General features: G+C 35.1%; 79 protein-coding genes. 64 read left to right on the top strand and 15 right to left on the bottom strand.

The genetic code is table 11. The annotated features are described in order from the left end of the window. The 4 genes from BUB96_RS03095 to glgA form a co-directional block, all read left to right on the top strand. The coding region (locus BUB96_RS03095) for an RNA-guided endonuclease TnpB family protein (protein ID WP_143274267.1) at nt 1-489 on the top strand (489 nt) is incomplete at its 5' end. Between the two features lie 157 nt (nt 490-646). Further along, on the top strand, nt 647-1,792 hold the full coding sequence (locus BUB96_RS03090; protein ID WP_073296240.1) for a glucose-1-phosphate adenylyltransferase: 1,146 nt from the start codon (nt 647-649) through the stop codon (nt 1,790-1,792). Beyond that, on the top strand, nt 1,782-2,966 hold the full coding sequence (gene glgD, locus BUB96_RS03085; RefSeq protein ID WP_084136776.1) for a glucose-1-phosphate adenylyltransferase subunit GlgD: 1,185 nt from the start codon (nt 1,782-1,784) through the stop codon (nt 2,964-2,966). The genes BUB96_RS03090 and glgD overlap by 11 nt, the downstream gene beginning before the upstream one ends. Then, nucleotides 2,963-4,402, top strand: coding sequence for a glycogen synthase GlgA (glgA, locus tag BUB96_RS03080; protein ID WP_073296234.1), 1,440 nt, complete (start codon nt 2,963-2,965; stop codon nt 4,400-4,402). The genes glgD and glgA overlap by 4 nt, the downstream gene beginning before the upstream one ends. A 128-nt stretch (nt 4,403-4,530) precedes the next feature. Here glgA and BUB96_RS03075 read toward each other — a convergent pair whose 3' ends face one another. Continuing rightward, a complete protein-coding gene (locus BUB96_RS03075) occupies nt 4,531-5,349 on the bottom strand; it encodes an undecaprenyl-diphosphate phosphatase (protein ID WP_073296265.1) in 819 nt (272 codons plus the stop codon). A 198-nt stretch (nt 5,350-5,547) separates the two neighbouring features. Here BUB96_RS03075 and BUB96_RS03070 point away from each other — a divergent pair, with 198 nt between their 5' ends. Further along, nucleotides 5,548-6,021, top strand: a complete 474-nt coding sequence (locus BUB96_RS03070) for a hypothetical protein (protein WP_073296231.1) — start codon at nt 5,548-5,550, stop codon at nt 6,019-6,021. Between the two features lie 36 nt (nt 6,022-6,057). Beyond that, entirely contained in the window at nt 6,058-6,552 is a 495-nt protein-coding gene (locus BUB96_RS03065; RefSeq protein ID WP_073296228.1) for a PTS sugar transporter subunit IIA, read from the top strand. 599 nt (nt 6,553-7,151) lie between these two features. Here the strand turns inward: BUB96_RS03065 and BUB96_RS03060 are convergent. Continuing rightward, on the bottom strand, nt 7,152-8,180 hold the full coding sequence (locus BUB96_RS03060) for a lactonase family protein (RefSeq protein ID WP_073296225.1): 1,029 nt from the start codon (nt 8,178-8,180) through the stop codon (nt 7,152-7,154). 174 nt (nt 8,181-8,354) lie between these two features. On the opposite strand from BUB96_RS03060, the gene BUB96_RS03055 reads away from it, so the two are divergent. The 4 genes from BUB96_RS03055 (at nt 8,355) to BUB96_RS03040 (ending at nt 13,879) form a co-directional block, all read left to right on the top strand. After that, nucleotides 8,355-9,515 carry an AI-2E family transporter gene (locus tag BUB96_RS03055; RefSeq protein ID WP_073296223.1) on the top strand — a complete coding sequence of 387 codons (1,161 nt, stop codon included), beginning with the start codon at nt 8,355-8,357 and terminating at the stop codon, nt 9,513-9,515. A gap of 141 nt (nt 9,516-9,656) precedes the next feature. After that, on the top strand, nt 9,657-10,283 hold the full coding sequence (locus BUB96_RS03050) for a TetR/AcrR family transcriptional regulator (RefSeq protein ID WP_073296220.1): 627 nt from the start codon (nt 9,657-9,659) through the stop codon (nt 10,281-10,283). A 21-nt stretch (nt 10,284-10,304) separates the two neighbouring features. Then, nucleotides 10,305-12,029, top strand: a complete 1,725-nt coding sequence (locus BUB96_RS03045) for an ABC transporter ATP-binding protein (RefSeq protein ID WP_073296216.1) — start codon at nt 10,305-10,307, stop codon at nt 12,027-12,029. Beyond that, nucleotides 12,029-13,879 carry an ABC transporter ATP-binding protein gene (locus BUB96_RS03040; protein WP_073296213.1) on the top strand — a complete coding sequence of 617 codons (1,851 nt, stop codon included), beginning with the start codon at nt 12,029-12,031 and terminating at the stop codon, nt 13,877-13,879. The genes BUB96_RS03045 and BUB96_RS03040 overlap by 1 nt, the downstream gene beginning before the upstream one ends. Nucleotides 13,880-13,978: 99 nt before the next feature. On the opposite strand, the gene manA is transcribed toward BUB96_RS03040, so the two are convergent. Then, nucleotides 13,979-14,920: a mannose-6-phosphate isomerase, class I gene (manA, locus tag BUB96_RS03035; protein WP_073296210.1), complete on the bottom strand. Its 942-nt coding sequence runs from the start codon at nt 14,918-14,920 to the stop codon at nt 13,979-13,981. 239 nt (nt 14,921-15,159) lie between these two features. Between manA and BUB96_RS03030 the strand changes: the two genes are divergently transcribed. From BUB96_RS03030 to BUB96_RS02870, 33 genes are all read left to right on the top strand, one after another. Then, nucleotides 15,160-15,744 carry a thymidine kinase gene (locus BUB96_RS03030; protein ID WP_073296207.1) on the top strand — a complete coding sequence of 195 codons (585 nt, stop codon included), beginning with the start codon at nt 15,160-15,162 and terminating at the stop codon, nt 15,742-15,744. A gap of 9 nt (nt 15,745-15,753) precedes the next feature. Then, nucleotides 15,754-16,818 carry a peptide chain release factor 1 gene (gene prfA, locus BUB96_RS03025; protein ID WP_073296261.1) on the top strand — a complete coding sequence of 355 codons (1,065 nt, stop codon included), beginning with the start codon at nt 15,754-15,756 and terminating at the stop codon, nt 16,816-16,818. A 1-nt stretch (nt 16,819) separates the two neighbouring features. Next, on the top strand, nt 16,820-17,677 hold the full coding sequence (gene prmC, locus BUB96_RS03020) for a peptide chain release factor N(5)-glutamine methyltransferase (RefSeq protein WP_073296203.1): 858 nt from the start codon (nt 16,820-16,822) through the stop codon (nt 17,675-17,677). A 138-nt stretch (nt 17,678-17,815) separates the two neighbouring features. Next, nucleotides 17,816-18,820 carry an L-threonylcarbamoyladenylate synthase gene (locus BUB96_RS03015; RefSeq protein WP_073296199.1) on the top strand — a complete coding sequence of 335 codons (1,005 nt, stop codon included), beginning with the start codon at nt 17,816-17,818 and terminating at the stop codon, nt 18,818-18,820. Nucleotides 18,821-18,908: 88 nt separating this feature from the next. Beyond that, entirely contained in the window at nt 18,909-19,544 is a 636-nt protein-coding gene (gene upp, locus BUB96_RS03010) for a uracil phosphoribosyltransferase (RefSeq protein WP_073296195.1), read from the top strand. Between the two features lie 57 nt (nt 19,545-19,601). Further along, nucleotides 19,602-19,835, top strand: a complete 234-nt coding sequence (locus tag BUB96_RS10705; protein WP_073296191.1) for a DUF1146 family protein — start codon at nt 19,602-19,604, stop codon at nt 19,833-19,835. Nucleotides 19,836-20,046: 211 nt separating this feature from the next. Continuing rightward, nucleotides 20,047-21,342: a UDP-N-acetylglucosamine 1-carboxyvinyltransferase gene (murA, locus tag BUB96_RS03000; RefSeq protein WP_073296186.1), complete on the top strand. Its 1,296-nt coding sequence runs from the start codon at nt 20,047-20,049 to the stop codon at nt 21,340-21,342. Between the two features lie 255 nt (nt 21,343-21,597). Further along, entirely contained in the window at nt 21,598-22,587 is a 990-nt protein-coding gene (gene mreB / locus BUB96_RS02995; protein ID WP_073296183.1) for a rod shape-determining protein MreB, read from the top strand. A 30-nt stretch (nt 22,588-22,617) separates the two neighbouring features. Continuing rightward, nucleotides 22,618-22,806, top strand: coding sequence for a DNA-directed RNA polymerase subunit beta (locus BUB96_RS02990; protein WP_073296180.1), 189 nt, complete (start codon nt 22,618-22,620; stop codon nt 22,804-22,806). Between the two features lie 278 nt (nt 22,807-23,084). Further along, on the top strand, nt 23,085-23,441 hold the full coding sequence (locus BUB96_RS02985) for a single-stranded DNA-binding protein (RefSeq protein ID WP_073296177.1): 357 nt from the start codon (nt 23,085-23,087) through the stop codon (nt 23,439-23,441). A 197-nt stretch (nt 23,442-23,638) separates the two neighbouring features. Then, complete coding sequence (locus BUB96_RS02980; protein ID WP_073296174.1) at nt 23,639-24,349, top strand: response regulator transcription factor; 711 nt, start codon at nt 23,639-23,641, stop codon at nt 24,347-24,349. Further along, complete coding sequence (locus tag BUB96_RS02975) at nt 24,346-25,779, top strand: sensor histidine kinase (protein ID WP_084136771.1); 1,434 nt, start codon at nt 24,346-24,348, stop codon at nt 25,777-25,779. The genes BUB96_RS02980 and BUB96_RS02975 overlap by 4 nt, the downstream gene beginning before the upstream one ends. Before the next feature lie 191 nt (nt 25,780-25,970). Then, nucleotides 25,971-28,214, top strand: coding sequence for an LTA synthase family protein (locus BUB96_RS02970; RefSeq protein WP_073296171.1), 2,244 nt, complete (start codon nt 25,971-25,973; stop codon nt 28,212-28,214). 99 nt (nt 28,215-28,313) lie between these two features. Then, a complete protein-coding gene (locus tag BUB96_RS10255) occupies nt 28,314-29,024 on the top strand; it encodes a helix-turn-helix domain-containing protein (RefSeq protein WP_073296168.1) in 711 nt (236 codons plus the stop codon). Nucleotides 29,025-29,026: 2 nt separating this feature from the next. Beyond that, nucleotides 29,027-29,872, top strand: coding sequence for an IS3 family transposase (locus tag BUB96_RS02960; protein WP_073296165.1), 846 nt, complete (start codon nt 29,027-29,029; stop codon nt 29,870-29,872). A 499-nt stretch (nt 29,873-30,371) separates the two neighbouring features. Then, on the top strand, nt 30,372-31,028 hold the full coding sequence (locus tag BUB96_RS02955; protein ID WP_084136768.1) for a glycoside hydrolase family 73 protein: 657 nt from the start codon (nt 30,372-30,374) through the stop codon (nt 31,026-31,028). Nucleotides 31,029-31,059: 31 nt separating this feature from the next. Continuing rightward, nucleotides 31,060-31,977, top strand: a complete 918-nt coding sequence (locus tag BUB96_RS02950) for an ATP-grasp domain-containing protein (RefSeq protein ID WP_073296162.1) — start codon at nt 31,060-31,062, stop codon at nt 31,975-31,977. Then, entirely contained in the window at nt 31,922-32,188 is a 267-nt protein-coding gene (locus BUB96_RS02945; protein ID WP_073296158.1) for a hypothetical protein, read from the top strand. The genes BUB96_RS02950 and BUB96_RS02945 overlap by 56 nt, the downstream gene beginning before the upstream one ends. Before the next feature lie 86 nt (nt 32,189-32,274). Beyond that, entirely contained in the window at nt 32,275-32,928 is a 654-nt protein-coding gene (locus BUB96_RS02940) for a GntR family transcriptional regulator (RefSeq protein WP_073296154.1), read from the top strand. A 176-nt stretch (nt 32,929-33,104) separates the two neighbouring features. Beyond that, complete coding sequence (gene pcrA, locus BUB96_RS02935) at nt 33,105-35,369, top strand: DNA helicase PcrA (protein ID WP_407639284.1); 2,265 nt, start codon at nt 33,105-33,107, stop codon at nt 35,367-35,369. A gap of 24 nt (nt 35,370-35,393) precedes the next feature. After that, nucleotides 35,394-37,415 carry an NAD-dependent DNA ligase LigA gene (gene ligA / locus BUB96_RS02930; RefSeq protein WP_073296148.1) on the top strand — a complete coding sequence of 674 codons (2,022 nt, stop codon included), beginning with the start codon at nt 35,394-35,396 and terminating at the stop codon, nt 37,413-37,415. 17 nt (nt 37,416-37,432) lie between these two features. Then, nucleotides 37,433-38,569, top strand: coding sequence for a CamS family sex pheromone protein (locus tag BUB96_RS02925; RefSeq protein ID WP_159431721.1), 1,137 nt, complete (start codon nt 37,433-37,435; stop codon nt 38,567-38,569). A gap of 49 nt (nt 38,570-38,618) precedes the next feature. Further along, a complete protein-coding gene (gene gatC / locus BUB96_RS02920) occupies nt 38,619-38,930 on the top strand; it encodes an Asp-tRNA(Asn)/Glu-tRNA(Gln) amidotransferase subunit GatC (protein ID WP_073296145.1) in 312 nt (103 codons plus the stop codon). Beyond that, nucleotides 38,930-40,402 (top strand): Asp-tRNA(Asn)/Glu-tRNA(Gln) amidotransferase subunit GatA, encoded by a 1,473-nt coding sequence (gene gatA / locus BUB96_RS02915; RefSeq protein WP_073296142.1) that lies wholly within the window; start codon nt 38,930-38,932, stop codon nt 40,400-40,402. Before gatC ends, gatA begins: the two co-directional genes overlap by 1 nt. After that, the gene (gatB, locus tag BUB96_RS02910) at nt 40,399-41,832 is read left to right on the top strand and encodes an Asp-tRNA(Asn)/Glu-tRNA(Gln) amidotransferase subunit GatB (protein WP_073296139.1); all 1,434 of its coding nucleotides are present in this window, start codon (nt 40,399-40,401) and stop codon (nt 41,830-41,832) included. Before gatA ends, gatB begins: the two co-directional genes overlap by 4 nt. A gap of 46 nt (nt 41,833-41,878) precedes the next feature. Beyond that, the gene (locus tag BUB96_RS02905) at nt 41,879-42,919 is read left to right on the top strand and encodes a diacylglycerol kinase (RefSeq protein ID WP_073296249.1); all 1,041 of its coding nucleotides are present in this window, start codon (nt 41,879-41,881) and stop codon (nt 42,917-42,919) included. A 77-nt stretch (nt 42,920-42,996) separates the two neighbouring features. Continuing rightward, entirely contained in the window at nt 42,997-44,385 is a 1,389-nt protein-coding gene (gene rlmD, locus BUB96_RS02900) for a 23S rRNA (uracil(1939)-C(5))-methyltransferase RlmD (RefSeq protein ID WP_073296134.1), read from the top strand. 769 nt (nt 44,386-45,154) lie between these two features. Further along, the gene (locus BUB96_RS02895) at nt 45,155-45,919 is read left to right on the top strand and encodes a M15 family metallopeptidase (protein ID WP_073296131.1); all 765 of its coding nucleotides are present in this window, start codon (nt 45,155-45,157) and stop codon (nt 45,917-45,919) included. Next, the gene (locus BUB96_RS02890) at nt 45,906-47,156 is read left to right on the top strand and encodes a CapA family protein (RefSeq protein WP_073296128.1); all 1,251 of its coding nucleotides are present in this window, start codon (nt 45,906-45,908) and stop codon (nt 47,154-47,156) included. The genes BUB96_RS02895 and BUB96_RS02890 overlap by 14 nt, the downstream gene beginning before the upstream one ends. Before the next feature lie 176 nt (nt 47,157-47,332). Continuing rightward, nucleotides 47,333-48,217, top strand: a complete 885-nt coding sequence (locus BUB96_RS02885) for a helix-turn-helix transcriptional regulator (protein ID WP_073296125.1) — start codon at nt 47,333-47,335, stop codon at nt 48,215-48,217. A 70-nt stretch (nt 48,218-48,287) separates the two neighbouring features. Further along, on the top strand, nt 48,288-49,169 hold the full coding sequence (locus tag BUB96_RS02880; RefSeq protein ID WP_073296121.1) for a DUF3658 domain-containing protein: 882 nt from the start codon (nt 48,288-48,290) through the stop codon (nt 49,167-49,169). A 423-nt stretch (nt 49,170-49,592) separates the two neighbouring features. Further along, nucleotides 49,593-51,371 (top strand): pyruvate oxidase, encoded by a 1,779-nt coding sequence (spxB, locus tag BUB96_RS02875; RefSeq protein WP_073296118.1) that lies wholly within the window; start codon nt 49,593-49,595, stop codon nt 51,369-51,371. A 183-nt stretch (nt 51,372-51,554) separates the two neighbouring features. Further along, the gene (locus BUB96_RS02870; protein ID WP_073296115.1) at nt 51,555-51,869 is read left to right on the top strand and encodes a hypothetical protein; all 315 of its coding nucleotides are present in this window, start codon (nt 51,555-51,557) and stop codon (nt 51,867-51,869) included. A 41-nt stretch (nt 51,870-51,910) separates the two neighbouring features. Here the strand turns inward: BUB96_RS02870 and BUB96_RS02865 are convergent, their stop codons facing one another. After that, complete coding sequence (locus tag BUB96_RS02865) at nt 51,911-52,387, bottom strand: GNAT family N-acetyltransferase (protein ID WP_073296112.1); 477 nt, start codon at nt 52,385-52,387, stop codon at nt 51,911-51,913. 102 nt (nt 52,388-52,489) lie between these two features. Between BUB96_RS02865 and BUB96_RS02860 the strand changes: the two genes are divergently transcribed. Then, entirely contained in the window at nt 52,490-53,125 is a 636-nt protein-coding gene (locus BUB96_RS02860; RefSeq protein WP_073296109.1) for a CatA-like O-acetyltransferase, read from the top strand. A 36-nt stretch (nt 53,126-53,161) separates the two neighbouring features. Here BUB96_RS02860 and BUB96_RS02855 read toward each other — a convergent pair whose 3' ends face one another. Then, a complete protein-coding gene (locus BUB96_RS02855) occupies nt 53,162-53,482 on the bottom strand; it encodes a phosphatase PAP2 family protein (protein WP_200789018.1) in 321 nt (106 codons plus the stop codon). A gap of 299 nt (nt 53,483-53,781) precedes the next feature. On the opposite strand from BUB96_RS02855, the gene gpmA reads away from it, so the two are divergent. Continuing rightward, on the top strand, nt 53,782-54,546 hold the full coding sequence (gene gpmA, locus BUB96_RS02850; RefSeq protein ID WP_073296103.1) for a 2,3-diphosphoglycerate-dependent phosphoglycerate mutase: 765 nt from the start codon (nt 53,782-53,784) through the stop codon (nt 54,544-54,546). A gap of 478 nt (nt 54,547-55,024) precedes the next feature. Then, nucleotides 55,025-57,139: a DNA helicase RecQ gene (recQ, locus tag BUB96_RS02845; RefSeq protein WP_073296099.1), complete on the top strand. Its 2,115-nt coding sequence runs from the start codon at nt 55,025-55,027 to the stop codon at nt 57,137-57,139. Nucleotides 57,140-57,216: 77 nt separating this feature from the next. Here the strand turns inward: recQ and BUB96_RS02840 are convergent, their stop codons facing one another. Then, nucleotides 57,217-57,930 carry a TraX family protein gene (locus BUB96_RS02840; protein WP_073296096.1) on the bottom strand — a complete coding sequence of 238 codons (714 nt, stop codon included), beginning with the start codon at nt 57,928-57,930 and terminating at the stop codon, nt 57,217-57,219. A 169-nt stretch (nt 57,931-58,099) separates the two neighbouring features. Here BUB96_RS02840 and BUB96_RS02835 point away from each other — a divergent pair, with 169 nt between their 5' ends. The 4 genes from BUB96_RS02835 (at nt 58,100) to BUB96_RS02825 (ending at nt 61,105) form a co-directional block, all read left to right on the top strand. After that, nucleotides 58,100-58,495 (top strand): DUF2500 domain-containing protein, encoded by a 396-nt coding sequence (locus BUB96_RS02835; protein ID WP_073296093.1) that lies wholly within the window; start codon nt 58,100-58,102, stop codon nt 58,493-58,495. Between the two features lie 69 nt (nt 58,496-58,564). Then, nucleotides 58,565-58,735, top strand: coding sequence for a hypothetical protein (locus BUB96_RS10395; RefSeq protein ID WP_159431720.1), 171 nt, complete (start codon nt 58,565-58,567; stop codon nt 58,733-58,735). A gap of 189 nt (nt 58,736-58,924) precedes the next feature. Beyond that, nucleotides 58,925-60,262 carry a DEAD/DEAH box helicase gene (locus BUB96_RS02830; RefSeq protein WP_073296090.1) on the top strand — a complete coding sequence of 446 codons (1,338 nt, stop codon included), beginning with the start codon at nt 58,925-58,927 and terminating at the stop codon, nt 60,260-60,262. 135 nt (nt 60,263-60,397) lie between these two features. Then, complete coding sequence (locus tag BUB96_RS02825) at nt 60,398-61,105, top strand: N-acetylmuramoyl-L-alanine amidase (protein WP_143274265.1); 708 nt, start codon at nt 60,398-60,400, stop codon at nt 61,103-61,105. Nucleotides 61,106-61,133: 28 nt separating this feature from the next. On the opposite strand, the gene BUB96_RS02820 is transcribed toward BUB96_RS02825, so the two are convergent. Both BUB96_RS02820 and BUB96_RS02815 read right to left on the bottom strand, forming a co-directional pair. Further along, a complete protein-coding gene (locus BUB96_RS02820; RefSeq protein WP_073296087.1) occupies nt 61,134-61,691 on the bottom strand; it encodes a chromate transporter in 558 nt (185 codons plus the stop codon). A 4-nt stretch (nt 61,692-61,695) separates the two neighbouring features. Further along, nucleotides 61,696-62,265 (bottom strand): chromate transporter, encoded by a 570-nt coding sequence (locus BUB96_RS02815; protein WP_073296084.1) that lies wholly within the window; start codon nt 62,263-62,265, stop codon nt 61,696-61,698. A gap of 114 nt (nt 62,266-62,379) precedes the next feature. Here BUB96_RS02815 and BUB96_RS02810 point away from each other — a divergent pair, with 114 nt between their 5' ends. Then, nucleotides 62,380-63,255, top strand: coding sequence for a LysR family transcriptional regulator (locus BUB96_RS02810; RefSeq protein WP_073296081.1), 876 nt, complete (start codon nt 62,380-62,382; stop codon nt 63,253-63,255). A gap of 193 nt (nt 63,256-63,448) precedes the next feature. On the opposite strand, the gene BUB96_RS02805 is transcribed toward BUB96_RS02810, so the two are convergent. Then, nucleotides 63,449-64,378, bottom strand: a complete 930-nt coding sequence (locus BUB96_RS02805) for an alpha/beta hydrolase (RefSeq protein WP_073296078.1) — start codon at nt 64,376-64,378, stop codon at nt 63,449-63,451. 158 nt (nt 64,379-64,536) lie between these two features. On the opposite strand from BUB96_RS02805, the gene corA reads away from it, so the two are divergent. From corA to BUB96_RS02775, 6 genes are all read left to right on the top strand, one after another. Continuing rightward, a complete protein-coding gene (gene corA / locus BUB96_RS02800; protein WP_073296075.1) occupies nt 64,537-65,595 on the top strand; it encodes a magnesium/cobalt transporter CorA in 1,059 nt (352 codons plus the stop codon). A 44-nt stretch (nt 65,596-65,639) separates the two neighbouring features. Then, nucleotides 65,640-66,581: a prolyl aminopeptidase gene (gene pip, locus BUB96_RS02795; protein WP_143274264.1), complete on the top strand. Its 942-nt coding sequence runs from the start codon at nt 65,640-65,642 to the stop codon at nt 66,579-66,581. Nucleotides 66,582-66,696: 115 nt separating this feature from the next. Next, nucleotides 66,697-67,068, top strand: a complete 372-nt coding sequence (locus tag BUB96_RS02790) for a DUF488 domain-containing protein (protein WP_073296072.1) — start codon at nt 66,697-66,699, stop codon at nt 67,066-67,068. A gap of 18 nt (nt 67,069-67,086) precedes the next feature. Then, nucleotides 67,087-67,572: a hypothetical protein gene (locus tag BUB96_RS02785; RefSeq protein WP_073296069.1), complete on the top strand. Its 486-nt coding sequence runs from the start codon at nt 67,087-67,089 to the stop codon at nt 67,570-67,572. Nucleotides 67,573-67,635: 63 nt separating this feature from the next. Continuing rightward, nucleotides 67,636-68,328, top strand: coding sequence for a hypothetical protein (locus BUB96_RS02780; protein WP_073296066.1), 693 nt, complete (start codon nt 67,636-67,638; stop codon nt 68,326-68,328). Between the two features lie 166 nt (nt 68,329-68,494). Further along, the gene (locus BUB96_RS02775; RefSeq protein WP_073296063.1) at nt 68,495-69,745 is read left to right on the top strand and encodes a cytochrome P450; all 1,251 of its coding nucleotides are present in this window, start codon (nt 68,495-68,497) and stop codon (nt 69,743-69,745) included. 81 nt (nt 69,746-69,826) lie between these two features. Here BUB96_RS02775 and BUB96_RS02770 read toward each other — a convergent pair whose 3' ends face one another. Beyond that, the gene (locus tag BUB96_RS02770) at nt 69,827-70,534 is read right to left on the bottom strand and encodes an MgtC/SapB family protein (RefSeq protein ID WP_073296060.1); all 708 of its coding nucleotides are present in this window, start codon (nt 70,532-70,534) and stop codon (nt 69,827-69,829) included. Between the two features lie 222 nt (nt 70,535-70,756). Here BUB96_RS02770 and BUB96_RS02765 point away from each other — a divergent pair, with 222 nt between their 5' ends. Next, the gene (locus BUB96_RS02765) at nt 70,757-71,275 is read left to right on the top strand and encodes a GNAT family N-acetyltransferase (RefSeq protein WP_073296057.1); all 519 of its coding nucleotides are present in this window, start codon (nt 70,757-70,759) and stop codon (nt 71,273-71,275) included. Between the two features lie 59 nt (nt 71,276-71,334). Here the strand turns inward: BUB96_RS02765 and BUB96_RS02760 are convergent, their stop codons facing one another. Further along, nucleotides 71,335-71,733 (bottom strand): universal stress protein, encoded by a 399-nt coding sequence (locus BUB96_RS02760; RefSeq protein WP_073296053.1) that lies wholly within the window; start codon nt 71,731-71,733, stop codon nt 71,335-71,337. Nucleotides 71,734-71,953: 220 nt separating this feature from the next. On the opposite strand from BUB96_RS02760, the gene BUB96_RS02755 reads away from it, so the two are divergent. Next, on the top strand, nt 71,954-72,784 hold the full coding sequence (locus BUB96_RS02755) for an exodeoxyribonuclease III (RefSeq protein WP_073296050.1): 831 nt from the start codon (nt 71,954-71,956) through the stop codon (nt 72,782-72,784). Between the two features lie 528 nt (nt 72,785-73,312). Here the strand turns inward: BUB96_RS02755 and BUB96_RS02750 are convergent. Both BUB96_RS02750 and BUB96_RS02745 read right to left on the bottom strand, forming a co-directional pair. Then, a complete protein-coding gene (locus BUB96_RS02750) occupies nt 73,313-73,972 on the bottom strand; it encodes an HAD family hydrolase (protein ID WP_073296047.1) in 660 nt (219 codons plus the stop codon). Nucleotides 73,973-74,096: 124 nt separating this feature from the next. Beyond that, nucleotides 74,097-75,689: an ABC transporter ATP-binding protein gene (locus BUB96_RS02745; protein WP_073296044.1), complete on the bottom strand. Its 1,593-nt coding sequence runs from the start codon at nt 75,687-75,689 to the stop codon at nt 74,097-74,099. A 95-nt stretch (nt 75,690-75,784) separates the two neighbouring features. Between BUB96_RS02745 and BUB96_RS02740 the strand changes: the two genes are divergently transcribed. Both BUB96_RS02740 and uvsE read left to right on the top strand, forming a co-directional pair. Next, a complete protein-coding gene (locus BUB96_RS02740) occupies nt 75,785-76,702 on the top strand; it encodes a helix-turn-helix domain-containing protein (protein ID WP_073296041.1) in 918 nt (305 codons plus the stop codon). Nucleotides 76,703-76,769: 67 nt separating this feature from the next. Continuing rightward, nucleotides 76,770-78,062 carry a UV DNA damage repair endonuclease UvsE gene (gene uvsE / locus BUB96_RS02735; RefSeq protein WP_073296038.1) on the top strand — a complete coding sequence of 431 codons (1,293 nt, stop codon included), beginning with the start codon at nt 76,770-76,772 and terminating at the stop codon, nt 78,060-78,062. Nucleotides 78,063-78,099: 37 nt separating this feature from the next. Here uvsE and greA read toward each other — a convergent pair whose 3' ends face one another. Continuing rightward, a complete protein-coding gene (greA, locus tag BUB96_RS02730) occupies nt 78,100-78,570 on the bottom strand; it encodes a transcription elongation factor GreA (RefSeq protein WP_073296035.1) in 471 nt (156 codons plus the stop codon). Between the two features lie 185 nt (nt 78,571-78,755). Beyond that, complete coding sequence (locus BUB96_RS02725) at nt 78,756-79,133, bottom strand: VOC family protein (RefSeq protein ID WP_073296032.1); 378 nt, start codon at nt 79,131-79,133, stop codon at nt 78,756-78,758. A 196-nt stretch (nt 79,134-79,329) separates the two neighbouring features. Between BUB96_RS02725 and BUB96_RS02720 the strand changes: the two genes are divergently transcribed. From BUB96_RS02720 to BUB96_RS02710, 3 genes are all read left to right on the top strand, one after another. After that, a complete protein-coding gene (locus BUB96_RS02720; protein ID WP_073296028.1) occupies nt 79,330-80,073 on the top strand; it encodes a cyclase family protein in 744 nt (247 codons plus the stop codon). 88 nt (nt 80,074-80,161) lie between these two features. Further along, a complete protein-coding gene (locus BUB96_RS02715) occupies nt 80,162-80,449 on the top strand; it encodes a DUF1294 domain-containing protein (RefSeq protein ID WP_073296025.1) in 288 nt (95 codons plus the stop codon). Between the two features lie 72 nt (nt 80,450-80,521). Further along, on the top strand, nt 80,522-81,061 hold the full coding sequence (locus tag BUB96_RS02710) for a hypothetical protein (protein WP_073296021.1): 540 nt from the start codon (nt 80,522-80,524) through the stop codon (nt 81,059-81,061). The last annotated feature ends 84 nt before the right edge of the window (nt 81,062-81,145 follow it).

Here is an 81,145-nt window from a genome sequence, read left to right as displayed (position 1 = left end):
GCTCTCAAGGTTGGCCGTAAGCTATCGGAATCCAAGAACTATCAAAAACAACGCATCAAAGTTGCGAAGATTCATGAAAGCATTAAGAACAAACGAACCGACTACCTGCATAAAATCTCGACCGAGATTGTCAAAAACCACGACATTATCGGCATCGAAGATTTGTTGGTAAAGAATATGGTTTTGAATCGCAAATTAGCCAAAGCCATCTCAGAAGTGAGTTGGGCAGAATTTCGTAACATGCTTGAATACAAAGCAAAATGGTACGGGAAAGAACTTGTCGTTGTTGCACGGAATTTCCCGTCCAGTCAACTGTGTTCTGAGTGTGGCTATCAAAATAAAGCTGTTAAGAATCTCACTGTTCGTGAATGGAAATGTCCAGAGTGCCATGCTCATCAGGACAGGGATATTAACGCAAGCATAAATCTGAAACAGGAAGCCTTAAGAATTTTAGCTTCCAAGACCGTAGGGACTACGGGGTTAGCCTAATCAAAATCCGACCAGTAGGTTGGAGTTCTTAGGAATCTCCATCTTCAAAATCCAAAGGATTTAAGGTGGAGTAGTTCAAAAGAAAGTAAAGGATGAATGTTTATAACCAATCGAAAGTATAAGTAAAGGAGCGAAGGAAGTTTATCTTCCGTATGATATGAAAACAGAAGCAGTAGCCATGATATTAGCTGGTGGACAAGGGTCGCGTTTAGGAAAATTAACCAAACAAACCGCTAAACCCGCCGTGTCCTTTGGTGGGAATTACCGCATTATTGATTTTGCCTTGTCCAACTGTGCAAATTCTAGAATAAATACGGTAGGGGTTGTGACGCAGTACCAGCCGCTTGTATTAAATGAGCACGTTGGAAATGGAGAAAATTGGGGATTAGATCGTCATAGTGGTGGAGCGACTATTTTACAACCTTATTCAAGTATTGATGGGGAAAAGTTCTTTAAAGGAACTGCTCACGCTATTTATCAAAATATTGAATATATCGATTTATACGATCCTGAATATTTGGTGGTTTTATCAGGCGACCATATTTATAAAATGGATTACGAAAAGATGCTGGAGTATCATAAAGCTAAAAATGCCTTACTTACCATCGCCGTTATGCCTGTCCCTTGGGAAGAAGCCTCAAGGTTTGGGATTATGAATACGGATGAATCGGGGCGGATTGTTGAATTTGATGAAAAACCAGAAGAACCAAAATCAAATTTAGCTTCCATGGGGATTTATATCTTTAATTGGTCTCGTTTGAAGAAATACCTTAAAGATGCGGTAGATAAAGGAACACCGATGGATGATTTTGGGCACCATGTTATCCCTGCTTATTTAAGAAATAGTGAATCAATTTATGCATATAAATTTGAAGGCTATTGGAAAGATGTAGGAACGATTGAAAGTCTTTGGGAAGCGAATATGGAATTTTTAGATCCTAATCATGAATTGGATATCCGTGATTCCTCTTGGCGAATCTTTTCAAAAATCCTAAATACAACCCCTCAGCAAATTATGGGCGATGCAAAAGTCAATGATTCTATGATTACGGACGGGTGTTATGTAGCAGGTGAGGTTAAGCACTCCATATTAAGTACTAATGTAAAGATTGGCCGAGGCTCGGTGGTCAAAGATAGTGTTATCATGCCCAATACAGTCATTGGAGAAAATTGTTTCATTGAAAAAGCCATTATTGGTGAAAATGCGCATCTGTATGATGGCGCACGTTTAATAGGTGAGAAAGGGAATATCGCTGTTGTTGGTAACGAAGAAAGAGTAGGAGGCTATAAAGATGAAGACTAGATATGCTGCTATATTGAACTTAGTTGAAGAAGAAAATAAATTATTACCTCTCACTAGGAGAAGGCCCGTTGCCAGTTTGCCGATTGCGTGTCGTTATCGTCTAATTGACTTTCCTTTTTCAAGTTTATTTAACGCGAAAGTACGCTCCGCCTCTCTTTTTATTTCTGGTTCTGGTCGTTCCCTTTATGACCATATGCGTTCAGGTACAAGTTGGGGCTTAGATAATGTTTCGGGTGGAGGAGTTTTCACGCATTCGCAAGTTCGTTTGAAATCTGAGACTATTCAAGAAGATGGCTACAGAGACTATTATGAAGATCACGAAATTTTTATTAATAAAGCGAACTCAAAATATGTTCTCCTAATAGGCTCTAATATTTTGGCAAATGTGGAAATGGATTCCTTGTTAAAATTCCATTTAGATGAAAAAGCAGATATTACAGTAGCTTATAAAAAAATTGTAAGAAATGCGGTAAAAAAAGATACTATTTTTTCAACCTATGATTTTGAAAAGAATGATGGAAATGAAATTATTGGGGTTACCCCTTTAGTCGATCTTCCATATGATCCAGCGCCTATTGCTTTTGGCTTAAACATTTTAGTCGCAAAAACATCCATCTTCTTAGAATATTTAGAGCAGTTAAAAGAAGAACATAAAATAGTTTCTGTAGAAAATGTGCTAAAGAAAGCCATTGAACACTCTGATATTAAAGTGAAAGGCTATGAATACACAGGGTATCTAAAACCGATTGAAGATATTCCAAGTTACTATGAAGCCAATATGGATATGTTAATTGAAAATAACTTCAATGCTTTATTTTATCGAGAATCTCCTGTCCTTACTAAATCCAAGAATTCAGCCCCTACTTATTATGGGAAAGGATCGAATGTAACAAATTCTTTGCTCGCCAATGATTCAGAAATATATGGAACAGTGGAAAACTCATTGATTTCAAGGAGAAACCTGGTCTTAAAAAATGCAAAAATCAACCATTCGATTGTTCTTCAAGACTGCTTTATTGATGAAGGGGTCCATTTAAATTATGTCATTCTTGATAAGAGGGTTTATGTTGAAAAAGGGGCTACATTAGAAGGTACAGAAGGGAATCCATTGGTTATTCCAAAAGGAGCACGTGTTCTATCTTCTGGTGAAATTGTGGAAGGAAGATTCAAATGAAATTATTGTTTGCGGCAACAGAGTGTGCTCCCTTCTTTAAAAGCGGAGGTTTAGGGGATGTTCTAGGGGCTTTGCCGAAAGAACTAGCCCAAAAAGATCACGAAGTACGGGTCATTCTTCCTTATTTTGTTCAACTGATTCCTGATAAATATAAAGAGGAAATAAAAGATGTGACTAATTTTACAGTTGAAGTGGGCTGGCGGAACCAATACTGTGGCATCAAAGAATTAAAATTGCAGGGAGTTACTTATTACTTTATTGATAATTTATATTATTTTGATCGACCCTCTTTATACGACTATGAAGATGAAGCAGAACGTTTTGCGTTCTTTCAATTAGCCGCGATTGAGATGTTAGAAGTGATAGATTATATTCCAGATATTTTCCATGTCAATGATTGGCAAACCGCTGTTATTCCAGTCCTTTTAAAAGACAAGTATGCATGGAAAGATAAATTGAAAAACACACGTACAGTTTTAACGATTCATAATTTAATGTTTCAAGGAATTTATGATCAATATGTCCTCTCTGATCTATTTGGGATAGGTTATGATGCTTTCCATGAACAGGGATTAAAATTTTATGATAATGTGAATTTTCTTAAGGGTGGGATTTATTATTCAGATTTAGTGACAACGGTAAGTCCAACATATGCCCTTGAAATTCAAACCCCAGCGTTTGGTATGGGCCTTGAGCAAGACTTACAAGCTGTGGAGAATAAGCTGGTCGGTTTACTGAATGGGATTGATTATGATCTTTATAATCCAGAGACCGATGAGACTTTACCCGCTATTTTTTCTATAGACGATTTAAAAGGAAAAGAAGTAAATAAAAAATCATTACAAGAGCATTTTGGTTTACCCATTGATCCTGATATTCCTTTAATGGGGATTGTGACTCGCTTAGATGAACAAAAAGGAATCCAATTAATTATTGATAGCTTGGATGAACTACTCGGATTTAGAAATGTTCAACTAGTTTTGTTAGGAACAGGGAAACCCTACTTTGAAGACACCTTTCGTTATTATATGGAAAAATACCCCGAAAATTTCAAAGGGCTACTTGAGTTTGATGTAAATCTCGCACAATTAATCTACGCAGGCTGTGATTTGTTTTTAATGCCCTCAGCTTTTGAACCTTGTGGATTAAGTCAATTAAATGCGATGCGCTATGGCACTTTGCCAATTGTCCATGAAGTGGGTGGACTAGCGGATACGGTTATTCCTTATAATCATGAAACGGGCGCCGGAACTGGTTTTTCCTTTTATGATTTTACTGCAGAGACGATGCTACATACCATTGATCATGCACTTACGATTTACTATGATTTCCCTGAGCAATGGCATCAACTCATTCGCCAAGCCATGCAAAAAAATCATAGTTGGAGCAAGGCCGCACAAGCCTATATCGATCAATACAAAATTTTAACTGCCTAGGGCTCACCTGTGCTTATAACTTAAGCATGAACTCAAGGTAAAATACGATGGGGTGCTAGCTGTTTAAAAAAAGACAAATTAAAAACGAGTAACTTTTTGATATCGTTACTCGTTTTTATGTCGTGTTTTTAAGCGAAGCTAAAGTATAAGATGACAAGAACTCCTACAACAATTCGGTACCAACCAAATGAACTGAAATCGTTGTTTTGAATGTAGTTCATTAAGAATTTAATCGCTACGATTGAAACTAAGAACGAAGTAATACAGCCTACTGCTAGGATAATTAATTCTTCAGGAGTGAAGTTAAATCCAAAACTAAAGAGTTTGACTAAGCTCGCTCCTAACATTACAGGAATGGACATGAAGAAAGAAAATTCGGCAGCTATCGGACGATCTGTTCCGAGTAAAATTCCTCCTACGATCGTTGAGCCTGAACGAGATGTTCCAGGAATCAAAGATAAAATCTGAAAGAGTCCGACTTGAAAAGCTTTCATAAAGGAAAAGTCATCCCAGCTTTTAATGGGCATGGTTCGTGCTTTATTTCGACGTTCAATGATAATAAATGCTACCCCATAGACAATTAAAGCAATAGAAACTGTCTGCCAGTTAAAGAAATAAGAATCGACTAAATCATCAAACAATAAACCGATAATTCCAACCGGGATTACTCCGACAATCACTTTGATCCAAATATTCCAAGTTCTTTGTTTGGCTTCTTTCGTTGGCTGCATAAAAGGGTTCAACCGTTTAAAATATAACAAGATCACTGCAAGTACGGAAGCCAATTGGATAACTACAAAATACATTTCTTTAAATTGACTACTTTGATCTAAGACCAAAAATTCGTCGACTAAGATCATGTGTCCGGTACTACTAATAGGCAACCATTCAGTAATCCCTTGAACGATTCCTAAAATAATAGATTTTAAAATTTCAATTAACAATATATACACTCCTAGCAATTTTTTTACTTGAACATGATACCCCATATCTTATGGAAAACCAAAGTAATTTTCAATAATTGATGAAAGAAATTAAAGAATCGAAGGAACTTCTTAAAGATTTCATAAATTTAACTCGTCTTAAGGTGGAAATGAGAGCGCTTTGTAGTTTATAATGATAAAGTATGGATAGGAGGAAAATTTGTGGCTTTTGAACGAAAAGAAGTTGAAAAAGAAGAACCGAAATCAGTCTTATGGTCGATTTTAAAGTGGTATTGGCTTTTAATTCCGACCTTTTATTTTCTGTTTTTTATCCCCAACGCTTCACAGCAGGGAGAGTTGGCACCAGGCGTTGCCTTAAATCTTATGCTTCAAATGGTAAATTACGGATTAGCAGGTATCATGACGGTCACCCATCCGGTAGAAAAATCAAAAACAGGGCTAGCAGATAATTTTTTAAAGTTAGCAGCTGTCCAACAATTTTTAGCACAAAATATTTTTGGACTTATTTTAACTGTAATTGTTTGGTACCAATTGCCTTATAAGGTGGATGCCGAAAAGGTAGAACCTGAAGAATTAGAGAAATGGCACTTTCAGCCAAAAACGATTTACATCATTACCGGGGTTCTCTTAGCGGTCACATTATTGGTCGTGTTTGGACAATTTAGAATGAATTAATTATAAATAAAAAAACATAGAAAGAGGGAGAAAGAAATGGGACTATTTGATTTTTTGAAAAGTGGAAAAGAGAAGACAATCGAGCTTTATAATCCAGTGGATGGTGAAGTGATTCCAATTGAGGATGTTTCAGATCCCGTATTTTCACAAAAAATGATGGGGGATGGGTATGGAGTTGAACCTACAAACGGTGAGATTTATCCACCAGTTGAAGGGGAAGTTGTTTCTGTTTTTCCAACAAAACATGCGCTTGGTTTAAAAACCGACAATGGCATTGAAGTTTTGGTTCATATTGGAATAGATACCGTTGAATTAGAAGGGGCTCCTTTTGAAGTGTTTGTATCTGAAGGAGACAAAATTACGAGCGAAACAAAAATTGCTCAAGTAGATTTAGAGGCTTTAAAGGAACTTGATAAACCCGATACAGTAATTATTGTCTTCACCAATATGGATGATGTTGACAACTTTACGATTGACCAGAATGGCCCTCAAACGCATGGAGAAGTCATTGGATCGGTTACAGCAAAATAAAAAACGTATCACCTTATTGACGAAAGGTCGGCAAATTTCTTTGCCGATCTTTTTTTACGGAAAAAAAGAAGCAATAATTGTCCTCCTAGGTAAAATACGACGCAGAAAGGCTCAGTTAGTCTTTTTGGTTATTGAATAAGCAGGAGAATAGAAATACGAGACATTTTTGCAGAAAATGTCCAATAAACTAAAAATACGAGACATTTTTCGAAAAAATGTCTAATAAACTAAAAATACGAGACATTTTCCTGAAAAATGTCCAATAAACTAAAAATACGAGACATTTTTCGAAAAAATGTCTAATAAATTAAAAATACGAGACATTTTTCGAAAAAATGTCTAATAAATAAATCCCGAGATTTCTGTGTGTTCAGAATTTCTGTATTGTACATTAAAATTATCCAGTTTAGTCCTGTCCTATTAGACAGAGAACGCCTTTCATGTCTAATAGAACTTCTCTAATTGGATTTAGAATACTTAAAAAAATTCCTAAATCAGTTACCCATCTAATAAAGTAAAAAAGAGCCTAGAACAATAATTCTGTTCTAGGCTCTAATGATTTCTTTACAGAAATTCAATTAAATTTTAAAAGAAACGATTTAAAGAGCGACACAGACGACTTCAGGTGCTTCTACATCTTTTTGCAACAAGGTTAATGTTCCATCTTCTTGGTTTCTTTCAAATAAACTTAAATTATCTGAATCTTGATGTCCTACGATTAAATAATTTTCTGTTTCATCAAAATTAAAGTCACGGGGTGTTTCGCCCTCGGTAGGAGTATAACCAACAAGCGTTAGTTTACCATCTTCATCCGCTTTATAGACTACAATAGAATCATGACCACGATTAGAAGCGTAAACAAATTGTCCATCGCTTGATACACGAATCGCTGCTCCACCATTAAAGCCTGTATGATCTTCTGGAATAGTAGAAATCGTTTGTTTTTCTGTAAACTCTCCGGTCATTGGATTGTAATCAAGAACTAAAACGTCATTACTTAATTCTCCAAAAAGATAAGCGACTTCTAGTGTCGGACTAAAGGCAATATGACGTGGACCAGTTCCGGGAGCAACTTTCAGGCGTACTACCTCTTCAAGTTTTCCTTCTTCAGTTACTTCATATGTGTATAATTCATCGGTTCCTAAATCACAAACAATGACAAAATTTCCATCAGGAGATAAGTCACTATAATGAACATGAGGACTACCTTGGTTTTCATGAACAGAGCTGCCTGTGTGTGCAACCATATCTAGAAGTTCTAAGTTACCTTCTACATCTGTCTTATAAACAGCTACCTCGCCATTGTGATAATTAGATGTATAAAGATATTGACGGTTAGCATCAAATGCAACATAGCATGGTGAAGCACCGTCTTTTACTAGCTCTGCATGACGTTTATAAGTCCCATCGTCTTGCTTAACAAGAGTGACAATTCCACCTTTATCATTTTCGCTAATGACTGAATAAATAATACTTTTATCTTCGTTTGTATCCAAATATGTTGGACTACCCACTTCTGCAAGTAGAGTGACTTCATCTAATTGATTCGTTACTGGATTAAGAACAGCGCTGTAAATCCCTTCACTCACTCTGCGAGTATATGTACCTAATAATAATTGTGTTGACATTATTATATATCCTCCTCTTTCAAATTTACCTTATATAAACAGTATAACAAAACTAAATCAAGTCTTCCTACTCAAAACGTTTATTCTCTTCAAATAAAGTAAAATAGTCCAAAAGAAGTTAAAATGTTATGGTAGAATAAGAAATAAATGTTATTTGTAAAGGAGATTAAAATTATGGAACAACAGGAAAACAAAAAACAAACAAAATTAATTGAAAAAACATGGTTTTGGAAATATATTTTAGATAATAAATTTGTTTCAATCTTGTTCATTATGCTGCTTACGTTTCTAACGATTTTTGCTTTTACAAAAATATTGCATCTTTTTACACCCTTGGAGTTGATTTTCTCCATAGTAGGGCCTCCGGTTATTTTTGGGATTCTTTTTTACTATCTCATAAAACCCATGGTCGATTTTATAGAAAGAAAAGGCTTATCTCGTCCGCTTTCGGTATTGCTTGTATTTGTGGCGATTATTTTAGTGGTTGTATTAGCGATTGCTTTTATTATTCCAGGTATACAGAATCAATTTAATCAGTTAATTGAAGAGTTTCCTAAGATTTGGGATTCTGTGATTTCACAAATTGAAGACTTACTCTACAATGAAGGCTTTACGGAAATATACCAACAATTTCAGGCCACCGATATTATGAATCGGGTCACGGATCAAATGAGCAATATTTTTACAGCGACTATAGGGAGTATTGGAAATGTAGCCGGAATTATTACAAGAGTTTTGCTTACAATTGCCACGATTCCTTTTGTTTTGTATTATTTATTAGTGGATGGGGAACGTTTTAAAAAATCAATCCTAGAAGTTGTGCCAACACGTGCTCGTCCAGTTATGATTCGATTTATACAAGAATCAAGTAAGCAAGTAGGTTCTTACGTGCGAGGAGAGTTGTTGGTCGCTGTTTCGGTAGCCATTATGTTTTATATTGGTTATTTAGTCATTGGTTTAGATTATGCTTTAATTCTATCGATTCTTGCAGGTGTTTTAAATTTAATTCCTTACTTAGGTTCGATTATGGCTTCTGTTCCTGCTTTAATTATTGGGGCCTTTATTTCGCCAGTACAGTTAGTGAAAGTGATTATTGTTATTGTGATCGAACAAACGCTAGAAGGTCGAGTCATTAGTCCACAAATATTAGGAAATAAATTAGAAATACATCCACTGGTCATTTTATTTATTTTATTAGTCGCCGGAAGTTTGTTTGGTTTTATGGGGCTAATATTAGCTGTTCCAGGATTTGGTATTCTACGAGTCATTTGGAATTTGTTTTTTGACTGGCTTAAAGAAAATTACGATTTTTATGAAGAAAATCCAGAAAAATAAAGATAAAAAAATAGAATATTTAAATGAAACAACCAGTTTTTCTAGGCTGGTTGTTTTCTTTTCATTTGAATTTAATGTAGACTTGAGCTACAATGATTAAATGTATTGTTTGCCTAATAAGGTTTGTCAGGAGGGAAAACCATGTATACGGAAACATTTCAAAATTTGAGTCAGCAAAAGAAAGAACGCATTATCCATGCGGCATTGACTGAGTTTTCAGCTCATCCATTTAATGAAGCATCTATAACAAATATCGTAAAAAATGCAGATATTTCTAGAGAAAGTTTTTATCAATATTTTGACAATAAAGAAAATCTATATCAATTCTTAGTTGCCGATTTATACAATAAACATCGAGAAGATTTAGTTCATATCTTAAAGGACAATGAAGGAGATTTATACTCCTCGTTGATGGAATTCTATGATCATTATATTGATGAGATTGTGAATTCAAAGTACTTCGCCTTTTATAAAAATACATTCACATACGTCAATCATCATTTAATTGGTCAAAATGGCATCCTCAGTTTATCCGATCAACCCACCTTTCGTAAAAAACAACAAGAACAGTTTTTAAAAGTTATAAATATAAAAAATTTAAAAGCTGAAAATAATATGGAAGTATTGGAATATATCTATTTTATTGTCAATACAATTCATCATATGATTCTTGATGGATTTGTTAATGACCTTTCTTTGGAAGGTATCAAAAAGAGAAGTTTCCGAGCAGTGGAATGGCTTTATTATGGCATTCAAAAAGAAAAATAGAAACAGAAAGTAGATGATAGTATGAGAAGAATAACTAAAATGCTCAATCCAAAACGAGTAGCATGGCTATTTATATTTTTAGTTATTCAGGTAGTCTCGATGTTAGCAATCCCCACAATCTCGGCTGAAATCATAGATAATGGTGTGGCCACGGGCGATATAGATTATATTATAAAATATGGTTTGATCATGATAGCAATAGCCTTTTTTGGCTTTGCAAGTGCTATTTCAGCGGTTTACCTATCTTCCACTGAATCACAAGCAGTCGGAGCTAAATTACGCGAACAATTATTTGATCAGATATTAAATTTCACAAACGAAGAAATTGATCAATTTGGAACATCCACTCTAATGACTCGAACAACCAGTGATGTTTTACAAATACAACAAGTGTTAGTGATGGCCTTACGATTTTTAATTATGGACCCTTTAAGAATCTTAGTGGCTGCGACCTTAGCCTTTACAAGAGAACCAAAACTTGCTTTTGTATTTTTAATCATTGTTCCAATTCTTTTATTTTTCATTGTTATTATTTTAAGAAAAGTAAATCCGCTCTTTCGTTCAATACAAATAAAAACCGATAGATTGAACCGAATCTTTCGAGAAGGTTTAACGGGTATTCGTGTTATTCGAGCGTTTAACCGTGAAGAGTATGAAGAAGAAAGATTTGATGAAGCAAATGAAGACTATGCTCAAACTTCTATCGCCGCCCATATATATATGTCTTTTTTAGACCCATTGATGATTTTGCTAACAAGTGCAACTTCTATCATGATTATTTGGTTCGGTGCACAATACATTAGTGTAGGTGAAATGGCGGTTGGAAATTTAGTCGCATTTACTTCTTATTCATTTAATATCTTAATGGGTATTATGATGCTATCTATGATTATAACGATGATTCCACGTATGCAAGTGGCGATTGAACGGGTGTATCAAATTTTAGATGCTCAAAATCAAATTGTAGATACAGATCGACCAGCTACTTTAGATGCATATGGGAAGGAAGTTAGTTTGGCGTTTAATCATGTGGATTTCCGCTATCCAGGTGCTGAAAAATTAGCCTTGAAAGATATTGATTTTTCTTTAAAAGATGGAGAAAAAATTGCCATCATTGGAGGTACAGGTGCTGGGAAATCGACCTTAGCGAACTTAATCTTAAGGTTATATGATATTGAGTCAGGTTCAATAAAAATAAACGGATTAGATATTAAACACGTTACCCAACATGATCTTCGTGAAATGATTGGCTTTGCAACCCAAAATGCCTTGTTATTTTCAGGAACCATTCGTGAAAACCTGAAATATGGAAACGAAGAGGCAACGGATGAAGAATTATGGCATGCTTTAGAAGTGGCACAAGGAGCAGATTTTGTGTCGAATCTTTCAGATGGCCTAGATTCTAGAGTCGAACAAGGGGGAGCCAACTTTTCTGGTGGGCAACGTCAACGTCTAAGTATCGCCCGTGCCTTAGCAACCGATGCTAAAATTTTAGTTTTTGATGATTCTTTTTCTGCGCTTGACTTTAGAACAGATGCTCAATTACGTAAAGCTTTAGAGCCAGAAACAGAAGACAAAGCTGTTATTATTATTGCGCAAAGAATTAGTACAGTAGTGGATGCCGATCAGATACTAGTTCTAGATAAAGGAGAACTCGCTGGAAAAGGAACCCATGAAGAATTGAAAGCATCAAATGAAGTTTATCAAGAAATTATTGAATCTCAAATGAAAGGAGAGGATATTTAATGGCTAAAAATAATGAAGCACCATTGCGTGCACGAAAGCCTAAAAACTTTTGGGGTACTGTCCGTCGATTAATTGGATATATGTCGACTCGTGCTTGGGCTTTAGTTGCCACAGTATTCTTTGCGGCAGGTGCTGCGCTCTTTTCAGCGTTTACACCGACTATTTTAGGAAATGCAACAACTGAAATCTTTAACGGTTTTAAAGAAGGGCTTGCACTGCGAGAAGCAGGCGAAACAGTGACGACTTTCCCCATTGACTTTGAGGCCATTGCTCGGATCTTATTGCTTTTAGGAACTCTGTATATTTTAGAAGCTATTTTTAGATATGCACAAAGTTACATTACTGGTGTGCTTGCTCAACGAACCGTTTATGATTTGAGAAAAGATCTAAAAGAAAAACTTGGACAACTTCCTATCGAATACTTTGATACCAATTCTGTTGGAGATGTTATGTCTCGTGCGGTAAATGATATGGAACAAATCGCGAATACCTTACAGCGCTCCTTATCACAATTTATTATGGCCATTGTAACCTTTGTAGCTGTACTGGTTGCTATGCTTTCTGTAGATGTAAAAATGTCTTTAATCGTATTTGCGAGTGTGGGACTCAGTACTTTATTTATTGCGATTATTGCTCCGAGATCTCAAAAACAATTTTCAAAACAACAACAAGTCGTCGGTTCTTTAAATGATCGAGTAGAAGAAGTTTATTCAGGACATACAATTGTTAAAACCTATAATCGAGAAGCAGACGAAATTTCGCGTTTGACCGATCATAGTAATGATTTATATGAAGCGTCTTGGAAAGCTCAATTTTATTCTGGAATTATGATGCCGGCTGTGAACTTTGCTCGAGATTTAGGTATTTTTGGGATCACTCTATATGGTGGTTTTGGAGTGCTTAGAGGGGCTGTTCCTTTAGGAAATGTTCAGGCATTTATTCAATATGTGAACCGGTTTTCTCAACCGGTTCGACAAGTTGCTCAGTTAGCGAATAATATTCAAATAACTATTGCATCTTGTGAACGTGTTTTTGAAGTATTAGATGAACCTGAAATGGAAGAAATCCATTCAAATGTAGAAGTCAAAGAAGACTCACCATATGCAGTTGAATTTGAACATGTTCAATTTAAATATAGTGATATGGAAGAATTATTGATGACTGACTTTAATTTACAAGTTGAGCCTGGAGAAATGATTGCGGTCGTCGGACCTACTGGGGCTGGTAAATCAACTCTTATTAACTTGTTGGAGCGATTTTATGATGTTAATGGCGGAAGTATTCGTTATTACGGTAAGGACATTCGAGATATCGATCGAGAAGAATTAAGGGAAAAATTCTCAATGGTTTTACAAGATACTTGGTTATTCAATGGAACCATTTGGAATAATATTGCTTATGGAAATGACGAAGCGACAGCTGAAGATATTCTGAGAGCTTCTAAAGCTGCTTATGTGGACGATTTTGTTCGTCGTTTACCTCAAGGGTATGACACAGTTTTAAATGAGGAAGCAACAAACATTTCTCAAGGACAAAAACAATTAATTACTATTGCTCGAGCTTTCTTAGCCGATCCAGATATTTTAATTTTAGATGAAGCAACTTCTTCTGTTGATACACGAACAGAAGTGTTGATTCAAACGGCTATGGAAAATGTTCTTGCACGACGTACAAGTTTTGTGGTGGCTCACCGCTTATCTACGATTCAAGATGCGGATAAGATTATTGTGATGAACCATGGGGATGTTGTAGAAACAGGTAAACATAGAGAATTATTGGATAAAGGCGGTTTCTACGCGGATATCTATAATGCTCAGTTTGCTACTCCAGAAGATGAAGCTTTTGCTTAAAATGAATAAAGGATAAACAAAAACGAGTCGTTTCAACTCATCATAAGTTGAGAACGGCTCGTTTTTTATTTGTAGACTAAAAACATCTTGGATTTATGTTTATGGATGAGAAGCAATAATATGAAGATTCCCATCTAATTCCCATTTTTGAATTTGGTTTGGAAGGATAAAGTGGTCACCTTTAGAAATAGGGTAAGATTGACCATCCGCTTCTAATGTACCTTCACCGTCAATGACACTAACGAGGGTATAAAAGGATTCTTGAGTAAAGGAAACAGGTCCGTCTATTTTCCATTCGAAGACTGTGAAAAATGGATTAGAAACTAAAGTAGTGATTTGACCATTTTCTAGATCTTCTGTTGTAGGCTCCACTGGATTCTCTTTTGCCGGAACCGTGGTGACATCAATAGATTCTTCAATATGTAACTCTCGAGGGTTTCCTTCGTCATCCACACGATCGTAATCATACAAACGGTACGTTGTGTCACTTGATTGCTGCGTTTCCAGAACCATAACGCCACTTCCTAAGGCATGAATAGTGCCGCTTGGAACATAGAAAAAGTCTCCAGCTTGAACTTCGACTTCTTTTAGCAATTGATCCCATTTACCTGCTTCAATAAGTTCACGTAGTTCATCTTTTGTTTGGGCAGTATGTCCATAAACAATTTTTGACCCAGGATCAGCAGATAACACATACCAGCATTCGGTTTTACCTAATTCACCTTCGTGAGCTAGTCCATAGGCATCATCAGGGTGCACTTGTACAGATAAATCTCCTTGTGCATCAATAATTTTAGTTAGAAGAGGGAACACTTCTCCTGGTTGATTTCCGAATAATTCACGATGGTTTTCCCATAATTGATCCAAGGCTTGGCCTTTGTATTCTCCATTTAAAACGGTCGTTACGCCATTTGGATGAGCGCTGATTGCCCATAATTCTCCTGTTTTATCGCTGGGAATGTCATACCCATAGTTCTCTCTAAGTTTTGTTCCACCCCATATTTTTTCTTGTAAAACACCTTTTAAAAATAATGGTTCCATATCTACACTCCATTCAAGTTTGTACTCTTTATTGCATATAGTGTATCACAGATGAATGGCTAAAATGAATATGGATTTATGAATATGAATTAATCTCGTGAAAGATCGATTAAAAAAGATCACGTATAAATTATGTGCCAGCAAGTGACGATAACCTTGTGCTTTTTGCTTTCATTCGTTATAATTTTTAAGGATATATAAAGTATAAGATTCTTGAATGACTTGAGAGGTTGAATGGAATGGCACAATTATATTTTAGGTATGGAGCAATGAATAGTGGAAAATCTATTGAAGTATTAAAGGTTGCCCATAATTATGAAGAACAAAATAAAGCAGTCAGAATTTTTACAAGTGGTGTTGACGATCGAGATGGAGTAGGTGTCATTTCAAGCCGAACAGGAATGCGTCGAGAAGCTATCCCTATTTTAGAAGATACAGATATTTTCGAAAAAATAAAAGCAGAAAACGAAAAAATCTGGTGTATCTTAATTGATGAAGCTCAGTTTTTAACGAAAGAAAATGTATTACAACTGACGCGTATTGTGGATGAGTTGAATATTCCGGTCATGGCTTTTGGATTAAAGAATGATTTCATGAACAACCTGTTTGAAGGATCTAAATATTTATTGCTATATGCTGAAAAAATAGAAGAAATTAAAACCATTTGCTGGTACTGCGCCAAAAAAGCGACGATGAATTTACGAATGAGTGATGGCAAACCTGTCTATGAAGGAACCCAAATTCAAATCGGTGGAAACGAAAGCTATTTCCCTGTTTGCCGTTACCATTATTTTAATCCAGTTATCGAAGAAGGAAGCGAGTAAAATATGGATATTTTTGATCAATTAGAAAATTTAGAGATTCGTTATGATGAAATTAATGCAATGCTCAGTGATCCAGAGATTACAAAGGACTCCAAAAAATTAACTGAGCTCAGTAAAGAAGAAGGGGACCTTCGAGAAACGGTTCAAGTGTACCGCGAGTATAAAAAAATACTGGCTGATTTAGAAGGAACGGAAGAAGTATTAGCTGATTCTTCCGATGCGGAGTTGACTGAATTAGCGGAACTTGAAAAAGAAGAGTTACTTGAAAGCAAAGAAAATAGTGAAGAAGAGTTACGTATTTTATTAATCCCTAAAGATGAAAATGATGGAAAAAATATTATTATGGAAATCCGTGGAGCAGCGGGTGGAGATGAAGCTCAATTATTTGCAGGGGATCTTTTCCATATGTACCAAAAGTATGCTGACAAGCAAGGATGGCAAACGGAAGTCCTTGAATCTCATTCCACAGGGATTGGCGGATACAAAGAAATTATTCTATCCATAAGTGGAAAAGAAGTCTATGGAAAGCTTAAATACGAAAGCGGAGCGCACCGTGTACAACGAGTGCCGGAAACAGAATCACAAGGTCGCGTGCATACGTCTACCTCTACCGTACTAGTTATGCCTGAAGTAGAAGATGTAGAAATCGATATCAATCAAAGCGACATTCGAGTAGATATTTACCGAGCAAGTGGAGCGGGTGGACAGCACGTAAACATGACGGATTCAGCGGTTCGATTGACCCATGAACCCACAGGAATTGTTGTAGCTATGCAAGATGAACGCTCACAACTAAAAAACCGAGAAAAAGCGATGAAAATATTACGTTCAAGAGTCTTTGAATTCTACGAACAACAAGCCCAAGCAGAAGTGGATGCTGAAAGAAAATCTACGATTGGTACCGGAGATCGTTCTGAAAGAATAAGAACTTATAACTTCCCTCAAGGACGAGTAACCGATCACCGGATTAATTTAACCGTTCATAAATTAGAACAAGTACTAAATGGCGAATTAGATGAAATTATTGAATCCTTACGTTTACAAGATCAAGCACAAAAATTGGAGCAATTGTAAAATGACAAAAAATAATCCTCCTTCTGCCACCTATCGTGAAGTCCTGCAACGGGCTTCTTCTTTTTTAGAAAAAAAGGGATATTCTGGTTTTGCGGCTGAATGGCTATTGCGTGAACGATTAAATTGGACGAAAACCGACCTAGTAAAACACGACCGAGAAATGATGCCTACGCAGGAGCGTGATCAGTTTGAGAAAGACCTAAATCAGTTAATCAAAGGACAACCCATGCAACAAATTATTGGTCATGATTGGTTTTTTGATCGCAAATTTAAAGTCACGTCAGATACATTGATTCCGCGACCGGAAACAGAAGAATGGTTAGATCAGGTGTTCAAGCAATTACCAAGCACTCCCTTAAACATCTTAGATATTGGGACGGGGACTGGCGTTTTAGCCATTACTACAAAACTTGAGCGTCCATTTGATACAGTAACAGCCACCGATATTAGCGAAGCAGCTTTAGCGGTTGCTTGTGAAAATGCAAAAGCTTTAAAGGCGGAAGTAACATTCAAAAAAGGCAATTTATTTGAACCGGTAGAGGGGGAAATGTTTGACGTTATTTTAAGTAATCCACCTTACATTAGTAAAAATGAGCTGAATGTAATGGACCAATCCGTCATTGATTATGAACCAAAAATGGCTCTCTTTGCGGAAGAGGATGGCTTAGCCGTTTATCAAGAACTTGCCCGCTCAATTTCTGGGTATATTAAACCAAAAGGATTTATCTTTTTAGAAATTGGGTATAAACAAGGACCAAAAGTTACTGAGATTTTTAAAGAAACTTTTCCAGAGGCAAAAATAGATATTTGGCAAGATTTTAGTGGTTTAGATCGTGTAGTCGCTATTTCTTGTGTATAATGTGGATAAGCCCTGTGGACAACTGTGTATAACTAAGGAAAAGAGCTTGAAACGTCACTTTTTACTGTGAATAATAGAAAAACTATCCACAGAATCACATCATCTTGTTGATGAAGAGATGAAGAAAGGAAAAAATAAATGGAGACCTTAAAATTAACAGAAAACGACATAAAAAAAGCGGCTCAACTTATTCAAAAAGGAGACATTGTCGCGTTTCCTACAGATACGGTCTACGGCTTAGGGGCTGATGCAACCAATGAAGAAGCTGTTTTGAAAATTTTTGAAGCAAAAGGAAGACCGGCTGATCGGCCGATAAGTGTCTTAGTAAGTCAGGTGGATGATTTGGATAAGTATGCTAAAGAGGTTCCGATTGAAGCAAAAAAGTTAGCCACTAAATTTTGGCCAGGACCTTTAACGATCCTATTAAAAAATGCGCACGCTTTTGCTTCATCTGTAACAGTAGGCAGAGAAACAGTAGGGCTGCGGATGCCAGATAATCCTATTGCTCTCCAATTTATTGAGGCATGCAAAGTTCCACTAGCTACTCCAAGCGCAAACTCTTCGGGACGCCCAAGTCCTACTTTAGCAGAACATGTGCATAGTGATTTAGATGGAAAAATTTCAGCAGTGATTGACGGAGGAGAAACTTCTTTTGGGATTGAATCGACCGTTCTAGATTTTTCAAATCCAATAGAACCGACTATCTTAAGACCCGGAAATATTTCAAAAGAAGCCATTGAAAAAGTCATTGATCGAAAAGTTTATTTTCTAGAAGAGGCTCCATCAATAAACTTCAGTGATATAACCCACACAAAAGCTAAACACTATGAACCGACCATTCCCGTATATATCGTAACGTCTAACTTTGAAGCCGCCATTTATGAAATGACAAAGAGAGAGGAAACAGTTGGTTTGCTGGCAAGTGAAGAAGTTGTTCAAAAATACAAAGAGCATGTGAAAGCGACCTTTGCCCTTTGTAAAGATAAGGATGTAAATACTGCCAATCGCAACTTATTTAATGGCTTGCGGACGATGGAAAAATCAAAAGCATCCGTTCTGTTAGTAGAAGCTTTTGATGAAGGGGAAATGGGAATGGTCTACATGAACCGCTTGCAAAGTGCCGCTAATAATAAATTCATATAATAATCTTTTTAAAAGAGTAGATTTTAGTTGATATATTTAGTAATATTGTAAGGATGAAAAAAGCAGTATAAAAAAAGGAGCTAAAAAAATGGAAAACTTTCATGTTTTAAAACACCCTTTAATCGAGCATAAACTAACAATCCTTCGCGATAAAAATACAGGTACAAAAGATTTTCGAGAATTAGTTAATGAAGTCGCTCGTTTACTTGCTTATGAAGTGTCTAGGGACTTACCACTCGAAGAAGTTGAGATTGAAACACCTATAGGAAAAACAATCCAAAAAACATTAACAGGTAAAAAAGTAGTTGTCGTCCCTATCTTAAGAGCAGGGCTCGGTATGGTAGATGGTATTTTAGACTTAATTCCTGCAGCACGTGTAGGTCATGTAGGTCTTTATCGTGATGAAGAAACCATGCAACCTGTGGAATATTTCGTAAAAATGCCTAATAATCTAGAAGATCGCCATATGTATGTGGTAGATCCAATGTTAGCTACTGGAGGTTCTGCAATTGCAGCAATAGATTCTGTCTTAGAACGCGGAGCCAAAATAGAAAACATTAAATTTATCTGTGTAGTAGCAGCTCCTGAAGGGATTAAAGCTTTACAAGAAGCTCATCCTGAAGTAGAAATCTACACAGCTGCACTAGATGAAAAATTAAATGATGATGCGTATATTGTTCCAGGCTTAGGAGATGCTGGAGATAGACTTTACGGTACACTTTAATTTTTAAAATGATGTCTCATTGATTTAGAGAACAGATTTCAGAAGAAGGGATACTCTATGGAATTTATTCGAGTACAGTCATTGATTACTTTATTTTCACATTTATTTTTTATAGGACTTAGTTACTGGGCTTCACAAAGTTTACGAGCAGATCATTTATTTAAAAAGAATGCTCCCCAGCAATTGAGAGTTTTTTATGTGTTATTTGCTATAACTATTGGTTATACAGTAAGTAACTTTTTCTTAGATTTTATGAATTATTCACAAAATCTATTGACTTTTTTTCAGTAAACTTAATTTCCTTCAATTTTTAAGGCTTCATCTTTAATTTGTGAGATAAGTTTTGTTATACTGAAAAAAATGATAATAATAATGATAATTGCTCGTGAGTTGAAAGTTATTTTCTTTACTTATAACCATCAACGTTTAAAAAAATGAATAAATAACGAACTTAAGAAATGAACCATTGTGGTGATTAAAAATATGCTGGAGGTATTTTATAATGGATTCGATTATTGTAAAGGGTGGTAATCGTCTTACAGGTACTGTAGAAATAGAAGGTGCTAAGAATGCGGCTTTGCCGATATTAGCAGCGAGTATCTTAGGCGAACAGAAACCAAGTAAATTTACAAATATTCCTTTGCTATCAGATGTTTATATTATGAAAGAAGTTTTACAATACTTAAATATTGCGATTGATTTTAATGAAGATGAAAAGACTATGTCCGTGGATGCAACGATGCCTTTGAAATCTGATACCCCTTTTAAATTTATGAATAAGATGCGCGCATCTATTGTGGTTATGGGACCTTTATTAGCTAGAAATGGAAGAGCCTATGTGGCTATGCCAGGAGGTTGTTCCATTGGATCGAGACCAATTGATTTACATTTAAAAGGTTTTGAAGCGATGGGTGCTAAAATTGAACAAGGAAATGGATACTTAGAAGCAACGGTTGATCAATTACAGGGAGCAGATATTTACTTAGATTTTCCAAGTGTAGGTGCAACCCAAAATATTATGATGGCTGCAACTCTTGCAAAAGGTGAAACAACCATTGATAATGCGGCACGTGAACCCGAAATTGTTGACTTAGCAAATTACTTAAACTTAATGGGTGCCAAAGTAGTGGGAGCTGGAACAGAAACCATCCGAATTGAAGGAGTTTCTGAATTGACTGGAACAAACCATTCAATTATTCCAGATCGTATTGAAAGTGGAACTTATATGGTTGCTGCTGCTATTACAGAAGGTGACGTTCTCATTGAAGATTGTGTCTCTGAACATAATCGTCCACTGATTTCTAAATTACGTGAAATGGGCGTTACAATCACTGAAGAAGAAAAAGGGGTTCGAGTGATTGGACCAAAAGAACTAAAACCAACGGATATCAAAACACAACCTTATCCAGGTTACCCAACCGACATGCAAGCACAAATGACGATTGCCCAACTAAAAGCAAAAGGAACAAGTGTAGTCAATGAAACAGTATTTGAAAATCGTTTTATGCATTTAGAACAAATGCGAAAAATGAATGCCGACTTCCTTATTGATGGACAATCAGCAATTATAAATGGCGGAAAAACACTTGAAGGGGCAGAAGTCGCTTCTACTGATTTACGTGCTTCAGCGGCATTAATTCTAGCAGGATTAATTGCTGAAGGATATACGCGTGTGACAGCCATTAATCACCTAGATCGTGGTTATTATAAACTGCATGAAAAATTTGCTGCATTAGGCGCAAACATAGAACGTGTATCAGGAACCGAAGAAAAAGTAGCAGAAAAACAAGAAGTTTAAAGCAATGAATTAAACTAAATAAAAATAATGAAAGACTTTCTATTTCTTCTATGAATATTGAAGGTCTTTTTTTACTGGATTAATCAAATGTTTATGGTTATAATATTGACCTGTATAGTTTCTAGCGATTGAATATTGTATTTTGTTTATTTATCCAGTAAAATAGACAGGATGAATAAAATCCGGTAATTAAAAATATTAATTGATTCAAGATAATAGATGAACCCAAGTGAAGATTCAGGAGGAAATAGATTCATGGCAAAAGATATAGGGATTGATTTAGGAACAGCCAATGTTCTTGTTCACATAAAAGGTAAAGGAATTGTTATTAATGAACCAGCAGTCGTGGCAATAGATACCAATACTCGTGAAGTATTAGCTGTTGGTGAAGAAGCATATTTAATGGTGGGACGTACTCCAGGAAATATTAAAGCCATTCGCCCATTAAAAGGCGGAGTCATTGCTGATTTTGATATTACAGAAGCTATGCTGGCTTATTTTATCGATAAAATTAATGTAAAGAGCTTTTTATCAAAGCCAAATATCATTATTTGTACTCCAACAAACGTTACAGCTATCGAACAAAAGGCAATCATTGAAGTGGCTGAAAAAGCTGGGGGTAAAAATGTTTATTTAGAAGAAGAGCCAAAAGTAGCAGCAATTGGTGCAGGTATGGATATCTTCCAACCAAGTGGAAATATGGTCATTGATATTGGTGGTGGAACAACTGACGTTGCAGTTCTCTCTATGGGAGGCATTGTAACCAGTATGTCTATTAAAAAAGCTGGAGATTCTTTAGATTACGATATTAAAGAATACGTAAAAAGAAAACATGGCTTATTAATTGGTGACCGTACAGCTGAAAATATTAAAATTGAAATTGGTGAGGTCTTCGATAAAGAACGTAAGGAATCAATAGATATTCGTGGACGTGATATGGTTTCAGGCTTGCCAAAAACAGTGACGATGACTTCAAATGAAACTTTAGAGGCAACAAGAGAATCTATGCAAGAAATAATCTCAGCTGCAAAAGATGTCTTAGAAAAAACACCTCCTGAATTATCAGCGGATATTATTGACCATGGTGTCATTACTACAGGTGGTGGGGCAATGTTACATGGTATTGACCAATTGTTAGTGCAAGAATTGAAAGTCCCTGTATTTAAAGCAGAAAGTCCACTAGATTCAGTGGCTTTAGGAACAGGTATTTTATTAGAAAATATCAACAAACTCCAAAGGAATTAATAATCACCTTATTTAGAAAGCAGGCTAAAAATGAATTGGACCAATGTTTTAAAAAGCACATTATTTTATCTTTTACGATTTTTGTTAATCGTCTTATTAATTATAGTAGCTTTTGCGGTTGGAGCCATGCTAGGATATAGTGTTATTGGTGATGGTGCAAACCCAATGGACATTTTCAATCGAGAACTTTGGGAGCATATTTTAAATTTTGTTTTTTAGTTCTAAAGTGAAAAATTAAATAATAAAAGATAAGAGCATTTTCTTTATCTTTTGAGTGTCGGTTAATCTGTGAAGATTAGCCGGCACTTTTTTTAGGTTTTACGTTAAATTTGAGTCTTTTTTAGAGAATTTTCTCCTAAAATAAAAAAACGCAATATTTAAAAGTTTTTTCGAGAAAATGCGATTTTTATGCAAATTATATATATAGAGGGTTTTTATGAAATGATTGGCTCACTTTAGTTTCATAAAGATCTGATAAATATTTTAGGAGGGATCGAATGAATCGATTAACTGTTGTCGGAAGAATTGTTCGTGATGTAGAACTAAGGGAAGTTGGAGATGGAAAAATAGTGATGAATAATACTTTGGCCATCCCAAGAACGTATAAAGTGGATCATGGTCAAGAAACGGATTTTATTAATTTTGTAGCATGGGGTAAACGGGCGGAACTTATTGAAGAATATTGTGACAAAGGAAATCTGGTAGGTTTGGATGGTAAAATTCAATCTCGCAATTATGAAAATGATAAAGGACAAACCGTTTATGTTGTAGAAATGTTAGTAGATAGTGTTCATTTTTTACAACCAAGGAATTCAACCCGACGCAGAAATCGCCAAAAGCAGGCGAAAAACTAAATAGAAAAGAATAAATGGTAGAAAATTTAAAATAAAAGGTTAAAAAGGATAGCTTCTCTTTAAAAGAGGGAAGTTGTTCTTTTTTATCGCTTACTTTTGAGTGTCGATAGGGGATTTATCTTAAAAACATAATAAATTCTTCATATTTTCGTCGTATACTATATAATGAGGTTAATTATAGAAAATGAGGGATTACAATGCACATTTTGATGATAGAAGATAACGAATCCGTTTGTGAAATGCTTCAGATGTTTTTTGAAAAAGAAAATTGGCAGGTGACATTCATTCATGATGGTCAAGAGGGCTTAGATGAATATAAAAATAATCAAGAAATGTATGATTTATTGATTTTAGATATTATGCTTCCTTCACTTGATGGGATGACGATCTGTCGGGAAGTCAGAAAGTTTGATTCGCAAATTCCAATTATTATGTTAACAGCTAAAGATACTGAAAGTGATGAAGTAATTGGCTTAGAAATTGGTGCTGATGACTATGTGACAAAACCTTTTAGTCCATTAACCTTAGTGGCACGTATAAAGTCTACAGTAAGACGAGTAGAAATGCCTGGAGAAGTCGTAGAAGCAAAAAGCAATTATGATATCGACACAGAAAATTTAAAAATAAATAAAAATACAAGAGAAATCATTTTATATGGAGAACCATTAGAAGATTTAACTCCTAAGGAATTTGATTTACTGTTTACCTTGGCTAATAGCCCTCGAAGAGTTTTCTCAAGAGAACAATTGCTTCAACAAGTTTGGGAGTATGAGTATTTTGGAGATGAACGCACGGTAGACGCACACATTAAAAAATTACGACAAAAATTATTAAAAAATGGACCTCAAGTGATTCAAACCGTCTGGGGTGTCGGGTATAAATTTGATGATTCTGGTGATTTTGAATGAGAATGCGATTTCCATACATCTATCAATTAATGCTCGGATTTTTATTAGTCATTCTTACACTGATGTCAATTACGTCCTTTTCAATTATTCATTTTGGCCGGAATCAGGTAATTAACGAAGTAGAAGAGACCTTTTTAAATTATGCAAGCTTAATTGAAGAGACTGGTTTTGATGAAAATCAATTAAATTCTTATAACCAGATTTTTGGAAATCAAGGGATTGAATATGGGATATTTGATCAAGAAGGAGAATTAGAATATCCTCAAATAAATCAAGACTTTCAATCAAACTTGTCTGAACAAGACTTGAAAACATTAAAAGCGGGTGAATCTTTACTTCTCCGAACGAAGCCAAATACGTTAAGAAAAAATAATCGTGATACGGTCTCTATTTATGTTCCAATTTTTACAAAAGATCATAGATATCAAGGGTTTATTGGCTTGGGACGTCCAGTAAGTTATATTGAAAACAATATGGATGAACTGAAAGGAAATGTTTTAAAAGCTTTTCTTATTTCAACAATTTTTGCAGTAGTCGTAAGTTTACTTCTTTCCTTTTACTTGGTTTATCGGGTAAACCGGTTGAGTAAAGCTACTCAAAAGGTAGCAACGGGCGACTATGATATTTATATTAGCCACAGTAATCGTGATGAAATTGATCGCTTGTCTGCTGATTTTAATAAAATGATTAAAGCATTGAAAGAATGGCGGAGTGAAGTGTTACACCTTGAAGAAAGACGTAAAACTTTTATGCAAGATGTAGCACATGAAATGCGTACACCTCTAACCACAATTAATGGTCTCCTAGAGGGACTGGAGTACAATGTTTTTGATGAAGAACAAGAAATGCGCAGTATTAAAATTATGCGAAAAGAAACCACGCGTTTAATTCGCCTTGTCAATGAAAATCTAGATTACGAAAATATCCAGTCCAATCGAATTGTCCTAAATAAACATCATTTCCCCTTAAATGAAGCGATGACGGAAATTACGGAACAGCTCACGCCAATTGCTATTGAATCCAATAATGAAATTGTTCTTAATGAAGATGTCAAAAATATCATGGTGTACGCTGATTTTGATCGTTTTAAGCAGATTATTGTTAATTTAATAAAAAATTCCCTTCAATTTACGACGAATGGAATGATAACGATAGATGCTGCAGAGACAAAAGAGTCCAGTCATATCATCATTTCTGATAATGGGATTGGTATGTCAGCAGAACAGATGGAAAATATATGGGATCGTTACTATAAAGCAGATTCCTCTCGGAAAAATACGAAATATGGCGAATCTGGCTTAGGTTTACCTATAGTTAAGCAGCTAGTAGAACTTCATGATGGGGATATAGACGTGAAAAGTGAATTAAATAAAGGGACAACGTTTATTATAAAGTTCCCTAGAAAAAAACTGAAGAAAGTAGAAGAATAAAGAAATATGATAAAATATTCATTCTTTTTGTTTCTTTATTTTTCCACGTTGTTCTCGTTTTCTTCCTAAGGCTAAGGGCTGAATTCGGATGAAAAGATTGCGATTCATTTCATTTTATTGTAGAATAGCCAGTGAGCAAATGTGAGTACTAACAATAGCAGTTATACTTAACATGCAGGAGGTCTTTAAAAGTGAATTTTTTAAAAGAAAAATTACCCAATAAAAATAGAATAATCTTTTTTGTCTTAGCGTTGATTCTATTTTGGGCTAAAACAATGTTGGCTTATTATACAGAATTTAATTTGGGGGTAAGTGGACCAGTTCAAACATTCATTCTTTGGATTAATCCATTTGCCACAAGTATGGTTTTACTCTCGTTATCTTTGTATTTTAAAGATACAAAGAAATCGGGTTACTCTATGCTAGTGATGTATTTTATCATTAGTTTATTGCTTTATATAAATGTTCTCTATTACCGAGAATTTGCTGATTTTATGACACTTTCAACAATCTTAGGAAATCTTGGTCTTGAAGGTGGCTCCAACGTCAGCTCTGGTTTAATCTCTTCTTTCTTTGTGATGTTAAGAGTTTGGGATATCGCTTATTGGGTAGACTTTGCTTTCTTAACTTGGTTAATTCGAAGAAAAGTTAAAGCTAGCGAAACAAATGTTATTCAAGAAAAGAAGCCTTTCTATAAACGTTATGCAGTAGCAGCTTCATTATCTGGACTCGCTTTACTCTTTGGAAATTTAGTTTTAGCTGAATCCGATCGTTCACAGTTGTTAACACGTACATTTGACCGAAACTATATAGTGAAATATCTTGGTATCAATTTTTACACTGGATATGATGCCTATCAAACGGTTCGGAATAACCGAATCCGCGCACAAGCAGACGAAGGGGATTTAAATGAAGTCTTTGAGTTTGCTAAAGAAAATAATGCTGTGCCTAATGATGAATACTTTGGCTTAGCCGAAGGGCGAAACGTGATTACTTTAGTTCTTGAAAGTGGTCAACAATTTATGATGGATTACGATTTAGAAGATGAAGATGGAAACAGTTATGAAGTGACGCCATTTTTAAATAGTCTCTATCATGATGATTCTACCATCAGTTTTGATAATTTCTTCCATCAAACGGGTCAAGGAAAATCATCAGATGCTGAAGTATTAGCAGAAAATTCACTCTTTGGTTTACCAGAGGGAAGTGCTTTCCATACATTAGGATCTGATAACACATTTCATGCCGCTCCTAAGATATTAGGGGAAGAAAAAGGCTATACTACAGCTGCTTTCCATGGAAATACTGGAACTTTTTGGAACCGAACAGGAACCTATAAAAATTTAGGCTATGATTATTTTTTCGACTCTCAATATTATGATATGGGCGAGGGACGAACTTTAGATTATGGTCTAAAAGATAAATTGTTCTTCCATGATTCAGTTGAATATATTGAACAATTACCGCAACCCTTTTATTCTAAGTTTTTAACATTGACGAATCATTTCCCATATCCGTTAGAAGAAGAAAATGCGAGTATTCCAAAAGCAAATACACAGGATGATACGGTAAATTCTTACTTCCAAACTATGCGTTATACGGATGAAGCTTTTGAAGAATTCTTTACTTGGCTAAAAGACTCAGGGTTATATGATAATTCAATTATCGTCATCTTTGGCGACCATTATGGAAATTCAAATATGCGTAACCCTTATTTAGCACCATTATTAGGTTATGATGCAGATGAATGGGGAGACTTTGAAAATGTTCAAATGCAACGTGTGCCTTTAATGTTCCATATTCCAGGTTATTCGGATGGAGAAATTAAAGAAACATACGGTGGTCAAGTTGATTTACTCCCAACACTCCTTCATTTATTAGGTGTTGAAACAGATTCTTACCTATTTATGGGACAAGATTTATTGTCTGAAGAAAATGAAGAGCTCGTACCATTCCGTAACGGAAATGTGCTTACACCTAACTATCACTTTATTGGTTCTCATATTTATGATGCTGAAACAGGGGAGATATTAGATGATACTTTAAGTGAAGAAGAAATAACTGAACTTAAAGAACGCGCTGATCACGGACGCGAGCGTCTCACGAATTCAGATAAATTATTAAGTTTGGATTTATTGAGATTTTATCAACCAAAGGCGTTAGAATCTTGGGAACCAAATACGTATCAGTATCAAGATCAGATGAGTGATTTAAAAAATAATCCGAAATCTGACACAAGTTTAATTAGTCAACACGGTGGAGAAAGTACCGCAGATTTATATGAAACTAATGCTCCAGAACTTGATGAGAATCAAGAAGATGACATGATTGACCCATCGGATGACGAAGAAAATCTTGATGAAGAAAATAATTCAGATAATGTAGAAAATAATCAGGAAGTAGACCGAGACCAAAATTCAGATACGACTAAATAAGTAAAATAATGATAAGAAAGACTTCACATTAGAACATTGGTATGCTCCCTTCAAAGTAGACACTGAAAAAAACAAACTACTTTGAAGGGGGCTATTTTTATGGTTAGAAAATATACTGAACCAGAATTATTACAATTTATAGAGCTCTACTTAGATGGAATTTCTCATCAAACACTCGTTGAGAAATATAACCTTAAATTATCTCGTACATCTTTTATGAGCTATGTTAAGAAGTACCAACTCCATGGAGTGAAAGGTATTGAATATCAAAAGAATAACCGTAGGTATACCAAAGAATTTAAATTACAGGTAGTAACAGAACATCTGGAATATGGATATGGGGCTAATTACTTAGCGAATAAATACAATATTCCAGCAAAAAGCACTGTAAATGCCTGGATAAACCGTTATACTGAAGGAAAGGAGAACAACACATATTCTTCAAAATCCGAGGTGTATAACATTATGGGCGTCAAAAAATCATATGAAGAAAAAATACAAATTGTAGAAGATTATATTGAGAACAAGTTAACTTATACAGAAGCTGCTGAAAAGCATCAAGTAAGCTACAATAACATTTATTCGTGGGTGAATAAGTACAAAAAACATGGACCAAAAGGTCTTGAGGATAATCGCGGGAGAGGAAAGCCATCTGAACTCCAGACTGAAGAAGAACGCTTAGACGCAGAAATAGAAGCACTGAAAGCCAGAAATAAATGGCTAGAGATGGAGAATGATGCGTTAAAAAAGCGCCGAAAGATCGCTGGGAGTCTCAAGTCTCAGGAGTTAGACAAGAAGCAGAATACCTAACTATTGAAGAATTAAAACATAAATATCCAATTACCCATCTTTGCGAAATACTGGGAGTTTCTAGAGCTAGTTATTATAAATGGTTGAAACGAGAGCCTTCAGAATCTGAGCTAAAACGTATTAAGCTAATGAAATGGATTAAAGAAATACACGAAACTTTCAAGGGGATCTATGGTTATCGAAGAATGACCATCTTTCTAAACTTCTTTAGGAATGCGAAAGTTAACCATAAATGTGTTTATCGCTTAATGAAGATCATGGGAATCAAAGCCGTCATTCGCCGTAAAAGAAAGAACTATGTCTCGCATAAAGTGGAACATTTAGCTGAAAACATCTTAGATCGTGATTTTTGGGCTGAAAACCCGATGGAAAAGTTACTAACTGATGTCACTGAGTTTAAATTAACCAATGGAACGAAACGTTACTTAAGTGCCATTCTTGACCTGGGGTCAAAGAAAATAGTCGCTTATCAGACGAGCAATCGGAATGACAATCCTTTAGTCTTAGATACCATGAAACAAATTACTGATGATGTAAAACTAGGAACAACACTTATCCATAGCGATCGTGGTTCTCAATATACTTCACACGCATTTAACAAAGTGGTTGAAGATAATGATTTGATTCATAGCATGTCACGCGTTTCAAAATGTATTGACAATGGTCCTATGGAGGGCTTTTGGGGGACCTTAAAGGTCGAGATGTTTAATTTAGATACATTTGACACCCCTGAATATTTAGACCAAAAAATTAAAGAATACATTGAGTTCTTTAATAATGAACGAGTGACTTTAGAAATGGGCTTAGCGATTCCTACCGAAGAAGAAATTCTGGAGAAGATTGCGTAAATTTACGAAAAAAACCATACACTTTTAGATGTATGGTTCAAAAATTATTTATTTTTTTACCTGTCTACTTGACAGGGGGCAGTTCACATCTTCTAATTTGGAGTCTTTTTATTTTAAACTAAAATAAGTGGAATGATTTCATTAAGATAAGGCAAAGTCATTTTGGCTAAATGTTTCTTTAAAGGTTTTAAAAATCATATAAAATGTGGTAAAATTAAGGTTGTGCTGAACGATTTTTTGAGGACTTGAAATGGAATTTAAAAGCTTACTTTTTCTTTTATTCTACTTTAATTAGCGTGTTTACTGATTAAAAATGATGCTGTAGAGTCTAAAAATAAGCGAGTGCAAGATGAAGCAAAAATTGAAGAAAATGCGCAATTCATTGTCGAACACAACTTAGCTTTAGAGGATTACATAAAATGACTCAAACTTCGAGAAGAGATGGCTGAATAAATCGCTATTTATAGATTTGATGACTTAAAGGATAGAGAGGATATGAATGCAAAGAAGATTTCGAAGATTTAAAAAGAAGATGAATCAAAGATTCCAAAATTTCCTGAATCTCCTAGCATTATTATTTAAACTAGGGTTTACCTTATTGCTTCTTTTCTTTGTGGCTTTGTTTTTAATTTCACGTCCTTTAAATATTTTTAGTGATTTTTTTGTTAATCACTCAGAGGAAACTGTAGAGATAGGGCGACTATCGGAAGATGAATTCATCCAACGGGTAGAACCTACAGCTAAAGAAGTTGAACAAACTCATGGTGTAAGACCCAGTTTATTAATCGCCCAAGCAGCATTAGAATCGGATTGGGGAAATAGTGGACTGTCGAAAGAATCGAACAATTATTTTGGAATAAAAGGATCAAATGGCAGAGAATATGCGACTAAAGAGTATTATGAGGATGAATGGGAAAATATTCAAACATCCTTTAAACAGTATAATTCGATGGAAGAATCTATTATTGATTACGCAAATCTTATAGATAATGGAACATCTTGGGATGCAAATTTTTATAAAGAAGTAAAAGAAGCTGGTGATTATAAAGAAGCAGCATATGCCTTGCAAGAAGCAGGCTATGCAACAGATCCTGATTATGCAAGTAAATTAATTCATATTATTGAAAAATATCATTTATATGAAATGGACCATTAATATTTAAAGTTTGTAGAAAAGGTGTAGATATATGGCTAATAGTTTAAATCATCAAAAAACAATCGGTATCGTCGGATCCAATCCAGACGCTCACGAATTTATATTAGAGGCAAATCGCTTAGGCTTTATCACCTATCAACTTTGTCAAACGGAAGAAGAAATCGCTTCTTCCTTTGGTGCCGATAAAGAGTTTTATGGTGCATTCGATGATGAGAGAATTCAGGAAGATTTTTTAATGCATTGTGATTTATTGGTGTATTTTGATTATTCATTAAATTCAAGACAAATTGAAGAAGCACGAAAGGCGGTTGTTATTCCACAAGGGGATGATTTATTGTCTATTTCGAGAGACCGTGCTTTACAAAAAGCTTTTAAAGAGTCATTGAGTGTTAATATTGCCCCTTATGAAACGGTTCTTACCTCTGAAGACATCAAAGAAGGCTTGCGAAGTATAGGCTATCCTGCGGTCTTAAGAACAAATTATTTAACGTCGTCTAATAAAGATCAAAGCTTTTTTATTTATGATGAAGAGGATATTGAAGAAGCGAGTAAGTTGTTAAAATATGGCACTTGTGTCCTAGAATCATGGATTGTAACCGACGAAGAGTTGTCTATATCTCTTGTGAAAACAGCTTCAGGAGCTATTGAAACTTATCCAGTGGTAAAAAAATCTTATCGAAATGATCGTTTATCCAATGTACAAACCACTGCAGCAATCGATCAAGATTTGCTGGAGGAAATTGAACGTGTGAGCAGAATACTTGCAGAAGGGATTCAGTTTATCGGAGCAATAACCATAGACTTTGTCGTGTCCCCTGCACAAGCCTTGTATGTCGGAAATATTTATCCTTTTCCAAATGAACTTTCACGCTATTCACAAAAAAACAGGATCAATGTCAATTGTAGAAGCGCATTTACGTGCGATTACTTCACTACCTCTTTCTTATGAAATGAAAGAAGATTCTATTTATGTCCCTTTTTATGAGGATCAAATAGAGGCAATTGAACGAGTGCTTATGATCTATCCGAATTGGAGATTCACTTTTTACCCAATTGTAAAAAGTGAAACGAAAAAGACCAAAGAAGCTATCGGACATATGATTATTGAAACAAAAGAAATGGAAAAAATACTTGCTATCTTAGCAGAGAATGATTTATAAATAAAAACATAAGAAAATGCTATTCAACCAATTTTTATTCGGTTACGTTTTAGCCAAACCATTATGATAGGGGAGTAATCATATAAATGGTGAAGAAAAAATTAGATCAAATTGTATACGAACAGATTGTTCGACAAATCAAAAACGGCCAATTATTACCTCGAGAACACATTACCGAACAGTGGGTAGCGGATGAATTACAAATCAGCCGCACACCTGTTAGAAAAGCTTTCTCTCGATTGGAAGAAGATAATTATTTAGAGATGATTCAAAACATTGGAGTCAGAGTGAAAATACAAAACCTTGATTCTAAAAGTTTTCAAGATCAGGTTAATTTTATCGAGCGTCTATTAAATCAATATTTATTTGACATAGAAAAAAAAGAGCAAATATTTGATGCTCGTCCATTACAAAACCATCTAGCAGCAATGCATGAACAAATGGATAAAGAAAATTCTGTATTTGAAGAGATGGAGTTAGATTACTGGTGTGATTTACTTAAATATAGTGAGAATGCCTATATGAAAGATTCCATAATGAAAACTATTCAAACTATTTTATTTGATGAAGGCTTCATTGATCAGATAATGAAAAAAAGCCGTACTCTAAAAAGTAAACATTTAGAGTGTTTGATAGATTATTTGACAGAGAATAACTATATAAAAGCTCGCCGAGAAATTCGGATTTTAATGAATCAATTAAAATTAAATGTGATTGAAGAAAACTATAAATACAACTAAACTTTCGAAGTTATGCTGAGCCTTTCATTGTGGAAAACATTGAAAAGTGTGCGTTTTGAGCATAACTTTTTTCTTTTTGAGGATTAAAAACATAGAAGAGAAGTAGTAGAATACCAACTATTTTTTAGGTATACTAGATAAGCATTGAAACGTGAAGTGGAAAGGAATTGATGAGCTTGACTCCTCCTAAAAACATTACGGATGGATTAAATAAAAAACAAAAAGAAGCGGTGATTACCACAGAAGGCCCTCTTTTAATTATGGCGGGTGCTGGTTCTGGAAAGACCCGAGTTTTAACACACCGTATTGCTTATTTAATCCATGAAAAGCAAGTAAATCCATGGAATATTTTAGCAATAACCTTTACAAATAAAGCAGCAAGTGAAATGAAGATAAGAGTAAACAATCTGGTTGAAGCGGGTGGAGAAGATGTTTGGGTATCTACTTTTCACTCGATGTGTGTACGAATCCTTCGTCGAGAGATTGATCGGATTGGTTATAATAGTCAATTCACAATTGCTGGCTCAAGTGAACAAAATACTTTAATGAAACGCGTGCTAAAAAAATTAAATTTAGATACAAAGAAATTTCCTCCACGTGCAATTTTATCAGAGGTTAGCAACGCAAAAAATGAACTAATCAGCGAAAAAGATTATGAACAGAATGCTTCAAATTATTGGCAAAAAACAGTGGCTAAATGTTACAACGAATATCAAAAAGAATTGCGTGTATCAGAGACCGTCGATTTTGACGATTTAATTATGTTGACGGTTCGTCTTTTTGAAGAACATGCGGATGTTTTATCATTTTACCAAAATAAATTTCAATATATTCATGTGGATGAATATCAAGATACCAACCATGCACAATATCGTTTAGTTAATTTACTTGGGCAACGGTTTGGAAATGTTTGTGTAGTAGGAGATGCCGATCAAAGTATTTATGGTTGGCGTGGTGCGGATATGCAAAACATTTTAGATTTTGAAAAAGATTATCCTAAAGCGAAAACCATCTTACTCGAACAAAATTATCGTTCAACGAAAAATATTCTTCAAGCGGCCAACACAGTGATTCAAAATAATATAAATCGTAAAGATAAAAAATTATGGACCGATAATACTCATGGTGAGAAAATATCCGTTTACTTTGCAAGTGATGAATATGCGGAAACCAATTATGTGGCGGATCAAATTGAAAGACTGATACGTGAGAATCCATCCATGAGTTATAATGATTTTGCGATCCTTTATCGAACGAATGCCATGTCTCGTGTGATGGAGGAAACATTAATTAAACGAAACCTACCTTTCCAAATGGTAGGGGGAACAGGTTATTACGAACGAAAAGAGATTTTGGATTTAATGGCTTATCTAACGCTAATTGTCAATCCAGCAGATAATCTCAGCTTTCGTCGTATTGTGAATGAACCTAAACGAGGTATCGGGAATGCAACTATTGACAAGCTTGCTGAAATTGCAGAGACCAATGGGATATCTTTATATGAAGCCGCCTTGCATGCACAGAACACAAACCTATCAAAACGTGCGGCAAATAATCTGGAAGAATTCGCCTTAATGATTCGTGATTTTCGTAAAATGACGGAGTTTGTGACAATAACAGATTTAGTAGAAAGTGTTTTAGATAAAACAGGTTACCTTGATCTTTTAAAAAGAGAAAACACACTGGAAGCTGAAACACGGGTGGAAAACTTGGAAGAATTTTATTCCGTGACCCAGACGTTTGATCAGTCAGATAGTGAAGATAAAAGCTTATTGGCTTTCTTGACCGATTTATCTTTGATTGCCCCAACGGATGATATTGAAGAAGAAAGTTCTGAGATTACTTTAATGACGCTTCATTCAGCTAAAGGATTGGAATTTCCAGTCGTCTTTATTATTGGTGTTGAAAAGAATATTTTCCCGCTGATTCGTCAAGATAGTACAGAGGATGATTTAGAAGAAGAGCGTCGCCTCGCTTATGTAGGGATTACTCGAGCAGAAGAAAAATTATTTTTAATTAATGCTTCTTCCCGCTTATTGTATGGGCGTAGACAATATAATCCAACGTCACCTTTTATTGAGGAATTGGATGAAGTTGTTATTGAAATTGAACGAAAAGAGGGCTTACCTACCTATATGACGGGGGACTATAGTGGTTCATTTAAACGTCAAACAACACTGACTCCTACCCAAAAGAAGAAAAACTATGCAACAAAATCTTCGGTGACTAGCAAAAGAAAGCAAAGTGCCGGTTCTGGTGCTGAAACGTATGATTGGTCTATTGGGGATAAAGCCTCACATAAAAAATGGGGGATTGGTACGGTTGTTCAGATAAAAGGGGAAAAAGAGGATCTTCAGTTAGACATTGCTTTTCCAAATGAAGGAATTAAGCATTTACTTGCCTCTTTTGCGCCAATTGAAAAAGTCTCTGATAATGAATAAATGCATAAGATTTGAGGGGGAAAAATGAGTAAAGCAATCAATTTTGAGCAAGCAGGAAAGCGTGTCGAAGAGTTGGTCCTAACACTTAACCAATATAGTCATGAATATTATGCATTAGATGCGCCAACTGTTTCAGATGCTGAGTATGATCGGCTCTATCGTGAACTGGTTAATTTAGAAACGATGTATCCAGAGCTAACTAAACAAGATTCACCTACACAGCGAGTTGGTGATGCATTAATCGAAGGGTTTGAAAAGGTAGAGCATTCTAGTCAAATGCTTTCTTTAGAAAATGCTTTTAATCTAGAAGAATTAGAAGCTTTTGACCGTAGAGTAGAGCAACAAGCAAAAAGCTCACACACCTATCTGTCTGAGATGAAAATCGATGGACTAGCGATAGCGATTAAGTATGAAAATGGTTATTTAGTACAAGCAGCCACGCGTGGAGATGGTCGAGTAGGAGAAGATGTCACACAAAATATTCGGGCAATCTCAGCGATACCTATTCGTTTACGCGACAATGTAACCTGTGAAGTACGCGGGGAAGTTTATATGCCCAAAGGAAGTTTTGTAAAATTAAACAAAGAACGAGATGAAGAAGGAAAAGATATTTTCGCTAATCCAAGAAATGCTGCAGCAGGAACCTTACGAAATCTCAATCCGAAAATCACCGCTTCCAGAAACTTAAATGCCTTCTTTTATACTTTAGTGGACCCAGAAGAACATGGCGCCAATACGCAAAAAGAAGCGATTGAGTTAATGAATGCATGGGGACTACATGTCAATCACGAATATGAATGTATCCAATCCATTGATGAAGTCTGGGCTTACATTGAAAAAGTAGAAAAAGAACGTCAAGATTTACCTTATGAAATTGATGGGGTTGTCCTTAAAGTCAATGAATTTTCGGTGCAAGAAGAAGTAGGAATGACCGTCAAAGCTCCAAGATGGGCTATTGCTTATAAATTTAAAGCCGAAGAAGCTCAAACTCTCTTACACGAAATAGAATGGACCGTAGGACGCACAGGGGTCGTCACCCCTACGGCTATCATGGATCCGGTTGTCGTTGCAGGTTCTACCGTTCAACGTGCCAGTTTGCATAACGTAGACCTCATTAAAAAACACGACGTTCGCCTTGGCGATACACTCGTTATCCACAAAGCGGGCGACATCATTCCAGAAGTTTTAAGAGTCGTGTTAGAGGAACGGCCAGAAGACAGCCAACCTTATGAAATTCCCAAAAATTGTCCGGCATGTGGCAGTGAATTGACGCACTTGGAAGACGAAGTGGCTTTGCGCTGCATCAACCCGGCCTGTCCGGTTCAAGCACAAGAGCGTGTGATTCATTTTGCTTCGCGAAATGCGATGAATATTGACGGTTTAGGGGAGCAAAGAGTGCGACAGTTATTTGAAGCGGATTTAATTTCTGATGTTGTTGATTTATATGATTTACAACCAGAAGCATTGATGGAACTTGAACGAATGGGCGAAAAATCGTCCACTAAATTAGTCGATGCGATTGAGGCTTCTAAGGAAAATTCGTTAGAGCGGTTAATTTTCGGCTTGGGTATTCGGCATGTAGGGTCAAATACAGCACGTTTATTGGTTCAAACCTTTCCAACAATAGATGAATTGAAAAATGCGGAATTTGAAGAAATTGTCAATATTGAAGGAATTGGGGACATTATTGCGGATAGTGTTGTGACTTTTTTTGATAATGAAGAAGCTCAAGTTCTGATAGAAGAGCTAAAAGCACGTCGTTTAAATATGGATTATTTAGAAGCGGAAAGAACGATTGCTCAAGAAGAAACGGCTGTTTTCGCAGATAAGACGATTGTTTTAACGGGGAAATTAGAAAATTTCACTCGAAATGAATTAAAGACTCAACTTGAATTGATGGGAGCCAAAGTTACCGGCAGTGTTTCAAGCAATACGGATCTTTTAATTGCTGGAGAGGATGCTGGAAGTAAATTAACGAAAGCCCAAGAATTGGGTGTGGAAATTTGGAATGAAGAACAACTAATGGAAAACTTAAAAGAAAACTAGAGAGCGAGGACGATATAGTGAAAAGTAAATGGAAATGGTTATTTCTACCAACACTTTTGCTGTTTTTGAGTGCTTGTAATTTAACCGACCAAAATGCTACAGATTCAGAACCAACTGAAGGTTCTGATGAAAATTTACAAAGCAATTCAACCGTTGTTTCTAGGAATCAATTAGGAGATGACTTTTATCGGCCAGCTCTTGATGAGGATGGTCAGTATCAAACAAGTAAAAATAGAGGGGTAACCTTAAGTTTAAATTCTGGAATAAATATTAGCTTATTTGAGAAGGATTTAATGCGTCTGTCGCAAGATACTTTTTCAACAGAAACCCATTTTATTCAAGAAGGACAATATCTCAGTAAAGATTTAGTGAATAGTTGGTTAGCTAGAGAATCTGAAGATAATCCTGAAGGGTTAAACCCACCAGAATCAGGCGAAGGAGATGACCGAGTCCCTCGTTATTTGAATTCAATCTTAGAATTCGATTTCTTCACCGAATCTGAAGAGAACTTACAGTTATCAGGAATCAGCATTGGTTTGGCTTTGAATACGGTTGATTATTATCAAGCGGAACAATTTGGGCCAACCTTAATGCAAGAAATTCCTTCTGAAGAAGCCCTAAGTAAAGGGAAAGACATTGCGAATCAATTGCTTTCACAAATCCGAAAGGTTGAAGGCTTAGAAAATACCCCGATTATGATTGGACTGTATGAGCAATCTCCACAAGATGATTTAGCTGGAGGCGTTTATGTAGCTCAAGGGAATAGTCTAAATGGATCTGAATCTATTGATGATTGGGTCTCGATCAATGAAAGGCGAATTATTTTCCCGCTTGAAGGAAGTGATTCTGCTGAAGGAAATGCTTTTGCGAACTTCCAATCTGAAGTAGAAAGTTTTTTCCCGAATATTAGTGGAATTACCGGGCGCGCTCATTATATAAATGATCAATTGGATTCTCTTTCCATCAACATTATGACGCAATTTTATGGTGAAGGGGAAATGGTCGCTTATACCCAATATCTAAAACAAAGTGCAACAACTTACTTGCCAGGAGATATGAATGTTGAAATTATTGTGGAATCTCCTGAAGATATTCAAGCCTTTTTAAAGAAAGATATTACGGAGTCAGATTATTTTTCATATGTTTTTGATTAGTGTAATCAATTTATGAGAATATTGAAAAAACAAGGAGGAAATACTAAAAATGAAAGTCAATGAAAAAATGATTTCAGAGATTGCTTCTATTATGAAACTCGAGTTTTCAAAAGAAGAAACGACTGAATTGACCAATGAATTGAATGAGACCTTATCCATGTTGAATACGATGCAAGAGGTCGATACAACAGATATTGAAGGGACTTTTTATGGAACAGTAAATCAGCAATCGTATTTTAGAAAAGATGAACCGCATCAAGACAAAGAAGAAGTCAAATCTTTACTTGCAAATGCGATAGATAGTGAAGGAAATCAAATTAAAGTTCCAGCAATTTTAGAAGATGGAGAGGGTGGAGCCTAATGAATCTACATACAAAATCAATTGAAGAACTTCACGAACTGCTTGTTAATAAAGAACTAACAGTTGTGGAACTTGTAGAATCAATATTTGACTTTATCGAGAAAACAGAACCAACCGTTGGTGCTTTTATTAGTACGAATAAGGAAGCGGCACTTGCCGAAGCGAAATTAGTTGATGAACGCGGTGTGGATGCGGATAATCTACTAGATGGAATTCCGGTCGCTGTAAAAGACAATATTGTTACTAAAGAAGGAAAAACGACGGCTGCTTCAAAAATGTTAGAAGATTTTACTTCTGTTTATGATGCAACTGTTGTTGAAAAAGTAAAAAAAGCCGGGATGATTATTGTTGGGAAAGCAAATCTTGATGAATTTGCGATGGGAGGCACAACAGAAACCTCTAAATTACAACAAACGGTTAATCCTTGGAATTCAAAAAAAGTTCCTGGAGGTTCTTCCGGAGGCTCAGCCGCAGCGGTTGCTGCAGGAATGGTTCCTGCTTCATTAGGAACAGATACTGGCGGCTCCATTCGTCAACCGGCTGCTTATACGAATTTAGTAGGGTTAAAACCAACTTATGGTACAATTTCTCGCTATGGTGTAATAGCATTTGCTTCTAGTTTAGATCAGGTCGGTCCTTTAACAAGAACGGTCAAAGATAATGCGACTTTGTTAAATGCTGTAAGTGGAAAAGACGATAAAGATAATACTTCTGCTGACTTAACTATTGACTTTACTGAAAAAATTGGTCAAAAGATTCAAGGGCTAAAAATAGGGGTTCCTAAAGAATTCTTTGACGAAAATCTAGTTGAAGTACACGTCTTACAAACAGTCCATCAAGCGGTAGAGCAATTGAAAAAATTAGGAGCTGAAGTGATTGAAGTCAGCTTACCTCATTTAAAATACGGGGTGCCTGCTTATTATGCGATCGCAACAGCAGAAGCTTCTAGCAATTTACAACGATTCGATGGTATTCGTTATGGCTACTCTGCAGAGAATGCAAAATCACTAGAAGATCTTTACGTAAAAACGCGTTCTGAAGGCTTCGGTTCAGAAGTTAAAAGACGAATTGTCCTTGGTGGAATTTCTTTAAGTGTCGAACATTATGAAGAACTCTATGGTAAAGCGACAAAAGTTCGAACCATTATCCGTAATGAATTTGAAGTGGCTTTGAAAGAAGTTGATGTATTAGTAGGACCATCTACAACAACTGTCGCACCGAATATTGAAAATAAAGAAGGTCAAGAGCCTGTAGAAGCTTATACAGATGATGTCTTAACTGTAGGGGTTAACTTAGCAGGTATTCCTTCATTAAATATTCCGGTTGGTTTCCATGAAAACATGCCAGTGGGAATGCAAATCATCGGCGATTATTTCGAAGAAGCGACCTTATACCAAGTCGGCTATGCTTTCGAACAAGCGACTGACTATCATGAACAATACCCAACACTTGAAGGAGGAACACAAGAATGAATTTTGAAACAGTTATCGGATTAGAAGTTCACGTTGAGTTAAAAACAAATTCAAAAATGTTCTCACCTTCCCCATCAGGCTTTGGAGCAGAACCTAATGTGAATACCAATGCGATTGATTGGGGATATCCAGGTGTATTACCAACACCAAACGAAAAAGGAATAGAACTTGCGATTAAAGCAGCATTAGCTTTAAATTGTGAAATTAACCAAGAAACAAAATTTGATCGAAAGAACTACGTCTATCCCGATAATCCAAAAGCTTTCCAAGTCACTCAAGATAAACAACCGATTGGGAAAAATGGCTTTATTGAAATAGAAGTGGATGGTGAAAAGAAAAAAATCCGAATTGAACGTGTCCATTTGGAAGAAGATGCAGGGAAAAATACGCATGGTAATGGTGGATATTCTTATGTTGACTTGAATCGACAAGGTACACCGTTACTAGAAATTGTATCTGAAGCGGACATGCGCTCACCAGAAGAAGCTTATGCTTATTTAGACACACTGAAACAAATTATCCAATTTACTCGTGTTTCGGATGTAAAAATGGAAGAAGGCTCTATGCGAGCGGATGCGAATATTTCTCTTCGACCATATGGCCAAGAAGCGTTTGGAGTTAAAACAGAATTAAAGAACTTGAACTCATTTAATAATGTACGCCGTGGTTTGATTTATGAACAAGGTCGTCAAGAGCGCTTGTTGTTGGCGGGTGAAGAAACGCTACAAGAAACGCGTCGTTATGATGATACTACACACGAAACAACGTTAATGCGTGTGAAAGAGGGTCAAGACGATTATCGTTATTTCCCAGAACCAGATATTTTACCTTTCACTATTTCAGATGAAACGATTGAAAAATTGAGGGCAGAGTTACCTGAAATGCCAGTAGAACGCCGTAAACGTTATGTTGAAGAATTAGCTATTCCTGCTTATGATGCAGAGATTTTAACGGATACGGTAGAAATGTCAGACTTCTTTGAACAAGCGGTGGCTGATGGTGCAGATCCAAAATTAGTATCCAACTGGTTAATGGGTGAAGTTTCTGCGTACCTAAACAAACAACAAGTAGGTATAGAGGAGACAACCTTAACACCTAAAGCTCTTGCAGAAATGATTGCTTTAATTGAAGATGAGACGATTTCATCTAAGATTGCAAAACGAGTATTTACTGAATTAACAAAAGTTCAAGTGGATGATGTGAAAGCATTGGTGGAAGATAAAGGTTGGGCACAATTAAGTAACCCAGAACAACTACTTCCAATCATTACCGAAGTGTTAGATAATAATGAACAATCGGTAGAAGATTTTAAAAACGGAAAAGACCGTGCAAAAGGTTTCCTAGTGGGTCAAGTTATGAAGGAAACACGTGGTCAAGCGAATCCTGGTGTAGTGAATAAATTATTAAATCAGGAATTAAATAAACGTTAAGATCCTTAATTTAAAGGTTTAGTACTGTGAGGGAGAAAGATTTATGATGAAACGTGCGCGTATTATTTACAATCCAAGTTCTGGTCGTGAAACGGTGAAACGCGTGTTACCTGATATTTTAGCCGTCTATGAACAAGCCGGATACGAAACAAGTGCTTTTCAAACCACGCCAGAGCCCTTGTCTGCGCAAAAAGAAGCAGCGAGATGCTGTGATGAAGGCTTTGATTTGCTTATTGCTGCTGGTGGGGATGGAACCGTTCATGAAGTGATGAATGGTATAGCAGAAAAAGAGTACCGTCCGACAGTTGCGATTATTCCTGCGGGTACAACGAACGATTATGCTCGTGTTTTACAAATACCACGGGGAAATTTTGTAGAAGCAGCAAAATTAATTGAAAACGAAGAATCTATATTTATGGATATTGGAAAAGTTATTACAAATGAAGAAACCAGTTATTTTATGAATATTGCGGCCATGGGAAATCTTGCTGAACTAACGTTTGAAGTTTCACCCCAATTAAAGACGATTTTTGGTTATTTGGCTTACGTAGTTAAGGGAGCTGAACTCGTTCCACAAATTCGAGCAGTTCCTGTACATATTGACTATGAAGGGGGAAGTTACGAAGGGGAAGCGTCGCTTGTATTTATAGCTCTGTCCAGTACAGTAGGTGGTTTTAATAAAATTGTGCCAGACAAAGTATTAGGGGATGGGAAATTCTCATTAATTATTGTGAAAACAGCCAATGTTTTCGAACTAATGCCCCTTGCTCGAAAACTTTTAACGGATGGAACTCATTTAGACAGTCCAAAAATTATCCATAAACAAACGAATTTTGTAGATTTAAATATTTTGGATCAGTCACGTTTAATGATTAATCTAGATGGAGAGTACGGAGGCGATGCACCGGTACGTTTTGAGAACTTAAATCATCATATTGAAGTCATCGCAAATGTTTCTCCTATAGAAAGCGAAATTAGAGACATTTCAGAAGAAGAACGAGCAAAAATGGAATCTATTTTCCGTAACGAACTCATTTCAAACGACCATTTAACATTAAAAGCTAAGATATCAAAAGAAATCGAATAAAACTACGAGGAAGGTACGAATGTTCGTACCTTTTCTTGCATTTAATAAGAACAATCAGAAAGTTATGAGGGAAGAATATGAGTAATAAAAACAAAAAAGAAATACCAGTAGAAAAGAATAAAATATATGAAGTTAAGGTAACAGACTTGTCTCATCAAGGCTTAGGTGTTGCTCATATCGATGGGTACCCTCTATTTATTGAAAATGCCTTGCCAGGTGAAGAGCTGAAAATTCGAATCACACATGTTGGCAAACGAATGGGGCATGGCGAGGTTCTTGAACTTCTCAAAAAAAGCCCGCATCGAGTGGATCAATTAGAAGATATGCACTTTCAAAGTGGCACCATGCCTCTTCAACATTTAGAATATAAGGAACAATTGAAATTCAAACAACAACAAGTCAAAAAATTATTAGAAAAAGTTGGTGGCTTAACTGACGTTCCAGTTTTTGAGACAATAGGAATGGAGCATCCGTACGGTTATCGAAATAAAGCACAAATTCCAGTCCGTGAAATGAACGGACAACTAACAACTGGCTTTTATAAAAAACGATCGCATGACTTAATCCCCATTGAGGATTTTGTTATCCAGCATCCAGAAATAGATCAAGCAATTTTGATTGTTCGTGATATTTTAAGAAAATATGATGTGGCACCTTACAATGAAGAAACCCATACAGGTGACATCCGTCATATTCTCGTTCGTAGAGGTCATTTTACCGGGGAGTTGATGATTGTTTTAGTCACTAATTCTTTTGTGTTACCTCATGCCCAAGAAATTGTTACGGATATAAAAAAGGAAATCCCCCAAGTAGTCAGCATTGTGCAAAATATTAATTTGGACAAAACAAATGTTATTTTAGGAAAACAAGCGATGGTTTTATTTGGACAAGATTATTATACCGATGAATTAATGAATCACACCTTTAAAATATCGCATCAGTCCTTCTATCAAGTCAATAGCGAACAAACCGAAAAACTATACTCTGTAGCTGTTGATTACGCCCAATTAACAGGAGACGAGATAGTGGTCGATGCTTATTCAGGAATTGGAACGATGACCTTATCTCTAGCTGAAAAAGCAAAACAAGTTTACGGCGTTGAAATTGTCCCTCAAGCCATTCAAAATGCGACAACAAATGCAAAAGATAATAAGATTTCAAATGTAATATTTGAAGTGGCAGACGCAGGAAAATGGTTAGTAAAAAAAGCGAAAGCAGGACTAAAAGTAGATGTCGTCGTTGTTGACCCACCTCGCAAAGGGCTAGCCCCAGAATTTATAGATGCTGTGTTAGAAATGCACCCTGAGCGGATGGTTTACGTGAGCTGTAATCCAAATACTTTAGCACGAGATTTAAAATTGTTGAGCGAAGGTGGCTATGCAGTAGAAAAAGTGCAGCCTGTGGACATGTTCCCACAGACCTATCATGTGGAGTGTGTAGCATTGCTAGAAAGAAGAACAATATAAAAATACTTAAGCTTAAATACTTTTAGACTTAGACGTTCAGAAACGAACGTCTTTTTATTTACGTATAGGAAAGGATAAGTTTTTAAATGTGCTCAAAAATAAAGAGAAAGACGGTTGATTGGTATAAAAAAGGCACCTTGGACGCGAAAACTCTCATTGGCGTCCAAGATTGGAAGTTCTGGACGTCAACAACTACTTTCGCGTCCAAGCTTAACTGGTTCTAGAAAATAAATTAAAAACTCCAACTTTTTTGAAGCACCTTACACGCTGCTATCCCTGAAAAAGAGATTTGGAGAACAGAAGTTGCCGGTACATGAGATCGTTGCGCGCACACGCGGGGGAAGTCGTCGGTACGCGAGGTCAGTCTACTCACACGCGGAGGCAGACGCCGGCACGCGAGGTCAGTCCGCTCACACGCGGGGGCAGACGCCGGCACGCGAGCTCAGTCCGCTCACACGCGGGGGAAGTCGTCGGCACGCGAGCGACCCATTATAGAAATTTTCTTAAGAAAAAAAACAAAAATTTGTTTTATGTATACGATTTTTAATATTAAAAATCGTTCAAATATAAAATCCCTAACTCTTCCATTTATTGAATAGCTTCTATTTCAAAGGGTTTCAGACTTTTGAAATTTATCGCTGGATCTTTACTATTCGGAAAGCCAAAACAATTTTCTTGCGAATTTTGAATGAAGAGGATCATTGTATTTAGAGACTGTGTTGTTTATAATAAAACCTGTTGAATATGACTATAGTTAGGATGAAATATAATGAAACAAAAATTTTTAACTTTACTTACTTGTACAAGCATGTTTATTTTTGCAGGTTGTAGTACAGATGAAAATGAAAACAATGTAGAAACAAATGATAAGATTGAAGAAAACGAGCAAAATGAACAAAATAATGAAATAGAAGAAGAGAAAAATGTACTGGATACTATCGAACACGACCCTTCTGTTGAAGTACTAGTAAACAGAGAACATTCGTTATCAGAAGATTATATTCCAGAAGATCTTGTCCGAGTTTCGGTAGATACCGTTTTGGAAGATGAAGAAGTTAATCAACTTCGAGAAGTTGCTGCCAATGCTTTAGCTGAAATGTTTGAAGATGCGGAAGAAGAAGGCATAAAGCTATATGCACGTTCAGGTTATCGATCTTATCAAACTCAGGTAAGTTTATTTAATAATTATGCAGCTCAACATGGAGAAGAAGAAGCGAATAAATTTAGTGCAAAACCTGGTCAAAGTGAACATCAAACAGGTCTGGTTATGGATGTTACAGCTCAGAGTGTAGATTTACAATTATCAGAGGAATTAGGTAAAACAGACGAAGGAATTTGGTTGGCAGAAAATGCCCATAAGTATGGCTTTATTATCCGTTATCCTGAAGATAAAGAAGAAATAACAAAATACATTTATGAACCATGGCATATTCGTTATCTTGGAGTTGATTTAGCAACTTTAGTCTATAATAGCGGTCTTTCCTATGAAGAGTTTGTCGAAGAAGAAGGGATATTAGAAGATGTTAAACCGTAGAAAGAAGAAAAAGATTCTTCCTTTTATTTCAATAAGTTTGCTCGTTATTATACTGGCAGTTGGTGCATATCTTATATTTGGAAAAGAAAATAAAAATGTACCAGCTGTTGATAATAACGAACAAAATAACGAACAAAATAATGAGCAAAATAATGCAGTAAATAGTGATGAGAAGCAATCTACTTCTAAGATGACCTTAATAGCTGCAGGGGATATTATGTTCCATGATGACCAATTAAATAGTGTATATGATGAAGAGAAAAACTCTTACGATTTCAATAGTTTTTTTGAATATGTAACCCCCTATTTCACTGAAGCAGATTTAGCTGTAGCAAACTTCGAAACTACACTTGGTGGAGACGGGATTAAGTATATGGGTTATCCTATTTTTAACTCGCCTGATGATGTGATTGATGCAATTAAAAATGCGGGAATAGATTTGGTAACGACAACGAATAATCATAGTTTTGATACGGGTTTAGATGGTTTGAAGAGAACGGCTCAACAATTAAAAAAACATGATTTAGAGTTTATTGGTACCTACGAAGAAAAACCTGAATCAAGAATTAAGATGAAAGAAGTTAATGGATTCAAAGTTGGTTTACTAGCTTATACAGAAATGATTAATCAACAAGATCAATTAGGATTATCAGATGATGAAATCCATGATGCCATTAACTTAATGGACAAAGACCAAATAGCAAAAGATACTGCCGAAGCAAAAGAGAATGGCGCAGATATCATCATTGCCTTTATGCATTGGGGTGTTGAGTATAGTCAGGAACCTTCTGCCACGCAAAAAGAATATGCACAGTTTATGGCAGAACAAGGTGTAGACATTATTATTGGGAGTCATCCACACGTCATTCAAAAAAGCGACATGCTAGAGACAAATAATACATTTATTGTTTATTCACTAGGTAATTTTATTTCCAATCAACGTCGTGAAACACTTGGTAAGGATTTTAAACGTACAGAAGACGGGGCAATGGTTAAAATCGAGTTAGAAAAAGACCTAGAAACAGATGAAACTCATATTAGTGACATTGATTATATCCCAACATGGGTATCAAGAACTGAAACAGAAGTGGATGGAAAATTTGAATATAGAATTATTCCGATTAAACAGTTTTTAGAAGATGAAAGTTCTAGTGAAATCATGAAAGACCTTGATAAAGATAAGTTGAAGGAATCATTAGAGGCAACAGAAAAATATTTAAATACGTATATTAAATAAGTCTCTGCTTACTTGAGTTAAACGAAAGAGTACTATGAAAATAGTGCTCTTTTTGTATCTAGACGTTCAAAAATGAGTATGAACAGAATATCAATTAAATAAAAGTATGAAAAAAGCAATATTTATCAAATTCCTTCTTTTCCGCTGTGGTAGTATATAGAGCAGGTGGTGGTTGTATGAAGCATGATAGTATAATAAATTCTGTTATTGAATATATTGAAATCCATTTAGATGAACCTTTAACATTGGATGATCTAGCAAAACATTTCAAATATTCAAAGTATTATTTTCATAGAATATTCAAGTCAGAGATTGGCTATAACATTTATGATTATATTCGTAGAAGAAGATTAGTTAGTGCAGCAAAATTATTAATTTATACTGATTTAAAAATAATTGATATTGCTTACTCTTATCAATTTAATAGTCACGAAGCTTTTACAAGGTCGTTTCAGCAACTTTATCACCAAACGCCAAGCCAATATCGTGTTTTAATGAAAGAATTAATTCAAATGGAAAAGGAGAAGATATTAATGGATACACCAATAGAAGGTTGGACATTTACTGGAACAGATGTAGATAAATACAGTATGGAAAAAGACTATTTGGATTCAAATCAATCGGATTATTCTATAAGAATTTCCTCAAATCTTACTACAATAGACGCAGGCCAAGATTTTTCAAATTTGATGCAGACCTTTCAAGCAAAATCATTTTTAGGGAAACGCATGCGATTTTCTGGTTTTATTAAAAGTGAAGATGTTGATGGATGGAGTGGTCTATGGATGAGGATCGATGATAAGTCTTATGAGATGCTAGGTTTTGATAACATGTCTGATCGACCAATTACAGGCTCCACTTCTTGGAACCATTATTCATGTGTCTTAGATATTCCAAAAGAAAGTATTAATATTAATATAGGTGTTATTTTAGCAGGCTCAGGGAAAATTTGGATCGATCTTTGTTCCTTTGATGAAGTAAATGATTCAACGCCTACTACAGATATTAGAGAATCTGAAGATACTTTTCCCGAAGAGCCAGTTAATTTAGAGTTTAAATAATTGTCTAGTTACTTGCTGAATTATTTGTAAAAATAGACTATTGTTAGAAACATATTATAGGAGTGAAATGATGCTTGAAGTTGTATTCAATGATAGTGAGAAAGGCTCACTCATAGTCGCAAAAAATTATGATGAAAGAAATATGCAACAAGGAATCATCGGACATATTGGTGAAGAACCAACAGAGACTGAACGAAAGGAACATTTTCAAGGACAAGCAATTGGTGGTAAATCTGAAGATGTCGTTAATATCGGTTTTTCTCTTGATGTTGGGAAGATCTCAGGAGCAATCGATGGAGAAGAGCGTCAAAATGTTTTTCGAAATCTATGGAGTCATTTTAACTTTGATCATAAAGAACAAGAGCATTTTTTTCAAAATCAACGCAAAGATATGGAGAAACTGCTGAATGCTGCTAAAAATAATATACCGATAAGAATATGGAAAAGTGATGCTCCTTATTCAATCTGTGGTTTTTATTTTGTTTGCTATATATTGAGAGATATTGATTGTGAGATAAGTGTTGTCTCTTTACCTGAAAAGAAAGTATTTAAGGATGCAATAGTTGTTTATAATTCTTGGGCAGAAGTTGAAGCGGGAAGATTTTATCAATTTTTACCATTTGAAAAGCAATTATCTCAGATGGAAAAGAAAATGCATAGTGGCTATTGGCAGAGATTAATAGAAGAGAATGCACCTTTAAGAGCAATTATAAATGGAGAAGTTATTTCTGTACCAGAAGATTTTTATGATTTCATTATCCAGAGTAATCTCCCAGAAGATGATTTTATTCTGGGACGATTTATTGGAAAACTTTTAGGAGAATATAATTTAGGAATTAGTGATAGCTGGTATGCTTTGCGGATGAACAAGATGATAGAAGATAATAAATTGGTTGTTGTTAATAGTAAAAATCTTTCTCATCCCTATGAAAAAGTGTTAAGAAAGATCTAAAGAATAAAAAGTAGCCATACAAATAATCAAGTATGTATTATAAATCTTCCAAAGAAACGATTTTTGAAGTATCTAATTCAGCGAAATAATTTTTAATTGTATGGACAGTATCATTAACAAATGATATTTGTCCATTATTTTTTAATTAAATAATAATATTAAAATTGAAAGCTTTCTTAGAGTCTGTTATATATAAAAACTAAATTGTTTTTACTTGGTAAAAAAATGATTAGTTTTAGTGGTGTAAACGCATTCTGCAGCCATTTTTGTATGATTCTCTCTTGATTATCTTATGTACTTTTTTCACTTAGAAAAAAAGAAAAATATAGTTAAAAATGTTGGATTATTGTAGACAAAAGTGATAGTATCTTAATGTTGAGAAAAAATAAATTGAAAAGAACCATCTATAGGAGGATTTACTAAATGTCAGCTAAAAATATTAAAGTCGGCTTGGCGGTATTAAAAGTACTTGAAGGCTGGGGAGTAGACACCATGTATGGTATTCCATCAGGAACGTTAAGTTCATTAATGGATGCAATGGGTGATGAAGAAAATAACATTAAATTTCTTCAAGTGAAACATGAAGAAGTAGGAGCAATGGCTGCAGTCATGCAGTGGAAATTTGGTGGAAAACTAGGTGTATGTGTCGGTTCTGGTGGACCAGGAGCGTCGCATTTAATTAATGGGCTTTACGACGCAGCGATGGATAATATTCCAGTTGTAGCAATTTTAGGTGCACGCCCTCAAAAAGAATTAAACATGGATGCTTTCCAAGAATTAAATCAAAATCCAATGTATGATCATATTTCTGTATTTAATCGTCGTGTAGCTTATGCTGAACAATTACCAAAATTAGTGGATGAAGCTGCAAGACATGCAATTTCAAAACGTGGAGTAGCTGTTTTAGAAGTTCCAGCAGACTTTGGATTTGAAGAAATTGCTGAAGATGCTTTCTACTCTTCAGGTTCTAATTATCGTGACCATGTACCTTCTGCTATTAATGAAGAAGATATTGATGACGCGGTAGCTTTGTTAAATGAGTCTAAACGTCCAGTTATTTATGCAGGAATTGGAACAATGGGACATGGACCAGCTGTTCAAGAATTAGCACGTAAAATCAAAGCTCCTGTTATTACGACTGGGAAAAACTTTGAAACATTTGAATGGGACTTTGAAGCCCTAGCAGGTTCAACTTACCGTGTAGGTTGGAAGCCAGCAAATGAAACAATTCTTGAAGCAGATACTGTGCTTTTCGTTGGATCAAACTTCCCATTCGCAGAAATTGAGGGAACTTTTAGAAATATTGAACACTTTATTCAAATTGATATTAACTCAACGATGCTTGGTAAACGTCATAACACAGATGTTGCCATTCTTGGGGATGCAGGAGAAGCGGTTGATTCAATTTTAAACAAAGTGGATGCCGTTGAAGAATCGGCTTGGTGGAATGCCAACCTTAAAAATATCGAAAATTGGCGCGGATTTATTAATAAGTTAGAAACAAAAGAAGAAGGACCTCTTCAATTCTATCAAGTTTATAATGCAATTAATAACCATGCAGATGAAGATGCTATTTACTCAATTGATGTTGGAAACTCAACACAAACTTCTATTCGTCACTTGCATATGACACCAAAGAATATGTGGCGTACTTCTCCACTATTCGCAACAATGGGTATTGCTATACCAGGTGGGATTGGAGCTAAAAACACTTATCCAGACCGCCAAGTATGGAACATTATGGGAGATGGTGCTTACTCAATGACCTATCCAGATGTTGTAACCAATGTTCGTTACAATATGCCTGTAATTAACGTGGTTTTCACAAATACAGAGTATGCATTCATTAAAAATAAATATGAAGATACGAATAAGAATATATTTGGAGTTGACTTTACAGACGTAGATTATGCTAAAATTGCTGAAGCACAAGGCGCTGTAGGACTAACAGTATCACGTATTGAAGATATTGACCGAGTTATGCAAGAAGCGGTTGAACACTATAAACAAGGTCGTACGGTTGTTTTAGATTGTAAGATTACAAAAGACCGTCCAATTCCTGTTGAAACATTAAAATTAGATCCAAAACTATACAGTGACGATGAAATTAAAGCATATAAAGAAAAATATGAAGCGGAAGAACTTGTTCCATTTAGAGAGTTTTTAGAAGCTGAAGGATTAGAATCTAAATATATTAAATAATATCGTATGAAAAATACCCTTTAAATTCTAATGTGGATTTAAAGGGTATTTTATTTTTATTAGGCTTCAGATGCGAAATTGTTGATATCATTCTAAAGTAAGAATAAGTTTTACGATGAAAGGAATCATTCTTGTTCATTGCAGGTTCGAATAAATAGATGAATCAAAAAGGAGAGGTTATGTATGGCTTTAGGAATTTTAAAAATAGTATTTATTGTTTTAATAATTTTAGTAGTTGCAGGACAATTTTTACTTTATAAAGAATATTGGAGACGAGGTGCTATCATAGGAAATACAGTACTTGGAATAGTTATTTCTTATATGGCATTTTCAGCACTACCTAGTAACTATATAGGCCAGAAGGTGCTTGCATTGGTTTGGGGAGTCATCGCACTAATAGCTTTCGTATTAGATTTAAGAAGTAAGGATTCACTTTTAATTAGTAAAATAATGCTCACGGTTTCAATTGTAGGTGGAGTGATTCATTTAATGATTTAAAGTGTTATATTTTTAAAGGATGATGGAACTATTTAATTATCCTAGTAGATTAATTCTTTGACCATTAAATAATTAGATAATACAATCCCTTTACGTTCTACGTTTTGCGATTTTATTATAGTATATCCACGTTTTTTGAAAAAAATTTTAGCTGTTATACTAGCTTCCGTATAAACTTTTAGAAGGTTATTTTTCCTTGCAACAGCTTCGATTTTATTTACCAAAGCTGTTGCGATTCCTTGTTCCTGAAAGTCCTTATGAACATAAAGTCTATCCAGATACCCTTTATAAGTCATATCACTAAAACCAACAATCTTATTATTTTTTTCAACAACATAAGAAAAGTTATTGTTGAGAGATTTAGGCCAGTTTTTCATTCTTTCTTCTATCTCATTTTTGGATGCCCAGGCATTAAGTTGTTCTATTGAATAATCCGCTGCATTCACTGAATGTACAGTCTTATAAAATAATAAGACAATTTGATTAATATCAGAATGTTGAAACTTTCTAATAATCATCAATTTTGCATCTCCTATTCTTTGTTTAAAGATATGCTATAATTTGTTAATAGAATATTTTAGTAGGATGATTAATAAAAGTAGAAATTTTAGGGGTGTATTATGAAAGAATATAAAGAAATTGACATAGAAAAATTTGAAAGAGCTGATTACTTCCAGTACTTTACAAGTGTTGGAAATGTCATTGAATTTACTGTAAAAATAGATGTCACAAAAGCTATTCAAAAGTGTAAAGATGAAGATATTAGTTTTCAGTCTTACTTATTGTTTCAAATTTATAACACAATTAATACGTTTGAAAACTTTAAATACGATTTTCTCGACAGTTCGCTCGTTCAATGGAAAGAAATAGTTCCAACATTTTCTGCTTTTAACCAAAATAGCAAGAAGTTTTTTACTTTATATGCAGATATGAAGGAAGATTATATAACTTTTGATAAGCAATATAAATCGATAGTAAGAGAGTATGAAGAGTCTGATACTATCGTTCCCCAGGGAAATTTACCACCAAATATATTTAATGTTTCTAGCATTCCATGGATGCATTTCGAACATTTTTCTTCCAACTCAAAAGCTCAGGAAAATCAAATAATCAAAATGCTTACCCTTGGAAAATATGAAAAATTAGATGAAATTTTTAAAATGCCTATAACTTTTCAAGTCTCTCACGCTATTGCGGATGGGTATCATGTTTCTATGTTCTTTTCGGAACTACAAAAAAAATTAAATCTTTACTAAAAGTGTGTTATCGCTTTGTGGTATGAAAATTTATTCCTACAAATAAAATCCTAGAACTCCAGACACGATCCCAATGATTGCACCAGCGATAACATCTCTAGGAAAATGGACACCCCCAACAACACGTAAAATAGCGAGTAAAACCCCCGCAATCATTAATAGAATGCCTAAAGGTTTTGAAATGAAATAGAGTGTCGTTGCAATCACAAATATAGAAAATACATGTCGACTTGGAAAAGAATTTCCAGTAGTTTCTTTTTCGATAATGGGCTCGATATCTGCTACTTCGTAAGGACGAGGAGCATTTACGTAATGGCGAAAAATACTAACAAAAACAAAAGAAATTCCTGGGGCCAATAGCACTCTCCAAAAACGTACATCTCGGAGATACACTAAGTAGAAGAGAACTATAGGATATGTAATATAGACTGAAGTTGTGATCAAGCGATTTAAATGAGTAATTAATTTTTTGTTCATACAGCACCTTATATTTTAAATTTATTTTAATGATAACATATATATACAGTTAATTTAGGAATAAAAAAAGAACTTCACATCATTTTGAAAAAAGAATAGTCAATAGTAGCATTTTGCTGAGAGGAGAGATAAAATGTAAATGATAGGTGGCTATAAGAAATTTAAAGGAGGAGTTTTGAATGAAATTAGTACTCGTTCGACATGGTGAAAGTGAATGGAATAAAAAGAATTTATTTACTGGATGGACTGATGTGGATTTATCTGAAAGAGGCGTCGAAGAATCCAGAAATGCGGGAGAACTTTTAAAAGCAGAAAATTATGATTTTGATATTGCTTATACGTCTTATTTAAAACGTGCGATTCATACCTTAAATAATGCCTTAGACGTGCTAGATAGAGCATGGTTGCCCGTTATTAAAAGCTGGAAACTTAACGAACGCCATTATGGAGCTTTACAAGGATTAGATAAAGCAAAAACAGCTGAAAAATATGGGGATGAACAAGTTTTAATCTGGCGTCGTTCATTCGATGTGTTACCCCCAGCTTTAGATCCAGATGATGAACAAGCTCCACGTAATATGGCAGCTTATCGAGAAGTTGAAAATAAAGATGAATTACCATTGAATGAATCCTTAAAAGAAACGATTGAACGAGCCGTTCCTTATTTTGAAGAAACGATCAAACCACAAATGCTCGATGGGAAACGTGTCTTAATTTCTGCACACGGAAATTCAATTCGTGCTCTTGTTAAATATTTTGACGAATTAAGTGATGATGAGATTATGGGAGTAAATATCCCAACAGGAATTCCTTTAGTGTATGAATTCGATGATGATTTCAATGTGACAGATAGCTATTACCTTGGTGATCAAGAAGCAGTTAAAGAGAAAATGGAAGCTGTCGCTAAACAAGGTAAAGCTGAAAATAAAGAAGAAGAAAAATAATTTAAAAAACTAAAATAAAGCGATAGGGGGTTATGGAAAATAATCAATCCTTATCGCTTTTTTGTTATGTCCGAATCACGGAGTAAAATGACTTTAAAATTAGCTGTTGATGGAAAAAGTGCTAAAAAGGCTGAGCTCGCGTGCGGGGAAGACTGTCGGCACGTGAGCTCAGCCCGCTCACACGCGAGGAAGACTGTCGGCACTTGAGCTTAGCCCGCTCGCGTGCGGGGAAGACTGTCGGCACGTGAGCTTAGCCCGCTCACACGCGGGGGAGACTGTCGGCACTTGAGCTCAGTCCGCTCACACGCGGGGAGGAACGCCGGCACTCGAGCTCCATAAAAACGAGCGAAAAATTATCAATGAATATCTATGAAGAATCTCTTCTTTTGACTGTGTCAAAACACGATGAAATGTGTAATAATATGTAGAGATCATTTGATAACGAACGGTTATTTTTTAGAAAAAAGGAGAGCATACTGTGCAATTAGAAACAGCTTTACAACAACATTTTGGATATTCATCTTTTCGTTCTGGGCAAAAAGAAATTATTGAGACGATTTTATCCGGACGTGATGTGCTAGGGGTTTTACCAACAGGTGGGGGAAAATCTATTTGCTATCAATTGAGTGGCTTAATGTTGCCTGGATTAACTGTAGTCATTTCACCTTTGATCTCCTTAATGAAAGACCAAGTCGATACACTGACACAGCTTGGAATCCCAGCAGCCTATTTAAATTCAACCATTTCTAATCAAGAATTTCAAGAAGTGACCCGCCAATTAAGACAAAACACCTTAAAATTATTATATATAGCGCCAGAGCGTTTGGATAATGAAGGGTTTATATCCTTTCTGCGCCAACAACCAATTTCTTTAGTCGCCATTGATGAAGCCCATTGTGTTTCTCAATGGGGTTTTGATTTTCGACCAAGCTATCGAAAGATTAATCATTTTATTGATTATTTGCCTGAGCGTCCGGTCCTTGCCAGTTTCACCGCAACAGCTACAGACTTAGTCCAAGAAGATATCGTGAAACAGTTAGATTTAAAAGACCCTGAAGTTTTTATTAATTCATTTGATCGTCCCAACATTAAATTTACAGTTCTCGAACCGGATAATCGGGAAGCGACTTTATACCAGCTGATTAATCATGAAGAAGCGATTATTATTTACGCGAGCACACGGAAGCAAGTCGATAAACTTTATGAAAAGTTGCATCGAAAAGGCTATGCGGTTAGTAAATACCATGCCGGAATGAAACAGGAAGAAAGAAGGCAAGCACAAAATGCTTTTATCAATGACCAAACCAATATCGTCGTTGCGACTAATGCTTTTGGGATGGGTATTGATAAAACGGATGTCCGGAAAGTCATTCACTATAATTTGCCGAAAGATTTGGAAAGTTATTACCAAGAAGCGGGGAGAGCCGGGCGAGATTCCCTAGAAGCTGAAGCCATTCTTTTATATCATTCGCAAGATATTATGACCAATAAATACTTAATCGCGCAAAGTTCAGATCAATTGGCGGAGGAACGTTTAGAAACAATGATTCGCTATGCGAATTTTACGGGCTGTTTGCGAAATTATATCCTTGAATACTTTGGTGAAGATACGACAGAAGCCTGTCAAAATTGTTCGACTTGTTTAGGAGAAGTGAAACTGGTCGAGGTAACTAAAGAAGCGCAAATGATTCTATCTTGTATCATACGGATGAAACTCAATTTTGGGATGACCATGATTGTGGATGTCCTTCGTGGCAGTCAAAATCAGCGGATTCTTGAAAATAAATTCGATGAGTTAAGTACACACGGGATTATGAAAAAATACTCGGCCCAGCAAATTCGAGATATTCTTTCGGCCTTAGTCGCTCATCGTTATATTGGTGTGACCGAATATCGAGGCCTTTATGCGACCTCAAAAGCCAATAGTCTCTTATTAGGTGAAGCAGGTTTATCCATTAAGGAGCGAACATACAAAGAAACGACTCAATCGACAACCATTCGTCCTTCAACAAATGTGAATCCAGATTTATACGAAGCCTTAAGAGAAATTCGTTGGGAACTCGCTCAAGCCGAAAAAGTTCCAGCCTATATTATTTTTTCAAATAAATCACTCGAAGATATGGCCAGCAAATGTCCCAAAAATGAGCACGAATTCCTTGCAGTAGAAGGTGTCGGATCCGTTAAAGCCGATAAATATGCCGGTCAATTCTTACCCGTAATCCAAGAGTTTTTATCCACCAATAAAAACATCACAACAAAAGAACCTGAACCCCTTCGTCGAAACACGACCCAGACGGCAAGCTATTTAGAGAGTGCAGAGTATGCAGAAGAGGGATTGACTCCGTATGAGATTGCGATTGAAAGAGGAATCTCAGAATCCACGGTGCTTAGTCATTTAACTCAAGCAGCGGAGGAAGGGGAGTTAGAAGAATTTGATGCCGATGTTGCCGCCTCAAAAAAGCAATTAATTAAAAAGGCCTTTCGGAAAGTAGGGACAGAAGCCTTACGACCTGTTAAAGAATATTTAGAGGAAGAAGCTACTTATGAAGACATTAAATATGTCTTAATTGAGTATTTAGTCAAAGATAGCTAAAAATAAAAGATAAACCCTCTTATAAACCACGTAATTTCAGGTTTAATAAGAGGATTTTCTGCTATTTAAAATAAAAATTATGAGCTAAAGATAAAAGAAGCAACTCCAGCTAATATAAGTAAATGAACAGGATAAAACCAGTATAACCATTTACTATTACCACGTCCTTTTTTGCCATTGTAATAATAAATTGGAATGAAAGCTAAACTGGCCGTTATTTGTGCAAAGCCGTAAATAGCTCCAAGAATGGTTTGTTTTAACCGGTTCGATCGTGTAACAAATAAAATAAAGATAAAGACAACCCCGTATATTTGGTAATCTGTTTGAAAAACTAAAGCGAACAGAGCCATAACGATCGGTAAGCCAATTCTTAAAAGTGGCAGAGTCAATGTATCATAAGCCCAGATAGCTAATAAGCCTAGGAGTAACGTAAAGAATACATTCTGTGTAGACCAATCAAACACTTGACCTGAAAATGCTAGATCAAATGGAATTTCAGAAAGAAGGGCAAATAAACCTAAACGAAAAGCATATTTTGAAACGCTTCGTGTATGAACATAGCCTTCCACAATAAGAAAGCAAAAAATGGGAAAGGCAAGTCTACCGATTAAACGACTACTTGTATAAATCGTTTGCCAGTTAACGGTTCCTCCCACAACTGAGCTAGAAGGATTGTAAAGCAAAGGTTCAATCAACACAGCTCCGATGTGGTCAATCATCATAGTAAAAATAGCGATCCATTTTAAAACACTGCTTGAAATAGGCGATGTATTTGGAACAGAGTCATCCATAGAGCACCTCGTTCAATGATTTTATTTATTATATGTTGGCAGGGAAGGAAATGCAAGAAATCGCAAGTTAAAGAAACACTGTTTCGCTATAAAAAATGATGTATTTAGGATAACTTCAAGGTATACTGTACATAAGGTTTAACCCTAATATTCTTAAAGGAGAGAGAGAATGGATTCATTCCCTTTTGGCGGTTTTAGTAGTTTTATGTTTTTAAACGTGCCGATTATTATTGCTATTGTTTTTGTTATTGTCATAGGTACATTTATGGTAAGAGCGATTCAAGGAGCGAAACAGTGGCGGAAAAATAATCAGTCACCAGTTCTTTCCATTGCTGCAGTGGTTATTACAAAACGATCAGATGTTCATCACCATTCAGGGACATCAAATGGTATAAGTAATAATTCTTCATCGATAACCTATTATATTACGTTTGAAGTAGAGAGTGGGGACCGGATAGAATTTAAAGTAGGAGGTAAGGATTATGGAATGTTTGTAGAACAAGATAGTGGAATTCTTACTTTTCAAGGGACTCGTTTTTTAGATTTTGAACGAAAAAATATTTAATGTATGATTTTATGTTTTATTGCTATAAAAAGGTATAATGTATTCATTAATTTTTGATGAGTAAAGGGGATGCAATTTGTGGCAGTGAATGTTTTACAGGCAAGCTTTGATCCTATTAGGGCTTTGGTGCTTACTTTGATGGTGAATACCCGCCGGCATATATTTGATGGAATAACGATGTTTAGACCTTTATTTGTAGTATTAAAAGAAAATGCAAATAAATCTACATTAACGATTTAGGTGTGTTATAATAAGAAGTCTCGTGTGAAATACAGCATACACGACGAATGAGCACTATTTCGTAAGTCATTTCAAAAACTTATCATTCTGGAATATTACATATTCATGAGTAATATTAATAGTGTTTGGGGGTTAAAAGACATCCCAGGAACAAAAAAACTTTAACTAAATATTACTAGGAGAATGATATTGTATTTTAATGATTTAAATTTAGTTGAACCGATTCAAAGAGCTTTGGAATCTGAAGGATATACAAAGCCAACACCTATTCAAGAACAAGCTATTCCAGAACTTCTTCAAGGAAAAGATTTACTCGGATGTGCCCAAACAGGTACAGGTAAAACAGCCGCTTTCGCGCTTCCTATCTTACAAAACTTAGCTTCTGAAAAACCACTTAAAAAAGAAAAACGTCAAATTAAGGCACTCGTTATAGCACCTACAAGAGAGTTAGCCATCCAAATTGGGGATAACTTTAAAAATTATAGCGCAAACCTTCGATTAAAAACATTGATGGTTTATGGGGGCGTCTCACAACATCCTCAAACGAAACAACTCAAACGAGGCGTTGATATTTTAGTAGCAACACCTGGTCGTCTATTAGATTTGATTAATCAAGGACATATTAGTTTGAAAAATGTTCAGCATTTTGTTTTAGATGAAGCAGATTTAATGCTAGATATGGGAATGATTGACGATGTGAAAAAAATCGTTAAATTTATTCCAAATGACAGACAAACAATGCTTTTTTCAGCAACCATGCCTAACGCAATCGAAAAACTTACACGTTCTATCTTAAAAAATCCAGTCAAAGTAGAAATCACACCTGTTGCTTCAACAGTGGATACAATTAAACAGGAAGTGTATTTTGTAGATAAAGGAAATAAAACCAATCTATTGATTCACTTATTAAAAGATGATTCCATTGAATCAGCATTGGTCTTTTCACGAACAAAACATGGAGCTGACAAAATTGTTGGTTCACTTGGAAAAGCTGGATTTTCAGCACAAGCTATTCATGGGAATAAAACCCAAAAAGCACGACAACGTGCATTAAATAACTTTAAAGAAAGAAGAACAAAAATATTAGTAGCTACTGATATTGCTGCTCGTGGAATTGATATTTCTGAACTTTCTCATGTTATTAATTATAACTTACCTGAAGTTCCAGAAACTTACGTCCATCGAATTGGACGAACTGGACGATCAGGTCATAGTGGCGTGGCTATTTCATTTAGTGACCACGAAGAAAAATCTTTATTAAGAAATGTTCAAAAGTTGATTGATAAAGATATTCCTGAAAATACAGAAAATCCTTTTCCTTTAGCTAATAAACCAAAGAAAAAGGCTTCAAAAAAATCAAACGCTCGAAGAAACAAAAAATACCCATCTTCTCAAAAAGCGAATGCTTCTAACAAATCCGAACATTCAAATGGAGGACGTAGAAATAAAAATCGCAGAGGGAAGAATTCAAACCCATCGAATAAAAGCAAATCTCGAGGGAACCGTGCGTACGCTAAAACACGATAATTAACAGCTATAAGAGAAAAGCATCCATTAAGATTTAAATCTTAATGGATGCTTTTTGATTGTTCATTGAATAACAAATAAATGAGCGATATACTCTTTATATTAGTTTTTTAATATTTTAGAGTGGAGATTTTTATGAAAAAAGAGATGAAAAATATAGTAATAGGAATAATTGTACTGATTGTGTTTATAGTTGCAGGCGTTCATTTGAAACAAAGGATGGCTAGTCAATTAGCCGCTTCAAAAGAAAAACCAGTGGAACCTTCCAGTTCAAAAATAACAAAATCTGTAGAAACAATTGAGTATGATCTTCCGCTATCTAATTCAGAAAAAAGGGTTGAACATCCAACCCATGTGGTTTTGCATTTTACGAGTAATGCACTCAATAAGCCGCAAGATCCATACCTTATAGAAGATGCATATGACATTTTTAAAGAAAGTGGTGTTTCAACAAATTATGTCATTGGACGAAGTGGTGAGATTTATTCTTTTGTACCTGAAAATAGAGTGGCTTATCATGCGGGAAAAGGGAGTTTGTCTGATTTCCCGGAGTATAATGATCGTTTGAATTATTATTCGATTGGCATCGAAATTTTGGCGATTGGCACGTGTGAAGAAATGAGTACGATGATTCCTGTAGAAAATTTTGATTTAATTGATTCGGACTTGGTGGGGTATACGGAAGCACAATATCAAGCGCTAAATGTATTAATAGAGGATATTGTTGGAAGATACCCCGGAATTAAAAAGAATCGAGCGCATATTGTGGGGCATGATGAATATTCAACCGGTCGGAAAACTGACCCAGGAAGTTTGTTTGATTGGTCAAAAATAGGACTGTAATTTTGATTCTTACAGTCCATTTTTTGAATTAATAGAGAAATAAGCCGATGATTCCTGATAGAACCATAATGAGGATGGGATTTAATTTGTATTTTCTGAGCAAAAATAAGGCGAATATAAATACAATGACTGCGGCAAGGTTGAGATTGGCGCTTTGGATATTAAGGGTAGTGTCTCCAAAGAAAGCCAGCAAGAGAATGGTGGACGCTGCGGATGCGATAAGGCCTACTGAACTCGAACGTAAAGCTCTTAAGACGTTAGAGATGCTTTCTGTATTTTGATGCTTTTTAAAAAAATTATATAAAAAGATGGAAATAATAAACCCCGATAGTATACTCCCCACTGTAGCGGCTACGGCTCCAAAAAAACCAGCAATTCGGATCCCAACAAAGGAAGCAGTATTAACGACTAGCGGGCCAGGAGTCATTTGAGAAATGGTAATAATGTCGGTATATTCCTGAAGAGTGAGCCAACCGAAATTATTGACGACTTGTTCTTGTATTAATGGAATGATTGCATACCCGCCACCGATACTAAATAAGCCAATTTGGAAAAAACGAATAAATAAAGTAAGGATCATTTTCATTTATTTAAGCTCCTCTCATCGTGTTTTTTAGATAAGTTTGTGCAATAGCCAAAAGTGCGCAGGAAATAATGAGAACAAGCACATTTACATTAAAGACAAAACTTGCGATAAAAGTGATAGGAGCCATTAAAGTAAAGAGCAAATTCTCTTCTTTAAAAATCCCTTGCATCATATCAATAATTAAATCAACGATCGTGGCAGCCACCCCAGCTTCCATTCCTTTTAAAATGGCTGAGATGATGTGATTATCTCTAAATGCTTTGTAAAAAATGGAAATTACGGATAATATGAGGATGGGAGGGAGAACTGTCCCAATTGCACTGATCACTGCACCAAAAATTCCTGCAATGCGATACCCAACTAAGACAGCGATGTTTACGGCGATGGCCCCCGGACTTGATTGGGCGATAGCGGCCATATCCATTAATTCTCTTTCCGTAATCAAGTCTAAATCATCGACAAAATATTTCCGCATCATGGGGATGACAATATATCCCCCGCCAAAAGTAAATGCACTAATGTAAAAAGTAATTCTAAAAAGTGTAAAAATTGTTTTTAAACGATCAAATTTCATATAAAAACCTCCAGTAAATGTTTCAACTTTACTAGTATAATCCTTGTCTATTCATAAGTATAATAGTATAGTTTTATATAATACATAACTAAAAAGTAATGAATAGGAGTCTATATGAAAATAAGACATTTACGTATTTTTAAAGCTGTTTGTGAAGAAGAAAGTATCACTAAAGCGGCTGAAAAATTATATATCTCTCAACCGGCCGTCTCAAATGCGATTAGGGAGTTAGAGAATTTTTTAGGTATCCACTTATTTGATCGTATTTCTAGGAATATTTATTTAAATGAAACAGGAAAGCTCTTTTTAGCGAAAGTAAATAAAGTTCTCGATTTATATGATGACTTAGATCAAAATGTGAAAGAGTTAGGTGAGCAGGCTAAAATAAAAATCGGCTCCAGTATAACGATTGCCAATTTTGTATTACCGCAAAAAATAATTGCTTTTGAAGAAATCTATCCAAATATTCCGCTGGAAGTTACCGTCGAAAATGCGTGGAAGATTGAAGAAAAATTGTCGAATAATGAAGTGGATTTAGGTTTAATCGAAGGGGTTATTTACAATGAAGATTTGATTAAAATTCCTTTTTCTTCCTATAAAATGGCCGTTATTAGTTCGCCTGAGCACCCGCTCGCTTCAGAGGAAGCAATCAGTGTTCATCAGCTTATCCAAGAAAAATTATTATTGCGAGAAAAAGGAAGTGCTATACGTGATGTTTTTGATAGTGCTTTGCTGTTGCATAATTTAAAGGCCAATCCGGAATGGACCAGTATCAACTCTCAATCCCTGATTTATGCCGTCAAACAAAATTTGGGTCTAAGTATATTGCCTCAAATTTTAGTCAAAGAAGAACTGGCTAAAGGAGAACTCTGTGAAATACAGGTTGAAAATTTTGAGTTAGTCAATACAAACCACATCGTGTTTCACAAGGATAAGTTTCAAACCGAGAGCTTTAAAGCGTTAGTTGAAATTATCCAGACAGCGCACTAGATTTTGTTTATTTCCAAGAAATATTTGCTAAAAAAAGTTGGTTTGGACAATCCTAGTGGAGCTCGCGTGCCGACGCTCTGCCCCGCGCTCGAGCTCGCCTAGCTCACGTGCGAGTAATTTCCTCCGCACGCGAGCGGCTATTTCAATCCATTTTCAGAGAATAACGTTTTGCGATCGATCTATCTTAAGTCTCTTAATTGGTTGCTTCAGTTGATAGCCAGTGAAAGATATAGTGGAAGATCTCTTCTTTATTTGTTTCATTAACTAATTCATGGCGGCCATTTGGGAAGAGCTTAAGGGAAGTATTTTTAATGCCTAAATCTTGATACTGTTGGTATAAATTTTTGACAGATTTGCCATATTTACCTACAGGATCTTTGTCTCCTGAAATGACCAATATAGGTAAATCTTTAGAAATACCCGTTAAGCGATGGGGTTGGTATAACGTCTTAAATCCTTTAAAAAGATAATAATAAAAATTAATGGGGGAAACGAATCCACAAAAATCATCCGCTATGTATTTTTTCACTTCCTGCTGATCTCGACTAAGCCAATCAAATTTAGTCTGTTGCTGCTCTACTGCTTTGTTAAAGGACCCAAAAGATAATTTATCAATTAATTTAGCTTTAGATTGATCATTAAAAACTTTGTTTTGGATACTAACCAATATTCTTCCAGCCTTAACATCCAACCCATCTTGTTTGGCTGAACCTGATAAAATAATTCCGTCAATAGTATTTGAATATCGAATGATATATTCTTGTCCAATAAAGGAGCCAAAACTATGAGAAAAAATATAGAGCGGAAGCTCCTTATGTTTTTTCTTAATGAAATCGGAGATAATCTTTTCATCCTCCACAATATTATTGAAACCATCCTCTCCAATATAGCCAAATGCTTCATCGTCTTCTAACGAATTCCCATGTCCCCGATGGTCATCCGCATAAACAATAAAACCTTGACGATTTAAAAAATGAGCAAAGTCTTCATATCGTTTTGAATGTTCTGCCATTCCATGAATAATTTGAACCACACCTATTGGATGGTCCACATCATCCCAAAACCGCAAAAAAATTTGTTTGTCATTTATTCCATTAACCCATTTATATTTAGACAGAACCATTTTATCTCTCCTCATTGATGAAATCTTAAAAAAAGTATAGAACAACTCAGTCGTGGAAATCAATGAAGAATAAATGAATTTATGGGATAATAAAATCATCTAGGCTATAATTATTTTAATATTGAAGATTTAGATTAAGTAAAAACGGAGGGAAGACCATGCCTAAAGAAGGAAAAAATATTACTGAAAATGTAAATACTCCTCCTGGAACGGCTACACATGTAGGAGATAAGAAAATGGAAAACGCCAAACTGACCTATACAAAATACAACAAAGAAAAAATAGACAGAAAAAATATCAAAGACATTGACGAATTCATTAATGACCAAGAAACCGATAAAGTTAAATGGCTGAACATCACGGGTTTACAAAATACAGAACTCATCGAAAATTTATGCCAAGCATTAGACATCCACCCTTTAGTAATCGAAGACATTGTAAACACCGGACAAGCCGCCAAATACGAAGACTATGAACAATATTTGTTCCTAAACACGAAATCAATTGTCTTTAATAAAGAGGATGAATTAGATACCGAACAAATTTCATTTTTACTGTTCAAAGATCAATTGATCTCTTTTCAAGAATCGGAGTCTTCAATTTTTTCTCCATTAAATAAGCGGCTAGCCGAAGGAACTTATATCAGAAAAAATAAAGCAGATGATTTACTTTATGGCTTATTGGATACTGTAGTGGATCATTATTTTATTGTGATGGAAAAAATTGGGGATGAGATTGATCTTGTAGAAGATGAATTACTTTCTGATCCTAACAAAGATGTTTTACATAAAATTTATACTTTAAAACGCGAGTTAATTTTTATACAAAATACACTTTGGCCGATGAGAAATGTCTTGAACACTCTTTCTAGAAACGAATCTGATTTAATCGATGAAAGAACGAACCGATATTTCCAAGACGTGTACGATCATGCGATTCAAATGATTGATTTGACAGAAACGTATCGTGATATTTCAAGTGGAATGCTGGATACGTATCTTTCGAGTATTTCAAACAAAACAAACGATGTGATGAAGATCTTAACTATTTATTCCACCATATTTATTCCATTATCTTTTTTGGCCGGCGTTTATGGGATGAACTTTAAATATTTTCCGGAACTTAATTGGAAATATAGCTACCCTGTCTTTTGGCTAGTCAGTATTTTTATCACTATTATGATGATTCGATTTTTCAAAAAGAAAGATTGGTTGTAAAATAGATTGAGCTAAATGAAAATGAATAAATTAAGGAGATATTGATGAATATACAAGGATATTTAAATATTCCACTAAATGAAACCTATGAGATTAAAGTGGATGATACACATACATTATATGTAGAAGAATCTGGAAATCCAGAAGGTGAAGCTGTGATCTTTTTACATGGCGGGCCTGGAGGTTCCATTAGTGAAAAATCAAGACGCTTTTTTGATCCAAAACACTACCGCATTATCGCATTTGACCAAAGAGGGACCGGAAAAAGCACTCCCTTTTTATCTTTAGAAAATAATACAATTTTTCACAGTGTGTCCGATATGGAAGTTATTAGAGAAAAATTGGAAATTGACAATTGGTATGTATTTGGCGGTAGCTATGGAACAACCTTAGCTTTAGTATATGCCATTACCCACCCGAAAAGAGTTCGCCATCTCATTTTACGAGGGATATTTTTAGGACGTCAAGAAGATATAGATTGGTTATATTTAAATGGGCCGAAGCATTTTTACCCAAAAGAATACCAAGAATTTATCGAATGGATTGACGAAGAAGATAGAGGCGATTTAATTAAAGCCTATTATCATAAAATGACAACGGGAGACGAAGAAACTAGAAAGTTAACGATGAAAAAATGGGCAGATTGGGAAAGTGGATTGGTCAATATTTTTCCGAAGTTTAATCAAAATCCAAAGATTAAAGATAGTGACTTATCGATTGGGCTCTTAGAAGCGCATTACTTTGCGAATCATATGTTTTGGCCAGAAGAGAACTATATCTTAAATCATGTCGGTAAAATTCATTCTATTCCAACTGATATTGTGCACGGAAGATATGATGTAAATTGTCGTGTACGTGGTGCTTATGAGTTAAAGAACGTTTTGCCTCAAGCGAATTTACATGTCATCGAAGCTGGAGCGCATAGCCCTTATGAGCCTTATATGATGAATGAATTGGTTGGAATAATGGATCGGCTGGTTCACTAACAAATGAATAAGAAAAATTTCTTGAATCATAAAGTTATTCCCTGAATTTCCTTTCTACTTATTTTATAATGATTATGTAATTTTTTTCAAAATACGAAAGAAAGAAGGCTCTTTTATGTATAAGATTAAGTTAAAGCGTGCATATGATGATGTGGAAAAAGAGGATGGCTACCGCGTACTGGTCGATAGATTGTGGCCGAGAGGAATCAAAAAAGAAGACCTCCATTACGATGATTGGGAAAAAGAAATCGCTCCTTCTTCAGAAATACGAAAAGAATTTGGCCATGAAAAAGAAAAATATAATGATTTCCGGAAGAAATATCTACATGAATTAGCTGAAAATGAGAAAGCGGATGATTTTGTTGAAAAAGTAAAAGAACAATTACAAAAACAAAATGTCACACTTCTTTATGGGGCCAAAGATCGTGAAAACAATCAGGCAGTGGTTTTAAAAGAATGGCTAGGTCGCCATAAATTAGAGGAATAAATGAGACAGGTGAATTAGATGCGAAAAAATGTATTAACAGTTCTTGGATTTATTGCAGAATGGGTGTTATTTACTTTTTCTTTACACCAGGCAGTCATCGAACTTTCAGAACAAAAGGAAGCTTTAAATGATATAAAATTGGCTTCAAAAAAATATCAAAATGTATCAGCAATGTATTGGCTATTTCCTCCTTTAAAAGTTTGGTTAGAAAAGAGACGGATGGAAAAAATTTTACATGATATTACTATAAATACTAAGGATTTTGATCAGCTATTCGGTTTATCCAATCGAGCTATTGCTTGGGCTTATCTGGCGGTTGCAGAAATTTTCATTAGTTTAATCGCTACAAATGAGGTATTAGAGATTTTTGAAATTGAAGTAACTAACTGGCAGTTTGTAGGCATTAATTTGTTCCTCGTTGGTATAGGAATTTTAATTGTAGCGTATCGAACGAGTGATCTTATTCGTGGACAGATGTATCAGCGGTACAGAGAAGGTCATTAACTAAGTAGTCATTTAAAATAAAATAGAAATAAAAATAGCAAAAAGTCTACTGGAGGGAGAAATATGCTGAAAAAGAGAACCCTTATTGGAGTGGCTTGTTCATTACTTCTGTTGACGGCTTGTCAAAGCAATGAGAATACTGAGTCAAATGAAGATTCTGGAGAATCTGAAAACGAGAATATTGAACAGGTTGAACCGGACCAAGAGAATAATGATTCCACGGAAGAATCGGAATCAGAAGAGTCAGAGAATAGCGATCAAGAAAATCAAGAGGAAACAGAAACGGACGAAGCTTCTTCAGAAGACTCAGTCCCAAATCAAGTAAAAGAAGAAGATTATGCTACTGAAGAAGAAGCAGTCGCCGCGATTGATGATTATCAAGTCGTTGAGCAAACAAATACCGATTTAGGCTATGGTATTGAAGCTTTAAGTGAAGGAGCTGCTGGTCATGAATATATTTCCTGGAATGAAGGTAACTGGCTCATCAAAATTGATTTTCCCTTAGATCCTCAATATGCTGCAGATGAATACGAAGATGGCCAATCTATGGCGGAAGCTGTTGTAGAATTTTTGGAAAACCATATTCTTCCTCCGCCAAGTGAACGGGGAGTTGTTACAATAACAGCTTTCAAAGATCATCCAGAAACAACTATCCGCTGGCAAGATGGTCTAACCGTTTATGAAGTTGAACAAGAAACATCGGATCCAATAGAAACGCTTCAAATAGCGGTAGACTATCAAGAAAATAAAGAATAAATAAAAAATAAATAAAAAGATATGGTTTAACTATAAATTAAACACTCTCTTTACACTTTATTCAAAATGATGAAAAAAGAGTGAAGGTAAGACCTTATGGTTGGTCAAAATCAAAATTAGTGATAAATTATTCTTATAAATCATTTAAAGAAAGAGAGAGAACTTTATGGAAGTACCAGAAGTTAAAGTCAAATTACATGAATTAGAACCTAGCTATACTTTGTTGACAGATATTCGTGAAAAAGCAGGAGCTCCAGTCGCTGAAGCAGAGGCCTTTACGAAAAAGCTGTATGTAATTTATGGTGCAGACGCCGCTCGAAAATTTTATAATCCAGAAAATTTTAAACGTGAAGGGGCAATGCCTGATCTAGTCATTAAAACATTATTTGGTGAAGCAGGGGTTCAAACTCTAGATGGAGATGAACACCACCATCGGAAAAATATATTTATGGATTTAATGACTCCTGATCGGATGGATGAGTACCATAAAATTTTAGACAAAAAGATGACTGCTGCTTTAGATGCTGAGCAGGGGACATTTGAGCTATTCAGTTTAACCCGAAGAGTATTATTTGAAGCGGTCACGGAATGGGCAGGAATTAATCTAGATAATCTATCCGATAAAGAAATTGATGATTTATCAAAATACCAAATTTCTATGATTAGCGGAACCTTTACTTCCCCAGTCGACCATATAAAAGGGGTAGAAGATCGAAAAAAATCAGAGAAATGGGCGAGAGAATTAATTGAATCTGCTCGTGAGCATCCTGTCCCAGGGAAAGAAAATGTAGCTTTATATGCTTTTGCTTCCGCAAAAGATTTGAATGGAGAGCTACTTCCTCTCGATACAGCGGCCGTTGAGTTATTAAATATTATTCGACCAACATTGGCATTGACTGTTTGGGCGGCTCTAATGGGGCATGCTTTATTTAGTCGCACAGATATTTATGACCAATTGAAAGCCAACTTTGATGAACTACAAGATTCTTTCATTCAGGAAATGCGACGTTATTATCCTTTCTTCCCAGCTGTCCCTGCAATTAGCTTGCAAGAAGTGGAAATTGATGGGTATAGAATTCCTGAAGGTAGCTGGGTGGCTTTAGATTTGTATGGAACGAATCATGATGCGAGAACGATTGATCAGCCGGAGGAATTCAGGATTGACCGCTATCAGGAAGACCCAGAACGTATTTCTTATGAGGAAGAATACGAAATGATTGCTCAAGGTGGCGGAGAATTTCGTAGTATGCATAGATGTGCGGGTGAATGGATTACCTTGCATACCTTGCGTGTATTATCGGATCACTTAGTGAATAAATATGAATTTTCTGTACCAGAACAAGATTTTGAAATTCCAATGAACCGATTTCCAACTTATCCAAAGAGTAAAGTTTTATTGTATAAAGAAGAAAATTAAATAGGGAAATGAAACAAGGACTGCTTTAGAGATAATAAGCAGTCCTTTTTAAATATTAAAAATAGCCAAAATATTTCGCTATTAGCCATTAATTTCTACGACATTTTCAATCCCATCGATTGCCTTTAGTTTTTTAATAAAATCATTCCGTTTGGCTTTTTTTCCGATATCTAGCGTAATTGTAAAAATAATACCTTGATCATCTTCATCGCCTGAGCTTTCTTGTTCAATATTTAGACTAGAAACCTCTAAATCTTCTGAATGAATATATTCAAGAAAATGACTAAATCCATGCTTGGAAAAAACAATGAGGGAAATCTCTGTGAATTCTATTTTTTTTTGAATATAATCTTTAAATGGACGAAGTAGAATAATAATTCCTACAATTAAAAATACACCAGCAATGGCTGCTGCATAAAAGCCACCGCCTATTGCTAAGCCAAGAGCGGCCGCACTCCAAATACTTGCTGCGGTTGCTAATCCTTGGACTCGATTTTCATTTGTAACTAAAATCGTCCCCGCCCCAATAAAACCAATTCCACTAATTACATAAGATCCCATGCGTGTGGGATCAATATTGGCATCCCCATATAATTCGTACATATAGATATTTGTCATCATAATAATCGTAGTACCTAAAGAAACTAGCGTATGGGTTCGTAGACCAGCCGCTTCATTTTTAATTCCACGATCCACTCCAATAATTCCGCCCGCAACAATCGCAAACACCATTCGCAAAATAATCGTAATAAAATTTAATTCCGACAAATCAAACGATAGGTTAAACATCTATTTTCCTCCCTGCTCATTTTCTTCTGAGGCACGTAAAACACGATTGAGAAAAGTTTTTATATTGATTCCATGGTAAACTATAAAGAAGAAAAAATTACTCTGTAATGAATATCAATATCTTTCTATTCATTATTGTCTAGAAAACCAATTAAAGTCAAGTTCTTACGTTTAAACTTAGAAATAAGAATAAATGAAAATAAACAAAAGGCAGGAAAAATTATGGATTATAAAAAAATGACAATTCAAAATAAAGACGATATCCTTTTACCTAACGAACCCTTTGATTTGTTCGGCCGGTTGATTGTTAGTCGAATAAACAATCAATGGTCTTATGAAATTGAGGAGTTTGATGAGGTAGAGACGATGGTATTTCCGGATGAAAACTACGACTTTCATCAAATTCAGGAAAAAGGCTTTGCGATTGGCGCTTATCATAAAGAGAAATGTATTGGTTTAGCCATTTATGAATATAACTGGAATAACTACTTATATTTATATGATTTAAAGGTAAATTCTGATTTTCGTAAAATGGGGGTAGCGAGTAGATTAATCAAAGAAGGTCAAAACTATGCAGAAGAGCTCGGCTATAAGGGAATTTATACGGTAGGTCAAGATGACAATTTAGCCGCATGTCTCTTTTATTTAAAACAAGGGTTTGAAATAGGTGGCTTCAATACGCGTGATTATGATTATACGAAACAGGAAGGGAAAGCGGATGTGTATTTTTATCTGAAATAAAAAAACAAAATGGTTATATAGGTATTTTTGTCTATATAACCATTTTTTGTTTTAACCAATTAGCGACTAATAATGACATCACATTTTGCATGGCGAATAACATAGCTGGTTACGGATCCCAATAACACTTTAGCAATACGACCTTTTCCCGTAGCTCCCATGATAATTAAATCAATCGCCCAGCGTTCCACCAATTTATTTGTAATCTGTGTACGTGGTTCTCCATAAATGAGTTCTTTATGGATATGAACGCCTTGACTATTCGCATAATTTTCTAAAGCCGATAAAAATGAATTTCGTTCGTCAATAAAAAAGCCGACATTATCCTCTGGAAGAACATGCACTAAAAAAATATGACTTCCCCATAATTTAGCCTGTTGAATTCCTCGTTTAAATGCGTCAATCGATTCTTGCGATCCATCTACGGGTAACATAATATTTTGATAAAAATTTTCCATTTTGAACGACTCCTTTCAAAAACTAATGACAAGTCAAAAAAGAGAGCGTTTTTCAATTTTTCAAATATAGTATAAACTATCAAAGGATTTAATCAAAGAGAAAAGACAGTGAACAATAAGTTAATCATTTTCATCCCTGATTAATCGTCATAAATACTAATTAATGTTACTATTAACTTTAAGAACAAAGTAAATATTTGGAAAATAAAGGAGCATAACATTGAAATTTATTTCATGGAATATTGATTCATTAAACGCAGCATTAACAAGTGATTCAAATCGAGCAATAATGACGAGAGAAGTTTTAAAATCCATTATTGAAATCGATCCGACGGTTATTGCTATTCAAGAGACAAAATTACCTAGAACCGGACCAACTAAAAAACATTTAAAAATATTAGCAGAAAATTTCCCGGATTACGAACTTGTCTGGAATATTTCGAAAGAACCGGCGCGAAAAAGCTATGCCGGAACAATGTTTTTATATAAAAATCATCTAAAGCCTCAAATTACATATCCAGAAATTGATGCACCGGATACAATGGACGCTGAGGGGCGTATTTTGACTTTAGAGTTTGAAGATTTTTACTTAACACAAGTTTATACGCCGAATGCTGGGTCAAAGCTGGTTCGTTTGCCAGAACGTCAAAAATGGGATGAAAAATATGCAGAATATTTAGTTTCTTTAGATAAAGAAAAAATTGTTTTAGCATCAGGAGATTTTAATGTGGCGCATAAAGAAATTGATATTGCACATCCAGATCGAAATCGTCGTTCAGCAGGTTTTACAGATGAAGAACGAGCAGGATTTACTCATCTTCTAGATCAAGGATTTACGGATACTTTCCGTCATGTCCATGGAAATGTAACAGATGTTTATTCTTGGTGGAATCAGCGTGCGAAAACAAGTAAAATTAATAACTCGGGATGGAGAATTGATTATTGGTTAGTAAGCGATCGAGCAGCAGATAAAGTGGTTAGATCTGAAATGGTTGATTCCGGAGAAAGACAAGACCATACACCTTTACTTTTAGAAGTTGATTTTTCTTAAGATGTGTTTTTTGTCTTTAAAGACACTTAAAAAATCCAAAACACTAACTAAAATCAAGGATGTCAAAATTTGCTCAGCAAATTTTCTCATTGTAAAAACAAAAAATATGTTTATATTTATCAAAGCACTTCCACTACGCATGAGTTGCTGATAAAAGTGCGCTATAGTGGTGTCTCGCCCACAGATTATCAAAAAGTGCGTGCAATAGTGGCGTATCGCCCACAAATCATTGAAAAGTGTGCGCAATAGGAGTGTATCGCCCACAGATTATTAAAAAGTGCGTACAATAGGGGTTTATCGCCCACAAATTATTAAAAAGTGCGTGCTGGTAAGTATTAAAAATTATTCACTGTTTATTTCGAGAATCCTCAATGGAAGTTGCTAAAAAATTAGAGGTTTCTTATCCAGTTTACGATAAAAATATTTCAAATTATTTAATGAATCTTCAAAAAAAGTATACTTAATAAAAATAAATGGTGCTTCAGCGTCTATAGACTTTAGCTGAAGCGCCATTTTTAAATCGTTATTTTATAATATGAATTCGTTGAATTGTTTGACCGTTTCAAAATAGTAGGTAGATTCTGCTCGCATGTGTTCTTTAATTTCAGGAATACTATGAGACCAACCCGCAGCTGCAAAATCTACATTACAACTTTTGGCCATCTCTAATCCTGGTTTCAAATCATCCACCATTAAGGCTTCTGTTTCATGAAGATTGAAGCGTTCTAAGATTTTTTCAATCGGATAGGGATGTGGCTTTCTTTGATGTTCTGGTAATTCCCATCCGAAAATTGCATCAGGGACAAATCCACAATGAATAGAATAGTCTCTTTCAATTCGGCTTCTTTCAGAATGAGAAACAACAGTGACAATCCCACCTTGTTTTTTAAATTCTAGAATGGTTTCGGCAAATAAATCATAGAAATCTGGTACCGTTGATGCAGTATATTTTTTCCAAACGTCTTGTTGATGTTTTTGCTCTTCTTCTGTGAATTTGATAATGTCTGTACATAAGGAAGAAAAACCTGGATTAAAGCAGTATCTAACAAAATCTTCAAAAGTAATCGGCTCATCATTGGGTCTTAAGTCCTTAAGAGCTTCAATAAATGATGGATAGTGTATATCTGGTGTACTTTTTACTCCTGTATCATCATGGTCTAAGATTAAACACTTATATTTTAAAGCCATAATAACCTCCTATAAATTGTAACGTCTTCTTTCAATAAATCTTAACATACAATTTAATCGTTTTCTTGAATCAGAAGAAAACAGAAACGGAATGCTATAAATTTATTTGAGTACTATTTTTTGATTACAGTAACGTAAGCACACCATCTAATTGTTTTTCAATTTTATCCCGCAATTGATGAGTAATCATAATGACCGTTAACTTCGGATTATTGACTAGATTTTCTTCAATCCGAAGAGCACTTGATTCATCTAAGCTAGAGGTTCCTTCATCAATTAAAATAATTCGTTTACCTCTGATTAATCCTCTTGCCAGCGCAATACGTTGTCTTTGTCCACCAGAGAGTAATCGGCCAGCTTCACCGATATCCGTATCTAAGCCGTCTGGTAATTTTTCAATAATGTCTTCTAAAACGGCTTCTTTAATGACTTGATTAAATGCTGAGTTAGAAAAAGATTCACCTAAAGTAATATTCTCTCGGATTGTTCCGCTAAAAAGATAGGGCGTTTGGTCAATATATAAAATATTATTTCGTAAATCTTTTCCATTGATCTCATTTAATTCAAGGTTGGAAAAAGTAGCTGATCCAGTATAATCTATTAATTTTCCAATGAGTATATTGAGTAGAGTAGATTTTCCGCTGCCACTTGATCCGACAATGGCATATTTATTTCCAAGCTCAAAGTGATAAGAAATATCGGATAGTACTTGTTTGTCTCCATAGGCGTAGCTTAAATGACTTAGTTTAATTCCTTGGATTTCAGAAGGAATGAGATGTTGATTGTTTTCTGTATGTGCTTCAATGTTTTCGAATTTATCAAAAATAGGTTGCACCGAGCGAATTTGTGCGAGTTGGGTACTTACATTACCTAGAGTATTAAAAATGGTAATCCCTAAATTACTCGTTGCAGCAAAAGAACCAATCGGTACAATTTTTCGGAAAGCTAAGAAACCAGTTAATGTGAGAATAGAGATTTGTCCAAAAACATTCCCAAAAACTCCAGCAATCGTTACATTAGAAACAACTACGGCTTGATCATTTTTAGCAGCCGCCAATTTGAGCGATGCTTCTCGAGTGTTTTTTGTAATATTTTTTAAAAGACTATAAGAAAATAAAGTATCAAAACCAGATAAAACTTCGGAAACACGACTCAGAAACCGCTCGTTTTCCTTTGTCGTATTTAACGAAGATTTTGCCATTTGTTTTTCGAATATTTTTGGCAGAAAAATTGTGAGTGCACCTGCTACAATGGTCCATAGAACAAGGCTCCAATGGAAAAAGAATAAGGCAATAACAGAGGTTAAGGTAGCAATTGAGCCAGTTAATAAAGCGTAGAAATTGTCAAAACCAACTGTTTCTATAGTGGATAAGTCATTACTGAGCCAAGAAGCATACGTTCCAACTTGTCGTTTGTGGAATTCATTATAGCTCGTTTTCTCTATGCGCTGAGTGATATCGGTCCTGATTGCGGTAGCCATTTTTTGTTTCACTTGACTAATCTTAATGATTTGCAAACGAACGAAAATCAGTTGAATCGCAAACAAGCCTAATACTATTCCGACAATTCTTAGAAAATGATTGAAGTTAAAGGCAATTAGTGCATCCAATGCACTAGCAACTTGTACACTGACAATAGTCTGACATAAGCCAGTAAGAAATAAGATAAGAGTGACGACTAAATTTTCCTTCCAAAATTTGTAAATGTAATAAAACATTTTAATCCCCTCCTGTTTATTTGTAAATAAAGTATAAAAGAAGTAAACTACATAGAAGTTAAAATTTACATATATGTAAAAAAAGAGGAGATTTTATGGATTTTGGAAAGACATTTAAACAAATTCGTAAAAGTAAAGGGATGACCCTAAAAGAAGCGGCTGGAGAAAGTATGTCTCAAGCTCAACTTTCTCGTTTTGAGAATGAACAATCCATGGTGACCGTGGATTTACTTTATGAGATGTTAAGCAATATAAATACAACCCCTCAAGAATATTATTTTTTAATGGGAGCAGATCCTGAAAAGGAGTTAAAAGATTTTTTCTATCGAATTATTGAATTAGATGGAAAGTTTCAAGAAACTGAAGTGCTTGAAACCGAAAGAGAGAAATTAAAGGATAGCAATCCCGGTCCTTACGATTGGCAAAGATATATGATTTATTTTATTGAGAACCTTATTAAAGCAAAGAACAACGAACCTTTTGATGCGGATAATTATGTACGAGATTATCTCATGCAAATTGAAGATTGGGGAGAGCGAGAGTTAAGAATATATGCATTATTTGGCTTTATTTTACCTGTTGAGACGACTTATTTTCTAATGAAAACAGCCGTTAAAAGAAGTCAACTCTATCAGGGAATACCTCAAGATATGAAGTTGCTGCATACCATTTTGACCAATAACTTTTCTACATTTATTTTTCATAATCGACTGGATTATGCGAAAGAAACCTTATTATTATTTGAAGAAAGTCTCAAACATCATTCTGAATTTGTGGAATCTCATTTAAATTTACTTTTTAATAAAGGAATTTTTGCCTTTAAAGAAGAGAATGTTGAAAAAGGAAAGAGGTGTTGTGAACAAGTTCTTTCTCTTTGCGAGATTTTGCAACAAAAGGAAAGAGGGAAAATGTACGCGTACCGATATAAAACATGGGTAAAAGAATATGATAATCCTGATTTTAAAGAAATCACGATTGAACCAGGGATTTTAGGGTTTACTTTAGATGGATAAAAGAATGGAGTTCTTTACAGCATTTGGAGGATTTTAAGAATAGGATTAAATTTTTGGAGGAGTCTCTATGAGAATAGGATACGCAAGTCAAACAGTGGGAATACCAGGAGTAAAATTTAAAACCACAAGATTAAAAAATATAACGGATGAAAAGTTAATAGAACTTATTCATTCCAATTTACATTCACTTGATTTAATTTTTGATTATAACATTAAAAACAATATCCAAATGTTTCGAATTAGCTCCGATATTATCCCTTTTGGTTCACATGAAGCCAATAAATTAAAATGGTGGGAATTATTTCAAGAGGAATTGGTTGCGTTGGGAAAAAAAGCACAGGACAATGACATTCGTCTCTCTATGCATCCTGGCCAATATACAGTATTAAATTCGCCAAACATAGATGTTGTTCATCGAGCAGCAGCGGATCTTTTGTATCATACTCGCTTTTTAGATGCGATGAATCTTGATGAAAGCCATAAAATTATTTTACATGTCGGTGGAGTTTATGGTGATAAGAAGTCAGCAATGGAGCGCTTTATTGAAAATTATAAACAACTAGATGAACGAATTCATAAGCGTCTGATTATTGAAAATGATGATCGACAATATACTATTTCTGATGTGCTTTCGATTGCTGAAAAAATTAATACACCTGTTGTTTTTGATAATCTTCATCATGAATGCAATCCAGATGATGAATTGAGCGAAGCAGAATGGATGATAGAAAGCAAAAAAACGTGGGGTATAAAAGATGGGCAACAAAAAATTCATTATGCTCAACAAGACGCAGAAAAAAGACTAGGGGCTCATTCAAGAACGGTGGATTTAAAGAAGTTTGCTAAATTCTATTCTAAGTTACCGACTAAAGAGATTGATATTATGTTTGAAGTGAAAGATAAAAATCTATCCGCAATAAAAGGTATTAATTTATTAGCTACGCCTCATATCAAATATTTAGAGAAAGAATGGGGGCGTTATAAATACTGGGTATTAGAGCATTCTCCTCAAATTTATAATGAAATTCGCCAACTCTTAAAGGATAAGAATCATTATCCTGTGATAGAATTTTATGAATGGATTGATAAAGCGTTAGAGAAGCCAATCAGAGGTGGAACGGCTGTAAATGCTGCTCAGCATATTTGGGGTTATGTAGAGGATCTAGCGGATGCGAAAACAAGAGCAAATTTTGACAGAAATATTGAAAAAGTGGCCGAAGGAGGCTCAACTCTTCCTTTAAAAAGACTTCTTTGGAAATTAGCCGTGGCAAAAGAACAACCTTACCTCATGAATTCTCTTTATTTTAATGAAATATATTCAGAGTATGCGAAAAAGTACCGACTTATTTTAGAAAGATAAGCAGTACTTTTTCTACTTTATGAATATTTGGAAGAACCTAAGAAACTTCTAGAATCCTTAGGTTTACTTCGCCTGCTGGTGTCTCAATCTGTACATTATCGCTTTCTTTATGACCTAACAATCCTCTACCAATAGGCGATTCAACAGATATTTTATTTTTTGAGGGATTGGCTTCGACTGGACTAACGATTGTATAGATTTCTTGACTGCCATTGGGCAACTCCATAAATTTTACCGTGCTGCCAATGATGATAGCTTCATGTAACTCACTATTTGAATAGACTAACTCAATATTATTTAATATTTCTTCAATATCTTTAATTCGTTCTCTTACCAAGGATTGCTGTTCCAGCGATTCGCTAAAACACTTGTCTTCTTCAAAGTCACAAAATTTTCGAAGTCGCTTAATTTCTTCAGTGATTTCTTGCTGACGCACATTTTTTAAATAATTTAGTTCTTCTTCTAATTTCTTTTTTCCTTCTAAAGTCATCGGATATTTTTGCAACATAAAAATCACGTCCTTTTATTTTCAAATATCTGTGTTTTAGTTGTTTTATTCAGTACCGCCGTGACCCTCTTTCGTAATAAAGTATATCATAATTCAGACAAAGCCTTTAAGGATACAGTTGAAGATGAAAAAAGAGAGGACTCAGTTAAAGTTAAAACTGAAAAACTCTCTTTTTAAAAGAATAATCATTTTTCCAAAACCGCGAAGTAATTGTTCTCATCATCAGCAAAATTAAATACTTTTTCACCAGAAGGCATAGTAACCAGATCACCAAGTGTAATTTCTTTTTCTGTCATATCCGAATAGAGTTGTTCGAGATCATCGGTAAAAAACATGAGAGATGGCGTACCTAAATTCATTTCGGGTTCCATTTCGGCAACAAATGCTTTATCAGTTAATACGATACTTGTCATTGCTTTCTTTGGAGCGACTTCAATTCGACGCAATCCTTGAATTTCTAAATTTTCTTCCAGCACAATAAAATCTAATTTCTCCGTCCAAAATTCTTTCGCCTTCTCGAGATTGTTAACATAAACCATCACTTGTCCCAATCTATTGATCATCGGCTTTCACCACCTTTGGATAATCTAGTTTTTTAGTTTAATGTTTAGGAATGGTTAGGCTTCTTGAACATAAGTGTACCAAAATTGAGAAAAACTTTTACGTGAAATGAACTCATAAAAATAAAGAGACTTATCAAATGAATTAAATTGTATTTATAGATAGAATGAATAGTGAAAATCAAAGGGAGTGAAGAGAATGCATGAATTACATCAACTATTAAGTCAATTGAAAGATCATGAATGGGTGAACTTATCGCATGAAGTTCATGAGGAGATTCCTTTTTACCATACTTTTAATCCATTAAAGGAGACAGTCATTTCATCGATGGATGAGGACAATGTATATTCCTTGGAATATACAATTGGAAGTTCACATGGTACACATATCGATGCGCCTAGTCATTTTGCAGAAGGAAAAAGAGATTTATTGGATATTCCTCAAAAAGAGCGGGCTTTACCTTTATATGTGATTCATTTAGAAGATAAAGTAAAAGATGATCCAGGTTATGCGGTCACAGTAGAAGATATTCAAAATTTTGAAGCAGAATATGGTAAAATACCAGCGGATAGCTTTGTCGCGTTTTCGAGTGGTTGGTATAAAAGATTTTACGATTCGGATGTGTTCAAGAACGCGGATGAAGAGGGCGTTGAACATACCCCAGGATGGTCTATTCCAGCGCTTGAGTATTTGAGTCGTACACGCAATGTGACTGCCATTGGGCATGAGACGTTAAATACAGATAGTGGTGTAGAAGCTGCCGAAGCTGGATTTTTAGTGGCTCAACAATATTGGCTAAGAGAAGATAAATATCAAATTGAATTAATGGCCAATTTAGACAAAGTCCCTGCTGTTGGGAGTATTATTTTTGTAGGAATGCCACATATTAAAGATTCACCAGGCTTTTCTGCAGAAGTCTTTGCGGTTGTTCCAAATGAATAAAATAAACAAGTAAAACATTCTAGCGAAGAATCGAAAACTCTTTGGTTCTTCGTTAAATTATTTTTTAGTCAATAGATAGGAGTCTCTTATGTTCGCTCAGTTAGAAACTTGGCAATATTATGCACTTATTTTCCTCGGATTAATCAATCTATATACGTTCATCCTTTATTTTGTGGATAAAAGACGTGCGATCGCTAGAAAGCATCGCATTCCTGAGAAAAAATTATTAACTTTCACTTTTTTATTCGGTGGAATAGGAGCTATACTGGGAATGTCTGTTTTCCGTCATAAAACGAAAACACTCAAATTTAAAATCAGTGCACCTCTTGCTTTTATATTTACGATGCTTAGTTTATGGCTTATTATTCAATTTTAGTCATTTATAATTTGAAGGGACTATTTCTGTACTTAGTGAAATAATCGAGAACATTCATAAGGAGAGACTAAAATGAATTATATTCGAGATTATGCGATGATGGTGGCGATCTTTAGCTTTGCGAGCATGGCTTGGTTTGGTTGGTCGCAAGAAGAACCACCAAAAAGTTGGCGAAAGTATATTGGGATTTTGACAGGGATTGCTTTGTTACTTTGTCTACTCGGTGTCTATTTAAGTATAAAAAATTGGGGAGAAGCAACGGCATTAGCCAATGAGCAATCGTTCATCTATTATTATGTATTCGTAGTTCTTGAGTTCGTAATTGCAGGAATCGGGGCCTTTATCTTGTTCCAAAATACGAAGGGACACTATATCGCACCTTGGGTTTGTTTTATAGTCGGTGTTCATTTCTTTGGATTGCGATATGTTTTTGATGATTTCAGTTTAAATATTTTAGGTCTTTTATTGGTGATAGTGTCAGGGGTTTCTTTATATGTTTCGAAAAATACTAAGTTAACAAATAGTACAATAACTGGAATAATTTCTGGAACGATATTTTTAGTTTTTGGTCTTTTTAATCTGATTAGATTTTTTAATAGATGGCTCTGTTAAAGTTAGTTGTTGATAATTGATTTTAAAGAACGAATGTTCTATAATTGAACTAACTACATTAGGGTTGGTGATGATTGTGAGAGC

Source organism: Atopostipes suicloacalis DSM 15692, assembly GCF_900129085.1.
In the GTDB taxonomy this organism is placed as follows: Bacteria; Bacillota; Bacilli; order Lactobacillales; family Carnobacteriaceae_A; genus Atopostipes; species Atopostipes suicloacalis.
The sequence above is the reverse complement of the archived record's forward strand: the minus strand, read 5'-3'. Positions and strand labels throughout refer to the sequence as shown.

Coding starts and splice junctions, on each gene's coding strand:
- BUB96_RS03090 (WP_073296240.1), top strand. CDS start 647: ATGAAAACAGAAGCAGTAGCCATGATATTAGCTGGTGGACAAGGGTCG.
- glgD (WP_084136776.1), top strand. CDS start 1,782: ATGAAGACTAGATATGCTGCTATATTGAACTTAGTTGAAGAAGAAAAT.
- glgA (WP_073296234.1), top strand. CDS start 2,963: ATGAAATTATTGTTTGCGGCAACAGAGTGTGCTCCCTTCTTTAAAAGC.
- BUB96_RS03065 (WP_073296228.1), top strand. CDS start 6,058: ATGGGACTATTTGATTTTTTGAAAAGTGGAAAAGAGAAGACAATCGAG.
- BUB96_RS03060 (WP_073296225.1), bottom strand. CDS start 8,180: ATGTCAACACAATTATTATTAGGTACATATACTCGCAGAGTGAGTGAA.
- BUB96_RS03055 (WP_073296223.1), top strand. CDS start 8,355: ATGGAACAACAGGAAAACAAAAAACAAACAAAATTAATTGAAAAAACA.
- BUB96_RS03050 (WP_073296220.1), top strand. CDS start 9,657: ATGTATACGGAAACATTTCAAAATTTGAGTCAGCAAAAGAAAGAACGC.
- BUB96_RS03045 (WP_073296216.1), top strand. CDS start 10,305: ATGAGAAGAATAACTAAAATGCTCAATCCAAAACGAGTAGCATGGCTA.
- BUB96_RS03040 (WP_073296213.1), top strand. CDS start 12,029: ATGGCTAAAAATAATGAAGCACCATTGCGTGCACGAAAGCCTAAAAAC.
- manA (WP_073296210.1), bottom strand. CDS start 14,920: ATGGAACCATTATTTTTAAAAGGTGTTTTACAAGAAAAAATATGGGGT.
- BUB96_RS03030 (WP_073296207.1), top strand. CDS start 15,160: ATGGCACAATTATATTTTAGGTATGGAGCAATGAATAGTGGAAAATCT.
- prmC (WP_073296203.1), top strand. CDS start 16,820: ATGACAAAAAATAATCCTCCTTCTGCCACCTATCGTGAAGTCCTGCAA.
- BUB96_RS03015 (WP_073296199.1), top strand. CDS start 17,816: ATGGAGACCTTAAAATTAACAGAAAACGACATAAAAAAAGCGGCTCAA.
- upp (WP_073296195.1), top strand. CDS start 18,909: ATGGAAAACTTTCATGTTTTAAAACACCCTTTAATCGAGCATAAACTA.
- BUB96_RS10705 (WP_073296191.1), top strand. CDS start 19,602: ATGGAATTTATTCGAGTACAGTCATTGATTACTTTATTTTCACATTTA.
- murA (WP_073296186.1), top strand. CDS start 20,047: ATGGATTCGATTATTGTAAAGGGTGGTAATCGTCTTACAGGTACTGTA.
- mreB (WP_073296183.1), top strand. CDS start 21,598: ATGGCAAAAGATATAGGGATTGATTTAGGAACAGCCAATGTTCTTGTT.
- BUB96_RS02990 (WP_073296180.1), top strand. CDS start 22,618: ATGAATTGGACCAATGTTTTAAAAAGCACATTATTTTATCTTTTACGA.
- BUB96_RS02985 (WP_073296177.1), top strand. CDS start 23,085: ATGAATCGATTAACTGTTGTCGGAAGAATTGTTCGTGATGTAGAACTA.
- BUB96_RS02980 (WP_073296174.1), top strand. CDS start 23,639: ATGCACATTTTGATGATAGAAGATAACGAATCCGTTTGTGAAATGCTT.
- BUB96_RS02975 (WP_084136771.1), top strand. CDS start 24,346: ATGAGAATGCGATTTCCATACATCTATCAATTAATGCTCGGATTTTTA.
- BUB96_RS10255 (WP_073296168.1), top strand. CDS start 28,314: ATGGTTAGAAAATATACTGAACCAGAATTATTACAATTTATAGAGCTC.
- BUB96_RS02955 (WP_084136768.1), top strand. CDS start 30,372: ATGCAAAGAAGATTTCGAAGATTTAAAAAGAAGATGAATCAAAGATTC.
- BUB96_RS02950 (WP_073296162.1), top strand. CDS start 31,060: ATGGCTAATAGTTTAAATCATCAAAAAACAATCGGTATCGTCGGATCC.
- BUB96_RS02945 (WP_073296158.1), top strand. CDS start 31,922: ATGTCAATTGTAGAAGCGCATTTACGTGCGATTACTTCACTACCTCTT.
- BUB96_RS02940 (WP_073296154.1), top strand. CDS start 32,275: ATGGTGAAGAAAAAATTAGATCAAATTGTATACGAACAGATTGTTCGA.
- ligA (WP_073296148.1), top strand. CDS start 35,394: ATGAGTAAAGCAATCAATTTTGAGCAAGCAGGAAAGCGTGTCGAAGAG.
- gatC (WP_073296145.1), top strand. CDS start 38,619: ATGAAAGTCAATGAAAAAATGATTTCAGAGATTGCTTCTATTATGAAA.
- gatA (WP_073296142.1), top strand. CDS start 38,930: ATGAATCTACATACAAAATCAATTGAAGAACTTCACGAACTGCTTGTT.
- gatB (WP_073296139.1), top strand. CDS start 40,399: ATGAATTTTGAAACAGTTATCGGATTAGAAGTTCACGTTGAGTTAAAA.
- BUB96_RS02905 (WP_073296249.1), top strand. CDS start 41,879: ATGAAACGTGCGCGTATTATTTACAATCCAAGTTCTGGTCGTGAAACG.
- rlmD (WP_073296134.1), top strand. CDS start 42,997: ATGAGTAATAAAAACAAAAAAGAAATACCAGTAGAAAAGAATAAAATA.
- BUB96_RS02895 (WP_073296131.1), top strand. CDS start 45,155: ATGAAACAAAAATTTTTAACTTTACTTACTTGTACAAGCATGTTTATT.
- BUB96_RS02890 (WP_073296128.1), top strand. CDS start 45,906: ATGTTAAACCGTAGAAAGAAGAAAAAGATTCTTCCTTTTATTTCAATA.
- BUB96_RS02885 (WP_073296125.1), top strand. CDS start 47,333: ATGAAGCATGATAGTATAATAAATTCTGTTATTGAATATATTGAAATC.
- BUB96_RS02880 (WP_073296121.1), top strand. CDS start 48,288: ATGCTTGAAGTTGTATTCAATGATAGTGAGAAAGGCTCACTCATAGTC.
- spxB (WP_073296118.1), top strand. CDS start 49,593: ATGTCAGCTAAAAATATTAAAGTCGGCTTGGCGGTATTAAAAGTACTT.
- BUB96_RS02870 (WP_073296115.1), top strand. CDS start 51,555: ATGGCTTTAGGAATTTTAAAAATAGTATTTATTGTTTTAATAATTTTA.
- BUB96_RS02865 (WP_073296112.1), bottom strand. CDS start 52,387: ATGATTATTAGAAAGTTTCAACATTCTGATATTAATCAAATTGTCTTA.
- BUB96_RS02860 (WP_073296109.1), top strand. CDS start 52,490: ATGAAAGAATATAAAGAAATTGACATAGAAAAATTTGAAAGAGCTGAT.
- gpmA (WP_073296103.1), top strand. CDS start 53,782: ATGAAATTAGTACTCGTTCGACATGGTGAAAGTGAATGGAATAAAAAG.
- BUB96_RS02840 (WP_073296096.1), bottom strand. CDS start 57,930: ATGGATGACTCTGTTCCAAATACATCGCCTATTTCAAGCAGTGTTTTA.
- BUB96_RS02835 (WP_073296093.1), top strand. CDS start 58,100: ATGGATTCATTCCCTTTTGGCGGTTTTAGTAGTTTTATGTTTTTAAAC.
- BUB96_RS10395 (WP_159431720.1), top strand. CDS start 58,565: ATGCAATTTGTGGCAGTGAATGTTTTACAGGCAAGCTTTGATCCTATT.
- BUB96_RS02825 (WP_143274265.1), top strand. CDS start 60,398: ATGAAAAAAGAGATGAAAAATATAGTAATAGGAATAATTGTACTGATT.
- BUB96_RS02820 (WP_073296087.1), bottom strand. CDS start 61,691: ATGAAAATGATCCTTACTTTATTTATTCGTTTTTTCCAAATTGGCTTA.
- BUB96_RS02815 (WP_073296084.1), bottom strand. CDS start 62,265: ATGAAATTTGATCGTTTAAAAACAATTTTTACACTTTTTAGAATTACT.
- BUB96_RS02810 (WP_073296081.1), top strand. CDS start 62,380: ATGAAAATAAGACATTTACGTATTTTTAAAGCTGTTTGTGAAGAAGAA.
- BUB96_RS02805 (WP_073296078.1), bottom strand. CDS start 64,378: ATGGTTCTGTCTAAATATAAATGGGTTAATGGAATAAATGACAAACAA.
- corA (WP_073296075.1), top strand. CDS start 64,537: ATGCCTAAAGAAGGAAAAAATATTACTGAAAATGTAAATACTCCTCCT.
- pip (WP_143274264.1), top strand. CDS start 65,640: ATGAATATACAAGGATATTTAAATATTCCACTAAATGAAACCTATGAG.
- BUB96_RS02790 (WP_073296072.1), top strand. CDS start 66,697: ATGTATAAGATTAAGTTAAAGCGTGCATATGATGATGTGGAAAAAGAG.
- BUB96_RS02785 (WP_073296069.1), top strand. CDS start 67,087: ATGCGAAAAAATGTATTAACAGTTCTTGGATTTATTGCAGAATGGGTG.
- BUB96_RS02780 (WP_073296066.1), top strand. CDS start 67,636: ATGCTGAAAAAGAGAACCCTTATTGGAGTGGCTTGTTCATTACTTCTG.
- BUB96_RS02775 (WP_073296063.1), top strand. CDS start 68,495: ATGGAAGTACCAGAAGTTAAAGTCAAATTACATGAATTAGAACCTAGC.
- BUB96_RS02770 (WP_073296060.1), bottom strand. CDS start 70,534: ATGTTTAACCTATCGTTTGATTTGTCGGAATTAAATTTTATTACGATT.
- BUB96_RS02765 (WP_073296057.1), top strand. CDS start 70,757: ATGGATTATAAAAAAATGACAATTCAAAATAAAGACGATATCCTTTTA.
- BUB96_RS02760 (WP_073296053.1), bottom strand. CDS start 71,733: ATGGAAAATTTTTATCAAAATATTATGTTACCCGTAGATGGATCGCAA.
- BUB96_RS02750 (WP_073296047.1), bottom strand. CDS start 73,972: ATGGCTTTAAAATATAAGTGTTTAATCTTAGACCATGATGATACAGGA.
- BUB96_RS02745 (WP_073296044.1), bottom strand. CDS start 75,689: ATGTTTTATTACATTTACAAATTTTGGAAGGAAAATTTAGTCGTCACT.
- BUB96_RS02740 (WP_073296041.1), top strand. CDS start 75,785: ATGGATTTTGGAAAGACATTTAAACAAATTCGTAAAAGTAAAGGGATG.
- uvsE (WP_073296038.1), top strand. CDS start 76,770: ATGAGAATAGGATACGCAAGTCAAACAGTGGGAATACCAGGAGTAAAA.
- greA (WP_073296035.1), bottom strand. CDS start 78,570: ATGTTGCAAAAATATCCGATGACTTTAGAAGGAAAAAAGAAATTAGAA.
- BUB96_RS02725 (WP_073296032.1), bottom strand. CDS start 79,133: ATGATCAATAGATTGGGACAAGTGATGGTTTATGTTAACAATCTCGAG.
- BUB96_RS02720 (WP_073296028.1), top strand. CDS start 79,330: ATGCATGAATTACATCAACTATTAAGTCAATTGAAAGATCATGAATGG.
- BUB96_RS02715 (WP_073296025.1), top strand. CDS start 80,162: ATGTTCGCTCAGTTAGAAACTTGGCAATATTATGCACTTATTTTCCTC.
- BUB96_RS02710 (WP_073296021.1), top strand. CDS start 80,522: ATGAATTATATTCGAGATTATGCGATGATGGTGGCGATCTTTAGCTTT.